At 71.4% G+C, this 86,215-nt stretch carries 80 protein-coding genes and 2 tRNA genes (1 of these 82 running past the window's edge); 47 read left to right on the top strand and 35 right to left on the bottom strand.

Annotation, left to right across the window (positions count from 1 at the left end):
* Window positions 1-53 precede the first annotated feature (53 nt).
* The 6 genes from ACZ561_RS37565 to ACZ561_RS37540 all read right to left on the bottom strand — a co-directional run bounded on the left by ACZ561_RS37565 (window position 54) and on the right by ACZ561_RS37540 (window position 2,906).
* Window positions 54-126 (bottom strand) — tRNA-Arg (locus ACZ561_RS37565).
* 181 nt (window positions 127-307) lie between these two features.
* Window positions 308-760 (bottom strand): iron chaperone, encoded by a 453-nt coding sequence (locus ACZ561_RS37560; protein WP_376444359.1) that lies wholly within the window; start codon window positions 758-760, stop codon window positions 308-310.
* A gap of 53 nt (window positions 761-813) precedes the next feature.
* A complete protein-coding gene (locus ACZ561_RS37555; protein ID WP_471004188.1) occupies window positions 814-1,275 on the bottom strand; it encodes a pyridoxamine 5'-phosphate oxidase family protein in 462 nt (153 codons plus the stop codon).
* Window positions 1,272-1,907: a glyoxalase gene (locus ACZ561_RS37550; RefSeq protein WP_471004186.1), complete on the bottom strand. Its 636-nt coding sequence runs from the start codon at window positions 1,905-1,907 to the stop codon at window positions 1,272-1,274. The genes ACZ561_RS37555 and ACZ561_RS37550 overlap by 4 nt, the downstream gene beginning before the upstream one ends.
* 5 nt (window positions 1,908-1,912) lie before the next feature.
* The gene (locus ACZ561_RS37545; protein ID WP_471004184.1) at window positions 1,913-2,455 is read right to left on the bottom strand and encodes a helix-turn-helix transcriptional regulator; all 543 of its coding nucleotides are present in this window, start codon (window positions 2,453-2,455) and stop codon (window positions 1,913-1,915) included.
* A gap of 40 nt (window positions 2,456-2,495) precedes the next feature.
* Window positions 2,496-2,906 (bottom strand): VOC family protein, encoded by a 411-nt coding sequence (locus ACZ561_RS37540; protein WP_471004182.1) that lies wholly within the window; start codon window positions 2,904-2,906, stop codon window positions 2,496-2,498.
* Window positions 2,907-3,149: 243 nt separating this feature from the next.
* On the opposite strand from ACZ561_RS37540, the gene ACZ561_RS37535 reads away from it, so the two are divergent.
* Window positions 3,150-4,760 carry a class I adenylate-forming enzyme family protein gene (locus ACZ561_RS37535; protein ID WP_471004204.1) on the top strand — a complete coding sequence of 537 codons (1,611 nt, stop codon included), beginning with the start codon at window positions 3,150-3,152 and terminating at the stop codon, window positions 4,758-4,760.
* Here ACZ561_RS37535 and ACZ561_RS37530 read toward each other — a convergent pair.
* Window positions 4,747-6,027 carry a M6 family metalloprotease domain-containing protein gene (locus ACZ561_RS37530; protein WP_471004180.1) on the bottom strand — a complete coding sequence of 427 codons (1,281 nt, stop codon included), beginning with the start codon at window positions 6,025-6,027 and terminating at the stop codon, window positions 4,747-4,749. The two genes, ACZ561_RS37535 and ACZ561_RS37530, sit on opposite strands and share 14 nt — an antisense overlap.
* A 287-nt stretch (window positions 6,028-6,314) precedes the next feature.
* Here ACZ561_RS37530 and ACZ561_RS37525 point away from each other — a divergent pair, with 287 nt between their 5' ends.
* Window positions 6,315-6,989 carry a TetR/AcrR family transcriptional regulator gene (locus ACZ561_RS37525; RefSeq protein ID WP_471004178.1) on the top strand — a complete coding sequence of 225 codons (675 nt, stop codon included), beginning with the start codon at window positions 6,315-6,317 and terminating at the stop codon, window positions 6,987-6,989.
* 182 nt (window positions 6,990-7,171) lie between these two features.
* Complete coding sequence (locus ACZ561_RS37520) at window positions 7,172-8,689, top strand: MFS transporter (protein ID WP_471004176.1); 1,518 nt, start codon at window positions 7,172-7,174, stop codon at window positions 8,687-8,689.
* A 64-nt stretch (window positions 8,690-8,753) separates the two neighbouring features.
* On the opposite strand, the gene ACZ561_RS37515 is transcribed toward ACZ561_RS37520, so the two are convergent.
* Window positions 8,754-9,257, bottom strand: coding sequence for a MarR family winged helix-turn-helix transcriptional regulator (locus ACZ561_RS37515; RefSeq protein ID WP_471004174.1), 504 nt, complete (start codon window positions 9,255-9,257; stop codon window positions 8,754-8,756).
* A 170-nt stretch (window positions 9,258-9,427) separates the two neighbouring features.
* On the opposite strand from ACZ561_RS37515, the gene ACZ561_RS37510 reads away from it, so the two are divergent.
* The gene (locus ACZ561_RS37510; RefSeq protein ID WP_471004172.1) at window positions 9,428-10,222 is read left to right on the top strand and encodes a dioxygenase family protein; all 795 of its coding nucleotides are present in this window, start codon (window positions 9,428-9,430) and stop codon (window positions 10,220-10,222) included.
* Between the two features lie 245 nt (window positions 10,223-10,467).
* On the opposite strand, the gene ACZ561_RS37505 is transcribed toward ACZ561_RS37510, so the two are convergent.
* A complete protein-coding gene (locus ACZ561_RS37505) occupies window positions 10,468-11,475 on the bottom strand; it encodes a questin oxidase family protein (RefSeq protein ID WP_471004170.1) in 1,008 nt (335 codons plus the stop codon).
* Between the two features lie 83 nt (window positions 11,476-11,558).
* Window positions 11,559-12,098: a GNAT family N-acetyltransferase gene (locus ACZ561_RS37500; RefSeq protein WP_471004168.1), complete on the bottom strand. Its 540-nt coding sequence runs from the start codon at window positions 12,096-12,098 to the stop codon at window positions 11,559-11,561.
* Window positions 12,099-12,245: 147 nt separating this feature from the next.
* Here ACZ561_RS37500 and ACZ561_RS37495 point away from each other — a divergent pair, with 147 nt between their 5' ends.
* Window positions 12,246-13,247, top strand: a complete 1,002-nt coding sequence (locus tag ACZ561_RS37495; protein WP_471004166.1) for a sigma-70 family RNA polymerase sigma factor — start codon at window positions 12,246-12,248, stop codon at window positions 13,245-13,247.
* 840 nt (window positions 13,248-14,087) lie between these two features.
* On the opposite strand, the gene ACZ561_RS37490 is transcribed toward ACZ561_RS37495, so the two are convergent.
* The gene (locus tag ACZ561_RS37490) at window positions 14,088-15,050 is read right to left on the bottom strand and encodes a helix-turn-helix transcriptional regulator (protein WP_471004164.1); all 963 of its coding nucleotides are present in this window, start codon (window positions 15,048-15,050) and stop codon (window positions 14,088-14,090) included.
* Between the two features lie 62 nt (window positions 15,051-15,112).
* Between ACZ561_RS37490 and ACZ561_RS37485 the strand changes: the two genes are divergently transcribed.
* The 4 genes from ACZ561_RS37485 (at window position 15,113) to ACZ561_RS37470 (ending at window position 20,783) form a co-directional block, all read left to right on the top strand.
* Window positions 15,113-16,666: an MFS transporter gene (locus tag ACZ561_RS37485; RefSeq protein WP_471004162.1), complete on the top strand. Its 1,554-nt coding sequence runs from the start codon at window positions 15,113-15,115 to the stop codon at window positions 16,664-16,666.
* A 255-nt stretch (window positions 16,667-16,921) separates the two neighbouring features.
* On the top strand, window positions 16,922-17,683 hold the full coding sequence (locus tag ACZ561_RS37480; RefSeq protein WP_471004160.1) for a DeoR/GlpR family DNA-binding transcription regulator: 762 nt from the start codon (window positions 16,922-16,924) through the stop codon (window positions 17,681-17,683).
* Window positions 17,680-18,633 carry a 1-phosphofructokinase gene (pfkB, locus tag ACZ561_RS37475; RefSeq protein WP_471004158.1) on the top strand — a complete coding sequence of 318 codons (954 nt, stop codon included), beginning with the start codon at window positions 17,680-17,682 and terminating at the stop codon, window positions 18,631-18,633. The genes ACZ561_RS37480 and pfkB overlap by 4 nt, the downstream gene beginning before the upstream one ends.
* On the top strand, window positions 18,630-20,783 hold the full coding sequence (locus tag ACZ561_RS37470; RefSeq protein WP_471004156.1) for a PTS fructose transporter subunit IIABC: 2,154 nt from the start codon (window positions 18,630-18,632) through the stop codon (window positions 20,781-20,783). Before pfkB ends, ACZ561_RS37470 begins: the two co-directional genes overlap by 4 nt.
* 76 nt (window positions 20,784-20,859) lie before the next feature.
* Here the strand turns inward: ACZ561_RS37470 and ACZ561_RS37465 are convergent, their stop codons facing one another.
* Window positions 20,860-22,266 (bottom strand): collagen-like domain-containing protein, encoded by a 1,407-nt coding sequence (locus tag ACZ561_RS37465; RefSeq protein WP_471004154.1) that lies wholly within the window; start codon window positions 22,264-22,266, stop codon window positions 20,860-20,862.
* A gap of 277 nt (window positions 22,267-22,543) precedes the next feature.
* Between ACZ561_RS37465 and ACZ561_RS37460 the strand changes: the two genes are divergently transcribed.
* Window positions 22,544-23,728, top strand: coding sequence for a tetratricopeptide repeat protein (locus tag ACZ561_RS37460; protein ID WP_471004152.1), 1,185 nt, complete (start codon window positions 22,544-22,546; stop codon window positions 23,726-23,728).
* Between the two features lie 9 nt (window positions 23,729-23,737).
* Entirely contained in the window at window positions 23,738-25,312 is a 1,575-nt protein-coding gene (locus ACZ561_RS37455) for a glycosyltransferase family 39 protein (protein ID WP_471004150.1), read from the top strand.
* A gap of 185 nt (window positions 25,313-25,497) precedes the next feature.
* Here the strand turns inward: ACZ561_RS37455 and ACZ561_RS37450 are convergent, their stop codons facing one another.
* The 3 genes from ACZ561_RS37450 to ACZ561_RS37440 form a co-directional block, all read right to left on the bottom strand.
* Window positions 25,498-26,340, bottom strand: a complete 843-nt coding sequence (locus ACZ561_RS37450; RefSeq protein ID WP_471004202.1) for a DUF6227 family protein — start codon at window positions 26,338-26,340, stop codon at window positions 25,498-25,500.
* A gap of 66 nt (window positions 26,341-26,406) precedes the next feature.
* Window positions 26,407-27,489, bottom strand: a complete 1,083-nt coding sequence (locus ACZ561_RS37445) for a P1 family peptidase (protein ID WP_471004148.1) — start codon at window positions 27,487-27,489, stop codon at window positions 26,407-26,409.
* 26 nt (window positions 27,490-27,515) lie between these two features.
* The gene (locus ACZ561_RS37440) at window positions 27,516-28,700 is read right to left on the bottom strand and encodes a low temperature requirement protein A (protein ID WP_471004146.1); all 1,185 of its coding nucleotides are present in this window, start codon (window positions 28,698-28,700) and stop codon (window positions 27,516-27,518) included.
* A 210-nt stretch (window positions 28,701-28,910) separates the two neighbouring features.
* Between ACZ561_RS37440 and ACZ561_RS37435 the strand changes: the two genes are divergently transcribed.
* The 9 genes from ACZ561_RS37435 (at window position 28,911) to ACZ561_RS37395 (ending at window position 39,203) form a co-directional block, all read left to right on the top strand.
* Window positions 28,911-30,332, top strand: coding sequence for an MFS transporter (locus tag ACZ561_RS37435; protein WP_471004144.1), 1,422 nt, complete (start codon window positions 28,911-28,913; stop codon window positions 30,330-30,332).
* Window positions 30,333-30,507: 175 nt separating this feature from the next.
* Window positions 30,508-32,778, top strand: a complete 2,271-nt coding sequence (pflB, locus tag ACZ561_RS37430; protein WP_471004142.1) for a formate C-acetyltransferase — start codon at window positions 30,508-30,510, stop codon at window positions 32,776-32,778.
* Window positions 32,779-32,792: 14 nt separating this feature from the next.
* Entirely contained in the window at window positions 32,793-33,617 is an 825-nt protein-coding gene (gene pflA, locus ACZ561_RS37425; RefSeq protein ID WP_471004140.1) for a pyruvate formate-lyase-activating protein, read from the top strand.
* 181 nt (window positions 33,618-33,798) lie between these two features.
* On the top strand, window positions 33,799-34,872 hold the full coding sequence (locus ACZ561_RS37420) for an MFS transporter (RefSeq protein WP_471004200.1): 1,074 nt from the start codon (window positions 33,799-33,801) through the stop codon (window positions 34,870-34,872).
* A complete protein-coding gene (locus ACZ561_RS37415) occupies window positions 34,869-37,184 on the top strand; it encodes a molybdopterin oxidoreductase family protein (protein ID WP_471004138.1) in 2,316 nt (771 codons plus the stop codon). The genes ACZ561_RS37420 and ACZ561_RS37415 overlap by 4 nt, the downstream gene beginning before the upstream one ends.
* Before the next feature lie 8 nt (window positions 37,185-37,192).
* Window positions 37,193-37,792 carry a 4Fe-4S dicluster domain-containing protein gene (locus ACZ561_RS37410; protein ID WP_471004136.1) on the top strand — a complete coding sequence of 200 codons (600 nt, stop codon included), beginning with the start codon at window positions 37,193-37,195 and terminating at the stop codon, window positions 37,790-37,792.
* Window positions 37,789-38,445 carry a Rieske (2Fe-2S) protein gene (locus ACZ561_RS37405; RefSeq protein ID WP_471004134.1) on the top strand — a complete coding sequence of 219 codons (657 nt, stop codon included), beginning with the start codon at window positions 37,789-37,791 and terminating at the stop codon, window positions 38,443-38,445. The genes ACZ561_RS37410 and ACZ561_RS37405 overlap by 4 nt, the downstream gene beginning before the upstream one ends.
* Entirely contained in the window at window positions 38,442-38,897 is a 456-nt protein-coding gene (locus tag ACZ561_RS37400) for a hypothetical protein (RefSeq protein ID WP_471004132.1), read from the top strand. The genes ACZ561_RS37405 and ACZ561_RS37400 overlap by 4 nt, the downstream gene beginning before the upstream one ends.
* Before the next feature lie 84 nt (window positions 38,898-38,981).
* Entirely contained in the window at window positions 38,982-39,203 is a 222-nt protein-coding gene (locus ACZ561_RS37395; protein WP_385141811.1) for a hypothetical protein, read from the top strand.
* Between the two features lie 19 nt (window positions 39,204-39,222).
* On the opposite strand, the gene mscL is transcribed toward ACZ561_RS37395, so the two are convergent.
* The 6 genes from mscL to ACZ561_RS37365 all read right to left on the bottom strand — a co-directional run bounded on the left by mscL (window position 39,223) and on the right by ACZ561_RS37365 (window position 45,045).
* The gene (mscL, locus tag ACZ561_RS37390; RefSeq protein WP_471004129.1) at window positions 39,223-39,711 is read right to left on the bottom strand and encodes a large conductance mechanosensitive channel protein MscL; all 489 of its coding nucleotides are present in this window, start codon (window positions 39,709-39,711) and stop codon (window positions 39,223-39,225) included.
* A gap of 111 nt (window positions 39,712-39,822) precedes the next feature.
* Window positions 39,823-40,365 (bottom strand): hypothetical protein, encoded by a 543-nt coding sequence (locus tag ACZ561_RS37385; RefSeq protein WP_471004127.1) that lies wholly within the window; start codon window positions 40,363-40,365, stop codon window positions 39,823-39,825.
* A 138-nt stretch (window positions 40,366-40,503) separates the two neighbouring features.
* Window positions 40,504-41,355 carry an S-methyl-5'-thioadenosine phosphorylase gene (locus tag ACZ561_RS37380; RefSeq protein WP_471004125.1) on the bottom strand — a complete coding sequence of 284 codons (852 nt, stop codon included), beginning with the start codon at window positions 41,353-41,355 and terminating at the stop codon, window positions 40,504-40,506.
* A gap of 133 nt (window positions 41,356-41,488) precedes the next feature.
* On the bottom strand, window positions 41,489-41,827 hold the full coding sequence (locus ACZ561_RS37375) for an FmdB family zinc ribbon protein (protein ID WP_471004123.1): 339 nt from the start codon (window positions 41,825-41,827) through the stop codon (window positions 41,489-41,491).
* 68 nt (window positions 41,828-41,895) lie between these two features.
* Window positions 41,896-43,119 carry an MFS transporter gene (locus tag ACZ561_RS37370; RefSeq protein WP_471004198.1) on the bottom strand — a complete coding sequence of 408 codons (1,224 nt, stop codon included), beginning with the start codon at window positions 43,117-43,119 and terminating at the stop codon, window positions 41,896-41,898.
* A 405-nt stretch (window positions 43,120-43,524) separates the two neighbouring features.
* Window positions 43,525-45,045 carry a potassium/proton antiporter gene (locus ACZ561_RS37365; protein ID WP_471004121.1) on the bottom strand — a complete coding sequence of 507 codons (1,521 nt, stop codon included), beginning with the start codon at window positions 45,043-45,045 and terminating at the stop codon, window positions 43,525-43,527.
* A 271-nt stretch (window positions 45,046-45,316) separates the two neighbouring features.
* On the opposite strand from ACZ561_RS37365, the gene ACZ561_RS37360 reads away from it, so the two are divergent.
* On the top strand, window positions 45,317-48,070 hold the full coding sequence (locus ACZ561_RS37360; RefSeq protein WP_471004119.1) for a penicillin acylase family protein: 2,754 nt from the start codon (window positions 45,317-45,319) through the stop codon (window positions 48,068-48,070).
* A gap of 179 nt (window positions 48,071-48,249) precedes the next feature.
* Here ACZ561_RS37360 and ACZ561_RS37355 read toward each other — a convergent pair whose 3' ends face one another.
* Window positions 48,250-48,846, bottom strand: a complete 597-nt coding sequence (locus tag ACZ561_RS37355) for a 5-formyltetrahydrofolate cyclo-ligase (RefSeq protein WP_471004196.1) — start codon at window positions 48,844-48,846, stop codon at window positions 48,250-48,252.
* 103 nt (window positions 48,847-48,949) lie between these two features.
* Here ACZ561_RS37355 and galU point away from each other — a divergent pair, with 103 nt between their 5' ends.
* The 7 genes from galU (at window position 48,950) to ACZ561_RS37320 (ending at window position 54,360) form a co-directional block, all read left to right on the top strand.
* Window positions 48,950-49,852 carry a UTP--glucose-1-phosphate uridylyltransferase GalU gene (gene galU, locus ACZ561_RS37350; RefSeq protein WP_376442708.1) on the top strand — a complete coding sequence of 301 codons (903 nt, stop codon included), beginning with the start codon at window positions 48,950-48,952 and terminating at the stop codon, window positions 49,850-49,852.
* Window positions 49,853-49,856: 4 nt separating this feature from the next.
* Window positions 49,857-51,218 (top strand): molybdotransferase-like divisome protein Glp, encoded by a 1,362-nt coding sequence (glp, locus tag ACZ561_RS37345; RefSeq protein WP_471004117.1) that lies wholly within the window; start codon window positions 49,857-49,859, stop codon window positions 51,216-51,218.
* 57 nt (window positions 51,219-51,275) lie between these two features.
* Window positions 51,276-51,767, top strand: a complete 492-nt coding sequence (gene moaC, locus ACZ561_RS37340) for a cyclic pyranopterin monophosphate synthase MoaC (RefSeq protein ID WP_329119549.1) — start codon at window positions 51,276-51,278, stop codon at window positions 51,765-51,767.
* Window positions 51,764-52,366, top strand: a complete 603-nt coding sequence (locus ACZ561_RS37335; protein WP_471004114.1) for a MogA/MoaB family molybdenum cofactor biosynthesis protein — start codon at window positions 51,764-51,766, stop codon at window positions 52,364-52,366. Before moaC ends, ACZ561_RS37335 begins: the two co-directional genes overlap by 4 nt.
* Window positions 52,363-52,986 carry a GNAT family N-acetyltransferase gene (locus ACZ561_RS37330; protein WP_471004112.1) on the top strand — a complete coding sequence of 208 codons (624 nt, stop codon included), beginning with the start codon at window positions 52,363-52,365 and terminating at the stop codon, window positions 52,984-52,986. Before ACZ561_RS37335 ends, ACZ561_RS37330 begins: the two co-directional genes overlap by 4 nt.
* Before the next feature lie 142 nt (window positions 52,987-53,128).
* Window positions 53,129-54,190 carry a divisome protein SepX/GlpR gene (gene sepX, locus ACZ561_RS37325; protein WP_471004110.1) on the top strand — a complete coding sequence of 354 codons (1,062 nt, stop codon included), beginning with the start codon at window positions 53,129-53,131 and terminating at the stop codon, window positions 54,188-54,190.
* Window positions 54,191-54,286: 96 nt separating this feature from the next.
* Window positions 54,287-54,360 (top strand) — tRNA-Ala (locus ACZ561_RS37320).
* A gap of 87 nt (window positions 54,361-54,447) precedes the next feature.
* Here ACZ561_RS37320 and ACZ561_RS37315 read toward each other — a convergent pair.
* A complete protein-coding gene (locus ACZ561_RS37315) occupies window positions 54,448-54,981 on the bottom strand; it encodes a hypothetical protein (protein ID WP_471004108.1) in 534 nt (177 codons plus the stop codon).
* Window positions 54,982-55,210: 229 nt separating this feature from the next.
* On the opposite strand from ACZ561_RS37315, the gene ACZ561_RS37310 reads away from it, so the two are divergent.
* The gene (locus ACZ561_RS37310; RefSeq protein WP_471004106.1) at window positions 55,211-55,948 is read left to right on the top strand and encodes a DUF4232 domain-containing protein; all 738 of its coding nucleotides are present in this window, start codon (window positions 55,211-55,213) and stop codon (window positions 55,946-55,948) included.
* A 66-nt stretch (window positions 55,949-56,014) separates the two neighbouring features.
* Here ACZ561_RS37310 and ACZ561_RS37305 read toward each other — a convergent pair whose 3' ends face one another.
* From ACZ561_RS37305 to ACZ561_RS37295, 3 genes are all read right to left on the bottom strand, one after another.
* Window positions 56,015-56,365: a hypothetical protein gene (locus tag ACZ561_RS37305; protein ID WP_471004104.1), complete on the bottom strand. Its 351-nt coding sequence runs from the start codon at window positions 56,363-56,365 to the stop codon at window positions 56,015-56,017.
* Window positions 56,366-56,545: 180 nt separating this feature from the next.
* Window positions 56,546-57,466 (bottom strand): trypsin-like serine peptidase, encoded by a 921-nt coding sequence (locus tag ACZ561_RS37300; RefSeq protein WP_471004102.1) that lies wholly within the window; start codon window positions 57,464-57,466, stop codon window positions 56,546-56,548.
* Between the two features lie 122 nt (window positions 57,467-57,588).
* The gene (locus tag ACZ561_RS37295; RefSeq protein WP_471004100.1) at window positions 57,589-58,083 is read right to left on the bottom strand and encodes a GNAT family N-acetyltransferase; all 495 of its coding nucleotides are present in this window, start codon (window positions 58,081-58,083) and stop codon (window positions 57,589-57,591) included.
* Window positions 58,084-58,133: 50 nt separating this feature from the next.
* On the opposite strand from ACZ561_RS37295, the gene ACZ561_RS37290 reads away from it, so the two are divergent.
* Complete coding sequence (locus tag ACZ561_RS37290) at window positions 58,134-58,931, top strand: exodeoxyribonuclease III (RefSeq protein WP_471004098.1); 798 nt, start codon at window positions 58,134-58,136, stop codon at window positions 58,929-58,931.
* 36 nt (window positions 58,932-58,967) lie between these two features.
* Here the strand turns inward: ACZ561_RS37290 and ACZ561_RS37285 are convergent, their stop codons facing one another.
* Window positions 58,968-59,588 carry a MerR family transcriptional regulator gene (locus ACZ561_RS37285; RefSeq protein WP_471004194.1) on the bottom strand — a complete coding sequence of 207 codons (621 nt, stop codon included), beginning with the start codon at window positions 59,586-59,588 and terminating at the stop codon, window positions 58,968-58,970.
* A 199-nt stretch (window positions 59,589-59,787) separates the two neighbouring features.
* Here ACZ561_RS37285 and ACZ561_RS37280 point away from each other — a divergent pair, with 199 nt between their 5' ends.
* The 5 genes from ACZ561_RS37280 to ACZ561_RS37260 all read left to right on the top strand — a co-directional run bounded on the left by ACZ561_RS37280 (window position 59,788) and on the right by ACZ561_RS37260 (window position 64,126).
* Window positions 59,788-61,314 carry a flavin-containing monooxygenase gene (locus ACZ561_RS37280; RefSeq protein ID WP_471004096.1) on the top strand — a complete coding sequence of 509 codons (1,527 nt, stop codon included), beginning with the start codon at window positions 59,788-59,790 and terminating at the stop codon, window positions 61,312-61,314.
* A 5-nt stretch (window positions 61,315-61,319) separates the two neighbouring features.
* The gene (locus tag ACZ561_RS37275; protein ID WP_471004192.1) at window positions 61,320-62,294 is read left to right on the top strand and encodes an alpha/beta fold hydrolase; all 975 of its coding nucleotides are present in this window, start codon (window positions 61,320-61,322) and stop codon (window positions 62,292-62,294) included.
* Window positions 62,291-63,181 (top strand): SDR family oxidoreductase, encoded by an 891-nt coding sequence (locus ACZ561_RS37270; RefSeq protein WP_471004095.1) that lies wholly within the window; start codon window positions 62,291-62,293, stop codon window positions 63,179-63,181. The genes ACZ561_RS37275 and ACZ561_RS37270 overlap by 4 nt, the downstream gene beginning before the upstream one ends.
* 110 nt (window positions 63,182-63,291) lie before the next feature.
* On the top strand, window positions 63,292-63,480 hold the full coding sequence (locus ACZ561_RS37265) for a hypothetical protein (protein ID WP_471004094.1): 189 nt from the start codon (window positions 63,292-63,294) through the stop codon (window positions 63,478-63,480).
* Window positions 63,481-63,607: 127 nt separating this feature from the next.
* Window positions 63,608-64,126, top strand: a complete 519-nt coding sequence (locus ACZ561_RS37260; protein WP_471004092.1) for a GNAT family N-acetyltransferase — start codon at window positions 63,608-63,610, stop codon at window positions 64,124-64,126.
* Here the strand turns inward: ACZ561_RS37260 and ACZ561_RS37255 are convergent.
* Window positions 64,069-67,341 (bottom strand): S41 family peptidase, encoded by a 3,273-nt coding sequence (locus ACZ561_RS37255; RefSeq protein WP_471004090.1) that lies wholly within the window; start codon window positions 67,339-67,341, stop codon window positions 64,069-64,071. The two genes, ACZ561_RS37260 and ACZ561_RS37255, sit on opposite strands and share 58 nt — an antisense overlap.
* Window positions 67,342-67,503: 162 nt before the next feature.
* Here ACZ561_RS37255 and ACZ561_RS37250 point away from each other — a divergent pair, with 162 nt between their 5' ends.
* Together ACZ561_RS37250 and ACZ561_RS37245 are read left to right on the top strand one after the other, a co-directional pair.
* Window positions 67,504-68,076, top strand: a complete 573-nt coding sequence (locus ACZ561_RS37250) for a TetR/AcrR family transcriptional regulator (RefSeq protein WP_471004088.1) — start codon at window positions 67,504-67,506, stop codon at window positions 68,074-68,076.
* Window positions 68,077-68,203: 127 nt separating this feature from the next.
* Window positions 68,204-70,363: an MMPL family transporter gene (locus tag ACZ561_RS37245; RefSeq protein ID WP_471004086.1), complete on the top strand. Its 2,160-nt coding sequence runs from the start codon at window positions 68,204-68,206 to the stop codon at window positions 70,361-70,363.
* 209 nt (window positions 70,364-70,572) lie between these two features.
* Here ACZ561_RS37245 and ACZ561_RS37240 read toward each other — a convergent pair whose 3' ends face one another.
* Both ACZ561_RS37240 and ACZ561_RS37235 read right to left on the bottom strand, forming a co-directional pair.
* The gene (locus ACZ561_RS37240; protein WP_471004084.1) at window positions 70,573-71,493 is read right to left on the bottom strand and encodes an endonuclease/exonuclease/phosphatase family protein; all 921 of its coding nucleotides are present in this window, start codon (window positions 71,491-71,493) and stop codon (window positions 70,573-70,575) included.
* A 37-nt stretch (window positions 71,494-71,530) separates the two neighbouring features.
* Entirely contained in the window at window positions 71,531-71,890 is a 360-nt protein-coding gene (locus ACZ561_RS37235) for an SsgA family sporulation/cell division regulator (protein ID WP_471004082.1), read from the bottom strand.
* Window positions 71,891-72,023: 133 nt separating this feature from the next.
* Here ACZ561_RS37235 and ACZ561_RS37230 point away from each other — a divergent pair, with 133 nt between their 5' ends.
* The 5 genes from ACZ561_RS37230 to ACZ561_RS37210 are packed head-to-tail and all read left to right on the top strand — an operon-like array spanning window position 72,024 to window position 76,593.
* Entirely contained in the window at window positions 72,024-73,055 is a 1,032-nt protein-coding gene (locus ACZ561_RS37230; protein WP_471004080.1) for an energy-coupling factor ABC transporter permease, read from the top strand.
* Window position 73,056: 1 nt separating this feature from the next.
* Window positions 73,057-73,818 carry a cobalt ECF transporter T component CbiQ gene (cbiQ, locus tag ACZ561_RS37225; protein ID WP_471004078.1) on the top strand — a complete coding sequence of 254 codons (762 nt, stop codon included), beginning with the start codon at window positions 73,057-73,059 and terminating at the stop codon, window positions 73,816-73,818.
* Entirely contained in the window at window positions 73,806-74,561 is a 756-nt protein-coding gene (locus ACZ561_RS37220) for an energy-coupling factor ABC transporter ATP-binding protein (RefSeq protein WP_471004077.1), read from the top strand. Before cbiQ ends, ACZ561_RS37220 begins: the two co-directional genes overlap by 13 nt.
* Before the next feature lie 45 nt (window positions 74,562-74,606).
* On the top strand, window positions 74,607-75,815 hold the full coding sequence (locus ACZ561_RS37215) for a serine hydrolase domain-containing protein (RefSeq protein ID WP_471004075.1): 1,209 nt from the start codon (window positions 74,607-74,609) through the stop codon (window positions 75,813-75,815).
* A 7-nt stretch (window positions 75,816-75,822) separates the two neighbouring features.
* Window positions 75,823-76,593 carry an SDR family NAD(P)-dependent oxidoreductase gene (locus ACZ561_RS37210; protein WP_471004073.1) on the top strand — a complete coding sequence of 257 codons (771 nt, stop codon included), beginning with the start codon at window positions 75,823-75,825 and terminating at the stop codon, window positions 76,591-76,593.
* An 18-nt stretch (window positions 76,594-76,611) separates the two neighbouring features.
* On the opposite strand, the gene ACZ561_RS37205 is transcribed toward ACZ561_RS37210, so the two are convergent.
* The 3 genes from ACZ561_RS37205 to ACZ561_RS37195 form a co-directional block, all read right to left on the bottom strand.
* A complete protein-coding gene (locus ACZ561_RS37205) occupies window positions 76,612-77,463 on the bottom strand; it encodes an EamA family transporter (protein WP_471004071.1) in 852 nt (283 codons plus the stop codon).
* A complete protein-coding gene (locus ACZ561_RS37200; protein ID WP_471004070.1) occupies window positions 77,460-77,948 on the bottom strand; it encodes a YbaK/EbsC family protein in 489 nt (162 codons plus the stop codon). Before ACZ561_RS37200 ends, ACZ561_RS37205 begins: the two co-directional genes overlap by 4 nt.
* Before the next feature lie 214 nt (window positions 77,949-78,162).
* A complete protein-coding gene (locus ACZ561_RS37195; RefSeq protein WP_471004068.1) occupies window positions 78,163-79,791 on the bottom strand; it encodes a penicillin-binding transpeptidase domain-containing protein in 1,629 nt (542 codons plus the stop codon).
* Between the two features lie 152 nt (window positions 79,792-79,943).
* Between ACZ561_RS37195 and ACZ561_RS37190 the strand changes: the two genes are divergently transcribed.
* The gene (locus tag ACZ561_RS37190) at window positions 79,944-80,333 is read left to right on the top strand and encodes a VOC family protein (RefSeq protein WP_471004066.1); all 390 of its coding nucleotides are present in this window, start codon (window positions 79,944-79,946) and stop codon (window positions 80,331-80,333) included.
* A 95-nt stretch (window positions 80,334-80,428) separates the two neighbouring features.
* Here the strand turns inward: ACZ561_RS37190 and ACZ561_RS37185 are convergent, their stop codons facing one another.
* Window positions 80,429-80,956, bottom strand: a complete 528-nt coding sequence (locus tag ACZ561_RS37185; protein ID WP_471004064.1) for a GNAT family N-acetyltransferase — start codon at window positions 80,954-80,956, stop codon at window positions 80,429-80,431.
* 97 nt (window positions 80,957-81,053) lie between these two features.
* Window positions 81,054-82,796 carry a dolichyl-phosphate-mannose--protein mannosyltransferase gene (locus ACZ561_RS37180; RefSeq protein ID WP_471004062.1) on the bottom strand — a complete coding sequence of 581 codons (1,743 nt, stop codon included), beginning with the start codon at window positions 82,794-82,796 and terminating at the stop codon, window positions 81,054-81,056.
* 52 nt (window positions 82,797-82,848) lie between these two features.
* On the opposite strand from ACZ561_RS37180, the gene rsmI reads away from it, so the two are divergent.
* From rsmI to ACZ561_RS37160, 4 genes are all read left to right on the top strand, one after another.
* On the top strand, window positions 82,849-83,736 hold the full coding sequence (gene rsmI, locus ACZ561_RS37175; RefSeq protein WP_471004060.1) for a 16S rRNA (cytidine(1402)-2'-O)-methyltransferase: 888 nt from the start codon (window positions 82,849-82,851) through the stop codon (window positions 83,734-83,736).
* Between the two features lie 140 nt (window positions 83,737-83,876).
* The gene (locus ACZ561_RS37170; RefSeq protein WP_329119611.1) at window positions 83,877-84,353 is read left to right on the top strand and encodes a hypothetical protein; all 477 of its coding nucleotides are present in this window, start codon (window positions 83,877-83,879) and stop codon (window positions 84,351-84,353) included.
* 111 nt (window positions 84,354-84,464) lie between these two features.
* Window positions 84,465-85,334, top strand: coding sequence for a TatD family hydrolase (locus ACZ561_RS37165; RefSeq protein WP_471004058.1), 870 nt, complete (start codon window positions 84,465-84,467; stop codon window positions 85,332-85,334).
* Between the two features lie 72 nt (window positions 85,335-85,406).
* Window positions 85,407-86,215: the 5' portion of a ubiquitin-like domain-containing protein gene (locus tag ACZ561_RS37160; RefSeq protein WP_471004056.1), read on the top strand. It continues 517 nt past the right edge of the window; only the first 809 of its 1,326 coding nucleotides appear in the window; its start codon is at window positions 85,407-85,409; the stop codon falls past the right edge of the window.

Genomic DNA, 86,215 nt, shown 5'->3' with positions numbered 1-86,215 from the left:
GAAGTAGATGTCAAAGGCCACCTACCAAGATCGGTAGGTGGCCTTTTCCCTTGTGCCCCCGGCAGGATTCGAACCTGCGACACCCGCTTTAGGAGAGCGGTGCTCTATCCCCTGAGCTACGAAGGCATTCCTGGTCGGTCGGCCCTCGGGCGCCGCCGGGTGGGGTCCTCGTGGACCTTTTCCGGGCGGGCGACCTGGTAGCCCACTGACCGCTGACAGCCTAGCGGATCAGGCTGTGCGGGTGCGCCCCGCATGAGGGATCATGTCCGGGCGCCCGCGTCGATGGGTGGGTGACCTGCGGAAACGGTCAGCTTGCTGCTCTCTTGAAGAGCTCGCCGATGCGTGCCTCGTCGGCCGCTGTCAGCTTCGTCAGGGCGAAGGCCGTCGGCCACATCGAGCCCTCGTCGAGGTTCGCCGGGTCGTTGAAGCCGAGCGTGGCGTATCTCGCCTTGAACTTCGCCGCGCTCTGGAAGAAGAAGACGACCTTGCCGGCCTTGGCGTACGCAGGCATCCCGTACCAGAGCTTCGGCGTGAGGTCCGGCGCGCTTTCCTTGGCGATCGCGTGGATGCGCTCGGCGAGGGCGCGGTCCTCGTCCGGCATCTCGGCGATCTTCGCGAGCACCTCGGTCTCCGGGTCCGCCTTGGCCGCGCGCGGGCGGCGCGTCGAGGACTTCAGCTCCTTGGCGCGCTCCTTCATCGCGTCGCGCTCCTCGGCCGTGAAACCGTCGTACTTCTCGTCGGACTTCTGCGTGTCGCTCATGGCAGTTCCTCTTCCATTGGTCGGTGTCCGTGTGGAGCGGGAGAGCGGTGGTGTCAGGCGAGCCAGTGGCCGTCGCGCATCAGGTCGCGGCCTCGCAGCTCGTTCGCCTCCCGCCACGCCTGGATGCGCCGTGGGCGGATCCGGAAGTACTGGTAGGGCTGGTCGAGTTCGCGCGGGTCGAAGCCGGTCCTGGCCGCGAACGCGTCGCCCGTCCCCGGGGCGAGCTCGGCGATGTCCACCGGCTCGGCGGTGCCGTCGACGAGGACCACGTCGCGCGTCGGTCCGAGCCCGAGACGTACCTGGCCGTCCGCCAGCAGGTTGCGGCCGGTGATCGAGGCCCGTGGCGTCGATATGAGGAACGTCGTTCCGTCCCAGAGGTACGAGAGGGGGATCAGATGGACTCCCAGGGAGTCCGAGGAGCCCGGCGTCGCGACCCAGAGGTCGACGTCGTTCTCCAGCCTGTCGCGCGTGTCCTTCAGGCGCTCCTCGAGCCCACGCGGCGGTGCGTCCGTCACGCTTCCTCCCAGGCGAAGCCGTCAGGGTCGGTGAACGCGCTGCCCGTGGTGCCCAGCGCGATCCGGTGCGATCCGGTGCCGTCGACGGGGACGCCGACGTCCTTGGCGAGGGCGCGGCGGCCGTACAGCGCCAGCTTGACCGGGCTCGAGTCCGCGGTGGCGAACTCGACGTACTTGCGGCCGAAGCTCTTCGTCACCCTGAGGCCCTGGTCGACGTAGAACTGCTTGCTCTCGGCCACGTCCGCGGCTCCGATCAGCAGCACCATCTCGTCGATCTTCCGGGTCGCCGGGCCGGTGTCCTTCTTCGCCGACGTGGCGATCTTCCAGATCGCTCCGTCCGGGGCCTGGACGACGCCGCCGTAGCCCCAGAACGACTTAGACGCGGGCTTGAGCACCGTGGCGCCGGCCTCGACGGCGGCGTCGACGAAGCCGCGGACGTCGGCCGGCTGGGACACCGTGAGCGACAGCGAGAACCCGCGGAAGCCGGTCGTCGGCTTGTCCGAGGCCCGCAGGCGGACCCGGCTGCCCAGACCGAAGGCGGAGTAGAAGCGTTCGGCGGCCGCTACGTCGGTCACCTCGAGGGTGAGGGATTCGATGGAGGCGGTGGGGGTGGTGGAGGTCGTTGCGTTCATGGCATTCACGCTAGTTCCGGCTCCCTCGGCAGTGCTTCTCGATTCCTGACCGGTCCGGTGCCGGCTGGTGCCTTTTCGACGACTCCGGTGTCGGCTGGTGCCGTTTCGACGAGTCCGGCTCCGAGCGGTGCCGTTTCGACGAGTCCGGCTCCGAGCGGTGCCGTTCCGGCCGGGCCCATCACCGCGTGGCGCCGGTACTCGTCGGGTTCCATGCCGACCAGCTCGGTGAAGTGCGCGCTGAACGTGGCCGGCGACGAGCAGCCGACCGCGGAGCTGACCTCGGCCACGCCGAGGTCGCCGCGCCGCAGCAGCACCGTCGCGCGCTCGATGCGACGCGTCATCAGATAGGCGTACGGCGAACCGCCGTAGGCGAGCCGGAACTGCCGGCTGAGGTGCCCGGCCGGCATGTTCGCGTCCCGGGCGAGGCTCTCGACGTCCAGCGGGCGGGCGTATTCCCGGTCGATCCGGTCGCGGACGCGGCGCAGGTGCGTGAAATCGCTCAGTCGCTGCGCGGCGGTGCGGGCGCGCGACCATCCGGGATGACACATGGGTGAGCTCCTTTCGTCCAAGCGGGCGGTGGCGAGGTGCTCAGCGAAGCTCCTGGATGCGGATCAGGTTCCCGGCGGGGTCGCGGAAGGCGCAGTCGCGGATGCCGTACGGCTGCTCCGTCGGCTCCTGGACCACCTCGGCGTCGGCGGCCTGGACCTTCGCGAAGGTGTCGTCGAGGTCGGGGGTGGCCAGCAGAATCCAGCCGTAGGTGCCCTTGGCCATCATCTCGAGGATGGTGCGGCGCTCGTCCTCGGTGATCCCGGGGTCGGCGGCCGGCGGCGCCAGGAGGATGGATGTGCCGGGCCGGCCGACGGGGCCGACCGTGATCCAGCGCATCTTGCCCTGGCCGACGTCGCTGCGGACCTCGAAGCCGAGGGCGTCGCGGTAGAAGGCCAGAGAGGCGTCCGGGTCGTCGTGCGGAAGGGCGGTGGTGTTGATCGTGATGTCCATGGTCGTCACGCTAACTCGGCCTGGACGAGCGGCGCTTCTCGAATACTGATCCGTTCGGGCGGCCGTCGGCCGTCCCGTGCGAGCCGGTGCCCGCGCCCTGATCCGCGCCCTGATCCGGTCCGTGATCCGGGCCGTGATCCATGCCCTTCTGACCTGCGGCGACGGGTGGTACGTTCCGGGACAGGACGGGACGGGACGGAGCGTGTCGTGGAGAGGGTGGACGTGCGCGGAGCAGAGAGGGCCATGGGCATCGGTGCTCGGTTGGCCGCGCCCGGCGGGCCCTTCGCGGTCGAGGACGGGGTGTACGTCGGCGGCCCCCGCACGCTGCGGGAGTTCGTGGAGGCCACCTGGGCCTACGGCGACCAGGTCTTCCTGGTGTCCGAGGACGGGGAGCTGACCTATCGGGAGTTCTTCGACGCCGCCTGCGGGCTCGCCCGGCGCTTCGGCGAGGTGTACGGGCTGCGGCCGGGGGACCGGGCCGTCGTCGCGATGCGGAACCATCCCGAGTGGCAGATCGCCTTCTGGGCCGCCCAGCTCGCCGGCCTCGTCGCCGTGCCCCTGAACGCCTGGTGGACCGAGGCGGAGCTCGTGTACGCCCTCGACGACTGCACGCCCCGGATCCTTCTCGTCGACGGCGAGCGGGTCGAGAGGGTCCGGCGGTGGGCGGGCGAGCACGACGTGCCCGGAATCGTCTTCCACGGGGAGGCGCGGGAAGGCTTCCAGGAGTACGTACGCGACACCGATCCGCTTCTCGGGCCGCCGCCCGTCGACGTGCTGCCCGAGCACGACGCCACCATCATCTACACCTCCGGGACCACCGGCCGTCCCAAGGGCGCCGTCGCCACCCACCTCGCGCAGGCCGGGGCCGCGATGAATCCGCGGTACTACGCCGCCGCCTCCGCCCTCGGCCGCGGCACGGTCCCCGGGCAGGGGCCGGCGCCCGTCTCGCTCACCACGTTTCCGTTCTTCCACGTGGCGGCGTTCACGTCGTTCTACTCGGTCATGGCCGCCGGCGGGACCCTCGTTCTCATGCGGAAGTGGGACGCGGACACGGCCCTGGAGCTGATCCGGCGCCACCGGGTCACGCACTACGCCGGTGTGCCGACGACCGCCCTGCAGCTGCTCGACCGGGCGGAGGAGACCGGCGATCCGCTGGAGAGCCTCGTCATGCTCAACACCGGGGGCGCCGCCGCCCCGCCCGAGATCGTGGCCCGCCTCACCGCCCGGTACGGGGAGCGCATCGAGCCGCGCAACGGCTACGGGCTCACCGAGACCTGCGGGGGCGTGTTCGCGAACTTCGGGGCCGAGTACCGCGCGGATCCGCTGAGCGTCGGCCGGCCCACGCCCGCCACCGAGATCCGGATCGACCGGCCGGACGCCGACGGTGTCGGGGAGCTGTGGCTGCGGGGGCAGTCCGTCGTCCGCGGGTACTGGGGCGACGAGGAGGCGACGAAGAACGCCTTCGGCGACGACGGATGGTTCCGTACCGGGGATCTCGCCCGGCTCCACGACGGGCGGATCACCCTCGTCGACCGGCTCAAGGACATGGTGATCCGCGGCGGCGAGAACGTGTACTGCGTGGAGGTCGAGAACGTCCTCCTGGACCACCCCGCCGTCCTCGACGCCGCCGTCCTCGGCGTGCCGCACCCCACCCTGGGGGAGGAGGTCGCCGCGGTCGTACGACTCAAGGAGCCGTCGAGCGTCACGGTCGAAGAGCTACGGGCGCACGTCGGCGCGCGCCTCTCCGCCTTCAAGGTGCCGGCCCATGTCGTCGTCCGGGACAGCGAGCTGCCGCGGAACGCCACCGGGAAGATCCTCAAGCGGGAGCTCAGGGAAGAGCTCACGGGCGCGTGACACGGACCCGGTAGTGGCCTTTGGCGTTCTCGTGCGTCACCGCGATCCGGATGCCGTTCGTACGGTCCGTGAAGGTCTCGCCCGGGCGGTACGGGGCGTCCGACAGCTCCGCGTGGACGTTCGGGCGGCGCGTGCAGCCCCCGCTGTCCTTGTCGCTGTCCGCCACGGTCACCGGGCCGTGCCCGGTGTCGACGTCCGACTCGACCCGGTAGATCAGGACGCCCGGCTCGCACACGGCCTCGTCGTTGCCGGCGCGGGTGCGGACCTCGATCGCGTAGCCCGATGTGTCGGAGAGCGGTACGAAGGCGAGCTTGTCGCCGCCCGAGGCCGCCAGCGGGGTCAGCGTGTACTCGTGCGTCCCGGGCGTGGACGCGCAGCTGACCTGCTCGTTGTCGAGCCAGCCCAGCTTCCATTTGTGCCAGCCGAGGAGGTCGTTGTTGGCCCCCCAGTCCTCGGACATGATGTCCCAGTGCCCGACCGTGCCGCCGCCGTCCGCGGTGTAGAGGTCGGGCAGGCCGAAGACATGGCCGTTCTCGTGCGGCAGGACGCGGTAGCCGGTCGCGGCGTACGAGCCCGAGCCGTCGTCCTGGCGGCTGTAGACGAAGGACGTGTTGGAGAGCGGGACGCCGTCCGCGTACGGGGCGTCGTCGTTCCCCGAGAAGGTGACGGACAGGACGGTGTCCAGGGCCGAGGGGCCGGCGTTCGGGGTGATCAGGATGTTGACCAGGTCGTACGCGCTGAAGTCCACCTTCGGGTCGGCGGCCTTCACGATGTCCTCGACGAAGCCGCGGTAGCCCGGTTCGTACGGTGAGCCGCGCTCTATCCCGTACGAGGAGAACGGTCTCGGCATCCGCAGCCAGTCGGTTATCGGGGCGTCGGGGTGGTAGTGCAGGCGCCCGTACGAGCTGGTGCGGAACCACTCGGAGGTCTTCGGGAAGAACTCGCGGTAGCGGCCGAGCGCCGTGCCGTCCCCGGGCGCGTCGGGGAAGTCGATCATCAGGTTGAGGGCCCTGACCTTGCCCGTGGAGCGGGCGTAGCCCGGAGCTGTCGGCAGGCCCTCCGACATCTGCACACCCATCGTCGTCGCGATCCGGCACGGCCCGAGCTTGGACTCCCGTGAGTCCTTGGGTGCGGTGGCCACCGGGCCCGCCGAGGCCGGTGCGGGGCCGGGGAGGGTCGTGCTGGCCGAGGCCAGTGCGGCGAGCGCGAGGGCGGCTGCCACGGCGAGGGCGACGGTTCTGCGTATCCCCCGGCGGGTCTGGTGCATCCGGTCGCCTCTCTGGTCAGCCTCAGGTCAGCGTCAGCCGGCTGCCGGGTCGGCCGGTCGGGCCGACTGGTCAGCGCCGCTGCTCGATCAGCCTGTGTCGAGAGGTGCGCGGGCGCGCGCGGGGTTGGCCCGATCGTGGGTATTCGACGAAACACTTCGAATGTGACCCAGGTCACACTCCGGGCGGGAAATAACCGGGGACTCGCTCCCCGTTTGCACCTGTGTTCCAGGAAGTGGGGACCCAGTCCCCGGATCGTGAGACCGGATCATCAGAGGGAGGCTGTGGCGTGAGCGCCCAGGCAGGCACCGAGCCCACCCGTCGCGTCGTCCGCCCGCGGGCGGACGCTCTGCGCAACCGCGAGCGGATCGTGACGGCGGCCCGCGAGATGTTCGTCGAGTTCGGCCCTCAGGTGCCGCTCGACGAGATCGCGCGGCGCGCCGGGGTCGGCAACGCCACGCTCTACCGCAACTTTCCCGAGCGCAACGACCTCATCCACGAGGTCGTCGTCTCCGTCACGTCCCGCACCACGGACCTGGCGGAGGAGGCGGCCGCGGCCGTGGACGCGGGGGAGGCCGACGCCTTCGACGCCCTGCGCCGCTTCACCCATGGCGCCGCCGACGAGCGCATCGGGGCCCTGTGCCCGATGCTCGACGGCACCTTCGAGATGGACCAGCCCGAACTGGTCGCCGAACGCACGCGGTTGGAGGAGGCCGTGCGCGGTCTCGTCGACCGGGCGCACCGGTCGGGCAAGCTCCGCCCCGACGTCGATGTCGGGGACCTGCTGGTGGCCGTCTCCCAACTGACCCGCCCGCTTCCGGGCACCGCCTGCCTGAACATGGACCGTTTCGTCCATCGCCATCTGCAGCTGTTCCTGGACGGTCTCGAAGCGCCCGCGCGCTCCGTGCTGCCCGGCTCGGCCGCCACTCTGGAGGACCTGCGGGGCGATTCCCACGAGTCGTGACCCCGAGCTGACCGTCCCGTGACGCACCCCGTGACGCACCCGTGACGCATCCCGAAACGCACCCCGTGACACATCCCGAAACTCACCGGCCGAAACGCGCTCCGCAACGCGCATTCGAGCCCTAGTACGCCCTGTACTTACGTCCAGTTTTTTCCTTTACGCACCAAGAGGTGGCCATCCCCATGTCCGAAACGGATCCGAGGCGCTGGAAAGCGCTGATCTTCATCGCCCTCGCCCAGCTGATGGTCGTGCTCGACGCGACGATCGTGAACATCGCGCTGCCCTCCGCCCAGCAGGACCTGGGGATCTCGGACGGCAACCGGCAGTGGGTCATCACGGCCTACGCGCTGGCCTTCGGCGGTCTGCTGCTCTTCGGTGGCCGCATCGCGGACCTCTGGGGCCGTAAGCGCACCTTCGTCGTCGGTCTGATCGGCTTCGCCGCCGCCTCCGCCCTCGGCGGGGCCGCGACCGGCGAGGCGATGATGCTCGGCGCCCGCGCGCTCCAGGGCGCGTTCGGCGCGCTGCTCGCGCCCGCCGCGCTCTCCCTGCTCGCGGTGATGTTCACCGATGCCAAGGAGCGCGCCAAGGCGTTCGGCATCTACGGTGCGATCGCCGGTGGTGGTGGCGCCGTGGGCCTGATCCTCGGTGGCTTCCTCACCGAGTACCTGGACTGGCGCTGGACCTTCTTCGTCAACATCCCGTTCGCGATCGTCGCGGCCGCGGGCGCGTACTTCGTCATCCGTGAGCCGGCCGGCGGGCGCAACCGTTCGCCGCTCGACATCCCCGGTGTGGTCCTGTCCACCCTCGGCCTGGTCGCGCTGGTCTACGGCTTCACCCGCGCCGAGTCCGAGGGCTGGTCGGACGCCACGACGGTCGGCATGTTCGTCGCGTCCGCCGTGCTCCTCGCCGCCTTCGTCCTGACCGAGGCGAAGGTCAAGTCGCCGCTGCTGCCGCTGCGCGTCCTGACCGAGCGCAACCGCGGTGGTGTGTACCTCTCGCTGGGTCTCGCCGTCATCGCGATGTTCGGTCTGTTCCTCTTCCTGACGTACTACCTCCAGGTCGTGAAGGGGTACTCGCCGGTCAAGACGGGCTTCGCGTTCCTCCCGATGATCGCGGGCATGATCATCGGCTCGACCCAGATCGGTACGCGGCTGATGATGCGCGTTCCCCCGCGCTGGCTGATGGGCCCGGGCTTCCTGACCGCGGCCGTCGGCATGCTGCTGCTCACCCAGCTGGAGATCGGCACCTCGTACGCCGGTCTGATCCTGCCCGCCCAGCTGCTGCTCGGCCTCGGCATGGGCACGGCCTTCATGCCTGCCATGTCGCTCGCCACGCACGGCGTCGACCCGCGGGACGCCGGTGTGGCCTCCGCGATGGTCAACACCTCGCAGCAGGTCGGCGGCGCGATCGGTACGGCGCTGCTGAACACGATCGCCGCCTCGGCGACGACCGCGTACATCGCCGACCACGCGGCCGGTGCCACCAGCCAGGGCGCCCAGAAGCTGCTCCAGCTCCAGGGCATGGTCGAGGGTTACGCGGCGGCCATCTGGTGGGCCGTCGGCATCCTGGTCGTCTCGGCCGCGATCGCCGTCACCCTCATCAACACCGGGAAGCCGGGGTCCGGGGCGGTGGCCGCGTCCGGGTCCGGCGAGGGCGAGGGCGTCGAGGACGAGGTGAAGATCCCCGTCATCGCGCACTGACGCACCGACCCACCCGGTCGCCCGACGCACCGACCCACCCGGTCGCCTCCTGCCCTGGTTCCGCTCAGCGGAGCCAGGGCAGGTCCGCGTTCGGGTCCGTCGGCTGCAGGCCCTGCGCCATCACCTTCATGATCTCGCCGAGCTGCTCCACCTGGAGCGGGGTGAGCCGGTCGAACATCGCCTGCCGTACGGCGGCGACATGGCCGGGGGCCGTCCGCTCCAGCACCTCGTACCCCTCGTCCGTGAGATACGCGAACTGTCCCCGCTTGTCGGACGGGCAGTCCTCGCGGAGCACCCAGCCCTTCTTCTCCAGGCGTGCGACGGCGTGCGAGAGCCGGGAGCGGGTGATCTTGGCGCCCTTGGCGAGCTCGGTCATCCGCAGTCGCCGGCGGGGTGCCTGGGATAGCTGGACGAGCAGACCGTAGTAGATGTGCGGCATCCCGGCGTCGCGCTGCAACTGGCGGTCGAGATGGTCCTCGAGGAGGGTGGTGGCGTGCAGGTATGCGCGCCAGACGTGCTGCTCCTCGTCGCTGAGCCAGCGGGGCGCGTCGTTGGGTGCCATGGTCATGTATCTATCCTACGGCTCATTCTTGAAAGTTGAACTAGATCGGGTCTAGGCTCGTCATGTCAGGTGAGCTTGAACTTTCAATGACTGCTTGGGTCGGTCCGGGCGACGTCGACGTCGCCCCGGGCGACACCGGCCCGGGACGTCATCGACCCGGAACGGAGGCGGTCGTCATGGACGCCGACACCACGCTGGAACGGATGCCCGCCCTCTACCTCTCGCACGGCGCCCCGCCGCTCGCCGACGACCCGGTCTGGCCCGGCCAGCTCGCCGCCTGGTCGGCCGGGCTGCCCCGGCCGAAGGCGATCCTGATGGTCTCCGCCCACTGGGAGGAGGCCCCGCTCGCCCTCGGCGCGACCGAGACCGTCCCCCTCGTCCACGACTTCTGGGGCTTCCCCGAGCACTACTACCGGGTGCGGTACGCGGCACCGGGCGCGCCCGAGCTCGCCGCATCGGTCCGCAAGCTGCTGAACGGACCCGGCACTCCCGTGCAGGACATCCCCGACCGGGGGCTCGACCACGGCGCCTACGTGCCGCTCGTGGAGATGTTCCCGGACGCCGACGTCCCCGTACTCCAGATCTCCCTGCCCACCCTCGACCCGCGGAAGCTGATGGACGTCGGGCGCCGGCTCGCGCCGCTGCGCGACGAGGGCGTACTGATCGTCGGCAGCGGCTTCTTCACCCACAACCTGGCCGCACTGCGGCACCCCGGGCCCGGGGTGCCGGGCTGGTCGGCGGAGTTCGACGACTGGGGGCGCCACGCCCTGGAGGCCGAGGACGTCGACGCGCTCCTCGACTTCGAGCACAAGTCCCCGGCCGGCCGGCTCGCCCACCCGCGCACGGAGCACTTCGCACCGCTGTTCGTCACGCTGGGCGCGGCGGACGCGGCGGGGGACCTGGGCGGCGGCCGGAGCGTGATCGACGGGTTCTGGATGGGCCTCGCGAAGCGCTCGGTGCAGTTCGGCTGAGGCCGCCGGTCGGGGCTCGCGGTTCGACCGGGACCGCCGTTCGGGGATCTTGGTTCGGCTGAGGCCGCCGGTCGCGTCGTGCGGTGCGGCTGAGCTCGCCGGTCGCGCCGTGCGGTGCGGATGAGTTCACCGGCCGCGGCTCGCGCGGTTCGGCTGGGCTCGCCGGTCGCGCCGTGCGGTGCGGATGAGTTCACCGGCCGCGGCTCGCGCGGTTCGGCTGCCGAGCTCCGCGGTCGGGCCTTCGCTCAGAACACCGGCGGGTTGAGCTCGACCGCGCGGACCGCGGCGGTCAGGGCGAGCGGATCGACGATGTCGAGCGCGGTGTCGGTGAACTTGATCGTGTGGTCGTCGCCGTGCGCCGCCGCCCGCTCGAAGACCTCCTCGGCGGTGAGCGTGACGGGCGTGTACGGGGCGGGCTCGGGCGGTGTGTAGGCGGCGGTCACCGCGGCGGAGGCCGCCCAGGCCGCCGACAGGCTCGGCGCCCACAGCTCGCGCGGCAGCGCGGGGAGGGTGCGCAGGACCGCGTTGGGGGCGGTCGCGGCGTGCACCAGCATGATCGGTTCGCCGTGGCCGTGGGAGGCGTAGCGGTGGGTGGCGGCCGTGACCAGTTCGGTGAGAAGGGTGTGCGCGGTCTCCGGGTCGGGGGCGGCGCCCCAGCGGGGGAACGCGGTCAGCTGGGGGAGGCGGTCGCGTATCCCGCCGTCCTGGCGGGGGATGGGCGGCACGGCGTCGAGTGCCGCTGCCGCGCTCGGCGCGGGGGCGAGGTCGGTCAGCGGGGGCAGCGGCTGGTGGCGGGCGGCCCAGTAGCCGAGGGCGTGCGCCAGTTCCGCCCTGCGTGGCGCCGTCTCCGGGGTTGTCAGGAGAGTGCGTACGGCGTGACCGGTACGGATCACGGGGTGGGTCGCGCCGCCCGCGATGCCGGGGAGGAGGCGCGGCCACCACTCGGCGAGCACCTCCCGCCAGGGTCGCTCCTCGGTCTCGCGCTCGAAGAACCGCGCCCAGTCGGTGATCCGGGCCGGGTCGCCGAGCGCCTCGAGCCAGTTCGCGGCGGTGACGGGGGAGTGGAGGGGCGGCATGTCCTCCAGCTTGTGGCGGTAGTGGTCGAGCCAGCGGTGCACGGTCGGGGCGTGGCCGTGGCGCACGAGCGCCTCGACGGCCATCGGGGCGTGGTTGGAGAGCCAGCCGCGGCGCTCCGGGCCGGTGGCATGGAGGCGTTCGAGGGCTTCGTCGAGGGTGCCGGTGGTGTCGTCCATGGGGCGACGGTAGGTGCGGCGACGGGTGATCCGTAACGGCCGCGGGACCTAGTCCGGACCTAGTCCCCGCTCTGCCGCGGGACCTACTCCTCGGGGTGAAGGGCCTTCTCGTACCAGGCCACGTCCCAGTACCGGTCGAACTTCCGGCCGACCTCTCCGTACGTGCCGATGTGGTGGAAGCCGAAGCGGGTGTGGAGGCGGATCGAGGGCTCGTTGGGGAGCGCGATGCCGGCGTAGGCGCGGTGGACGTCCTCGCCGGAGAGCGCCTCGAAGAGCCGCTCGTAGAGGAGTGTGCCGATGCCGCGGCCGGCGGCGTCGGGGGAGAGGTACACGCTGACCTCCACGGATGTGGCGTACGCGGCCTTGGGGCGGAAGGGGCTGCTGGTCGCATATCCGAGAATTCGGCTTTTCGCCTCTTTCCGGACATCGCGAGCAACCAGAAGGCGATGCGGGCCGTCTTCACGGTAGGAGCGGAGCCAAGGGAGTCGCCCCTCCGGTGCGAAGGGCTGGGTGTCGAAGGTGATCGCGGTCTCGCGGACGTAGTGGTTGTACAGCTCCGTCAGCGCCTCCAGGTCGCCCTCCGTGCCCGCCCTGACCTGCGTATCCGCGTTTTCAGACAGCATCTATCCCCCTCGGTGGCGGCACAGGGTACTGCATGATCGCGAAAATCGATGCGCCGGGTGGGAATTCTGTCCTGATTCCAGTCGTTGTTTCCGTCGGATGCAGGGCACCCGAGAGGGTGTCGCGACCTACTCAGCAAGGGAGCACGCATGGCAACCCGTGCCGTCGCCCGTCGTTCGTCCGCCAAGAGCGGGAGCAGCACGCGGGCCAGCGGAGTTCGCGCCGTGGGCGGGGAGATCGCCGACCGCGACCTGGTCGGCATGTACCTCGACGAGATCGCGCGCACGCCCCTGCTCGACGCCGCCAAGGAGGTCGAGCTCTCCCAGACGATCGAGGCGGGTGTGTACGCCCGGCAGATCCTCGACGGAGAAGCAGAAAGTGAGGCGGGCGACGCGTCCCGCGAGGAGCTCGAAGCGCTCTACGAGGCGGGCGAGCGTGCCAAGGACCTCTTCATCAAGTCGAACCTGCGGCTGGTCGTCGCGGTCGCGCGACGCTATCCGCGCAGCGGACTGCCCCTGCTCGACCTGATCCAGGAGGGGAACGCGGGCCTGGTGCGCGCGGTCGAGAAGTTCGACTACGCGAAGGGCTTCAAGTTCTCGACGTACGCCACGTGGTGGATCCGCCAGGCCATCACGCGGTCCATAGCCGACCAGTCGCGCACGATCCGGCTCCCCGTCCACCTGGTGGAGGAGCTGGGGCGGATCCGGCGTGTGCAGCGCGAGTTCAACCGGGAGCACGGCCGCGAACCGGAGCCGGCGGAGATCGCGGCCGAGCTGGACAGCAAGCCGGAGCGGGTCGTCGACGTCCTCGACTGGGCGCGGGACCCGGTCTCGCTGAACATGTCGGTGGACGACGAGGGCGAGACGCAGTTCGGCGACCTGCTGGAGGACACCTCGGCGGTGTCGCCCGAGCAGTCGGTGCTGACGCTGCTGCGCAGTGAGGAGCTCGACGACCTGATCGACAAGCTCGACCACCGCACGGCGTCGATCATCCGGATGCGGTACGGAATCGAGGACGGCCGGGAGCGGACTCTGACGGAGGTCGGCAAGGAGCACGGCCTGACGCGGGAGCGGATCCGCCAGATCGAGAAGCACGCGCTGCTGGAACTGAAGAAGATGGCCCGCGACACGGGCTTCGACGCGGTGGCCTAGAGCGGCCGGCGGACCGGGGGAGGCGCGGTCGGGGTCCCCCCGGCCGGGTTCGTGCGGGCCGCCGCGGGCGCTGGGCCGTGGCATGGCCCTGCGGCGCCCGACGCTGGCGCGGCGCCAGGCTTTGGACAGGACGGGTTGGCCGGGTGTCTCCGCTGCGCGGGCCCATGGCGGGCGCCTCCGCTACGGGCTACCGCGCACCGACGCGGTGGTCTAGAGCGGCCGGCGGGCCGGGGGAGGCGCGGTCGGGGGTCCCGGCCGGGTTCGTGCGGGCCGCCGCGGGCGCTGGGCCGTCGCCTGGCTCTGCGCCGCCCGCGCTGGCTCGGCGCGAGGCTTTGGACAGGACGGGGTGGCCAGGTGTCTCCCCTGAGCGGGCCCATGGCGGGCGCCTCCGCTACGGGCTACCGCGCACCGACGCGGTGGTCTAGAGCGGCCGGCGGGCCGGGGGAGGCGCGGTCGGGGGTCCCGGCCGGGTTCGTGCGGGCCGCCGCGGGCGCTGGGCCGTGGCATGGCCCTGCGGCGCCCGACGCTGGCGCGGCGCCAGGCTTTGGACAGGACGGGGTGGCCAGGTGTCTCCCCTGAGCGGGCCCATGGCGGGCGCCTCCGCCATGGGCTAGCTCGGTACCGGCGCCGGGGACGCCGGGGACGCCGACGCTGCGGCGCCGCCGAGCCCGCCCGCGAGCCCGCCCCCCTCCCGGGTTGCGCCCGTTCTTAGGACGCGCTCGTCCTCCCGGGGTCGCGCCCCGGGCTGTGCCCGCCCCGCTGCGGGGCCTGCTCCCGGGCTGCGCCCCGACCCTCGGGTCGCGCTCGCCCCCTCCCGGGCTGCGCTCGCCCGCGGTCGCGTCAGGCCGTGGTCGACGCCGTCAGGCGGGTGGCCAGCTCCGTCACGTAGGTGATCAGTGGGGTCGGCGCGTGGATCGTGAAGGGGGCGTCCACCAGGGCCAGGCGGAGGGCCAGCCATTCGATCGAGTCCGCCGTGGGCGTGCGCAGGCGACAGGTCGTCGCGCCCGTCGCCGTCGGGGTCAGGTGGCCGGGGAGGCGGGCCGCCACGAACTCCGCCGGGGCCTCGAAGGTGACGTCCAGGTCGACCTCGGGCTGCTGCGCCCGCGTCATCGAGCGCGCCATGTACTCCGCCGCGCCGCCCTCCGGCAACTCCCGCGCGGGGAACCGCGCCCCCGTCGCGAACGGGTCCGACACCCGGTCCACCCGGAACGTGCGCCAGTCCTCGCGCTCCAGGTCGTACGCCACCAGATACCAGCGGTGCCCCGTCGACACGAGCCGGTACGGCTCCACCAGCCGCCGTGATTGCGTGCCGTCCCCCGCCCGGTAGCCGAAACGCAGCCGCTCCTGACCCGTCACCGCGCCCGCCAGCGCCGTCAGCGTCGACGGCGCCACCGTCGCCCCGTCCCCGCGCGTCAGCGGGATCGTCGCGTTCTGCAGCGTGGAGACACGGTGACGCAGCCGCGACGGCAGCACCTGCTCCAGCTTCGCCAGGGCACGTACCGACGCCTCCTCCACGCCCTCGATCGCGTGCCCCGCACCCGCTCGCAGCCCCACCGCGATCGCGACCGCCTCCTCGTCGTCGAGGAGCAGCGGCGGCATCGCCGCGCCGGCGACCAGGCGGTACCCGCCCACCGCGCCCTTCGTCGCCTCGACCGGATAGCCGAGCTCCCGCAGCCGGTCGATGTCCCGCCGGATCGTGCGGGCGGAGACCGAGAGCCGGTCGGCCAGCTCGCTGCCCGGCCACTCACGCGGAGTCTGGAGCAGCGACAGCAGATTCAGAAGTCGTGCCGGAGTGTCCGTCATGCCTTCCAGGATGGCGTTTATCTAGGACATCAGCTGACCTAGATGGCCTCTATCTTCATCGTATGAGTTCACACGACGCCGTTCCGGAAGCGGCCACGGAAGCGAAGGCCGCCACGGAAGCGGTGGCCGACCGCCGGCGCTGGATAGCCCTCGCCATCGTCATGACCGCGGCCTTCATGGACCTGGTCGACGCCACGATCGTCAACATCGCGATCCCGAGCATCGAGCGCGACCTCGGCGCCTCGTTCGGCGCCATCCAGTGGATCACCGCCGGTTACGCCCTCGCCTTCGCCGCCGGTCTGATCACGGGCGGACGTCTGGGTGACATCTTCGGGCGCAAGCGGCTGTTCCTCCTCGGCACCGCGGGCTTCACGGTCGCCTCCGCGCTGTGCGGCTTCGCCGCGAACCCGGAGATGCTGGTCGCCTCCCGCCTTCTCCAGGGCGCTGCGGCGGCGATGATGGTTCCGCAGGTCCTGTCGATCATCCACGTCACCTTCCCCGCCCACGAGCGCGGCAAGGTCTTCGGAATGTTCGGCGCCATCATCGGCCTCGGCGCGGTCTCCGGCCCGCTGCTCGGCGCCCTGCTCACGCAGTGGAACATCGCCGGCCTGGAGTGGCGCCCGATCTTCCTGATCAACCTGCCGGTCGGCATCGCCGGTCTGCTGCTCGGCCGGAAGTTCATCACCGAGTCGAAGGCGCCCAAGGCGCTCCGCCTCGACATCGTCGGCGTCCTGTTGGTCACGCTGGCGCTGCTGATGCTGATCTACCCGCTGACGCGCGGCCGCGAGCTGGACTGGCCGCTCTGGGGCCACCTGTGCATGGCCGGCAGCCTCGCCGTCTTCGCCGTCCTCATCGCGTACGAGAAGTACAAGACGAAGAAGGACGGCTCCCCGCTGCTCGAGCTGTCGCTGTTCAAGGTGAAGAGCTTCGCGGCCGGCATCGCGGTGCAGCTGACCTTCGGTGTCGTGATGGGCATCTTCTTCCTGGTCTGGACGCTGTACATGCAGAGCGGGCTCGGCTGGACCCCGCTCAAGGCGGGTCTGACGGGCGTGCCGTTCTCGATCGCCGTCTCGACGGCGGCCGGTCTGTCGGTGCAGAAGCTGGTGCCGCGCTTCGGCCGCAAGGTGCTCCAGGCGGGCGCGTTGACGATGGCCGCCGGCGTGCTGCTCTACATGGTCGTGGCCGGCCGGTACGGCACCTCCATCGACCCCTGGCAGATGATCCCGCCGCTGGTGGTCATGGGTCTGGGCATGGGCCTGATCGTGGCCCCGCTGACGGACGCGGTCCTCTCGGACGTGCCGCGCGAGCACGCGGGCTCGGCGTCGGGCCTCATCAACACGACCGGGCAGATGGGCATGGCGCTCGGGCTCGGACTCGTGTCGGTCGTCTTCTTCGGCGTGATCGACGAGGAGCGTCTCGCGAAGGCTCCGACCGAGGTGGGCGCGGCCTTCACGGACGCCTTCCAGAACGCGCTCGGGTGGACGGTGGCCGTGCTCGCCGGAATCTTCCTGGTGATGTTCGCGCTGCCGGCGAAGCCGAAGCAGCATGTGGAGGGCGCGGAGGCGGACGCGGGCGACTCCGAGGGAGTCGCGAAGGAACCGGTGCTCACGCGCTGACCTCGCGCCGTACGCGACGAAGGCCCGGACCTGGGCATCCCGGTCCGGGCCTTCGTCGCGCACGGGCCTCGGGGTGTGGGGCCGGGGACTTCCGGCATCCGAGGCCTGGGCCGTGGCCCCGGGCCTTCGGTCCGAATCCCCACCCGATGCCCGTTCGTGTCCGCAGCCATGCCCGAATCCGTTTACTTTCTCCTCATGCAGGCGTAACCTGCAACTGAAACCACAGGTTCGGGCATGGAACGGACGTAAAACCACATGTACGCACCCGAGCGACAGCAAGCGATTCTGCGGCTCGCCCGCGAGAGCGGACGCGTCGACGTCCTCTCCCTCGCCGAGGAGTTCCAGGTCACCGCCGAGACCGTACGGCGCGACCTCAAGGCCCTCGACCGGGCCGGGCTCGTACGCCGGGTGCACGGTGGAGCGATACCGGCCGGGCGGCTCGACTTCGAGCCCGACCTGGCCGAGCGCGAGGCCACCGCCGCCGACGAGAAGGACCGGATCGTCCGTGCCGCCCTCGCCGAACTCCCCGACGAGGGCAGCGTCGTCCTCGACGCCGGCACCACCGTCGCCCGGCTCGCCGCCGAGTTCCCCCTCGAATGCGGCCTGACCGTCGTCACCCACGCGCTGCCCGTCGCGGCCCGCCTCGCCGACCACCCCGGCATCGACCTCCACCTCGTCGGGGGCCGCGTCCGGCACCGTACCCGCGCCGCCGTCGACGCGTGGGCGCTGCGGGCGTACGGAGAGATCCGCGCCGACGTCGCCTTCCTCGGCGCCAACGGCTTCTCGCCCGACAACGGTCTCACCACCCCCGACCTCGCCGAGGCCGCCGTCAAGCGGGCCGTGATCGCCTCCGCCCGGCGCGTCGTGCTCCTCGCCGACTCGGCCAAGTACGGCGAGGAACACTTCGCCCGCTTCGGCGACCTCACCGACGTCGATCTGCTCATCACCGACAGCGGGCTCAGCCCCGAGGACGCCGCGGCGATCGAAGCCGCGGGAACGGAAGTCGTACGCACATGATCCTCACCGTCACCCCCAACCCGTCGCTGGACCGGACGTACGAGGTCCCGGCCCTGGACCGGGGCGAGGTGCTGCGCGCCTCCGCGGAGCGCATGGATCCGGGCGGCAAGGGCGTCAATGTCTCCCGCGCCGTCGCCGCGGCCGGACACCGGACCGTCGCCGTCGTCCCGCTCGGCGGTGCGCCCGGTGCGCTCGTCGCCCAACTCCTCGCCGAGCAGGGCATCGAGGTCGCACCGGTACCGGTCGCCGGCCACACCCGCTCCAACATCGCGCTCGCGGAGCCGGACGGAACGCTGACAAAGGTCAACGCGCCCGGTCCGGAGCTCACTTCGGAGGAGTCGGAGACGATCCTCACCACGGTCGGCGCCTACTCGCCGGCGGCGGACTGGATCGCCTGCTGCGGCAGCCTGCCGCGCGGTCTCGCGCCGGAGTGGTACGCCGAGCTGGTCACCCGCGCCCACGGAGCCGGGGCCCGGATCGCGCTCGACACATCGGGCCCGTCGCTGCTCGCGGCCCTCGCGGCCCGGCCGGACGTGGTCAAGCCGAACGCCGACGAGTTGGCGGAAGCGGTCGGACGGCCTCTGGCCACGGTCGGCGACGCGGTGAAGGCGGCGGAGGAACTGCGCGAGTCGGGGGCGGGCGCGGTGCTGGCGAGCCTGGGCGCGGACGGCCAACTGCTGGTCACCGCGGACGGCACCTGGTTCGGGGCGGCGGCGGTCGACACGGTCCGCTCCAACGTCGGCGCGGGAGACGCCTCCCTGGCCGGATTCCTCGCGGCGGGGGGAGAGGGCCCCGAGGCGCTGGCGGCGGCGGTCGCGCACGGCGCGGCGGCCGTCCAGCTTCCGGGGAGCGAGATGCCCACACCGGCCGATCTGAACCCGTCGGCGGTCACCGTGACCGACGACGTACCCCTCGACCGAGTACTCAGCGAGCAAGGGAGCCCGCGATGAGCAAGATGATCACCGCGGACCTGGTCGATCTCGACCTGTCCGCCGGCACGAAGGAAGCGGCGGCCCGTTCGCTCGCGGAGCGCATGGTCGCGCTCGGCCGGGTGACCGACCTCGACGGCTTCCTCGCGGACGTGGCGGCCCGCGAGGCCCAGATGCCGACGGGGCTCGACGGCGGCATCGGCATCCCGCACTGCCGCAGCGCCCATGTGACGGCCCCGACGCTGGCCTTCGGCCGCTCCCCCTCGGGCATCGACTTCGGCGCCCCGGACGGTCCGGCGGACCTGATCTTCCTCATCGCGGCGCCGGCGGGAGCGGACGACGCCCACCTGACGATCCTCTCCTCCCTGGCCCGCCAGCTGATGAACGAGGACTTCACGACCGCCCTTCGCTCGGCGACGTCGGCGAGTGGCGCCGCGTCCTTGATCCTGGGCGAGACCGCGGACGAAACGGAGTCGGCCGGGGTGGCCGCGCCGACGACGCCGAGTGCGGAGCCGTCACCCGAAGCCGCCGCCGCGCCGGGCGGCGAAGTCGCCGGCGGGGTGTCGGGCGCGGAGCCCGCCCCGCCGACCGACTCGACTGGTGAAACCGTCGACGCTGCGTCCGGCACCGTCGGGGGGCTGGGGGGAACCCCCAGTCTCGGGGAGGGGCGGGGTGGGGGAGCAGAACCCACCCCCTTCCGTATCGTCGCCGTCACCTCGTGCCCCACCGGCATCGCCCACACCTACATGGCCGCCGAAGCCCTCGAGAAGGCGGGCGAGGTCGCGGGTGTCGAGGTGGCTGTCGAGACACAGGGGTCCGCCGGGTTCACCCGGCTCGATCCGGCCGTCGTCGAGGCCGCCGACGGCGTGATCTTCGCGCACGACGTGCCCGTACGGGAGAAGGAACGATTCGCCGGGAAGCCGACCGTCGACGTCGGCGTCAAGGCCGGCATCAACCGGCCCGCCCAGCTGATCTCCGAGGTCCGCGGCAAGGCCGAGCGCGGCGAGAGCACGGCCCCGGCCGGCCGGCCCACCCCGGTCGAGAACGCCGGTGAGCCCACCGAGGGTTACGGAACCAAGCTTCGCAAGTGGCTGATGTCCGGCGTCAGTTACATGGTCCCGTTCGTCGCCGCGGGCGGTCTCCTCATCGCCCTCGGCTTCGCCATCGGCGGCTACGACATCGACAAGGCACCCTCCGTCGCCGAGCACTTCGCCTGGGGCCAGGCCGACAGCTGGGCCGCCCTGATGTTCCAGATCGGCGGGCTCGCGTTCGCCTTCCTCGTCCCGGTGCTCGCCGGTTACATCGCGTACGGCATGGCAGACCGACCAGGCCTCGTACCCGGTTTCGTCGGAGGTTCGATCGCGCTCACCATCAACGCGGGCTTCCTCGGCGGCCTCGCCGCCGGTCTCATCGCCGGTGGCACGGTCCTCGCCATCCAGAAGGTGAAGGTGCCCGGAGCCCTGCGGGGCATCATGCCCGTGGTCGTGATCCCCCTGCTCGCGTCGATCGTCGTCGGCTTCCTGATGTTCCTGGTGATCGGCAAGCCGATCGCGAGCCTCCAGAACGCCCTCACCGACTGGCTCTCCGGCCTCTCCGGCGCCAACGCGATCATCCTCGGCGTCATCCTCGGCCTGATGATGTGCTTCGACCTCGGTGGCCCGGTCAACAAGGTCGCGTACGCCTTCGCCGTCGGCGGTCTCGCCAACCCCAACGAGGGTTCCCTCAAGGTCATGGCCGCCGTGATGGCCGCCGGAATGGTCCCGCCGCTCGCGATGGCGCTGGCCACGACCGTGCGCGGCAGGCTCTTCACGAAGACCGAGCGGGAGAACGGCAAGGCGGCCTGGGTGCTGGGGGCGTCGTTCATCAGCGAGGGCGCGATCCCGTTCGCCGCGGCCGACCCGCTGCGGGTCATTCCGGCGGCGATGGCGGGCGGCGCGGTCACAGGCGCGCTGTCGATGGCCTTCGAGTGCACCCTGCGGGCCCCGCACGGCGGCATCTTCGTGATCCCGCTGATCGGCAACCCGCTGCTCTACCTGCTCGCGATCATGGCGGGCACGCTGGTGAGCGCCGCGCTCGTGATCGTCCTCAAGGGCGCGCGGAAGGCGGCGCGGGAGGCGGAGGCGGCGGGGGCGATACCTCAGGCTGAGACGAAGGTGGCCGTAGCAGCCTGACCGGCCGCCCCGTGAGGGCAGCCCCGAGGGGCGGTGCGTACTGCTGGTGCACCGCCCCTCGGGCGTACCGCTCAGGTCAGTGGCGGTTCACTGCACCTCCGGTGTCCAGGGCGCGCCCGAACTTCATGGAGCGCATGACCACCGCCGGCAGTGCCGACTGCTGGGTCCAGGGCTCGTCCCAGGTGAAGGTGGTTCCGCCGACGTCACCGTGCGTCTGCCACACCGTGTTGTCCGTGGTGATCACCTTGACGTACGCGTTGACGCCCCGGGCCTCGATGCCCACGGCGCACACGTTCGCCGGGTAGTCGGGGTTGGCCGGGTCGCCGTCGGTAGCGGTCGCGTTGCTGAGGTTCTGCCAGACGATCGTCCCGCCGAGCGTCGGCCCCCGGCCGGCGAACACATTGCCGCCGGTGAGGACGGCCTGGAAGTCCTCGGGACCGATGGGCGGAGTGTGAACGTCGATGTCGGAGCAGGGCCCGGTGGCACCCGTGTCACCCGTGGCGCCCGTGTCACCGGTGTCACCCTTCGGTCCGGTGTCGCCGGTCGGGCCGGCGGGTCCGGTGTCGCCGGTGGGCCCGGTGTCGCCGGTGGCTCCGGCCGGTCCGGTGTCACCCGTCGCGCCGGTGTCGCCGGTCGCTCCGGTGTCGCCGGTGGCTCCGGCCGGTCCGGTGTCGCCGGTGGCTCCGGTGTCGCCGGTCGGCCCGGCGGGTCCGGTGTCGCCGGTCGCTCCGGCCGGCCCGGTGTCACCAGTGGCCCCGGTGTCGCCAGTTGCGCCGGTGTCACCCGTGGCGCCCGTGTCGCCGGTGGCTCCGGCAGGTCCGGTGTCGCCGGTGGCTCCGGTGTCGCCGGTCGCGCCGGCGGGTCCGGTGTCGCCGGTTGCTCCGGCCGGTCCGGTGTCGCCCGTGTCACCGGTGGGGCCCGTGTCGCCGGTTGCCCCTTGGGCACCGGTGTCGCCGGTCGGCCCGGCGGGGCCGGTGTCACCCGTGTCACCCGTCGGACCGGGCGGACCCGGCGGGCCCGGCTTCTCGCAGTGGTCAGGACCGCCCACAGGCAGTGCCCTCACGTAGCGGTCGTGGTCGGACGCGGCCGACAGGTACTCCGCGAGGCTGCCGCCCATGAACTGCTGGTCCTCGTGGTCCACGAAGTTCTCGTAGTCACCCGGGGGCGCCTCGCCCTCCTCCGGCGGCGCGGCGTTCTTCTCGTGGGACACCGGCCCCCACAGCTGCGGCGGCGGGCCTTCCTCGTGGTGCGGGCGCGGGCCGTGGCCCTCGTGGTGCGGGCGGTCCCTGCACTCATCGCCGCCCGACGGCGTGCCCGTGAGGTTCACCCCCGAAGGCCCGGCCACGCTCTGCGGCGCGGCTGAGACGGGAGTCGTGAACCCCGTGAGTACGAGTGCGATCGAGGCGATGGCACCTCCGTTGAGCCAGGCGCGGCGTCGCGGCAGCGGGCCGAATGCGGACCTGGTCCTGGAATCAGGACTCATGCAATAGCTCCTTCTTCATCCGGATCGAGTGATTCACCGGAAGCGAGTTCGAGCTTCCATTCAGATCATCGGACTGCGATCGCGGCGCCTTTACGTCTCCGAGGGGACTGTCAACGCCTTGGCCTACCGTCACCATCCCCCTGGGTGCGTACGGCGTGGCGAACCTGAAAGCGCCTGTCGGCGTGCCGTCCCCGACCGTCCCTGGCCTGTGCTTATGGTCGCCCCCCACCGAACCACCGGAAGTGGTGTTGCCGTGAAGCCATCCTTCTGCTTGTGCATGATCGTCAAGAACGAGGCCCGAGTAATCGAGCGCTGCCTCGCCTCCGTCCGTGACCTGGTGGACACCTGGGTCATCTCGGACACGGGTTCGACCGACGGCACCCAGGACCTCATCCGCAAGGCTCTCCACGGGATCCCCGGAGAGCTGCACGAGGAGCCGTGGGTCAACTTCGGGCACAACCGCAGCCTGAACATCGCCCACGCCCGAGGCCGTGCCGACTACCTCCTGCTCCTCGACGCCGACCTCGTCCTGCGCCAGGAAGGCCCGCTGCCCCCGCTGACCGCCGACGCGTACATGCTGCGTCACAAGGGCGCGCTGGAGTACCGCATCAAACGCCTGGTCAGAGGCGATCTGCCGTGGCGGTACGAGGGGGTGACCCACGAGTACCTCACCGCCGACCGGAAACACACCCAGGAGAACCTCGACGCCCTCGCCATCGACGACCGTCACGACGGCGGCTCGCGCCACGACAAGTTCGAACGCGACGCCCGGCTGCTGAGCGCCGAGCTCGACCGCGACCCCGGCAACCCCCGTACGGTCTTCTATCTCGCGCAGACGATGCGCGACATGGGCCGGTCCGGGGAGGCGATCAAGCTCTACGAGCGCCGCGCCGCCATGGGCGGCTGGGGCGAGGAGGTCTACTACGCACTCCTTCAGTCCGGCGTGCTCAGGGCGGAGTCCGGCGACTGGCCGGCCGCCATGGACACGCTCACGCGCGCCTGGGACTCGCGGCCGCAGCGTCTCGAAGCCTGCTACGAACTGGCCGCACGGCTGCGCAAGATGCGGCGCCACCACTCCGCCCACGCGATCGTCTCCGCCGTGCTCGACCGGGAGCAGCCGCGTGACGACCTGCTGTTCCTCCAGCCGTGGGTGTACCGCTGGGGCCTGCTGTTCGAATTCTCGATCACCGCCTACTGGGTCGGCGACTACGCGGGCTCGCTCGCCGCGTGCGACCGGCTGCTCGCCATGCCCGACCTGCCCGAGCCGTACCGCAAGCAGACCCAGGCCAACCGCGAGTTCTCCGTCGGCAAGCTCGCCGCCGCCCCGATCCCGCACGCGGCCGCCGCACCGCCCGACGCCGCGGCTCCGCTCGCCGCTGCTCCCTCCGCCGACCCGCCCTCCGTCGACGCGCCCTCCGTCGACGCGCCCTCCGCCGACGCGCCCGCGTCGGTGCGCGGCTAGGGGCGGGCCGTGGGAACGCCCTCCTCCGTCGCCGCCGAGGTCCGGGATCCCGCCCCCGCCGCCACCCGCAGCCCCGCCCCGCCACGCGGCGAGGGCGGCATGCGGCACGGCGTCTGGCTGTGGCCGGCCCTCCTCACCCTCGCCCTGACGTTGTACGAGATCGACCACCCGCTGCTGTGGGAGGACGAGCTCAACACCTGGGACATGGTCACCCGCTCCACCGGCAGCCTGCTCGACACGGTGGGCAACGTGGACGCGGTCCTGACCGTCTACTACCTGCTGATGCACGGGTGGACCGTTGTCTTCGGGGACTCCGTCACCGCCCTGAGGATGCCCTCCACCCTCGCGATGACAGGGGCGGCCGCCTGCACGGCGCTGATCGGGCAGCGGCTGTTCGGCCGCCGCGCCGGGCTCGCCGCGGGTCTGCTGTTCGCCCTCACCCCCGTGGTGGTCCGGTACGCCCATGAGGCCCGCCCGTACGCCCTGGTCGTCCTCGCCGTCGCCCTCGCCACGCTGGCGCTGCTCCGGGCCCTGGACCGGCCCGAACGCGTGGGGCGCTGGGCCGCGTACGCGGCGTGTGTGGCCGCGGTCGGGCTGCTGCACCTGGTGGCGCTGACGGCGCTGGCCGGGCACCTGGTCGTCGTGGCCGCATGGGCCCGTGTCGACCGCGCGCTCGCCGTCCGGGCCGGGCTCGCCGCACTGGCCGGGGTGGCCGCCGTGGCACCGGTCGCGGTGCTCGGCAGCGGGCAGGCGTCACGTCAGATCGCCTGGATCCCCCGACCGAATCTGGAGAGCCTGGCCGCCTTTCTCCCGCAGCTGTACGCCTCCGGGACGTTCGCCGGGGCGGCGACGGTCCTCGCCGTGTCGGCCTGGGCGCAGCGTCGGCGGGCGGGCCGCGCCGGTGCGGCGCCGTCGACGAGCGGCAGTTCCTGGCGGCCGGTGTCCCGGGGGCCGGTCCTGGCCGTGACCGCCATGGCCGTGCTGCCGGTCCTCGCCCTGTGGGCGGTCTCGCACGGCGACATCTCGTACTTCTTCTACCGGTACCTGCTCTTCACCCTGCCGGCGTGGGCGGTCCTGGCCGGTGCGGCGCTCGCCGCGCTCCGTTCCCGCGCCGTCCTCGCCGTCGCCCTGGTCGCCGTGGCGGTACTGAGCCTGCCCGAGCAGCGGTCGGTGCGGGAGACGTACGCGCACTTCTGGCACGGGGTGGACTACAAGGGAGCCGCCGAGACCATCGCCAAGTACCACCGGCCGGGCGACGCCGTCGTGTACGACCGGGGCGAGGACTACTGGCGGCTGCTGGACCTCGGCGTCCGCCACTACCTGCCCGACGAACTGCGGCCCCGGGACGTCTTCCTGGCCCGCTCGGCCGCGGACCGTGCGGACCTCTGGTCCTCGGAGTGCCCGGACCCGGCCGCCTGTCTGCGGAGCGAGGCCCGGATCTGGCTGGTCGTGCCCGCGGGCGCGGCCGACCCGCTGGACGCGCTCCCCGCTCCCCAGGCGCGCGTCCTGCGGAAGCACTACACCGCGACCGGCACCGAACGGCTGACCGGTGTCACGGTGGCACTCCTGGTCCGCAAGTCCTGAACCCGCGGGACGGACCGGACGGACCTGACGGACCGGGCGGGCCGGACGGACCGGGCGGACCGGGTCCCCCGTCCGACACCCGCCGGAGAGCCCGAGGGCGGCCGACGCGCACCGCGCCGACCGCCCTCGTTCATGTCACGGGTGCCCGCCTCGCCGGCCCACGGGTGCCCCGGTGCCGCCCCGGCTCACCGCACCCGTGCGCGGTGCTCCATCGCTTCGCGGGCCGTGTGCTCGTCCTCGTACACCTCGCACATGTGGCGGCCGTCCGGTGTCGCCGTGTGCTCGACCTCCCACAGGCTCAGTTCGCCGCCGTCGAGCAGCAGGAACGCGTGCTCGTAGAGAGTGAATCCGGCGTCCCGGCCGCGCTCCACCGCGCACTGGCGGCCGAACGCCTGCGTGATGTGGTGCGCGAACGCCACCCGCAGTCTGCGCGCCGTCTCCTCGCTCGGCCGGTCCGCGTTCTCCGCGCGGCGCAGCACCCGGCGCGCGTGGTCCGCGGAGTTGTCCGGCACGTACATCCGGGGCTGCGTCGGTATGGGACGGGACAGCAGCGCGCTCAGCAGCTCCAGGTCGCCGTCCTCGTCACAGTCCTGCCCGGTGGCGCGCTCGGTGCCCCAGCCCGGGTCGAGGCCGCTCGGCAGCCGCGACGCGGCGAGCCGGGCCTCCGCCTCGTCGGCGTACAGCTCGTGCTGCTCGGTGCCGTCCCGGCCCGAGTTGTGCACCAGCTCCCACAGACTGAGCGCCGTGCCGTCGGCGAGCAGATAGGTGTGGCGGTACGTGGTTCTGTGCAGCGATGCGCTGTGGTGCGAGGAGTACAGCGCGCTGGAGTGGGCGAGCGCCGTCTCCAGGCACTCGACCGTACTGTCGGGCAGATCGAAGGAGTTGAGCGCCCGGCCCAGGAGCCGCTCCACCTGCGTCTCGGTCGTCTCGTACGGATCGTGAGGATCCTGCGGATCGTTCAAGAGGGTCTCCAGGCCGTCGCCGCATGTCACTCGGTGCTTGCTTAACGTAGTCCCTGGGGCTGACATCGTGTCCGGGGTTCGGCAAAACGAAGGGGGTCGCGCGGGAAGTTCCCGCGCGTCGGCCTCCAAGGCTCAACTCCCCTTGTTGTAAAGGGAGTCGACAGCAGGGCCCGGTCCGTACAGCTCGCGGTGGGCGGGGAAGTGGCCGCCGGGACCCGCGACTCCCTCGGCGGTCTCCAGGACCGCCCGCACGATCGCCCGGGTCACCGTGTCCGCGCCCGCCGCCAGGATCTCGTTCAGGGCGAGCGGACCGGCCTTCGCGTCCAGTTCCCGCTCCCCGGTCGCGAGGGCGAAGACGGTGTCGCCGTCGTTGAGGAGATGGACCGGACGGATGGCGCGCGCGATGCCGTCGTGCGCCGTACCGGCGAACTTCTGCGCCTGCGCCCGCGTCAGGACGGCGTCGGTGGCGACGACCGCGAGCGTGGTGTTCAGGGGCGGCGGGGTGTTCATGGCCGCGGCCTCGGCCAGGCGGCGGAGCGCCGTCTCGTGGACGGCCCGGTCCGGATACTCCGGCCGGCCCTGGAAGTACTGCCCGTACAGCGCACCGGTCTCCGGGTCGACCGCCGAGCCGACCGCGTTGACGACGACCAGCGCGCCGACCGTGATGCCCGAGTCCAGGACCGTGCTCGCCGTGCCGACCCCGCCCTTGAGCCCGCCGACGACGGCGCCGGTGCCCGCGCCGACGGCGCCCGTCTCCACGCGCGCGTGGAGCTCCGTCGCCGCGGCGGCCTCCACCGCGGCGCGTCCCGTGGCCGCTCCAGGCCGGGCCGTGAAGTCGCCGCCCCGGCCCAGGTCGAAGACACAGGCGGCGGGTACGACCGGGACCACGTGCGAGGGCTCGGGCCCGACCCGTACCCCTCGGCCCCGCTCCTCCAGCCAGGCCATCACGCCCGCCGCCGACTCGAGTCCGTACGCGCTGCCACCGGTGAGGACCACGGCCTCGATCCGCTGGACGACGTTACGGGGGTCGAGCGCGTCGGTCTCCCGGGTGCCGGGTCCGCCGCCCCGTACGTCCACGGCCGCCACCGCCCCGCCCTCCGGGGCGAGGACGACGGTGGTGCCGCTGAGGGCGTTCGGCCCGTCCACGCGCGCGTGGCCGACCCGGAGGCCGGTCACGTCCGTGAGGGCGTCGTGCGGTGCCTCGTTCTTCGTCATGGTTCTTGCGTACCACGCCCGTTCGGTCAGTGGCCGTGGCCGGGCCCGGCTCCGCGCGAGGCGGCGTTGCGCGCGGCCAGCGTCACCCCGACCGCCACGGTCGCCGCCGCGACGAGACCAGCCGCCAGGACCGCCCAGCGGCCGGCGAACGTGCACATCAGGATCGCCAGGGACGAGACGGGCAGGACGAGCTGCTGCGCGATGCCGACCTTGAAGTACCGGGCGTGCAGCAGCCACACGCAGAGCAGGAAGAGCGCGGAGGGGATCGTCACGGCGGAGGAGGCGGCGAGCGTGGAGATGTGGGCCTTGCCCACCGACTGCTCGACGGCGATCTCGATCCCGGCGCCGATGGCGGCGGCGGAGGCGAAGATGAGGTAGTGGCCGTAGCCCCAGACGAAGCCCTGCCGGTTGGAGCGGAGGCGGATGTGGGCGGGGACGGCGAAGTAGATCCACCAGGCGGCGTAGACGATGAGCAGGCCGCCGGCGGCGATCGGAAGCAGCTCGTCGAGGGCGTCGTACTCGCTGACCCCCGTCTTCACGGCGACCGTCGCCGCCGCGATCGTCTCGCCGAGCACGATGATCGTGAACAGGCCGTAGCGCTCGGCGATGTGATGCGCGTGCCAGTGGGTGTTGGTGTCCTTCTCCGCGAGCGCGGGGACCGCCAGTTCGGCGACGATCATGACGAGGAAGATCCACGAGCGGGCGGACTCGGGAGCCCAGAGGAGGGCGGTCCAGCCGATCTGGCAGAGGATCACGCCGCCCGCGTACCGGTGGCACATGGTGCGTTCGGCGGGGTCCGTCGCGTGATGGGCGGCGCGCAGCCACTGGAAGGAGAGCGCGAGCCGCATGACCACGTAGCCGAGCACGGCGACCAGGAAGTCGTCCTCGAAGACGCGGGAGATACCGGCGGCGAGGATGAGGACACCGGCGATCTGGACGAAGGTGGCGACGCGGTAGAGGACGTCGTCGTTGTCGTAGGCGGAGGCGAACCAGGTGAAGTTCATCCAGGCCCACCAGATCGCGAAGAAGACCATCGCGTAATGGACGATGCCGTCGGCGGCGTGGTGCTCGGCGACCGCGTGCACGAGCTCGGCGCCGGCCTGGGCGACGGCGACGACGAAGCAGAGGTCGAAGAAGAGCTCGAGCGGTGTGGCGGCGCGATGCGCCTCGGCGCGGGACCGCGCGATGAGGGGCAGAAACGGTTGCGTCATGCGCTCCAGGACATCAGAGCCGCATCACGCACGGGCGCCACGGCACGCGGGCCCTTGGGCGGGCGGGGCCGCCGGGACCTCTGGGTGTGCGTACGGCCCGGGGCCGCCGGGACCTCCGCCCACCCGGGTCGCGACCATGGCCTCTGACCTGCCCCTGTGTGCGGGCGCAGCCTGGAGGAGCAAGGAAGCCCCGATCCCCAGGGAAGCGCCATGAGTTCCGTACTCCAGGACACCAGAACGGCGGGCGGAGCAGCCCCGGCGTACGACGCGGAGCAGTACCGGCCCGGGAAGTCGATCACGGACTGGGAGCCGGAGAACGAGCTCTTCTGGAAGTCGATCGGGAAGCGCGTCGCGAGCCGCAACCTGTGGATCGCGGTCCCGGCGCTCCTGGTCGCCTTCGTCGTCTGGCAGGTGTGGAGCGTCACCGCCACCAATCTGAAGGACGTCGGCTTCGGCTTCTCCACCTCGCAGCTGTTCTGGCTGACGGCCATCCCCGGTCTGACGGGCGGCACGGCCCGGATCCTCTACACCTTCCTCGGCCCGATGGTCGGCCAGCGCCGCTTCACCGCACTCTCGACGGTCGTGCTGATCGTCCCGCTGATCTGGCTGGGCATCGCGATCCAGGACCCGTCGACCCCCTACGCCGTGATGGTCGCCATCGCGGCCCTGTGCGGTATCGGCGGCGCCAACTTCGCCTCCTCGCTCGCGAACATCGGCTTCTTCTTCCCGAAGGCCAGGAAGGGCAGCGCCACCGGCATCAACGGCGGGCTCGGCAACCTGGGCGTCTCGGCGGTCCAGCTGCTCACCCCGATCGTCATCACCTGGTCGACCATCGCGATCGGCACCGCCCAGCACAAGGCGGACGGGACCCCGGTCCACCTGCAGAACGCGGCCTTCCTGTGGGTGCCGGTGCTGCTCGTCCTGGCGGCGGTGGCCTGGTTCGGGCAGAACGACCTGAAGGTGGCCTCCACCCCCTTCCGCCGGCAGAAGATCATCTTCAAGCGCAAGCACAACTGGCTGATGACCTGGCTGTACGTCGGCACCTTCGGCTCCTTCATCGGCTTCGCGGCCGCGCTGCCGATGCTGATCAAGACCACGTTCCCGGACTACTCGATCGCCACCTACGCCTGGATGGGCCCGGCGGTCGGCGCCCTGGCCCGGTGGGCAGGCGGCTGGATCGCGGACAAGTGGGGTGGCGCCCGGGTGACGATCCTGTCCTTCGTCGGCATGGCGGCCTCGATCATCGGGGTGATCACCTTCCTCCCGTCGGGATCCGACACGGGCAACTTCTACGGCTTCTTCTTCTGCTTCCTCGCGGCGTTCTTCTTCTCGGGCATCGGCAACGGCTCGACCTTCCGCCAGATCCCGGTCATCTTCCGCGGCACCCATCTGAAGGGCCTGACGGAGGGCACCCCGGAGTACGCGAGGGCGCTGAAGCAGTCGGAGATGGAGTCCGGCGCGGTCACCGGCTTCACCTCGGGGATCGCCGCCTACGGCTTCTTCTTCATCCCGGCGCTCTTCGGCTCGATGGCCGTGACCAGCGCGATGTGGGGCTTCGTCGCCTTCTTCGCCGGCTGCACGGTCGTGACCTGGTGGTTCTACGCCCGCAAGGGTGCGGAGGCGCCGAGCTGAGCCATCCGCCCGCCCCTGCGAAAGTCCCCGCCCAGGCGGGGCCTTTCCGCATCCCGGGGACGGGACCAATGGCCGTCGACCGGTGACCAATGCCGCGCCCTTTGATCGATCAGAAGGCGTGCAATGGAGGTGAGCAACGACGCGATCGAATGATTCGAAGAAGGCGGTGCGGGCAGTGACTGCGACCCCTGCTGAGGCAACGGTGACCGATGGAGCCTGGAAGGGCTTCAAGGGCGGACTCTGGCGCGACGCCGTCGACGTCCGCGACTTCATCCAGCAGAACTACACGCCCTACGAAGGCGACGGCTCTTTCCTCGCCGGCCCCACCGAACGCACCACCGCCGTCTGGGCGGCCATCACGGAGAAGTTCCCCGAGGAGCGCGCCAAGGGCGTCCACGACATCGCGTACGACATCCCCTCCACCGTCACCGCCCACGCCCCCGGCTGGATCGACCGCGACAAGGAGCTGATCGTCGGCCTCCAGACCGACGCCCCGCTCAAGCGCGCGATCATGCCGTACGGCGGCTGGCGCATGGTCGCCGGCGCCCTGGACACCTACGGCTACCCGGTCTCGGCGGAGCTGGAGAAGGTCTTCACCGAGTACCGCAAGACCCACAACGCCGGTGTCTTCGACGCCTACACCCCCGAGATCCGCGCCGCCCGCAAGGCCGGTGTCGTGACCGGGCTGCCCGACGCCTACGGCCGCGGTCGCATCATCGGCGACTACCGCCGGGTCGCCCTCTACGGCGTCGACCGCCTCGTCGCGGTGAAGCACGAGGAGAAGGCGGAGCTCGACGCCCTCCCCGCGAGCCCCGGTTCGCTGGAGGAGACGATCCGGCTGCGCGAGGAACTCGCCGAGCAGATCCGCGCCCTGGGCGAGCTCAAGGCGATGGCACGGACGTACGGCCACGACATCTCCGGCCCCGCGACCACCGGCCGCGAGGCCGTCCAATGGCTCTACTTCGCCTATCTCGCCGCGGTGAAGGAGCAGAACGGTGCCGCGATGTCGCTGGGCCGGACGTCGACCTTCCTCGACGTCTATCTCCAGCGCGACATCGACGCCGGAGTCCTCACCGAGGAGCGGGCCCAGGAGCTCGTCGACGACTTCATCATCAAGCTCCGTATCGTCCGCTTCCTGCGCACCCCGGAGTACGACGAGGGGTTCTCCGGCGACCCGACCTGGGTCACCGAGTCCATCGCCGGCATGGGCGAGGACGGCCGTCCGCTCGTCACCCGGACCTCCTTCCGCTATCTCCAGACCCTGTACAACCTCGGCCCGGCCCCCGAGCCCAACATGACGGTCTTCTGGTCACCGCGGCTCCCGCAGGGCTTCAAGGAGTTCTGCGCCAAGGTCTCCATCGACACCTCCTCCGTGCAGTACGAGTCGGACGAGCTGATGCGGCCCCGCTTCGGCGACGACACCGCCATCGCCTGCTGTGTCTCGGCGATGCCGGTCGGCAAGCAGATGCAGTTCTTCGGCGCCCGGGTGAACCTGGCCAAGACCCTCCTCTACGCGATCAACGGCGGCCGTGACGAGAAGTCCGGCGTCCAGGTCGGCCCGGACACCGGCGCCATCACCGCCGAGGTCCTGGAGTACGACGAGGTGATGCGGAAGTTCGACGAGCAGATGGAGTGGCTCGCGAACGTCTACGTCCACTCGCTGAACGTCATCCACTACATGCACGACAAGTACGCCTACGAACGCCTCGAGATGGCGCTCCACGACCGCGACGTGCGCCGCACCATGGCCTTCGGTATCGCCGGTCTGTCGGTGGCCGTCGACTCGCTGGCCGCGATCAAGTACGCAAAGGTCACCGTGCACCGCGACGACGCCGGCCTGGCCACCGACTACACGGTCGACGGCGACTACCCGGCCTACGGCAACAACGACGACCGCGCCGACGCGATCGCGGTCTGGCTGGTCGAGGAGTTCATGAAGAAGGTGCGCAAGCACCCCACCTACCGGAACGCCGAACACACCCAGTCCGTCCTGACCATTACCTCCAACGTCGTCTACGGAAAGAAGACCGGCAACACCCCCGACGGGCGCCGCGCCGGTGAACCGTTCGCCCCGGGGGCCAACCCGATGAACGGCCGCGACTCCCACGGCTATGTCGCCTCGGCCCTTTCGGTCGCCAAGCTGCCGTACGAGCACGCCGAGGACGGCATCTCGCTGACCAGCACCGTCACCCCCGACGGCCTGGGCCGCACCCCCGAGGAGCGGATCACGAACCTGGCGGGTGTCCTCGACGGCTACATGGCGAGCGACGGCTTCCACATGAACGTCAACGTCCTCAACCGGGATGTGCTGATGGACGCCATGGAGCATCCGGAGAACTACCCGCAGCTGACCATCCGGGTGTCCGGATACGCGGTCAACTTCGTCCGGCTGACCCGCGAGCAGCAGCTCGACGTCCTCAGCCGCACCTTCCACGGGTCGCTGTGATGACGGCCCCGACCATGACGACCACGACCATGACGGCCACGACGATGACGGCCACGACCGCACCCCTGCTCGGTCCCGCGACGCCCGCCGCCGCCGTGACCCGCCGTCCCTCCGAGGGCTCGGTGCACTCCTGGGACCTGTCGACCGGCGTCGACGGCCCCGGCACCCGCTTCGTCACCTTCCTCTCCGGCTGTCCGCTGACCTGTCTGTACTGCCACAACCCCGACACCTGGCGGATGCGCAACGGCACACGCACCTCGGCCGACGACGTGATCGCCGAAGCCGCGAGGTACACCCGCTTCATCTCGGCCTCCGGAGGCGGGGCCACCGTCTCCGGAGGCGAACCCCTCCTCCAGCCCGTCTTCACCGGCGAACTCCTTCACCGGTTGAAGCACGAACTCGGACTGCACACCGCCCTGGACACCTGCGGCTTCCTGGGCACCCGCGCCACCGACTCCCTGCTGCGCGACACCGACCTCGTCCTTCTCGACATCAAGTCCTGGGACCCGGACACCTATCGCAAGGTGACCGGCCGCCCCCTCAAGCCGACCCTGGACTTCGCCCGCCGCCTCGCCGACCTCGGCCAGGAGGTCCACGTCCGCTTCGTGCTCGTCCCGGGCCTGACCGACGCCCCCGCCAACATGGAGGGAGTCGCCGCGTTCGCCGCCGGCCTGGGCAATGTCTCGCGTGTCGACATCCTCCCCTTCCACACGCTCGGCGAAGCGAAGTGGCAAGCACTCGCCATGCCCTTCACCCTCCACGACACGCCCTCCCCGACCCCGGAACAGGTCGCCGAGGCCCGCGCGCTCTTCCGCTCCCACGGCCTGAACGCCATCTGAGCGACACCCTCACCCACTCGAACCGTAAAACAGGTCCATCTCGGGCATATCGCCCTACGGTGACCGGGTGACCGAGCCACCGCAGGGCCCCGCAGAGCCGACGCCGGGCCGGCCCGCCCCGAACGCGCCCTCGACGACTCCGCCGACCACTCCGGCGACGGCCTCGGCGACGACCTCGGCCATGGCTGAGGCGCAGTCCCCCGGAACCGCGCCCGTCGTGCAGACGCCCGCCGACGTGCGCCGGCGGGCCACGCTCGCCGGCACCGCCGTCTCCGTACTGCTGATCGTCGCGATCGTCCTCGGCAGCCGGCTCCTGCGCGACTTCGACTCGGCGCTCCTCCCGTACGCCGTCGCCACCGTCTTCCTCGCCTTCGGTGTCGCCTACCGCTACACCGTGTGGATCTCCGCCCCCGGTGCTCGCCGGCTGTTCAAGCAGGGCTGGCGGTCCTTCTTCTCCGCCGACAACTTCCGCAAGGCACCCACCGCCCTGCCCAGGATGATCGCCACCTATCTCGGCTTCCAGAAGTTCCTCGGTGCCCGCTCACACGCCCGCTGGGCGGCCCACCAGCTGATCTTCTGGGGCTGCATCCTGGCGGCCCTCATCACTTTCCCGCTCACCTGGGGCTGGTTCACCTTCACCTCCTCCACCGGCTCCGGGCCCGGCTACGAGATGCGCATCTGGGGCTTCAAGGTCCTCGGCTTCGACGCGCTGAACATCGTCGGCTGGCTGATGTTCCACGGCCTCGACATCGCCGCCGTCCTCGTCATCCCCGGCGCCTCCTACTTCCTGTGGCGGCGTATGAAGGACCGCGGAGCCATCACCGGCCAGCGCTTCGCCTACGACCTGGTCCCGCTGATCGCCCTCATCGTCATCTCCGTGACCGGGCTGCTGCTCACCTTCTCGTCGATCTTCCTGCACGGCGGCGGCTACGAGTTCCTGGCGATCCTGCACATGGTTTCGGTGGTCTTCACCCTCATCTACATCCCGTTCGGGAAGTTCTTCCACATCGTCCAGCGGCCCGCCGCCGTCGGTATGCAGCTGTTCAAGTACACCTCCCGAAAGAAGGGCGAAGGGGTCCTCCTCTGCCGTCGCTGCCAGGAGCCCATCGACACCCCTCCCTATGTCGAGAACCTCCAGGGCACCATGCGCGATCTGCAACTCGGCTTCGACGCATGGACCGAGTACTGCCCCCGCTGCAAGCGCGTCCTGCGCGGCACCGCCTACCTCACCGACGTCAAGAAGGGCTTCAAGTGACGCAGCAGCAGGCGGGGCAGCACACCCTTCCGCTGGACCCCTCCATCGCCCCGCCCGGCACCCGCAACTTCCGCGACGCCGGAGGCATCCCCGCCGACCGCTGGCACGCCGACCAGAACGGCGAGACGCTCGTCCCCACCCACTGCTGCTTCTGCGGAGTGCAGTGCGGCATGTACCTCCGCGTCGACAACGGCGGCAAGGTCTTCGGCGTCGAACCCCGCAACCACGACATCAACCGGATGCGGCTCTGCCCCAAGGGCATCAACGCCTACCAGCAGGTCAACCACCCCGACCGGCTCACCTCCCCCCTCATGCGGAGCAACCGCGACGAGCCCTTCCGCGAGGCGAGCTGGGAGGAGGCGCTCGACTTCACCGTCGCCGAGATCCGCCGCATCCAGGGCGAGTACGGCAACGACGCCTTCGGCCTGCTCGGCGGGGCCAGTCTCTACTCGGAGAAGACGTATCTCGTCGGGAAGTTCGCCCGCGTCGCCCTGAAGACCCGGCACGTCGACTACAACGGCCGCCTGTGCATGGTCTCCGCCGCCGGCGCCAACAAGCTGGCCTTCGGCATCGACCGGGCAGGCAACCCGTTCTCCGACATCCTCCTCACCGACTGCCTCCTCATCGCCGGCTCCAACGTCGGCGAATGCTTCCCCGTGATGACGCAGTACCTCTGGGGAGCCCGGGACCGCGGCGCCACCCTGATCGTCGTCGACCCGCGCGAGACGGCGATCGCCCGCACCGCCGACCTCCACGTCGCCCTCAAGCCCGGCACCGACTCGGCCTTCTTCAACGCCGTCCTGCACGTGATCGTCGCCGAGGGCCTCGCCGACGAGGCCTATCTCGCCGCGCACACCACCGGCTGGGACGAGGTGAAACGAACCGTCGAGGCCTACCCGCCCTCCCGCTCCGCCCAGATCTGCGGAGTGCCCGAGGAGCAGATCGTGCAGACCGCCCGGATGTTCGCCGGATCCGGCAAGGCCATGGCGTGGCACGCGCGCGGCGTCGAGCACCACTCCCAGGGCGTCGAGAACTGTCTGACGATCATCAACCTGTGCGCCGCCACCGGGAACATCGGCAAACCCGGCGCCGGCTACGGGACGATCACCGGCCAGGGCAACGGTCAGGGCGGCCGGGAGCACGGCCAGAAGTCCGACCTGCTGCCCGGCGGGCGCTCGATCACGAACCCCGAGCACCGCCGCCAGATCTGCGAGATCTGGGGCATCGAGGAGTCGGAACTCCCGCCCGCCGGCACCTCCATGATGGAGATGGTCTGGCAGATGCAGCGCGAGGAGATCCGCGGCCTGGTCGGCATCTGCAACAACCCCTTCGTCTCCCTCCCCAACTACGCCACCGTCAAGAACGGATACGACACCCTTCAGTTCCACGCCCAGTTCGACTTCTTCCTCTCCGAGACCGCCGCCAACGCGCACGTCGTCTTCCCCGTCACCGTCTGGGCCGAGGACGAAGGCGTGATGGCCAACGCCGAGGCCCGGGTCGTCAAGCACAACAAGGCCCAGGAACCACCCGCCGGGGTCCGCACCGACACCTGGGTGATCTGCGAGCTCGCCAAACGCCTCGGAGCCGGCGACAAGTTCGCCTTCCCCGACTCCCGCTCCGTCTTCGAGGAGCTCCGCATCGCCTCCGCCGGAACGGTCAACGACTACTACGGCATCACCTACGAACGCCTGGAGGAGACCGGCGGCATCGCCTGGCCCTGCCCCTCCACGGACCACCCGGGCACCCCCCGCCTCTTCGAGGACGGCAGGACCTACCACCCCGACGGCCTGATCCATCTGCAGGTCGTCGAATGGCACCCGCCCATGGACCCGTACAGCGAGGAGTTCCCCCTCTCGCTCACCACCGGCCGCACCGTCGCCCACTTCCTCTCCGGCAACCAGACCCGCCGCCTGGGCGCCCTCGTCGAACAGACCCCACGCCCCTGGGTCGAGGTCCACCCCTCCCACGGCTTCCGCAACGGCGACCCCGTCCGCGTCGTCACCCGCCGTGGCAGCGAGGTCTTCCCCGCGCTGGTCACCGAGGCGATCCGCCCCGACACCGTCTTCGTGCCGTACCACTGGCCGATTCCCACGGCCGCCAACGCCCTGACCATCGACGCCCTCGACCCGCGCTCGAAGATCCCCGAGTACAAGGTCTGCGCCGCCCGGATCGAGGCCGCGGAACGGATCGACGAGGTCCCCGCGCCCCCGACCGCCCCGGGACACGTCGCCTACCCGGAGGCCCAAGTCTCCCGCACCGACCCCCTGCCTCCCACATCCCCCCAGGGCCGTGGCACCGCGGAGAGGAGCTGACGCCGCTCATGATGGGCCGCACGATCTTCATCGACCCCGGGCGCTGCATCGGATGCCAGGCCTGTGTCTCGGCCTGCCGCGAGTGCGACTCGCACCGGGGCAAGTCGATGATCCACCTCGACTATCCCGACGAGGGCCACTCCGTCGCCTCCCTTCCCACGGTCTGTATGCACTGCGAGGACCCGGTCGCGCCCTGCGCCGAGGTCTGCCCCGCCGACGCGATCCTCGTCACCGCCGACGGCGTGGTGCAGCAGGCGGACACCACCCGCTGCATCGGCTGCGCCAACTGCGTCAACGCCTGCCCCTTCGGTGTCCCGAAGATCGACCTCCAGGCGAAGCTGCAGATGAAGTGCAACCTCTGCTACGACCGCACCGCCTACGGCCTCGCCCCGATGTGCGCCACCGTCTGCCCCACCGGCGCCCTCTTCTACGGAACCCTCGACGAGCTCCGCGCCGAACGTCCCGGCGTCGAGGTCGCCGACTCGTTCACCTTCGGCACCACCACCGTCTCCACGGGAGTGGCGATGGTCGTCCCCGCCGACAAGGTCCAATGGCCGGTCCCCGGCGGCCTCCCCGTCGTCGAGATCAACGGAAGGGCCGTCCGATGAGCGTCACCGAGCAGCCACCCGCCGACGGCACCGGAGCGGCCGACGCCGCCCAGGAGGCGCTGCACGACCGCATCGCGGCCGACTCGCTGACCACCCGGCGCGACTATCTCCGGATCGTGGCCACCGTCTCCGGCGGCCTCGCCATCGGCGGCATCGGCGTGGCCTCGGGCATCCTGCACCGCCACGGAGACGCGGACGGGGCGCCCGAGGTGAAGAAGATCGCCGACCAGCTGCTGCCCGGCGAGTCCCTCGCCTTCCGCTACCCCGAGCAGGAGGACCGGGCGGTCGCGATCCGGCTGGAGGACGGCACCCTCGCCGGCTATTCGGCCGTCTGCACCCATCTGGCGTGCGCCGTGCTGTGGCGCAACGACCGGGGCAGCGAGGGCGAGCTGTACTGCCCCTGCCACGAAGGAGTCTTCGACGCCCGTACGGGAGAGGTGACCGCGGGCCCGCCGCCGCGCGCCCTGCCCAAGGTGCTCCTGGTGGAGGAGGCCGACGGCAGCGTCTGGGCCGTCGGCACCACGCGGTCCGGAGAGAGCGCCCAGGAAGGCCTCTGCCGCCAGCTCGGCACGGACCGGCCCGACCTGGCCGAACGCCTCGGCTGCCCGGGAGCCTCGACGGGCGGAGCGGGGACGAGGAGTGAGCGCACGTGACGGACACCCCGTTCCCCCGCGACCCGGAGTCCCCCGGGACACCTGGGGACCGACCCCCCGCCAAGGACCACGCCCAGGCCCCCGTACCCGGGACGGAGCCGCCGCCGCGCCCCGCCTACACGCCGGGCAGTGCGCAGCCGCGACTGAACCGACCCGTCCACGAGCGCTATCCCCAGATCCGGCCCACCAGCGGCTACGGCGACCCGCGGATCCGCCACACCGGCCCCGGCCCCGGCGCCGGTACCGAGCAGGAGCCCGAGCGCTCGTCCAAGCTGAGCGCGCGCCTCACCCTGGCGCTCACCGTCCTGATCGGCCAGTTGTGGGGTCTGACGATCGTGGTCGACGAGTGGATGGCGGGCGACACCGGCACGGCCTGGTGGGGCGCCGGTTTCCTGGTGCTGTCGTTCCTCGTCGTCCTGGGTCTCTGGCTGCTCGACCCGAAAGACCGCTGAGCGAGGCGGAAAGCCCGCTGATCGGGGTGGAAAAACCGCTGATCGAGGCGGTACGAGGCCGAATCACCGGCGTACCCTGGAGGTATGAGCACCGCCCCCGCCCACGGACCGCGAGACGCGAAGCAGCCCGGCACACAGCCCAACCCCGAGAACACCACGAAGCCGAAGCTGATCTTCGACGATCCACTGGACCAGCAATCCGCGGACGACACGGACCGCGGGTGGGGTGAGCGGCCTCCCGGCGGTAGTGACAGCGCCGCCGATCTCGCGCGCTTCCTCGAAGAGAAGCCGCCGCACCACCTCTGACGCCGGTGCGAGTCGCCGGCTAGGGGGTGGGGTGTGTCCCCGCTCCGGCGCCCGAGTTCGGGCCGCGCTGGGTGACCAGGTGGTCGCGGATCTCCTTGAGGACCTCCAGCTCGCTGACCTCCATGATCTCCTGGACGCCGTCCCGGGCCTTCTCCGCGTCCGCCCGCCTGGCCAGGTACTTCGCCATGGGCAGGACCATCAGGAAGTAGACGACGGCCGCGGTGATCAGGAAGCTCAGGGTGGCGCTGAGGACGAGACCCCACTCGATCTGGATGCCCTGCACCTCGCCGTTCACGACCGCGCAGGTGCCCTTCAGACAGGACTTGTAGCCCTCCAGGTCCTTGGTGCCGAAGGCGCCGACCACCGGGCTGATGACGCCTTTGACGACCGCGTTCACGATGTTGGTGAACGCGGCACCGATGACGACCGCCACCGCCAGGTCGATCACGTTGCCGCGCATGAGGAAGGCCTTGAAGCCATCCATGACGCTTTCCTTCTTCGGGCTCACCGGGGCGCCTTTCGTTCCGTGTGCAGTTGGCGGAACCATTAGGTCGCGAACGACGCAGAGGCGTCCAATCCGTACACACGGAACGGTTACTTGGCAGGCAGTCCGTGCGAATCAGCACAGTGTCACCGCCAGTTGGGACGTGACACCGGCACCCGCCAGGGCCGTCGCCGTCGACCGTGGAACGGACAGGACGACCAGGGCCCCACCGTCGGGACGAGTCTCCCCCGTGCGCGGGACTTCTGCCACACGAGCGCCCGTGGCGACCACCCGGGCCGTACCGCCGCCGCCCATCGGCGAGTTGGGGGCGGCGATCACGTCGACCCGGTCACCGGGGCGCAGCAACCGCACGGCCGCCGCGTCCGCGATCCGTACCGGCGCCGACACCAGCCGCACCGCGGCAGGACGATGCTGCTCCTTCGCCGCCGGGCGCGCCGGCGGATCCGCGGACACCTCGCCCCCGCCCGCGACGGCCAGCGCGGCCGCGCTCATCGCGAGGACCACGGCCGGTGCCCGCCGTCGGCGCCGCAACACCCGCCGCAGTCGCTGCCGCCCGCCCCGCACCCGCAGCGGCTCGAAGAGCGGGACACCGCACGTCTCGGGAACGGGGGAGAGGAAAGGAGCGGGGGAGAGGCCAAGAGGAGGGGAGGTCGTCATCGCCGAACCGCCTGTCAGGAAGTCGAGCCCCCGGACCGTCCGGAGAGCCGCTCCCACCATCCCGGCTGAGCGAACATCCCGCTCCAGCCTGTGGATCGGTCCGGAGCTGTGGACAACTCCCTCACCCACCAGGGGGGTTTACGGCAGCTCGATCCCCAGGTCCCAGCCGTCGTGCGCGTGCGTGCACAGGCAGTCCCGGTCCGCCGTGTCCGGCAGGGCGCCGACCGCGTCGAAGAGCACCTCACGAAGCCGCCCGACGTTCGCGCCGAACACCTGCAGCACCTCGGTGTGCGAGACCCCCTCGCCCGTCTCCGCGCCCGCGTCCAGGTCCGTGACCAGCGCCATCGAGGTGTAGCAGAGCCCCAGCTCCCGGGCGAGGATCGCCTCCGGGTGCCCGGTCATCCCCACCACCGACCAGCCGGCCGCCGCGTGCCAGCGGGACTCGGCCCGGGTAGAGAACCGCGGTCCCTCGACGACGACCATCGTGCCGCCGTCCACCGGCTCCCAGCCGCGCCCGCGGGCCGCCTTCAGCGCCACCCGCCGCCCGTCCGGGCAGTACGGGTCAGCGAACGTGGTGTGCACGACGTTCGGCACGGCGCCGCCCCAGGCCTCCGGCAGCGGCTCCCCGTCGAAGTACGTCTGCGTCCGGTTCTTGGTGCGGTCCACCAGCTGATCCGGTACGAGCAGCGTCCCCGGGCCGTACTCCTCCTGCAGGCCGCCCACCGCGCAGGGCCCGAGCACCTGCCGTACGCCCACCGAGCGCAGCGCCCAGAGGTTGGCGCGGTAGTTGATCCGGTGCGGCGGCAGGGTGTGGCCGCGGCCGTGCCGGGGCAGGAACGCGACCTGCCGTCCCGCGATCTCGCCGAGGAAGAGGTTGTCGCTCGGGCTGCCGTACGGGGTGTCCACGGACACCTCCGTCACGTCCTCCAGGAAGGAGTAGAACCCCGAGCCGCCGATCACGCCGATGTCCGCGTACGCCTTGGTCGCCATGGTCGTCAGATTAACTGCCTGCACAACGCGGCCCCCTCACAACGCGGCCCCCGACGCCGCCGCCACGACGCCGGCCCCACAACGCCGAGAGCCCCACCGCGCACAGGCGGCAGGGCTCTCGGGGAAAGCTGGATCAGGCGGCCGAGCTGGAGGAGCTCGAGCTGGACGACGAGCTCGAGGCGGACGAGCTCGACGAAGCCGCCGGCTTCGCGTCCGAGGACGCGGACGAGCCGGACGACGAGGACGTGGAAGAAGTCGTGGAGGACTTCGACGCGGGGGCGCTGCTGGACGACGAGCCGCGGCTGTCGTTCCGGTAGAAGCCGGATCCCTTGAAGACGATGCCGACCGCCGAGAACACCTTCTTCAGGCGTCCCTTGCAGCTGGGGCACTCGGTCAGCGCGTCATCGGTGAACTTCTGCACCGCCTCGAGGCCCTCGCCGCACTCGGTGCACTGGTACTGGTAGGTCGGCACTTGTCTTCCTCCTGGCACTCACACTCATCGAGTGCTAACGACGATCCATAGTGACGCATTCCGCGGAATCAGTCCACCGTCACCGGCACTCGGTGACCGATACCACGTGCCGTGACCCGCCCCGACGCCCGGGGCGTCAGCCGCGAGCGCAGCGCGAGCAGGGTGGCCAGCGCGAGCGCGGTACCGACCAGCGGCACCAGGAATCCGGTGCTCGCGCCGTGCTCGTCGGCGAGCCGGCCGGCGACCGTCACGGCCGCCGCCTGGCCCAGCGCCACGGCGCCGGTGAGCCAGGTGAAGGCCTCGGTACGGGCGGAGGCCGGGACCAGGGTCTCGACGATGGTGTAGCCGGTGATCAGGGCCGGGGCGATGCACAGACCCACGATCAGGCCGAGCGCGCCGAGCAGCAGCACGGAGTGTGCGGACCAGAGCAGCGAGGCCGCCACGGTCAGCCCCGCGTAGCCCAGGATCAGGCGCTTGCGCGGGCCGATCTTCCAGGCGATGGCGCCGCACGCGATGCCTGCGAGCATGTTGCCCGCGGCGAAGATCCCGTACAGCAGACCGTTGGCGCCGGGGTTGCCGATCTCCTCGGAGAACGCGGTCAGCGAGACCTGCATACCGCCGAAGACCGAGCCGATGCCCAGGAAGGCGACGGCCAGGACCCGGACGCCCGGGATGGACAGGGCGGAGACGCGCGGCCCGCTGGACGCGGCGGCCATGAGCCCGTGGGCGGGCTGGGTGCGCCGCTGGGCGGCGAAGAGCAGGCCGCCGAAGAGCGTGAGCGCCGCCTCGGCGATCAGACCGGCCGCCGGGTGGACGCCGGTGCAGAGCGCGGTGGCGAGCACCGGGCCGACGACGAAGGTGAACTCGTCCGTGACCGACTCGAAGGCCGCGGCCGTCGGCATCAGCGGGGAGTTCTCCAGCTTCGCCGCCCAGCGGGCGCGGACCATGGGCCCGATCTGCGGGACGGAGGCGCCGGCCGGTACGGCGGCGAGGAACAGGGCCCACATCGGGGCGCCCGCCAGGGCGAGCACCACGAGCAGGGAGACGGCGGCGGAGTGGATGAGCACGCCGGGAACCAGGACGGCGCGCTGGCCGAAGCGGTCGGCGAGCTTGCCGCTCTGCGGGGCGAAGAGCGCCATGGAGACGCCGGTGACGGCGGCGACCGCGCCCGCGCTGCCGTACGAGCCGGTGGTGTGCTGGACGAGCAGGACGATGCCGATCGTCAGCATCGCGAACGGCTGCCGGGCGGCGAAGCCGGGGAGCAGGAAGGACAGGGCTCCGGGGGTACGCAGGAGCTGTCCGTAGCCGGCGCGCTTGCCGTTCTTCGCGGCGCGCCTGCCCGACTTCGCGGGCGTTTCGGGCGCTGCGGGAGCGACGGGGCCTTCGAGTACCGCAGAGCCTTCGGGCGCTGCGGACGCGTCAGGCCGCGGGTCGGTGACCGTGGACACCACGGTCCTTGCCTTTCTGCCGCCTGGTAGCGCGCCCGTGCACGGTGGTGCGGGCGCCGCCGAGAGCTGTCCTCATGCGCGGAACTGCGGTAGATACCGGGCCCCACTGCGGAGGGCGTCACGGCCGCCATACGGTCGCGCCAGCTCTGCGTCAGGCAGAGTTGGTTCGATCAAGTGTGCCTTCATGGTACAGGGAAGGGCATCTTCCCGCCTGGGAAAACGCCCCTCGATCTGAATCTATGCCTGTGATTAACCGGACGTTCGCTTTCCGCCCGGTAGATGCGGCCCGTGCCAGTGCTTGTGACCCCGCTCGGAGACCGCCGTGGAGCCGCCCGTCCCGAGCCACCCGGCCAGCTTTCCGCCCTGCCCGACGGCGCGCAGCCGCCGCTCGGTGGCGTCCCGCACCGGGTCCGTCGCGACGACGAGCAGCTCGTCCCCGCGCCGCAGCACCGTCGCCGGACCGGGCACGAAGCTCGTCTCCTCCCGTACGACGAGGGTGACCGCGGCCCCGGCCGGGAGGCGCAGCTCCGCGACCTCCACGCCGTGCATCTTCGAGCCCTCCGGGATGGCGACGGACAGCAGATGTCCGCGCAGCCGCTCCAGCGGTGCGGACTCGACGCCGAGGTCGGCGGCCTCCGAGGAGTCGCCCAGCTTCAGGGCCCGAGCCAGCCAGGGCAGCGTCGGCCCCTGCACCAGCGTGTAGACCACGACGAGGACGAAGACGATGTTGAAGACCCGCTCGCTGCCCTCGATCCCGTAGACCATCGGGATCGTGGCGAGAATGATGGGGACGGCTCCGCGCAGGCCGGCCCAGGACATCAGGGCCTGTTCCTGCCAGGGGATGCGGAACGGCAGCAGGCTGACGAGGACCTCCATGGGGCGCGCCACCATCGTGAGGACCAGGCCGATGACCACCGCCGGCCAGAAGTCGTCGACCAGCTTGCTCGGAGTGACCAGCAGACCGAGCAGGACGAACATGCCGATCTGGGCGATCCAGCCGAGCCCCTCGGCGAAGCCGCGGTTGGCCGGGGCGTGCGGCAGTTTCGCGTTGCCGAGGACCATCGCGGCCAGATAGACGGCGAGGAAGCCGGAGCCGTGGGCCAGGGCGCCCGCCGCGTACGCGACCACCGCGATGGCCATGACGGCGATCGGGTAGAGGCCGGAGGCGGGCAGGGCGACGTGCTTCAGTCCGAAGGATCCGATGAAGCCGACCCCGAGGCCGATGGCGGCGCCGATGGCCAGTTCCATGGCGATGGTGCCGACCAGGACGTACCAGCTGTCGATGGGGCCCGCCGTCGAGAAGGCGACGACGAGGATGACGACCGGGGCGTCGTTGAAGCCGGACTCGGCCTCCAGGACACCGGTCACCCGCGAGGGCAGCGGCACCTTGCGCAGGACGGAGAAGACGGCGGCGGCGTCCGTGGAGGAGACGACCGCACCGATGATCAGCGCCTGCCGCCACTCCAGGCCCACCAGATAGTGGGCGGCCGCGGCCGTGATGCCCACGCTCACCGCGACGCCGACGGTCGACAGCACGACCGCCGCGGGCAACGCGGGTTTGATCTCCTTCCACTTCGTGCCCAGGCCACCTTCGGCGAGGATCACGACAAGTGCCGCGTAGCCGATCACCTGGGTCAGTTCGGCGTTGTCGAAGGCGACGTTGCCGATCCCGTCCTGCCCGATGGCGACCCCGATCCCGAGGTACAGGAGCAGGCTGGGGAGCCCGCTCCGGGACGAGATCCGCACCGCCGCGACAGCGATGAGCAGCACGAGCGAGCAGATGAGCAGGAGTTCATTGAGCTGGTGGACAGTCAGCGGGCGATCCTTCCCCTCGCGTGCGGCCGGATCGTTCCTCCAGCAGCCGGTACTTCGTTACCTTACCTAATCTTTAACGCTTTCTTGACGCCCTCCTGGCGTCTCTCCCGGTCTCTCCCCGATCATTCGTGCGGTCCGCTTATCGGCACCCCGTCCGGGCCGCCCGGACGCTGCGCCTAAGGTTGCTCCCGTACTCCAGGACCACCCTGCCCCTCGAAGGACAGAGATGCCCTCCAACACGACCGCGCCTCCCGCCAAGAAGAAGGGGCGACGTGCCCGCCTGATCGTCCTCGTCCTGGCCCTCGCACTGGTGGCGGGCGTCGGCTACGGCGGGTACTGGGGCGTCAGCACTGTCCGGGCCTCGTTCCCGCAGACCACGGGCGAACTCCGGCTCGACAAGCTCTCCGGCCAGGTCGAGGTCAAGCGCGACGCCTACGGGGTTCCGCAGATCTACGCGGACACCGAGGCCGACCTCTTCCGCGCCCAGGGCTACGTCCAGGCCCAGGACCGCTTCTACGAGATGGACGTCCGCCGTCACATGACGTCGGGCCGGCTGTCCGAGATGTTCGGCAAGGACCAGGTCGACACCGACGCCTTCCTGCGCACCCTGGGCTGGCGGCAGGTTGCCCAGCAGGAGTACGACAAGGTCCTGTCGGCGGAGACGAAGAAGAATCTCCAGGCCTACGCCGAGGGCGTCAACGCCTATCTCAAGGACCGGGACCCCTCGGACGTCTCGGTCGAGTACGCCGCACTGGCGTTCTCCAGCGACTACGAGATCGAGCCCTGGACCCCCGTCGACTCGGTGGCCTGGCTCAAGGCGATGGCCTGGGACCTGCGCGGCAACATGCAGGACGAGATCGACCGCTCCCTGATGACGAGCCGGCTCAGCGCCGCTCAGATCAAGGAGCTGTACCCGCAGTACCCGTACGACCTGCACCAGCCGATCGTCGAGGGCGCGGGCAAGGGCGGCGGCGGCAACGACGCCGACGACGCGACCACCGGCACCGGCGCCCAGGGTTCCACCGGCGGCACCGGCTCCGACAGCTCGACGAACGGCAGCGCGAACGGCGCCCTGGAGGGGACGCAGTCCCAGCTCGGCGCGCTCTCCGACGCCCTCGACGAGATCCCCGCGCTACTCGGCCCCAACGGCAACGGCATCGGTTCGAACTCCTGGGTCGTCTCCGGGAAGTACACGACCTCCGGCAAGCCGCTGCTCGCCAACGACCCGCACCTCGCGCCGATGCTGCCGTCCCTCTGGTACCAGATGGGCCTGCACTGCCGCTCCGTCTCGGCGACCTGCCGCTACGACGTCGCCGGCTACACCTTCTCCGGTACGCCCGGCGTGATCATCGGCCACAACGACACCATCGCCTGGGGCCTCACCAACCTCGGCGCCGACGTCACCGACCTCTACCTGGAGAAGGTCGGCGACACGGGCTATCTGGTCGACGGCAGGATCAAGCCGTTCACGACCCGCGACGAGGTCATCAAGATCGCGGGCGGCGGCAGCCGGAAGATCACGATCCGCTCGACCGGCAACGGCCCGCTCGTCTCCGACCGCTCCTCGGACCTGGAGAAGGTCGGCCAGAAGGCCCCCGTCGGCAACGCCGCCCCGGACCGCGGCACCGGCTATGCCGTCTCCCTCCGGTGGACGGCCCTGCAGCCCGGCAAGTCCATGGACGCGATCTTCGAGCTCAACCGCGCCCAGAACTTCAAGCAGTTCCGCGCCGCGGCCGAGCACTTCGAGGTCCCCTCCCAGAACCTGATCTACGCCGACGCCGAGAACATCGGCTACCAGGCGCCCGGCAAGATCCCGGTCCGCGCCGAGGGACACAGCGGCACCGTCCCCGCGCCCGGCTGGGACTCCTCGTACCAGTGGAAGGGCTACATCCCGTACGACAAGCTGCCGTACGAGGAGAACCCCGAGCGCGGCTACATCGTCACCGCCAACCAGGCCGTCGTCGACGCCGACAAGTACCCCTACCTCCTTACGGAGGACTGGGGTTACGGCTCGCGCAGCCAGCGGATCAACGACCTCATCGAGTCGAAGACCAAGGACGGCGGCAAGATCTCGCCGGACGACATGCGGACCATGCAGATGGACAACCGCAGCGAGATCGCGACCCTCCTCAACCCGCTCCTGCTGAAGATCGACATCTCGGACCCCTACGTCCGCGAGGCGCAGAAGCTGCTGGAGGGCTGGGATTACACCCAGGAGCCCGACTCTGCCGCCGCCGCGTACTTCAACGCGGTCTGGCGCAACGTCCTCAAGCTCGCCTTCGGCGACAAGCTGCCCAAGGAGCTGCGGGCCGAGGGCGACTGCATCAACGTCCGCCCCGCCGACTCCACCGGCCTCCCGGTCGACGAGCAGAACAAGCGGGTACGGGAGTGCGGCGAGCGGGACGGCGACACGGCGCAGCCGGACGGCGGCGACCGCTGGTACGAGGTGGTCCGCCCGCTCCTCAAGCAGGAGAACAGCACGTGGTGGAAGACCGAGGCCAACCGCACCGACCAGGCCACCGAGAACCGTGACCAGCTGCTCGCCCGCGCCATGGAGGACGCCCGCTGGGAGCTGACCGCCGAGCTCGGCAAGGACGTCTCCACCTGGAGCTGGGGCCGGCTGCACCAGCTGACCCTGAAGAACCAGACCCTCGGCACCGCCGGACCGGGCTTCATCCAGTCGCTGCTCAACCGCGGCCCCTGGAACCTGGGCGGCGGCGAGGCGGCGGTGAACGCGACCGGCTGGAACGCGGCCGGCGGCTACGACGTCGTCTGGGTCCCGTCGATGCGGATGGTCGTCAACGTCGGCGACTGGGACAGGTCGCGCTGGATCAACCTGTCCGGCGCCTCGGGGCACGCGTACCACTCGCACTACACCGACCAGACCGACGCGTGGGTCAAGGGCGAGCTGCTCGGCTGGTCCTTCGGCAAGGCGGCGGTCGACGCCTCGACGAAGGAGACGCTGATCCTCAAGCCGTAGGTCGTGTCCGGAGAGTCTCGCCTGGCTCGCGACGCCCGGCACGCACGCTCGCGGCGTTGGCCGAAAGCCCGAGTAGCTCCGCTACAAGGGCTTCCGGCCGCCTTGCGATCGCACGCACCGGACGCCGCGAACCCCGCCCTTCGGGCGGACGGCGATACTCTCCGGACACTCCCTAGGCTTCAGGGGCGCTCGAAGCGCCGGACCCCCTCCGGGGTCACCACCGCGTGCACGGGGTGGTCGTGCGGTTCCTCAGGGACCCGGGCGACCACCTCGTTCGCGTAGAGGAGCACCACCAGGGACGGATGGGCGTCCGCCCGTGCGAGCCGGGCGAGCACGCGGTCGTACGAGCCGCCGCCCCTGCCCAGGCGCATCCCGCGCTCGTCGACCGCGAGGCCGGGCAGCAGCACCACGTCCGCCTCGCACACCGCCTCCGGACCCAGCCGCGGCCCCGTCGGCTCCAGCAGGCCCCGGCCCGCCTTCGCGAGGCTCTCCGCGCCCTCGTACACGGCCCAATCCAGGTCGTTGTCAGGCAGCAGCACCGGCAGCAGGACGCGGACGCCCCGCTCGCGCAGGACGTCGAGCAACGCGCGCGTGCCCGGCTCGCGGCCGACCGACACATAGGCGGCGACGGTCGCCGCCTCCGCCAACTCGGCCAGTTCTCGCGCACCCCGGGCGAACAGCTCGCCGGTGGATTCGGCATCATGAATGGTCAGCAGGGCGCGGGCGGCGAGCAGGTGCCGACGCAGGGCGGCCTTTTCGGACGTATCGCCCGTCACAGGGAACTCACGTGATGTCACGAACCTCTCGTATCCCTCTTAACCCATGGGAAGTCAATGGGAGGCCCATCTTCCTCTCATATCGAACAGCTATCATGCGCCCATGACTCAGTCCCCCACCAGGATCAGCAAGGCTGTCATCCCGGCCGCCGGTCTCGGCACACGCTTCCTTCCGGCCACCAAGGCCACGCCGAAGGAGATGCTCCCGGTCGTCGACAAGCCCGCGATCCAGTACGTCGTCGAGGAGGCGGTCACCGCCGGCCTCTCCGACGTCCTCATGATCACCGGTCGTAACAAGCGTCCCCTCGAGGACCACTTCGACCGGAACTATGAGCTGGAGGAGGCGCTGACCCGCAAGGGGGACGCGGAGCGCCTCTCCAAGGTCCAGGAGTCCAACGACCTCGCCACCATGCACTACGTGCGTCAGGGCGACCCGCGCGGCCTCGGACACGCCGTGCTCTGCGCGGCCCCGCACGTCGGCGACCAGCCCTTCGCCGTCCTGCTCGGCGACGACCTGATCGACCCGCGCGACCCGCTGCTCTCCCGGATGGTGGAGATCCAGGAGCGGGAGGGCGGCAGCGTGATCGCGCTGATGGAGGTCGAGCCCTCGCAGATCCACCTCTACGGCTGCGCCGCCGTCGAGGCGACCATCGACTCGGACGTCGTGAAGGTGACGGACCTCGTCGAGAAGCCGTCCCCGGCCGAAGCGCCCAGCAACTACGCGATCATCGGCCGCTACGTCCTCGACCCCGCCGTCTTCGGGATAATCCGCGAGACCGAGCCGGGCCGCGGCGGCGAGATCCAGCTGACCGACGCCCTGCAGAAGCTTGCCAAGGACGAGAAGATCGGCGGCCCGGTCCACGGTGTGGTCTTCAAGGGCCGGCGCTATGACACCGGTGACCGCGGCGACTATCTCCGTGCCATTGTCAGACTCGCGTGCGAACGTGATGACCTGGGCCCGGACTTCCGGACCTGGCTTCGCAGTTACGTCACCGAGGAGATGTAGCCACTTGAGCAGCAGTGCGGCACCGGAGTCCGGCGATCTGCCCGGCGTTCCTTCCGGCGAAGAGTCCGCCGATCCCTGCGCGGGTCCCTCCCGTGACCTGTGGTCGGTGGACGAGCACCTCGACGACATCCTGGCGGCGGTCTCCCCGCTCGAACCCATCGAGCTGCAACTGCCGGAGGCCCAGGGCTGCGTCCTCGTCGAGGACGTCACGGTGCCGGTCGCACTGCCCCCGTTCGACAACAGCTCCATGGACGGCTACGCGGTCCGGGTCGCCGATGTGGCCGGTGCCACCGACGAGTTCCCGGCCGTCCTGACCGTCATCGGAGACGTGGCCGCCGGCGCCGACGGCCTGCCCGTCGTCGGCCCCGGCCAGGCCGCCCGGATCATGACCGGCGCCCCGCTGCCGCCCGGCGCCGAGGCCGTCGTCCCGGTCGAATGGACCGATGGCGGTACGGGCGAGGGCGCGGCGAGCGGGATGCGCGCCGCCAGCGCCGCCCCCGAGGGCGCCGGCGGCGAGGTCCGCGTCCACAGGCCCGCCGAGGCCCGCGCGCACGTCCGCGCACGCGGCAGCGACGTCCAGGCCGGTGATCTGGCCCTGGAGGCCGGGACGGTCCTCGGGCCGCCCCAGATCGGGCTGCTCGCCGCGATCGGCCGCGCCACGGTGCGGGTGCGCCCGCGCCCGCGCGTCGTCGTGCTCTCCACCGGCAGCGAACTGGTCCAGCCCGGCGAGGAGTTGCGCGAGGGCCAGATCTACGACTCCAACAGCTTCGCGCTGGCCGCCGCCGCGCGCGACGCCGGCGCCATCGCCTACCGGGTCGGCGCCGTCACCGACGACGCCGACACGCTCCGGGCCACCATCGAGGACCAGCTGATCCGCGCCGACCTGCTCGTCACCACGGGCGGGGTCAGCGTGGGCGCGTACGACGTGGTCAAGGAGACGCTGACCGCCGACGGACGGGTCGACTTCCGCAAGCTGGCCATGCAGCCGGGCAAGCCGCAGGGCTTCGGGACGATCGGCCCCGAGCACACCCCGCTGCTCGCCCTGCCGGGCAATCCGGTCTCCTCGTACGTCTCCTTCGAGCTCTTCGTACGGCCCGCGATCCGGGCCCTGATGGGCCTCGAAGATCTCCACCGTCCCCGGGTCCGCGCCGTGCTCAAGGCCGACAAGGCGCTCTCGTCCCCGGCCGGCCGCCGCCAGTTCCTGCGCGGGACGTACGACGCAGAGTCCGGCACCGTCACTCCGGTGGGCGGAGCGGGCTCCCATCTGATCGCGGCGCTCGCGCACGCGAACGCCCTGCTCGTCGTCCCCGAAGAGGCCACGGGCATGGAGCCCGGGCACGAGCTGGACGTGGTCCTCCTCGGCTGAGGAGGCGCTGGTGGCGGTACCGTGGCGTCCCACACAGCGACCGGGAGTGTCACGGCCATGAGCACGCAGCAAGGACTCACCCACATCGACGAGGCGGGTGCGGCCCGCATGGTCGACGTCTCCGCGAAGGACGTCACGGCGCGGACCGCACGGGCCAGTGGCCGCGTCCTCGTCTCGCCGCGCGTGATCGAGCTGTTGCGGGGCGAGGGCGTACCGAAGGGCGACGCGCTCGCCACCGCCCGGATCGCAGGGATCATGGGCGCGAAGAAGACCCCCGACCTCATTCCGCTCTGCCACCCGCTGGCCGTCTCGGGTGTGACGCTCGACCTCACGGTCGCGGACGACGCGGTGGAGATCCTGGCGACCGTGAAGACCACGGACCGCACGGGCGTGGAGATGGAGGCCCTGACGGCGGTCTCGGTGGCCGCGCTGACGGTCGTCGACATGATCAAGGCGGTCGACAAGGGCGCGGTCATCTCCGACGTACGGGTGGAGGAGAAGACGGGCGGCAAGTCGGGCGACTGGACCCGGGAAGGGGCCGAGTCGTGACGCGCGGTGGCCGGGTGACCGGGGCGCCCGCCCACGAGGAGCCCGCCCACGGGGCGCCCGCCCACGAGGCGCCCGCCCCGGCGGCGGGCGCGGATCTCGGCAGCGCCCTCACCGCCCCGTACTCCGCCCTCGTCGTCACCGCCTCCAACCGGGCGGCGGCCGGCGTCTACGAGGACAAGGGCGGCCCGCTGCTCGCCGAAGGGCTGGCCCGCATGGGCTTCGCCGTGGACGGCCCGCAGGTCGTCCCGGACGGCGCCCCGGTCGAGGCCGCGCTCCGGGCCGGGGTCGAGGCCGGGTACGACGTCATCCTCACCACCGGCGGCACCGGCATCTCGCCCACCGACAGGACCCCCGAGGTCACCCGCCGGGTCCTCGACCACGAGATCCCCGGCATCCCCGAGGCGATCCGCGCCCACGGCCGGGAGAAGGTGCCGACCGCCGCGCTCTCCCGGGGCCTCGCCGGTGTCGCGCGCGGGACCGTGATCGTGAACCTGCCGGGTTCCTCGGGCGGGGTCCGCGACGGCATCGCCGTACTGGAACCGCTCCTGCGGCACGCGGTCGACCAGGTCCGCGGCGGCGACCACCCGAGACCGTCATGATCCCGTCCTGGCCCGTGGTCCTCTCGGACGGAGACGTCGTCCTCCGCCCGATAAAGATGCGTGACCAGAAGGTCTGGCGCGAGGTCAACCGGCGCAACCGTGACTGGCTGCGCCCGTGGGAGGCGACGGTTCCGCCGCCGGCCCCGGGCGGTCCGGTCGCGCAGCGGCCGACGTACCGGCAGATGGTCCGCCATCTGAGGGCCGAGGCCCACGCCGGCCGGATGCTGCCCTTCGTGATCGAGTACCGCGGCGAGCTCGTCGGTCAGTTGACCGTGGCCGGGATCACCTGGGGCTCGATGTGCTCGGGCCATGTCGGCTACTGGGTGGACAGCGCGGTGGCCGGCCGCGGCGTCATGCCGACGGCGGTCGCGCTCGCCGTGGACCACTGCTTCCGTTCGGTGGGACTGCACCGGATGGAAGTCTGCATTCGGCCCGAGAACGGCCCCTCGCGACGGGTCGTGGAGAAATTGGGATTCCGGGAGGAAGGGCTCCGGCCGCGCTACCTCCACATCGACGGGGCGTGGCGGGACCATCTCGTCTTCGCGCTCACCGCCGAGGAAGTGCCCGAGGGGCTGCTTCGCCGCTGGCACCTGGCACGTCCCTCCCACCCCGCCCAATGAAATAAGTGTTCGAATTCAATCAGCAGTTGATCCTCAATCGATCTGAACAATCACAAAAAAGTTCAGTGATATCAGCCAGATCGTGCGACACACCGGGCCAATTGGCCGATGCCCGTAACGGAACCCCTCTACGGTGTGAGGCGTGAGCAGCAGCGGCCTCATCTACGCAGTCATCGTCGGGGCCTGGGCCGCCTACTTGGTACCGATGTGGCTCCGCAGGCAGGACGAGCTCAACGAGGCCCGTCCGACGGAACGCTTCAGCACCGCCATCCGGCTCCTGTCCGGACGGGCGGGAATGGAGCGCCGATACGCCAAGGAGCTGAAGGACCGGGACCGTAGGGCGGACGACGCGGAGCCCGACGCGGACCCGGACGTCGAGACGGAGCATCTCAGCTCGGTCGACGTCCGGGCCTTCTCCGCGCCCGCGGCCAGGACGGAAGCCCGCCTGGAGATCCCGGAACCGGCACCCGCCCCGGCGCCCGCCGCCGCGCGCAGGCCCTCCAAGGCGGCCGCCGAGCGCGCCCGCCGCGGCAAGGTCCTCGCCCGGCGCCGGCGCACCACGGTCGTCCTCTTCCTCGCCTTCACCCTCGGCGCGGTCGTCGCCGCGGTCGGCGGCCTCGCGTTCCTATGGGCCCCGTCGGTCCCCGCGGTGCTGCTGAGCGCGTACATCGTGCATCTGCGTACGACGGAACGCCGGCGCTTCGTGTACGTGATGGACCGCCGCCGCGCCGAGGCGGCGGCGGCACGCCTGCGCGAGAGCCGGCCGCAGCGACGGCAGCCCGTGCCGGACGCCGACGAGGAGCCTGCCCGCCCGGAACCCGAACCGGCACCCTCGGTCTCCCCGCAGGAGGCCGGCCGTCGCGCGCTCGTCGAGCAGACGGACCACGCGGAGTGGGTGGACCAGCAGCGCGAGCGCGGCCCGGCCCGCGGCGACAGCTGGGACCCCGTCCCGGTCCCGCTCCCCACCTATGTCACCGCCCCGGTCGCCCCGCGGGCGACGAGCGGCGTCGACATCACGGACCCGGAGACCTGGAGCTCGGCCCGCTCCTCCACGGCGGCGGACCCGGCCCCGGCACCGTCGCCGTCCCCGGCGCCCGCCCCGCGCCAGCGCACGAACCAGCCGCGCCGCCAGCGCGACCACGGCCGCACCCCGCTCTTCGACCAGTACGCGGACGACGACCGCCCCCGCGCGGCCAACGAATGACCCCCGGCCGCGGGGCCTTCGGGCCCCTCGGCTGACCTGCGCCGGAACGGATTTCCTTGCACCCCGATCGGGATGCTAATGTTTCACACGTCGCAAGGGCCTGTGGCGCAGTCTGGTAGCGCACCTCGTTCGCATCGAGGGGGTCTGGGGTTCAAATCCCCACAGGTCCACAAGCGCAGGACGAGATCCCGTCCGATCGAAAGATCGGGCGGGATCTCGTCGTTTCCGGGGACGAGGTCTCCGCGAAGACGCAGGAATCACCGACTGCGGTCCAGGACGAGCTCCCGGAGCTCCGCGGCGGAGTCGGCGGCGAGCCGGTAGATGCCCTGAATGCTCGCCGACCTCATCAGCCGCCCGTCCTCGACGTGCTTGAGCCTGCGCTCGCCCCGGCGGGACGTGAACGTCAGCCGCCCCAGCAGATCGGTGGGGACGACCGTGTCGAACGCGAGGGGAGAACCGGGCGGCCCGAGCAGCACCTCGGTGACCCCGCCGCCCGCCTTCAGCGCCCTCCAGTCCAGAAGCTTCGCGTAGTCCTCGTCGGCGAGCTCCCTCCCCGCGTCCTCGTACGGGATGAACCGCGACACCTCCATGGCGCCCAGCACATGCAGGCGGGTGCGGAAGGCCCGGACGGGAAAGATCGTGTCACCGGGCTTCACACCCGCCCGCTCGAAGCTGGGCAGCGACTGGTGCGGGCCGCCGAACAACATCGTCAGGCGCAGGCCGGCGTAGCCGGAGCGCTCCAGGTACCGGCACAGATCGTTGGTCCACAGCGTGGTGTAGGAGTTCGGCACGGCAGAACCGTAGACGCACCCGCTGACAACCCGTCCCTGGCGGCGGTGCGATGCCGTCCCAACGTTCCATCCCGCGTTCTGGGTTGGCGCGTCCTCGCAGGTCAGATGGGGTGGAACGTCCCAGCGTCCCGTACCGGCGGTGAGAGCTGGCGGCCGTGGCGACCGCGGCGGCACGGTGAGGACCAGGCCGCCGGACGAGGCGGTCGGCCACCACCTACGGGGAGTTCACATGCGTACGTTCCGCACCCGCACCACCGTCCTTGCCGCCACCACCGCCGCACTCGCCCTCGCACTCACCGCCTGCGGCGGGGCGGACGACGGTACGAAGGACAAGAAGGCCGCCGCGTCCGTCTCACAGGTCACGCCCGGCACCGGCGCCACGGAGAGCGGCACCGGCCAGGACGGCCGGACGAGCGCCGACGGCACCACGGGCGGCACCGGCACCACGGGCGGCACCGGCACCTCAGGTGGGGACGCGTCGGGCCCGGCGACGTCCGCCGCGCAGACCGGCGCCAAGAAGAAGAACGACGGCGGGACCCCGGCCTGCACCGCCAACGACGTGAAGATCTCCGCGGTCAAGCAGGACGGCGTACCCACCACGCACATCACCCTGACCGCCACGAACGTCTCGGGCCGCTCCTGCACCCTGCTCCAGTACCCGCTGATCGCGTTCGGCGACATCCAGACGGCCAAGGACGTCCCGTCCGTCGCCAAGAGCAAGCCGGGCACGCCCGTCGTCCTGTCCGCCGGCGCCCCGGCCTACGCCGCCGTGCGCATCAACAACGGCGGAGTCGACGAGGAGAACCGCGCCGTGACGTCGTTCAGCGTGAACCTCTTCGCCAAGGACGGCCCGGCGGAGGGCAGCAAGGTGGTCAACGCTCCCGCCGGCGGCATCGCCGTCGACGACGCGGCCGCCAGGACCGGCTACTGGACGCACGAGCTGCGCAACGGCGCCGACGAGTTCTGATCCCCCCGCACTCCCCGGTGGGCGGAGGCGAGGGTGGCCGCGGCGGCGCGGCCACCCTCCCCACCGTCACGCGGTGCGGGCGATCCACCGCTGGAGCGCGATGTGGGTGAAGTCGTCGAGCGTGCAGAGCGCCTCGATCGCGTCGAGGTCGCCGGGCAGCGGGGCGATGCCCGCCGTGGTGAGCGCGGCGTGCAGCTCCAGTCGGCGCCGGTCCGCCGGATCGAGTGCCACCGTGACACGCGTGCTCGCCACGGGCGCCGGCAGCGGGTAGTCGCCGGTCTCCAGGAAGCCGTGGGCGATGTGCGTCCGCGTGTCCGTCTCCTCGGGAAGGTCGTCGAGGTATGCGGCAGGGAAGCGGTAGGGGTCGAGATCCGCCGTCACGGTCGGCGCCGCGGTGAAAGACTGGAGTGCAGTCATGAGTTCCTCCTCGGTTGTCCTGCCACTGCAGACGAGGACTACGGCCGGGCGGCGGTCAGTTGCGGCTCCCGCACGGGACCACCCGAATGCCGTCAATCCCATCTCGTCACACAAGCGAGAGTCCGCGGCCCCCGGCGGAGGAGTGCGCCGGGGGCCGCGGCAGGGGTGTCGGGAAACGCGTCAGGACGCCTGGGCCCGGTCGTACAGGGCCTTCGCGTCGTTGCCGAAGTACGGCCCGAACATGCGGTTGGGCAGGAAGGTGTAACCGAAGCTGTTCACCGAGACCTGGAGGCCCGTTCCCGTGGCCTCGCTGAAGCCGGAGAACCACGGGCCGCCGCTGGAGCCGCCCGTCATGTTGCAACCGAGGCTGTGGTCCTGCGAGAAGAGGAAGTCCTTCGAGGAGTTCCCCGCGCAGTGGATCAGCTTCGAGCCGTCGTACGGGGAGGCGGCCGGGAAGCCGAAGGCGTACATCGGCTTGTTGTAGCCGCCGTTGAACTGGATGCCCTGGGCGCCGGTCACCGACGTCAGCTTCTGGCCGTTCAGCGGCGCCACGACCGCCGCGCCGACGTCGTAGTTGATGTCCTCGCTCGCCTCCCACTGCGGGGTCGTGAGCGTCTTCGTCGCCGCCCACTGGCCGTACGGGGCGTTGCCGTTGTCGTAGGCCGGGACGAACACCCAGTTCGTGTGCCACGAGCCCTGGTACTTCACGCAGTGGCCGGCCGTGATGACCGTGCTCTGGTTCTGACTGGTGACCGCGTTGCCGGAACAGGAGGCCGTACGGCCCTGGAAGGTGAAGAACACCCGGCCAGAGGTCTTCACGACCGCGCCGGCGCCCGTCCAGGGGCCGCCGGGCTGAGGGAAGGCCGTCGGGGCGACGGAGGTCGGGGCGATCGTCGTCGGGGCGGACGAGCGGGCGACCTGCTTGAGGGACGTGAGTGCTCCGGGGGCGACCTCGAGGTCCAGCGGGGTGGCCGAGCGCATCCGCTCGGCGGTCCAGAAGGCGGGCTTCTCCGCCGCTTGCGCCGAGGTCGCGCTCAGAGCTCCGGTCAGCAGCGCTCCGACCGACAACAGGACAGCAGCGACTGTGCGATGGCGTCTCACGCATGTCTCCTTCTGCCGAGGCAGGTGGGGGATGAGAACGGTGCGGATCGACGTGCGTGAGGAAGCGTGCCAGATACTGAGATGAATTGTCAGGGGCGCGTCAGTAAATCGGCTCGGAGGCGTCAGTCCTTGTCGCTCGCGACCAGGGACTTCGCGAAGCAGCGGCTGTTCTCGTACTCCCGGTAGTGGCCGAACTTCGCGCACGGCTCGTAGCCGCTGCTGGTGTACAGCGCGATCGCCTCCGGCTGCGCCGTGCCGGTCTCCAGGACCATGCGGGTGCGGCCCGCCGCGCGCGCGTCCGCCTCGAGGGCCGCCAGGATGCGCCGGGCCAGCCCCAGGCCGCGCGCCTCGGGGACCACGTACATCCGCTTGAGCTCGGCGTCGCCGTCCGAGTAGCCCTCGTCGTTCTCGTCCTGGGTGCGCCAGCCGCCGGTCGCGACGGGGCGGTCCTCCGGGTCGTACGCGAGAAGGTAGAGACCGAGCGGCGGTACGAACATCCCGGCGTCCAGCGGTGTGGCATCGCCCTCGTCGCCATAGCGGGCGACGTACTCCAGCTGGACGGCGTCGTCGAGTTTGACGGCGTCAGGGTGGTCGTAGGGAGTGGGCCGTATGTTCATACGGGGCATCGTACATCTATGCGGGACGGCTCGGTCGGTATTCTCCCTGGATGCTCATTGTGACGTCCGTCAATGTCAATGGTCTCCGTGCCGCCGCCAAGAAGGGCTTCGTGGAGTGGCTTGCCGGCACCTCCGCCGACGCCGTCTGTCTGCAGGAGGTGCGCGCCGAGGAATCCCAGCTCCCGGACGAGGTCCGCGCGCCCGAGGGCTGGTTCACCGCGCACGCGCCCGCCGCCGCCAAGGGGCGCGCGGGGGTCTCCCTCTACACCCGGCGTGAGCCCGACTCGGTGCGGGTCGGCTTCGGGTCGAGCGAGTTCGACGGCAGTGGCCGGTACATCGAGGCCGACCTGCCCGGTGTCACGGTCGCCAGCCTCTACCTGCCCTCGGGCGAGGTCGGCACCGAGCGGCAGGACGAGAAGATCCGCTTCATGGACGAGTTCCTGCCGTATCTGAAGGAGCTCAAGCAGCGCGCCGCCGCCGACGGCCGTGAGGTCGTCGTCTGTGGTGACTGGAACATCGCGCACCGCGAGGCCGACCTCAAGAACTGGAAGACCAACCAGAAGAACTCGGGCTTCCTGCCCGAGGAGCGCGCCTGGCTGAGCCGTGTCTTCGACGAGGCGGAGTACGTCGACGTCGTCCGTGCCCTCCACCCGGACCAGGACGGGCCGTACTCGTGGTGGTCGTACCGCGGGCGCGCCTTCGACAACGACAGCGGCTGGCGCATCGACTACCAGGTCGCGACGCCGGGTCTGGCCGCCAAGGCGGTCAAGGCGTTCGTCGAGCGGGCCGCCACGCACGGGGAGCGGTGGAGCGACCACGCGCCCGTGACGGCGGTCTACGAGCTGTAGGGGAGCCGAAGGGGGCGCCCGGCGCGTCCCCTTCGGTCACGATGGTTCGCGCAGGCGGCGGTCCATGGCCATCGAGAGCTCCGCCTCCACCACGCTCTTCGCCAGCGGACGCAGCCGCTGGAGGTCCTTCTCGTCCGCGTGCTCGCGCAGCAGGTCCGTGAAGAGTCCCGCCAGTGCCTCCGCGTGTTCGCGCACCGCCCGGCCCGCCTCCAGGACCGCGGAGAGCGGGACGCCCTCCTTCACCAGGGCCGCGGAGACGTCGAGCAGGCGGCGGCTGATGTGGACGATCGCGTCGCCGTCGGTGGCGAGGTATCCGAGGTCGAGGGCGGCCAGCAGGTTCTCCGGGGTGACCTCGCCGGCGAAGTAGTCGGCCAGTTCCTGCGGGGTGAGCCGGATCGGCTCCTCCTCGGTGGGTTCGCCGAGGCCGAGGACCTCGCTGACGTCCTTGCCGCTCTCGAAGGCGGTGTTGAGGTCGGCGATGCCGTTGAGGGTGTGGCCGCGCTCGAGAAGGGCTGCGATCGTCCGGAGCTTGGCCAGGTGGTGGTCGTCGTACCAGGCGATGCGGCCCTCGCGCCGGGGTGGTGCGATCAGTCCGCGCTCGCGGTAGAAGCGCAGGGTGCGCACGGTGATGCCGGCCGCCGCCGCGAGCTCGTCCATCCGGTACTCGCGTATGCCGGCGGCCGGACCCGCCTGGTCCGTCACCTGATCCGATCGTTCTGCCACGCCCGCCAGCCTATGTTGTACCGCCGGTAACTTTCCCGCGCGCAACCCCTACCGCTCGGTATGGCGCTGCTCTACAGTCCCGACTGTGCCAGTGATTGCTGGCGGAATCTTGGCCGGGCGCGCGGGAGGCGGCATGGCGAAGCACGAGCACGTACGAGTGGCGGTGATCGGATCGGGGTTCGGTGGACTCGGGGCCGCCGTCCGGCTGCGCCGCGAGGGGATCACCGACTTCGTCGTCCTGGAGCGGGCCGGCTCCGTGGGCGGCACCTGGCGCGACAACAGCTATCCGGGCTGCGCCTGCGACGTGCCGTCCCATCTCTACTCCTTCTCCTTCGCGCCCAACCCCGACTGGCCCCGGACCTTCTCCGGGCAGCGCCACATCCGTGCGTATCTGGAGCACGTCGCCGACACCTTCCGGCTCCGCCCGCATCTGCGGCTGAACCACGAGGTGTCGCTGATGCGCTGGGACGCCGAGGAGCTGCGCTGGCACATCGAGACCAACCAGGGCCCCCTCACCGCCGATGTGATCGTCTCCGCGACCGGGCCGCTCTCCGACCCGAAGATCCCCGACATCCCCGGCCTGTCCGACTTCCCCGGCAAGGTCTTCCACTCCGCGCGGTGGGACCACGACTACGACCTCACCGGCAAGCGCGTCGCCATGGTCGGCACCGGCGCCTCCGCCATCCAGATCGTGCCCGCGATCCAGCCGCAGGTCGGGAAGCTGACGCTCTTCCAGCGCACCCCGCCGTGGGTCATGCCGCGCATGGACCGCGCCATCAGCGGCGCCGAGCGCTGGCTCCACCGCACGCTCCCCTTCACCGGGACCGCGCGCCGCGGGCTGCTCTGGGGCATCCGCGAGCTCCAGGTCAGCGCGTTCACCAAGCGCCCGGGCGAGCTGGGGCTCGTCGAGTCGCTCGCCAAGGCCAACATGGCCAAGGCGATCAAGGACCCGGCGTTGCGGGCCAAGCTGACCCCTTCGTACCGCATCGGCTGCAAGCGCATCCTGCTGTCCAACGCGTACTACCCGGCGCTCGCCCAGCCCAATGTGGACGTCGTCGCCTCCGGGCTGCGCGAGGTCCGGGGCTCGACCGTCGTCGCGGCCGACGGCAGCGAGACCGAGGTCGACGCGATCGTCTTCGGTACGGGATTCCACGTCACCGACATGCCGATCGCCGAGCGGGTCGTCGGCGCGGACGGCCGCTCGCTCGCCGAGGCGTGGAAGGACGGGGTGCAGTCGCTGCGCGGCGCGACCGTCGACGGATTCCCCAACTGGATGACGATCATCGGGCCCAACACGGGCCTCGGGAACTCCTCCATGATCCTGATGATCGAGTCCCAGCTGAACTACATGGCCGACTATCTGCGCCAGTTGAACGTGCTCGGAGGGCGCGCCGCCCTCGCCGCCCGGCCGTCCGCGGTCGGCGCCTGGAACCGCAAGGTGCAGGACCGGATGGAGCGGACCGTGTGGAAGTCGGGCGGCTGCGACAGCTGGTACCTGGACGCCAACGGCCGCAACACCACGCTGTGGCCGGGCACGACGAGCGAGTTCCGGCGCGAGACGCGACAGGTCGACCTCGCGGAGTACGAGGTGCTGCGGCCGGCCGTCGCCGAGGCCGCGCCCGCGAAGCGCCCCGCCCGCAAGAAGGAGACCGTCAAGTGAGCCGTCTGACCCGATCCGGTTCGTCCCGTACCGCTCCGCTCCCGTACCCGCACGAGGTGGTCGCCGTCTCCGCGGACGGCGCCCGCATCCATGTCGAGGTGTACGGCCCCGAGGGTGCCCCGGCCGTGGTCCTGGCCCATGGCTGGACCTGCTCCATCGCCTTCTGGTCCGAGCAGATCCGCGACCTCGCCCGTGACCACCGGGTCATCGCCTACGACCAGCGCGGTCACGGCCGCAGCCCCGCCCCGGCCGGCGACTCCGGCCACTCCACGCGGGCGCTCGCCGACGACCTCGAGGTGGTCCTCGCCGCCACGCTCGCCCCCGGCGAGAAGGCGGTCCTGGCCGGGCACTCCATGGGCGGCATGACGATCATGGCGGCCGCCGCGCGCCCCGCGTTCAGGGAGCACGCCGCCGCCGTGCTGCTCTGCTCCACGGGCCCGTCCCGGCTCGCGGCCGAGTCCCTCGTCGTGCCCATGCGGCCGGGAGGGCTGCGGACCCGGCTGACCAGGGCGATCCTGGGAGCGAGGGCGCCGCTCGGACCGGTGACGCCCGTGTCGAAGAAGATCCTCCGGTACGCCACGATGGGCCCGGGTTCGGCGCCGGAGCGGGTCGACGCCTGCGCCCGGATCGTGCACGCCTGCCCACGCCTCTCCCGGGTGGCCTGGTCGCATGTGCTCGCGGAGCTCGATCTCGACGCCGGAGTAAAGGAGTTGGAGCTGCCGGTGGCCGTGCTCGTCGGCACGGCGGACCGGCTCACCCCGCCCGTGCACTCCCGCTCCATGGTCGCCGCGCTGCCGCAGTGCGTGGGGCTCGACGAGCTGGCGGGGATGGGCCACATGACGCCGGTCGAGGCCCCGGAGGCCGTCACCGCGCGCATCAGGGATCTGGTGACCACGTACCTCGCGACCACGCCTGTCGAGCAGAAGCAGATGCCGAAGCAGGGACCGAAGCAGGGGCAGAAGGAGAAGGAGGACGCATGAGCAGGGTCAGCCTGGAAGGACAGGTCGCGGTCGTCACCGGAGCGGCCCGCGGTGTCGGTGAACTCCTCGCCCGCAAGCTCTCCGCGCGGGGCGCGCGGATCGCGCTGGTCGGTCTGGAGCCGGAGGAGCTGAAGCAGGTCGCCGGCCGGCTGCACACGGAGGCCGACTGGTGGCACGCGGACGTCACCGACCACGAGGCGATGGCCCGGGTGGCGGCCGAGGTCAAGGAGCGCTTCGGCAAGGTCGACATCGTGGTAGCCAACGCGGGTGTCGCGTCGGGCGGTCCGTTCGTGGACTCCGACCCGGTCGCCTGGCGGCGGGTCATCGAGGTCAACCTGATCGGCGGGGCGGTGACCGGCCGGGCGTTCCTGCCCGTGCTGATGGAGTCCCGCGGCTACTTCCTGCAGATCGCCTCGCTCGCGGCCATCACACCTGCGCCGATGATGACGGCGTACTGCGCCTCGAAGTCGGGCGTCGAGGCGTTCGCGCACAGCCTGCGCGCCGAGGTCGGCTACAAGGGGGTGAAGGTCGGGGTCGGCTATCTGTCGTGGACCGACACGGACATGGTCCGGGGCGCCGACCAGGACGACGTGATGAAGGAGCTGCGGCAGCGGCTGCCCTGGCCCTCCAACCGTACGTATCCGCTGGGCCCGGCCGTGGACCGGATCGTGGCGGGCATCGAGCGGCGCTCGGCGCATGTGTACGCCCAATGGTGGCTGCGCGGAATGCAGTCGGTCCGCGGTTATCTGCCGGGGGTCATCGCGACGGTGGGGCAGCGCGAGATGAAGCGCTTCGAGCCGCGTCTCGCCAGTGTCTCCAAGGGCCTCGTGGGGGCCGGCGGGGCGGCCGACGAACAGGCGCGCACGGGCCGCACCTCGCCGCGGTGACGGGGAGTATCTGATCGAAATGCGCGGAATGTTCCGCCATGCCACGCTGGTCGAGGCCCAACGGGGCGAGTCGCCCCGTTCCCCTCACACCCGTCTAGGAGTGAACCTTCATGGGCAAGCAAGACCAGTTCAAGGACAAGGCGAGGCAGGCCGCTGAGCAGGCGAAGCAGAAGATGGGCAACGCGCGCGAAGAGGCGTCCGAGCGGGCCTCCCAGGCCAAGGGCCGCCCCTCCGAGGAGGAGCAGCGGCGGGCCCAGCAGCAGGACCAGGACCGCCTGGACATGGACTACGACGCCTGACGCCGGTCCGCCGAATGTCCTCCGAGAAGGTGCACCCGGGACGCCGGGTGCACCTTCCGGCGTTCCCCCGCCCACCCCTGACGAATTCCGGTGCGGCCCGTCCGCCGGGCCCCGTACCGTGCGGCCCATGACCGAACTGCAGCCGCTCCGCGCCGATCACGCCCCCGCGCTCCTCGCGTTCGAGCGGGAGAACCGGGCGTACTTCGCCGCCCATGTGCCCGACCGGGGGGACGCGTACTTCGAGGAGTTCGCGGCGCGGCACCGGGCGCTGCTCGACGAGCAGGAGACCGGGGCGATCCGGTTCCATGTGCTGGTCGGGGAGGGCGGGGAGATTCTGGGGCGGTTCAATCTCGTCGACGTGACGGAGGGGTCGGCCGACCTCGGCTTCCGGGTCGCCGAGAAGGCCGCGGGGCGCGGCGTGGCCACGGCCGCGGTGCGGGAGCTGTGCCGGCTGGCCGTCACCGCGTACGGCCTCGACCGGCTCACGGCGGCGGCGGCCCTCGGCAACGCCGGTTCGAGGGCCGTGCTCGTGCGGACGGGGTTCGTGCCCGTCGGGGACGTCGTCCTCGACGGGCAGCCGGGGACCTCCTACGCGCTGGACCTCGGCGGGAGCTTCGGGCGGGAGTTGTCGGGGACGTCCGCGTAGCCGGGCGGGTTCGCCGCCGGGGTCTCGGCGAGCAGCGAGAGGGCCACCTCGACCGCGTCGTCGAGCTGTGCGTGGCGGCCCTCGGCCCAGTCCAGCGGGGTGCGCAGGATCGCCAGGTCGGGTTCCACGCCGTGGTTCTCGACGGACCAGCCGTACTCGGGGAACCACGCCGCGTTCATCGGGACGGTGATCTGTGTGCCGTCGCCGAGTCGGTGCCTGCCCGTCATCCCCACCACGCCGCCCCAGGTGCGCTGTCCGACGACCGGGCCGAGTCCGAGGAGCTTGAACGCGGCCGTGATCATGTCGCCGTCCGAGGAGGTGGCCTCGTCGGCGAGCGCGACGACCGGTCCACGCGGGGCGTTCGAGGCGTACGAGACGGGCTGCGCGTTCCTCGTCAGGTCCCAGCCGAGGATCTTGCGGGTGAGCTTCTCCACGACCAGCTCGCTGATGTGGCCGCCCGCGTTGCCGCGCACGTCCACGATGAGGGCGGGCCGTGAGACCTCCATCCGCAGGTCGCGGTTGAACTGGGCCCAGCCCGAGCCGCCCATGTCCGGGATGTGCAGGTAGCCGCACTTGCCGCCGCTGACCTCCCGTACCACCGCGCGCCGTTTGGCCACCCAGTCCTGGTAGCGCAGCGGCCGCTCGTCGATCAGCGGCACGATCGCCACCCGGCGCGAGCGGCCCTCGCCCTCCGCCGGCTGGAAGGTCAGCTCGACCGTCGTACCGCCCGAGGAGGACAGCAGCGGGTACGGGCCGGTGACCGGGTCCACCGGGCGGCCGTCCACGTGCGTGAGGATCGCGCCCTCGCGGATGCCGGTGCCCGCGAGCGGTGAACGTGCCTTGGAGTCGGATGAGTCACCGGGCAGGATCCGCTTGACCATCCAACCGCCGTCCCGGGGCACGAGGTTGGCGCCCAGCAGGCCCATCGGCCGCTGGTAGTGCGGCGGGCCCTCGTTGCGGCGGGCGGGCGAGACGTAGGCGTGCGAGGTGCCCAGTTCGCCCATGACCTCCCGCAGCAGGTCGGCGAACTCGTCGGGGGACGCTACCCGTTCGACCAGGGGGCGGTACTGGTCGAGGACGGCCGTCCAGTCCACTCCGCACATGTTCGGGTCCCAGAAGTAGGCGCGGACGATCCGGCCGGCCTCGTCGTAGGCCCCGCGCCACTCCGCCTCGGGGTCGACCTCGTGCAGGATCCGCCGCAGGTCCATGTAGACCGTCGAGTCGCCGTCCCCGGGCTCGGTCGCCGGCACCGCCCGCAGATCGCCCTCGTCGACCACGACGAGCCGCGAGCCGTCACCGCTGACCGCGAACCAGTCGAGGTGGCCGACGAGTTCGGTCTTGCGGGCCTTGATGATGTTGAAGTGTTCCAGGGTGGGGCGGCCCGTGGTGTCGGAGGGGTTGGCGAAGGTCTCGCCGAGTGCGCCCGAGATCGGCCAGCGCAGCCAGACGAGCCCGCCGCCGCTGACCGGGTACAGCGCCGAGTACTTGGAGGCGGAGACCGGGAAGGGGGTGACCCGGTCCGGGAGCCCCTCCACCTCCACGATCGTGGTGCCCTCGCCGCCCTCGGCCTCGGTCTCGGTGGGGTCCAGCCCGCCCGCCGCCGGGCGTCCGTCCGGCAGCAGCGCGAACGGCGACGGCGTCGCCGAGGACAGCGGTACGAGATAGGGGCGGCAGCCCAGCGGGAACGACAGATCGCCGGTGTGCACGTCGTACACCGGGTCGAAGCCCCGCCAGGAGAGGAAGGCGAGATAGCGGCCGTCGCTGGTGAAGACGGGATTCTCGTCCTCGAAGCGGCCGTTGGTGACATCGACGATGGTCCGGGCGCCAGGGCCGGAGATCCGGGCCATCTTGATCTGGCGCAGCGAGCGCCCGATACCGGGGTGCGCCCAGGTCAGCCAGGCTCCGTCGGGGGAGAAGGCGAGATCGCGGACGGGCCCGTTGATGGAGCGGATCAGCTCCGTGGCTTCCCCGTTGGAGTCCTCGGTCGCGTCGAGGAGCAGCAGCCTGCCGTCGTTGGACGCGATCGCGAGCCGTTCGCCCTCCGGGTCGGAGACCATCTCCTCCACCCGGCCGAGTTCGCCCGAGGCGAGCCGTCGCGGCTCGCGGTCGCCACTGGCGCGCGGCAGATAGGCGACCTCGATCGCGTCCTCGCCCTCCGCGTCCGTGACGTACGCGATCTGGCCGCCGCTGCCCAGCATCTCGGGCAGCCGGACCCGTACGCCCGGGGTGTCCGTGATCGTGCGGGCGGGCCCGTCGCGGTGGGTGAGCCAGTACAGGCTGCCGCGCACGGAGACGGCACTGGCCCGCCCGGTCTCGTCGACGGAGATCGCGTCCACGTGGTTGGCGGCCGGCACCTGGTAGGCGCGCCGTCCGGCGCGCGGGCCGCCGAGCCGCACGTCGAGCTTGCGCGGCCCGGCGTCGGGGGCGGTCAGGTCGTCGACGATCCACAGGTCGCCGGCGCACTGGTAGACCACGCGCCGTCCGTCGCTCGACGCGTGCCGGGCGTAGAAGGCGTCGTGGTCGGTGTGGCGGCGCAGATCGGTGCCGTCGGGCAGGCAGGAGTAGAGATTGCCGATGCCCTCGTGGTCGGAGAGGAAGGCGATCCGTCCGGAGACGAACATCGGGGAGTCGAGCTGACCTTCGAGGTCCGGCATCAGCTGCTTCCCGTGCAGCCAGAGCCGGCCGGTGGCGCCGCCCCGGTACCGCTTCCAGGAGGCCGCCTCGTGCGGCGGTTTGCCGGTGAGGAGGAGCGTGCGGCGTTCTCCGTCGAGGTCGGCCACGGCGATGTCGGAGACCGGGCCCCAGGGCATCTTGCCTCCGGGCGAGCCGTCGGTGGCGACGGTGTAGGCCCAGGAGTAGTACGAGAAGGGCTGGCCGTGCGAGGAGACGGCGAGGATGTCGCCGTCCGGGGACCACGAGCAGACCCGGGTGTCCGTCGAGCCCCAGTAGGTCAGCCGCCGGGCGGGCCCGCCCTCGACGGGTGCGAGATGGATCTCGGGGTCGAGGCTGCGCCAGCTCGTGTAGGCGAGGTGGCGCCCGTCGGGCGAGAAGCGCGGGTGGCCGACCCGGGTCCGGTCGACGGTCACCCGCCAGGCCCGGCCGGGCCGGTGTCCCTCGGCGACGAGGGGCGCGACCCAGAGGTCGTCCTCGGCCGCGAAGCACAGCAGGTCGTCGTGGAGGTGCGGGAAGCGGAGATACGCGTCGTCGTCACTCACCCCCCAATGCTTTCCACCCTGATGGGGTGCGGCAACTCGTACGGACTTTCGCGCGGTGGCGTCCGGCTGTGGCCCACGACACGTACGAAACGGTTTCGTTTCGCTGGGCGGTGGGGTACTTTCGAGGTGTACGAAACCGTTTCGTTCGGATGGAGACCGGTCATGGCTCGCAGCAGGCTCACACCAGAGCGTGAGTCCGAGCTGTACGGAGCTGTGCTCGACCTCCTGCGCGAGGTCGGCTACGACGCCCTCACCATGGACGCCGTCGCCGCCCGCACCCACTCCAGCAAGGCCACCCTCTACCGCCAGTGGGGGAGCAAGCCCGAGCTGGTCGCCACGGCACTGCGCGACAACAAGCCCATCAAGCTGGCCGAGATCGACACGGGCACCTTGCGCGGTGACTTCCAGGCGATCATGGAGTTGACCGACGACTGCCAGATGGAGAAGGACACCGCGCTGATGCGCGGCCTCGCCCAGGCGGTCCACGCCAACCCCGACCTGCATCAGGCGCTGCGCGAACTGCTCATCGAACCCGAGATGAGCAATCTGCGCGTCACCCTGGAACGAGCGGTGGCGCGGGGCGAGATCAGCGCCGACAACCCGGCACTGAAGTTCGTCCCGCACATGATCATCGGGGCGTTCGTCGCCCGTCCGCTGATCGAGGACCAGCCGATCGACCGCGCCTTCATCACCGACTACGTCAACGCCGTCGTGCTCCCCTCACTCGGCGCCTGACCGGCACCGGCTCCCCGGCCGGTACCACTGATACATCCTCACCCGCACCCCCTGACGCTGCGCACCGCTCACGCCGTCGGGCCGGCTCCCCATGCCCTGTCCCACCACGAAATGGGAGTACGCCCCCGTGGCCATGTTCCTCTACAAGTTGGGTCGCTCCGCCTTCCGGCGCCGACGGCTCGTCGCCCTCCTCTGGGTGGCGCTCCTCGCGCTCGCCGGGGTCGGTGCCGCCACCGCGCCCGCCGCGACCTCCAGCTCCTTCTCGATACCCGGCACCGAGGCCCAGAAGGCCTTCGACCTCCTCGAGCAGCGCTTCCCCGGCGGCAACGCCGACGGGGCCACCGCACGCGTCGTCTTCAAGGCCCCCGAGGGCCAGAAGATGACCGACCCGGCCAACAAGGCCAAGGTTCAGGATGTCGTCGGCGAGCTGAAGGCCGGCTCCGACGAAGTCGCCCAGGTCACCGACCCGTACACCGCCCAGGCGGTCTCGAAGGACGGCTCGACCGCCTACGTCTCCGTCAGCTACAAGGTCTCCGGCATGGAGCTGACCGACGCGACGCGCGAGGCGCTGCAGAAGACCGGTCACGACGCGCAGGGGAAGGGGCTGACCGTCGAGATCGGCGGTGACGCCCTTCAGACCATGCCCGAGACCGGCGCGGGCGAGATCGTCGGTGTGGTCATCGCCGGCATCGTGCTCGTCATCACCTTCGGTTCGCTGGTCGCCGCCGGACTCCCGCTGCTGACCGCGATCATCGGCGTCGGCATCGGAGTCTCCTCGATCACGGCGCTCGCGAACGTCCTGGACCTCGGCTCCACGACCTCCACCCTCGCGATGATGATCGGCCTCGCGGTCGGCATCGACTACGCCCTCTTCATCGTCTCCCGCTACCGCGCGGAGCTCGCCGACGGCAGGGAGCGCGAGGACGCCGCGGGCCGCGCGGTCGGCACGGCCGGTTCGGCCGTCGTCTTCGCCGGTCTGACCGTGGTCATCGCCCTGGTCGGCCTGGCCGTCGTGAACATCCCGATGCTGACGAAGATGGGCTTCGCCGCCGCCGGCACGGTCGTGATCGCCGTCCTGATCGCGCTCACCCTGATCCCGGCCATGCTCGGCTTCGCCGGCGCCAAGGTCGTGGGCCGCAAGGAGCGCAAGGGGCTCAAGAAGCCCGACGACAAGCCCAACATGGGCACCCGCTGGGCCCGGTTCGTCATCCGCCGCCCGGTCATGGTCCTGCTCGTCGGTGTCCTCGGCCTCGGCGCGATCGCCCTGCCGGCCGCCTCCCTGGAGATGGGTCTGCCGGACGACGGCGTCAAGCCCACCTCCGCCACCGAGCGCCGCGCCTACGACCTGCTGTCGGACGGGTTCGGCCCCGGGTTCAACGGGCCGCTGATGGTCGTCGTCGACGGTGACAAGGCCGTGGCCGACTCCACCGTGAAGAAGATCGAGGGCCTGGACGGGGTCGTGGCGGTCACCCCGCCGACGCCCAACAAGGCCGGTGACACCGCGATGATCACGGTGATCCCGAAGGACCGTCCCTCCTCGGTGGAGACCGAGAACCTGGTGCACGACATCCGGGACACGACCGGCGACAACGTCCTGGTCACCGGCGCCACCGCGATGAACATCGACTTCTCGCAGAAGATGAACGACGCGCTCGTGCCGTATCTGGCACTCGTCGTCGGACTCGCCTTCCTGCTCCTGATGGTGGTCTTCCGTTCGATCCTGGTCCCGCTGAAGGCGGCCCTCGGCTTCCTGCTCTCGGTGGTCGCCGCCCTCGGCGCCGTCGTCGCGGTCTTCCAGTGGGGCTGGCTCGGGTCTCTGTTCGGGGTCGAGCAGACCGGCCCGATCATGTCGATGATGCCGATCTTCATGGTGGGTGTCGTCTTCGGTCTCGCGATGGACTACGAGGTCTTCCTCGTCACCCGGATGCGCGAGGCGTACGTCCACGGGGAGCGCCCCGGCGAGGCGATCGTGACCGGCTTCCGGCACAGCGCCCGGGTGGTCACCGCCGCGGCGGTGATCATGATCGCGGTCTTCTCCGGCTTCATCGGCATGACCGACCAGATGATCAAGATGATCGGCTTCGGTCTCGCCGTCGCCGTCCTCTTCGACGCCTTCGTGGTCCGGATGGCGATCGTCCCGGCGGTGCTGGCCCTGCTCGGCCACAAGGCGTGGTGGCTGCCCAAGTGGCTGGACAAGGCGCTGCCGAACGTCGACGTGGAGGGCGAGGGCCTGGTCACCGAGGACGCCGGGCCCCAGGAGCCCGAGCGTGAGCTCGTGAAGGTCTGAGCCTCATGAACCCCGGGGCGGCCGGCATGGGGCGCGGCTGAAGCCGCTCCGGTGGAGCCGCTTCAGCGGGGGAGAGCGGATCCCGGATCGCGCCGGAACCTGTGGGGACGGGGAGCCGACGCGGCACCGCGCCGTCATCGCGTCGAGACCGACACGGTGACGGCGCGGTCGCGTTCCCGGCGGCTCGGTCCGCCGGGACCCGGGCGGTCTCAGCCCGCCGGGGGAGTGATCGTCAGGCTCTCGATGACCACGTGGTGGTCCGAGCGCGGGGTGTCGGCGACCAGGCACCACCGCCGGGCCTCGCTGCTGAACAGGTAGTCGAGCTTCCAGCCGCCGTCGTGGGTGTTCCGGCCGTCGCGGACCGACCCCTGCTGGTCGCACTCCTGGTAGCCGGGGGTGCCCGGACCCTGGGAGTACAGCCCGGTCGGCCAGATCCAGGCGTCGGGGTTGCCCGGCCGGTCCGGCGGGCTCGCGTTGAAGTCGCCGCCGAAGGCCACCTTCGGGAAGCCGGAGACGACCTGCTTGATCTCCGCGAGCTGGTCGTCGCGGTAGTCCCAGTCCGGGTGCTCCGGGTTGGCGTTCTTCGTCGACACGTGCACGCTGCAGAGCCGTACGCCGAAGTAGGTCGCCGTCGCGCACTGGAACGGCGGGTTGAGCCCGGTCCAGGGCTGAGTCGTCGGGTACTGCTGCGCGTCCGCGAGGCCCGCCTTGACGACGATCGCGGTGCCGACGAGGTCGTTCGGGTCGGAGCCGGCGCCGGTCGCGCAGGGGCTCGGCGTCCGCACGCCCTTCTGCGACCAGTGGTACGGCGCGAAGCTCTTGCTCCAGCCCGCGCCGAGCTTGGTCATCAGGTCGTCGAGACCGCTCGCGCAGACCTCCTGGAGCAGGACGGCCTGCACGTAATGGCTCTGCACGTACTGCTTCACCACGTCGGACTTCTCCGCCGCCGTGCCGGTGCCCGTGCATCCCCACCGCTCGACGCCGCACATGTTCCAGCTCATGACCTGCAGGTTGGTCCCCGGCGGCGGTGTCGCCGCCGCGGGCGCGGCCTGCGCCGTCGCCCCGGACGCCGTCGCGCCGGACAGGGCCAGAAGGGCAGCGCCGAGCGCTCCCCACAGTCTCTTCCGCAAGTGGATCCCCCATGATCGTCAGGATGACGACGGAACTCTACGGGGCGATCGACGCGGTGACGGCGTAGGTGTGTTTCAGGAAGCGCAGCAGGGCCGTGGTGTCGAACTGGACGACCGCGACACCGTCCGGGGTGTGGAACTCGACCACCGTCTGCACCCGGCCGCAGGGCCAGACGCCGATGTCGCCGCGCCGCGTCGGGGCGCGCATCCCGGTCTCCAGGAGGGCGCGCGGGAAAGACCACTCGATGTTGCCGGGGAAGACGAAGCGCACGGTGGCGGGAGCCGCCTCGGGATCGAAGCGCAGGGCGACGGGGACGGGGCGGGAGAGCGGGGCGTCGGTGATGATCCGTCCCTTGGCGTGATCCACGACTGCTCGGTCGTCCGCGGTGGGGGACATCGAGTCACTCCTCACACTCGTCTTATTTACCCCCTAATGTCGCATATTTCCCGGCGCGCGCGTGGCGAGCGCTGCCTTTCTGTGATCTGTGCGCTCTTGCAAGTCCTTTGCAGGAACACTCATCATTCGGGACGTGCATGTACCTGACGGATTCATCAACGCCCCTGTATCGGCCGCCGCCGGTGTCGTCGCCGTCGGCGCCGTCGCCGTCAGCCTGCGCGGTGCCCGCCGCGAACTGGACGAGAGGGCGGCGCCCCTCGCCGGGCTCGTCGCCGCCTTCATCTTCGCCGTTCAGATGCTGAACTTCCCGGTCGCCGCCGGGACCAGCGGACATCTGCTCGGCGGTGCGCTCGCCGCGATCCTCGTCGGGCCGTACACCGGCGTGCTCTGCATCGCCGTCGTCCTGCTCATGCAGGGCATCCTCTTCGCGGACGGCGGACTCACCGCGCTCGGCGTGAACATCACCGTCATGGGCGTCGTCACCGTCGTCGTCGCGTACGCGCTCTTCCGCGGCCTCGTCCTCGTCCTGCCGCGCACCCGCCGCTCGGTGACCGTCGCCTCCTTCGTCGCCGCGCTCGTCTCCGTGCCCGCCGCGGCCGCCGCCTTCACCCTCGTCTACGCCTTCGGCGGCACCACCGACGTACCGCTCGGCAAGGTGCTCACCGCGATGGTCGGCGTGCACACGCTCATCGGCATCGGCGAGGCCGCCATCACCATGCTGACCGTCGGCGCGGTCGTCGCCGTGCGTCCCGACCTCGTGTACGGCGCCCGCGGCCTGAGCACCCCGCTCAAGCTGCGTGTGAACGGCGAACTGGTCGACGCGGCCCCGGCCGCCGCACCCGCCGATCCCGGCTCCCCGAAGAAGGTGTGGATCGGCGGCGTGGTCGCCGCCCTGGTCCTGGCCGGCTTCGTCTCCTTCTACGCCTCCGCCAGCCCCGACGGCCTGGAGAAGGTCGCCGCCGACAAGGGCATCGACAAGAACGTCGAGGAGCACGCCGCGGCCGACTCCCCGCTCGCCGACTACGGCGTCAAGGGCGTCGAGGCGGCCCGGCTCTCCGGCGGCCTCGCGGGCGTGATCGGCGTCGGCGTGACCCTCGCCGTCGGCACCGGCGCGTTCTGGGCCGTCAAGCGCCGCAGGGACGCCGCGTCCGGCGCCCAGGTCTGACATGGGAGCGGGGCACACGCACAAGCTGTACCGGCGGGGGGACTCGCCGGTCCACGCGCTGCCCCCGCACACCAAGCTGGTCGCCGTCCTCGCCTTCGTCGTGGTCGTGGTCTCCACGCCCCGCGAGGCGATCTGGGCCTTCGCGCTGTACGCCGTCCTGCTCGGTGTCGTGGCGGCGCTGGCCCGGATCCCGGCCGGGTTCCTGCTCCGGCGGCTGCTGATCGAGATCCCGTTCGTGGCCTTCGCGTTCCTGATGCCCTTCGTGGTCCCGGGCGAGCAGACGGAGATCCTCGGGATCTCCGTCTCCGTCCCCGGCCTGTGGGGCGCCTGGAACGTCCTCGCCAAGGGAACCCTCGGCGTCGCCGCCTCCGTACTGCTCGCCTCCACCACCGAACTGCGCGCGCTGCTCCTCGGCCTCCAGCGGCTGAAGCTGCCGCCCCTCCTCGTCCAGATCGCCTCCTTCATGATCCGGTACGGCGATGTGATCACCGACGAGATGCGCCGGATGTCCGTCGCCCGCCGCTCGCGCGGTTTCGAGGCGAAGGGCGTACGCCATTGGGGTGTCCTCGCCAAGTCCGCGGGCGCGCTCTTCATCCGCTCGTACGAGCGCGGTGAGCGCGTCCATCTCGCGATGGTCAGCCGTGGGTACACGGGGTCCATGCCGGTCATCGACGAGGCGACCGCCACCCGGACCCAGTGGACGCGGGCCGCTGCCCTGCCGCTCGCCGCACTTCTGATCTGCCTCCTCGGATGGACGCTGTGAACGTTCCCCCCTCGCTCGAAGTCCGCGGCCTCGCCTACGCGTACCCCGACGGCCACCAGGCCCTCTTCGGTGTCGACCTGACCGTCGGGCGCGGCGAGCGGGTCGCCCTGCTCGGGCCCAACGGCGCCGGCAAGACGACGCTCGTCCTCCACCTCAACGGCATCCTCACCGGCGGCGCCGGCACGGTCTCCGTCGCAGGACTGCCCGTCGAGAAGCGGAACCTGGCCGAGATCCGGCGCCAGGTCGGGATCGTCTTCCAGGACCCGGACGACCAGCTGTTCATGCCGACCGTCCGCGAGGACGTCGCCTTCGGCCCCGCCTCGGCCGGGCTGCGCGGCACGGAGCTCGAGGCCGTCGTCCACCGCGCGCTGGAACGCGTCGGCATGGCCGAGTACGCGGACCGGCCGCCGCACCACCTCTCCTTCGGGCAGCGCCGGCGCGTGGCCGTGGCGACCGTCCTCGCGATGGAGCCGGAGATCCTCGTCCTGGACGAGCCCTCCTCCAACCTCGACCCCGCCTCGCGCCGCGAGCTCGCGGACGTCCTGCGCTCCCTGGACGTCACCGTCCTCATGGTCACCCACGACCTGCCGTACGCCCTTGAGCTCTGCCCGCGCTCGGTCATCCTCAGCGAGGGCGTGATCGCCGGGGACGGGCCCACGGCCGACGTCCTCGCCGACGAGGAACTGATGGCCCGCAACCGGCTGGAGCTCCCGTACGGCTTCGTCCCCCGCCCGGCCGCCTGACCGTTCCCGACCCCGGAATCGGGGGTCCCGGTCCGGCGTTGCACCATGGGGGCGCGACGGATCCGGAACGAGCGAGAAGGAGTGTGGGACGTGGACGTCCGGGGCACGGTGGCGGCGGGATTCGAGCCGGTCAGGGACGCGTTCCTGCGCAACTTCGACGACCGGGGCGAGCGCGGCGCGGCGGTCGCCGTCTACCGCGACGGCATGAAGGTCGTCGACCTGTGGGCGGGCACCCGCGACGTGGACGGCGAGGTCCCCTGGGCCATCGACACCGCGCAGGTCGTCCGCTCGGCCACCAAGGGCGTCGCGGCGGCCGTACCCCTGCTGCTGCACCAGCGCGGGCAGCTCGACCTGGACGCCCCCGTCGGCACGTACTGGCCCGAGTTCAAGGCGGCCGGCAAGGACCGGGTGAGCGTCCGGCAGTTGCTCGCTCACCGGGCCGGGCTGCCGGTCCTGGACCGCCCGCTGACGCTCGCCGAGGCGATCGACCCGGTGATCGCCCAGGCGGCGGTCGCCGCGCAGGCCCCGGTCTGGGAACCGGGCACGGCACACGGCTACCACGCCCACACCTTCAGCTGGCTGATCGGCGGCCTGGTCCACCGGGTCACCGGCCGCACCATCGGCCGCTGGGTCGCCGAGGAGATCGCCCGCCCGCTCGGCCTCGACCTCTGGATAGGCCTGCCGCCCGAGGAGGCCCACCGCGCCGGGCGCCTCGGCCCGGTCGAGGAGATCGACCCGCCCGGTAGCGGGGCCCTGAAGCTGCGTCCCAAGCGCTCGGTGACCGAGGCCTACCGCGACCCGGACTCCCTCACCCGCCGCGCCTTCGGCGCCGTCGACCCCAAGCCCGACGAGAACGACCCGCTCTACCGCGCGGCCGAACTGCCCGGCTCGGCCGGCGTCTCCACGGCCCGCGCGCTGGCCCGTTTCTACGCCGCCACACTCGGCCCGGTCGACGGCGGCCCCCGCCTCTTCGCCCCGGCGACCCTGACCCTCGCCCGCACCGAGGAGTCCGCCGGCCCGGACCGCGTGCTGATGGTCGGCACCCGCTTCGGCCTGGGCCACATGCTGCACGGCCCGGCCTCCCCCCTGCTCGGCCCCACGTCCTTCGGCCACCCCGGCCGAGGCGGCTCCCTGGGCTTCGCGGACCCCGAATCGGGCGTCGCCTTCGGCTACGTGACGAACGGAATGCGCAAGACGGTCACGGCGGACCCGCGCGCCCAGGCTCTGGTGCGGGCGGTGCGGTCGGTGCTGTGATCGGCCCATGGACAGGTTCGAGGGGTACGCGGCACTGATCACCGGCGGGGCGCGCGGCATCGGGGCCGCGACCGCGCGCAGGCTTGCGGAGGAGGGCGCGCGCGTCCTGGTCGCCGATCTGGACGAGGAGGTGGCGCGGGAGACCGCCGCCGCGCTACCGGGCGCGCGTGCCGTGAGGTGCGATGTGGGTGATCCGGAGTCGGTGGCGGCCGCCGTCGCGTACGCCGCGGAGACGTTCGGCGGGCTCGATGTCCTCGTCAACAACGCCTTCGCCCGGGACCGGCCCGACGTCGGTCCCTTCGAGGACGAGCCCGAGGACGGCTGGCGGCAGCAGTTCGACGTCACCCTGATGGGCGCGGTCCGCTGCGCCCGGGCCGCGCTGCCCCTGCTGGCGGCGGGCGGGCGCGGCGCGATCGTCAACATCGGATCGGTCAACGCCGAGGCGTACTTCGGCAACCACTCCTACAGCGCGGCCAAGGCGGGCCTCGCCTCCCTGACCCGGACCCTCGCGGGCTCCGCCGCCCCGCGCGGGGTACGGGTCAACCAGGTCACCCCGGGCACGATCGCCACCCGCGCCTGGCACTCCCGCGAGAAGCAACTGGCCGCGCTCGCCGACCGCGTCTACCCCCTGGGCCGGGTCGGCACCCCGGAGGACGTGGCCGCGGCGGTCGCCTTCCTCGCCTCCAGGGACGCGGCCTGGATCACCGGAACGAACCTCCGGGTGGACGGCGGGCTCCTCGCGGTGAACTCCCACTTCGCCGAGGTGCTGGGGGAGTAGGGGCCAGGGCGGCGACGGTCAACTCGCGTGCAGCATCAGGCCGATGCCCACCACCATCAGACCCGCCGCGGCCACCCGCGGCCCGCCGAACCGCTCCTTGAAGAAGAGCGCTCCGATGGCCGCGCCCACGATGATCGAGGACTCCCGCAGCGCCGCGATCGGGGCCAGGGCCGCCTTCGTCTGGGCCCAGAGGACCAGGGCGTAGGCGGCGGTCGACAGTGCCGCCCCGAGCAGTCCCCGGACGGCGTGCGGCCGGAGTTGGGGGAGGAGGGCGGACCGCCGGGTCCACAGGGCGTACGCCGGGATGACCGCGCCCTGCAGGAGCATCAGCCAGGCGATGTAGCCGAGCGGGGTGCCCGAGGCGCGTACGCCGACGCCGTCGACGACCGTGTAGCCCGCGATGGCCAGGCCCGTCGCCCCGGCCGCGAGCAGCGCCGGCCAGTCGGGGCGGCGGCCGGAGCCACGAACTCCCCACAGGGCCAGGCCCGTCAGACCGGCGCAGGCGAACGCGACCCCGGTGAGCTGCCAGCCGTCCGGGATCTCGTCGACGAAGGCGGCCGCGAGGAACGTGACGGCCAGCGGGGCCGTACCCCGGGCGATCGGGTACATCTGGCCGAAGTCGCCGAGTGTGAACGACCGCATGAGCAGAGCCATGTAGCCCACGTGCAGCACGGCCGACGCGATCAGGTACGGCCATGCCCCGGCCGCGGGCAGCGGTACGAAGAAGGCCGCCACGCCGCCGATCAGCGCTCCGCCGCCGGCGATCAGCGTGAAGGAGAGCAACTGGTCGCGGATCGTGTGGGCGAGCGCGTTCCAGCCGGCGTGGGTGACGGCGGCGAGCAGTACCGCCGCCGCGACCAGCGGCGTCACTTGGTCCGCTCGCGGACGTCCACGAGCGCGCCGCCCGCGTGGGCGATGAGCGACTTGGGGTCCAGGGCGAACACCGCGTGCGGGTTACCGGCCGCCGCCCACACCACCTCGTGGTCGAGCAGCCCCCGATCGGCCAGGACCCGCGTCCGGGTGCGGTGCCCGAACGGCGGGACGCCCCCGATCGCGTACCCCGTGGTCTCCCGCACGACCCTCGCGTCGGCCCGCGTCACGGCCTCGGCACCCAGCTCCTCGCGCACCCGCTCCACGTCGACCCGTGAGGAGCCGTCCATCAGGACCAGCACCGGGACCCCGTCCGCCGCGAAGATCAGCGACTTGACGATCTCGGAGACCTCGCAGCCAATGGCCTCGGCGGCCTGCGCGGCGGTGCGGGTCTCGTCCGGGAAGCGGCGGATCTCGACATCGAGGCCGAGCTCGCGGAGGGCCTCGGCGAACTGGGGGTGCGCGTGGGATTCAGGAGAGGTCATGGCCCGCACGCTAGCGGTCCGTGTACGGGCCACGCGAATGGATTGGTCCGGGGCGGCCCGCTCCCGCGAGCCGCCCCGATCTCCTTCTGGGCTCGCCCCTGTGATCGGCCTGGGCGCGCCCCGTGCGTCACGCCGATCCCTCCGGGACTCACCCCGTGCGTCACGCCGATCCCTCCGGGACTCACCCCGCGCGTCACCCCGATCCCTCCGGGACTCACCCCGCGCGGAGCACGCTCGCGACCACCGGGCCCGCCGCGGTCCCGCCGTGCCCGCCCTCCTGCACGACGGCGGCGGCCGCCAGGTCGTCGGAGTAGCCGGCGAACCAGCTGTTGGAGGTGGACTGGCCGTCGACCTCCGACGAGCCCGTCTTCGCGCCCTTGATCCCGCCGACCGACGCCATCGCCTGCGCGCCCGTGCCCTCGCCGGTCGCCGCCGCCCGCATCATCGAGCGCAGCTGACGGGCCACCGGGTCCGGCAGCGAACGCGACGCCTCGGCGAACGTCCGGCCGTCCAGTTCCTTGGACACCAGGAACGGCTGCTTGAACGTCCCGTACTTCGCGGTGGCGGTGATCGAGGCGATGTTGAGCACGTTCATCTGCACCGTGCCCTGCCCGATGTACTGCGCCGCCGCCGTGCCTTGCGTCGCCTCGGGGACGGAGCCGTCGAACGACTTGATGCCCGTCTTCCAGTCGAGGCCGATCCCGAAGACGTCCCGGGCCTCCTTGCCGAGCGCGGAGTCGTCGTCGACATCGTCGATCCACTTGATGAAGGCGGTGTTGCAGGACTTGGCGAAGCTTCGCGAGAAAGGCACGTCGCCGAGCGCGAAGTTTTCGAGGTTGTGGAAGGGCGTGCCGTAGTACGTGACGTTCTTCGGACACGGCGCGGTCCCGTTCGCCGTCACGAAGCCCTTCTCCAGGAGCATCGCCGCCGTCACGATCTTCAGGGTCGAGCCGGGCGCCTGCTGGCCCTCGAACGCCGTGTTGAAGCCGGCGGACGGGCTGTTGGCCACTGCCCGCACCTCACCCGTCGACGGTTTGATCGCCACCACCGACGCCTGCCCGTACTTCTTCACCGACCGCTCGGCCGCCGCCTGGACGGTCGCGTCGATGGTCGTCTCGAGCCGTCCGGGCTTGCCCGGGACATGGGTCACGAGGGTGGTGTCGGGGACGCCCTCGGTGTCGGACTGGACGAAGGTCTCGATGCCCGGCTCGCCGCCGACCTTCTCCCCGTACTTCTCGCGCAGCTGGTCCAGGATCGGCCCGAGCGAGGGGTACTTCTCCTTCGTCAGCTCGACGCCCTTGCGGTCGACGGCCTTGACGGCGCCCGTCTTCGCCGCGCCGGTGCGCAGGGTCGAGTTCTCGGTCAGCTTCGGGTGGATGACGCTCGGCTTCCACTCGACCAGCGCTCGCCCGGTGGTCTGCCCGCGCACCACGGTCAGCTCCGAGGAGTACGTCCAGGGCTTCGACTGCCCCTCGTACGTCACCGTGGCGTTCACCGTGAACGGCACCTTCGTGCCGACCGCCGCGCCCGGGGTGATCTCGGCCTTGGAGACCTTCGCCCCTTCGCGGTAGTTCAGCACGGCCGGCCCGGCCTCGACGGGGTTGTTGGTCGCCTGCGCGGCCCGGTCGGACTCACCCGCCGCCCAGGCGGCCAAGAACTCCTTCGCGGCGTTCTCGACCTCGTCCCCCGTGACGGGCCCGGATCTCTTCTCCTCGGCGCCCTTGGTGCTCGCCCCCGAGCCGTCGTTGATCCCGCCGGCCAGGGTGTAGCCCCCGTACAGGACTCCACCCGCGACGATGACGAAGACTCCTCCGACGATGGCCACCTTCGTTCCACTGCGCACGACCGCGCTCCCCTCCCCAGGTGATCACGGCAGCCTAGGTGACAGGTGTGTCACGGGTGACGGTTGTTACCGGAACGGAACCGTGAGGGGCAGGCGCGCAGGCCGGCGACCCTCCGACTCCCCCCGCATGGAAGGGACTTACGCTCGACGTCATGCGAATGAAGCTGACCGCGATCAACCTCGACTGCGCCGACACCCTGGCGCTTGCCACCTTCTACGCGCGGGCCACCGGAATGTCCCTGCACGAGCGCTCCGACGGTGACTTCGCGGGGATCGTCGACGAACAGGGGCTGGTCATCGGCTTCCAGCGGGTCGACGGCTACCGTCCTCCGACCTGGCCGGGCCAGGACATGCCGTCCCAGCTCCACCTGGACTTCGATGTCGAGGACCTCGACGAGGCCGCGGCCCGGCTGGTCGAGTGGGGCGCGACCGTGCCCGACCACCAGCCCCGCCCGGACCTGTGGCGGGTCGTCCTCGACCCGGCCGGCCACCCGTTCTGCGTGTCCGCCCCGAAGAAGCGCCGTGCGGAGGCGGGCAGTTAGGGCTTCCGCAACCCCGGTGCCGAGTGACGCCGGAAGACACCGGCCGGGCTGCCGGCGGACCCGATGATGCCAGGGGGAGCACCCCCTGGCGTCATTCAGTCGCCGAGGATCCGCTCCCACAGCAGCCCGTCCCGCCAGCTCCCGTCGAGAAAGATCGAGGAGTGCGCGACGCCGTACGGGTTGAACCCGTTGCGGCGCAGGACCCGTTGCGACGGCAGATTCTCCAGATTGGTGGACGCCTCGGCGCGGTGCAATCCGAGTTCGTCCGTCATCACCCGGAGTGCAAGCCCGACAGCGCGCCCGGCGTGCCCTTGATTCTGGGCGACGCCGGCGATCCAGTATCCGACGGAGCCGCGGCGCAGGTGTGGCTGCGGCAGGATGCCTCCGACGGTGATCTGCCCGATCACCTGGTCCTCGGCGAGCACCACGCCCGGCCAGACCGTGCCGGCCCGGTATCCGGCCAACAGGCTGTCGATCCGCTCCGCCTGGCCCTCCGGGGTGAAGAAGTCGGCCGGCTGGGCCGGTTCCCACGGCCGGAAGGCCTCGACGTCCCGTACCCGATGCGCGGCTATCGGGGCGGCGTCGGCGGGCTCGATCAGGCGGATCCTGGTGCTGCTGCGCATGGGCCGGTCCTCGTTGCGGTGCGTCGGATGAATGGGCCAACCTATGCGAGGGTGCCCGCGCCGCCGCACCCTGCGCCCGCCGGAGATCGGCCCCCCGCTAAACCCAGGTGTCCAGCCACATCCGATTCCGCCACTGGTCCATCGGAATCGACGTGCCCGTGTAGATCGGCCAGAAGTAGATGAAATTCCAGACGATGAGAAGAACGAGAACTCCCGCCCCCACCGCCCCGAACGTCCGCCGCCTTTCCGAGGAGCCCGGTGGGCCGATCATCGCGCCGATCATCATCGTCACCGCGAGACACAGGAACGGCACGAACACCACCGCGTAGAAAAGGAAGATGGTGCGTTCCTGATAGAGGAACCACGGCAGCCAGCCCGCCGCGATTCCGCACGCGATCGCGCCCGCCCGCCAGTCCCGGCGGAAGGCCCAGCGCCACAGGATGTACAGGATCGCGAAGCACGCCGCCCACCACAGCAGCGGTGTGCCGAGGGCCAGCACCTCCTGGGCGCACTTCTCCGTCGCGTTCGTGGGGCAGCCCGCCGTGCCAGGGGACGGGGACTCGTAGAAGTACGAGACCGGGCGGCCCAGGACGATCCAGCTCCACGGATTCGACTCGTACGTGTGCGGCGAGTTCAGGCCCACGTGGAACTTGTAGACCTCGGTCTCGTAGTGCCACAGGCTGCGCAGCCAGTCCGGCAGGAAGGCCCACGTCCCGCCGCCGTTCAGCTTGTCCTGCTCCGTCGCCCAGTTGCGGAAGTAGCCCTTGTCCGTGACGATCCAGCCCGTCCACGTGACCAGGTACGTGACGATCGCGACCGGTACCACCGAGACGAACGCCGGGATCAGGTCGCGCCGCAGCACCGCGGCGTACGGCCGGACAGCGCCCGCCGTGCGCCGGCCGCCCACGTCCCACAGCACCGCCATCAGACCGAACGCGGCCATGACGTACAGACCGTTCCACTTGGTCGCCGCCGCGAGCCCCAGCGTCACCCCCGCCGCGAGCCGCCACGGCCGCCAGCCGAGCCGCAGGGTCTCCGCGATGTCCGCGTCCGGCCGCAGAACCCCCTCCTCGTCCACGGGCAGGGCACCCGCCAGCCTCCGCCGCGCCCAGTCACGGTCGACGACCAGACAGCCGAAGGCGGCGAGCACGAAGAACATCAGCACCTGGTCGAGCAGCGCCGTACGGCTCATCACGAAGTGCAGACCGTCCACCGTGAGCAGCAGACCGGCCAGACACCCCAGGAACGTGGAGCGGAACAGCCGCCGCCCGATCCGGCACAGCATCAGCACCGAGAGGGTGCCGAGCAGCGCCACCATGAACCGCCAGCCGAACGGCGTGAAGTCGAAGATCTTCTCACCCAGACCGATGACCCACTTGCCCATCGGCGGATGGACCACATAGCCCGGCTCGGTGGGGATCGCGACCGCGTCGGGGTTGGCGAGGATCGACTTGTCGATGTCCTTCGGCCACGCCCCCTCGTAACCCTGGTTGATCAGCGCCCAGGAATCCTTGGCGTAGTACGTCTCGTCGAATATCACCGCGTTCGGCTTGCCCAGGTTCCAGAACCGCAGCAGCCCCGCCAGCAGCGCCACGAGCAGCGGACCGCCCCAGGCGGCGAGCCGCCAGATCACGTCCGAGGCCCCGGGCGTGACTCCGAGCAGCGACCACAGCCGCTTCGACGGCCGTGTGTACGACGGCACGAGACGCTCCCGCAGCCCCGGCCCGGCGGCCCTCGATGCGGGCGGTGCGTAGCCGAAGCGCCGCAGACGCTGCTGCCACGACGGGGGCTCTTCCACGGCGTGCTGACCCTGCAGGGCCTCGGGTGCGGTACTGGTCACCGCGCCATCGTAGGGAACGCGCCTGTGCGAGTCGCCTGTCCGGGCTGGGAGGATGACCCATGTGACAGGAACGCTGGTACTTGCAGGTACGCCCATCGGGGACATCGGGGACGCGCCGCCGCGGCTCGCGGCCGAGCTGGAGACCGCCGACATCGTCGCGGCGGAGGACACCCGGCGGCTGCGCGGCCTGACCCGGGCCCTCGGTGTGCACACCACGGGCCGGGTCGTCTCCTACTTCGAGGGCAACGAGTCCGCCCGTACGCCCGAACTGGTCGAGGCGCTCGTCGGCGGCGCGCGGGTGCTGCTCGTCACCGACGCGGGCATGCCGTCCGTCTCCGACCCCGGCTACCGGCTGGTCGCCGCCGCCGTCGAGCAGGACATCAAGGTCACCGCCGTCCCCGGCCCCTCCGCCGTGCTGACCGCGCTCGCCCTGTCCGGGCTGCCCGTGGACCGCTTCTGCTTCGAGGGCTTCCTGCCGAGGAAGGCGGGCGAGCGGCTCGGGCGGCTGCGGGAGGTCGAGAAGGAGCGCAGGACGCTCGTCTACTTCGAGGCCCCGCACCGGCTCGACGACACCCTCGCCGCGATGGCCGAGGTCTTCGGCGCCGAGCGCCGGGCCGCCGTCTGCCGCGAGCTCACCAAGACGTACGAGGAGGTCAAGCGCGGCGCCCTGGGCGAGCTGGCGGAGTGGGCGAAGGACGGCGTGCGGGGTGAGATCACCGTCGTCGTCGAGGGCGCCCCGGAGACCGCGCCCGCCGAGCTCGACGCCGAGGAGCTGGTGCGCAGGGTGCGGGTGCGCGAGGAGGCGGGGGAGCGGCGCAAGGAGGCGATCGCGGCGGTCGCGGCCGAGGCGGGGCTTCCCAAGCGGGAGGTGTTCGATGCCGTCGTCGCGGCAAAGAACGCGGCTGCGACGGGCCCCGGAAAGGGTAAAGAGCTATCGTGAAAAGCAAAGCGAAACCCGCGCGGCGGGCCTCCTGAAGGCCTGAGAGCAAGGGAACGCCAAAGGGTGTTCCATTGTTCGTCCGGCGCTGATGCGCTCCGGCCCGAAAAGGCGTCCACTGGATCCAGTGGAGAGGAGCTGGCATGAGTGAGATCACCGGCACCGGCATACCCGTCGCCCACGAGGCGTACGCCTTCGCCTGCATGAGGTGCGGGTACGGCTGGGAGCAGGCGTACGACATCGAGCACCACGTCGACGCGGCCGGCCAGGAATTCATCGTCTACAAGGCCGGCGGCGAACGGGTCCCCTCGCCGCTGTCCAGCCCGACCTGCATGAACTGCGGCGGCCATGTCGTCCGCATCATGCGTGCGGGCCAGGTTTCCTCGGTGCTCGACTCGTGGGAACAGGCCTACCATCCGCGCGCGGCCGGAGCCGCCGAAGCAACCGGGGCGAAGCGGCCGGTCACGCCCGCCGGCCCGATCGGCCTGGCGGGGCCGATCGGTCAGGACCTCGAACGGGGCGAGGCACCCGAGGGGGACGCTCCCGGCCCGGTGTACGTGAAGGAATCCCGCAGGCGCCATCTGTCGGACCTGTTCCACCGCAAGCCCCCGGCGTCGTAGCCCTGGCTCCGTCACCACCGGCGACCACCGGCCCGCGGGCCATCGGCTCCGTAGCCACCTGCCCCGCAGGCCACCGCGAGTGAACTCATGGCCCCTCGTACGATCGGGGTCATGAGTTCCAAGGACGCCCCGCCGCCGCTGCCCGAGCCCCTCCTGGTGCCGGTGGCCGACTCGCACACCCACCTGGACATGCAGTCCGGCACCGTCGAGGAGGCCCTCACCAAGGCCGCCGCCGTCGGCGTCACCACGGTCGTCCAGGTGGGCTGCGACCTCAAGGGGTCCCAGTGGGCCGCCGAGACCGCAGCGGCCCACGAGAACGTGTACGCCGCCGTCGCCCTCCATCCCAACGAGGCCCCCCGGATCGTGCTCGGCGACCCGGACGGCTGGTCCCGCCAGGGTGCCCGTGCGGCGGGCGGGGACGCCGCCCTCGACGAGGCGCTCGCCGAGATCGACCGGCTCGCCGCCCTGCCGTACGTACGGGCCGTCGGCGAGACCGGCCTGGACTACTTCCGCACCGGCCCCGAGGGCATGGCCGCCCAGGAGCGCTCCTTCCGCGCCCACATCGAGATCGCCAAGCGGCACGGCAAGGCGCTCGTGATCCACGACCGCGAGGCGCACGCCGACGTCCTGCGCGTCCTGGACGAGGAGGGCGCGCCGGAGCGGACCGTCTTCCACTGCTACTCCGGCGACGCCGAGATGGCCGAGATCTGCGCCGCGAAGGGCTACTACATGTCCTTCGCGGGCAACATGACCTTCAAGAACGCGCAGCCGCTGCGCGACGCCCTCGCCGTCGCCCCGCTGGAGCTCGTCCTCGTCGAGACCGACGCCCCGTTCCTGACCCCGGCGCCGTATCGCGGACGGCCGAACGCGCCGTACCTGATCCCGGTCACCGTCCGCGCGATGGCGGCCGTACGGGGGGTCGCGGAGGAGGAGCTCTGCGAGGCGATCGCCGTGAACACGGCCACCGCCTTCGATTACTGATGCATAACGGTTACGTGTAGTAGCCGGGTCGTTTTGGAGAGTGATCACCGCCGGGGCTAGGGTCCCGGCCTCGTGAGCACTTCCCAGGGCAGTCACCGAGCCGGACGACGGGCGGCGGACCTGCCCGTCCACGAGCAGCCCACCCAGGCGGCCCCGCTCGTCCTCCCGGGCCAGGCCCTTGGTCAGGCCCCGGGCCGGCCCGCCGCTCAGGCGCCCCAGGGCCAGGCCCCCGGTCAGGCCGCGGGCCGGGGCACGCGCGCCGAGGCCCGGCGGGCCGCCCGCCGCCGCAAGACCCTCCCCGGCGCGGGCGAGGGGCTGCGACGGATCGTCCCGCAGGCCCTCGTCGTCGCCTTCCTCGCCGGCGGCACCAGCGCCTTCGTCGCCAACGACAAGGCCATCCGGCTCTCCGTCGACGGCGTGCCGCGCACCCTGCACACCTTCGCCGACGACGTCGAGGAGCTCCTCGCCGACGAGGGCCTGGCCGTCGGCTCCCACGACATCGTCGCCCCGGCGCCCGGCGAGGACCTGGCCAGCGGCGACGAGGTCGTGGTGCGCTACGGCCGGCCCGTCGCCCTCACCCTCGACGGACAGCGCCGTCAGGTGTGGACCACGGCCAGGACCGTCGACGGCGCCCTGCGCCAGCTCGGCGTCCGCGCCGAGGGCGCGTACCTCTCGGTCTCCCGCTCCGCCCCCATCACCCGCCAGGGCCTCGCCCTCGACGTCCGTACCGAACGGGCCGTCACCCTCCTCGCCGACGGCCGCGCCCGGACCCTGCGTACCAACGCCGCCACCGTCCGCGAGGCCGTCGAGGAGGCCGGGATCACCCTCTCCGGCCAGGACACCACCTCCGTACCGCCGGACTCCTTCCCGCGCGACGGCCA

The sequence above is a fragment of the Streptomyces sp. NPDC039609 genome, assembly GCF_055596705.1.
Note: the sequence above shows the minus strand (reverse complement) of the source record. Positions and strands in the feature narration are given on the sequence as shown.

What these genes read in the sequence shown, in the direction of transcription:
- ACZ561_RS37510 (WP_471004172.1), top strand. Translation starts at nt 9,428, where the DNA reads ATGGACGCCGACACCACGCTGGAACGGATGCCCGCCCTCTACCTCTCG.
- ACZ561_RS37435 (WP_471004144.1), top strand. Translation starts at nt 28,911, where the DNA reads ATGAGTTCCGTACTCCAGGACACCAGAACGGCGGGCGGAGCAGCCCCG.
- ACZ561_RS37360 (WP_471004119.1), top strand. Translation starts at nt 45,317, where the DNA reads ATGCCCTCCAACACGACCGCGCCTCCCGCCAAGAAGAAGGGGCGACGT.
- ACZ561_RS37530 (WP_471004180.1), bottom strand. Translation starts at nt 6,027, where the DNA reads ATGCACCAGACCCGCCGGGGGATACGCAGAACCGTCGCCCTCGCCGTG.
- rsmI (WP_471004060.1), top strand. Translation starts at nt 82,849, where the DNA reads ATGACCCATGTGACAGGAACGCTGGTACTTGCAGGTACGCCCATCGGG.
- pflA (WP_471004140.1), top strand. Translation starts at nt 32,793, where the DNA reads ATGACGACCACGACCATGACGGCCACGACGATGACGGCCACGACCGCA.
- ACZ561_RS37460 (WP_471004152.1), top strand. Translation starts at nt 22,544, where the DNA reads ATGATCGTCAAGAACGAGGCCCGAGTAATCGAGCGCTGCCTCGCCTCC.
- ACZ561_RS37210 (WP_471004073.1), top strand. Translation starts at nt 75,823, where the DNA reads ATGGACAGGTTCGAGGGGTACGCGGCACTGATCACCGGCGGGGCGCGC.
- ACZ561_RS37480 (WP_471004160.1), top strand. Translation starts at nt 16,922, where the DNA reads ATGTACGCACCCGAGCGACAGCAAGCGATTCTGCGGCTCGCCCGCGAG.
- ACZ561_RS37550 (WP_471004186.1), bottom strand. Translation starts at nt 1,907, where the DNA reads ATGAACGCAACGACCTCCACCACCCCCACCGCCTCCATCGAATCCCTC.
- ACZ561_RS37305 (WP_471004104.1), bottom strand. Translation starts at nt 56,365, where the DNA reads ATGACTGCACTCCAGTCTTTCACCGCGGCGCCGACCGTGACGGCGGAT.
- ACZ561_RS37440 (WP_471004146.1), bottom strand. Translation starts at nt 28,700, where the DNA reads ATGACGCAACCGTTTCTGCCCCTCATCGCGCGGTCCCGCGCCGAGGCG.
- ACZ561_RS37280 (WP_471004096.1), top strand. Translation starts at nt 59,788, where the DNA reads ATGGCGAAGCACGAGCACGTACGAGTGGCGGTGATCGGATCGGGGTTC.
- ACZ561_RS37295 (WP_471004100.1), bottom strand. Translation starts at nt 58,083, where the DNA reads ATGAACATACGGCCCACTCCCTACGACCACCCTGACGCCGTCAAACTC.
- ACZ561_RS37465 (WP_471004154.1), bottom strand. Translation starts at nt 22,266, where the DNA reads ATGAGTCCTGATTCCAGGACCAGGTCCGCATTCGGCCCGCTGCCGCGA.
- ACZ561_RS37445 (WP_471004148.1), bottom strand. Translation starts at nt 27,489, where the DNA reads ATGACGAAGAACGAGGCACCGCACGACGCCCTCACGGACGTGACCGGC.
- ACZ561_RS37495 (WP_471004166.1), top strand. Translation starts at nt 12,246, where the DNA reads ATGGCAACCCGTGCCGTCGCCCGTCGTTCGTCCGCCAAGAGCGGGAGC.
- ACZ561_RS37190 (WP_471004066.1), top strand. Translation starts at nt 79,944, where the DNA reads ATGCGAATGAAGCTGACCGCGATCAACCTCGACTGCGCCGACACCCTG.
- ACZ561_RS37380 (WP_471004125.1), bottom strand. Translation starts at nt 41,355, where the DNA reads ATGGCGACCAAGGCGTACGCGGACATCGGCGTGATCGGCGGCTCGGGG.
- ACZ561_RS37220 (WP_471004077.1), top strand. Translation starts at nt 73,806, where the DNA reads ATGGACGCTGTGAACGTTCCCCCCTCGCTCGAAGTCCGCGGCCTCGCC.
- ACZ561_RS37215 (WP_471004075.1), top strand. Translation starts at nt 74,607, where the DNA reads ATGGGGGCGCGACGGATCCGGAACGAGCGAGAAGGAGTGTGGGACGTG.
- galU (WP_376442708.1), top strand. Translation starts at nt 48,950, where the DNA reads ATGACTCAGTCCCCCACCAGGATCAGCAAGGCTGTCATCCCGGCCGCC.
- ACZ561_RS37200 (WP_471004070.1), bottom strand. Translation starts at nt 77,948, where the DNA reads ATGACCTCTCCTGAATCCCACGCGCACCCCCAGTTCGCCGAGGCCCTC.
- ACZ561_RS37385 (WP_471004127.1), bottom strand. Translation starts at nt 40,365, where the DNA reads ATGACGACCTCCCCTCCTCTTGGCCTCTCCCCCGCTCCTTTCCTCTCC.
- ACZ561_RS37310 (WP_471004106.1), top strand. Translation starts at nt 55,211, where the DNA reads ATGCGTACGTTCCGCACCCGCACCACCGTCCTTGCCGCCACCACCGCC.
- cbiQ (WP_471004078.1), top strand. Translation starts at nt 73,057, where the DNA reads ATGGGAGCGGGGCACACGCACAAGCTGTACCGGCGGGGGGACTCGCCG.
- ACZ561_RS37545 (WP_471004184.1), bottom strand. Translation starts at nt 2,455, where the DNA reads ATGTGTCATCCCGGATGGTCGCGCGCCCGCACCGCCGCGCAGCGACTG.
- ACZ561_RS37290 (WP_471004098.1), top strand. Translation starts at nt 58,134, where the DNA reads ATGCTCATTGTGACGTCCGTCAATGTCAATGGTCTCCGTGCCGCCGCC.
- ACZ561_RS37270 (WP_471004095.1), top strand. Translation starts at nt 62,291, where the DNA reads ATGAGCAGGGTCAGCCTGGAAGGACAGGTCGCGGTCGTCACCGGAGCG.
- ACZ561_RS37505 (WP_471004170.1), bottom strand. Translation starts at nt 11,475, where the DNA reads ATGGACGACACCACCGGCACCCTCGACGAAGCCCTCGAACGCCTCCAT.
- ACZ561_RS37330 (WP_471004112.1), top strand. Translation starts at nt 52,363, where the DNA reads ATGATCCCGTCCTGGCCCGTGGTCCTCTCGGACGGAGACGTCGTCCTC.
- ACZ561_RS37515 (WP_471004174.1), bottom strand. Translation starts at nt 9,257, where the DNA reads ATGACCATGGCACCCAACGACGCGCCCCGCTGGCTCAGCGACGAGGAG.
- ACZ561_RS37405 (WP_471004134.1), top strand. Translation starts at nt 37,789, where the DNA reads ATGAGCGTCACCGAGCAGCCACCCGCCGACGGCACCGGAGCGGCCGAC.
- ACZ561_RS37410 (WP_471004136.1), top strand. Translation starts at nt 37,193, where the DNA reads ATGATGGGCCGCACGATCTTCATCGACCCCGGGCGCTGCATCGGATGC.
- ACZ561_RS37170 (WP_329119611.1), top strand. Translation starts at nt 83,877, where the DNA reads ATGAGTGAGATCACCGGCACCGGCATACCCGTCGCCCACGAGGCGTAC.
- ACZ561_RS37560 (WP_376444359.1), bottom strand. Translation starts at nt 760, where the DNA reads ATGAGCGACACGCAGAAGTCCGACGAGAAGTACGACGGTTTCACGGCC.
- ACZ561_RS37470 (WP_471004156.1), top strand. Translation starts at nt 18,630, where the DNA reads ATGAGCAAGATGATCACCGCGGACCTGGTCGATCTCGACCTGTCCGCC.
- ACZ561_RS37450 (WP_471004202.1), bottom strand. Translation starts at nt 26,340, where the DNA reads ATGTCAGCCCCAGGGACTACGTTAAGCAAGCACCGAGTGACATGCGGC.
- ACZ561_RS37285 (WP_471004194.1), bottom strand. Translation starts at nt 59,588, where the DNA reads ATGGACGAGCTCGCGGCGGCGGCCGGCATCACCGTGCGCACCCTGCGC.
- ACZ561_RS37420 (WP_471004200.1), top strand. Translation starts at nt 33,799, where the DNA reads ATGGCTGAGGCGCAGTCCCCCGGAACCGCGCCCGTCGTGCAGACGCCC.
- ACZ561_RS37265 (WP_471004094.1), top strand. Translation starts at nt 63,292, where the DNA reads ATGGGCAAGCAAGACCAGTTCAAGGACAAGGCGAGGCAGGCCGCTGAG.
- moaC (WP_329119549.1), top strand. Translation starts at nt 51,276, where the DNA reads ATGAGCACGCAGCAAGGACTCACCCACATCGACGAGGCGGGTGCGGCC.
- ACZ561_RS37490 (WP_471004164.1), bottom strand. Translation starts at nt 15,050, where the DNA reads ATGACGGACACTCCGGCACGACTTCTGAATCTGCTGTCGCTGCTCCAG.
- ACZ561_RS37235 (WP_471004082.1), bottom strand. Translation starts at nt 71,890, where the DNA reads ATGTCCCCCACCGCGGACGACCGAGCAGTCGTGGATCACGCCAAGGGA.
- ACZ561_RS37260 (WP_471004092.1), top strand. Translation starts at nt 63,608, where the DNA reads ATGACCGAACTGCAGCCGCTCCGCGCCGATCACGCCCCCGCGCTCCTC.
- ACZ561_RS37535 (WP_471004204.1), top strand. Translation starts at nt 3,150, where the DNA reads ATGGGCATCGGTGCTCGGTTGGCCGCGCCCGGCGGGCCCTTCGCGGTC.
- ACZ561_RS37485 (WP_471004162.1), top strand. Translation starts at nt 15,113, where the DNA reads ATGAGTTCACACGACGCCGTTCCGGAAGCGGCCACGGAAGCGAAGGCC.
- ACZ561_RS37520 (WP_471004176.1), top strand. Translation starts at nt 7,172, where the DNA reads ATGTCCGAAACGGATCCGAGGCGCTGGAAAGCGCTGATCTTCATCGCC.
- ACZ561_RS37165 (WP_471004058.1), top strand. Translation starts at nt 84,465, where the DNA reads ATGAGTTCCAAGGACGCCCCGCCGCCGCTGCCCGAGCCCCTCCTGGTG.
- ACZ561_RS37500 (WP_471004168.1), bottom strand. Translation starts at nt 12,098, where the DNA reads ATGCTGTCTGAAAACGCGGATACGCAGGTCAGGGCGGGCACGGAGGGC.
- ACZ561_RS37185 (WP_471004064.1), bottom strand. Translation starts at nt 80,956, where the DNA reads ATGCGCAGCAGCACCAGGATCCGCCTGATCGAGCCCGCCGACGCCGCC.
- ACZ561_RS37250 (WP_471004088.1), top strand. Translation starts at nt 67,504, where the DNA reads ATGGCTCGCAGCAGGCTCACACCAGAGCGTGAGTCCGAGCTGTACGGA.
- ACZ561_RS37540 (WP_471004182.1), bottom strand. Translation starts at nt 2,906, where the DNA reads ATGGACATCACGATCAACACCACCGCCCTTCCGCACGACGACCCGGAC.
- ACZ561_RS37395 (WP_385141811.1), top strand. Translation starts at nt 38,982, where the DNA reads ATGAGCACCGCCCCCGCCCACGGACCGCGAGACGCGAAGCAGCCCGGC.
- pfkB (WP_471004158.1), top strand. Translation starts at nt 17,680, where the DNA reads ATGATCCTCACCGTCACCCCCAACCCGTCGCTGGACCGGACGTACGAG.